At 71.2% G+C, this 113180-nt stretch carries 104 protein-coding genes, 4 tRNA genes, 2 pseudogenes and 1 riboswitch (2 of these 111 cut by a window edge); of the genes and pseudogenes, 59 read left to right on the top strand and 51 right to left on the bottom strand.

Features of this window, described 5'->3' with window-relative positions; translation table 11 throughout:
• Together ACZ6CV_RS23435 and glmS are read left to right on the top strand one after the other, a co-directional pair.
• Window positions 1-65, top strand: partial view of a hypothetical protein gene (locus tag ACZ6CV_RS23435; RefSeq protein ID WP_362368930.1) — the 3' end only. Its footprint begins 193 nt before the window's first position; the window shows 65 of its 258 coding nt (coding positions 194-258); the start codon falls outside the window, past its left edge; it ends in the stop codon at window positions 63-65.
• A gap of 10 nt (window positions 66-75) precedes the next feature.
• Window positions 76-1893, top strand: coding sequence for a glutamine--fructose-6-phosphate transaminase (isomerizing) (gene glmS / locus ACZ6CV_RS23430; protein ID WP_469252659.1), 1818 nt, complete (start codon window positions 76-78; stop codon window positions 1891-1893).
• A gap of 269 nt (window positions 1894-2162) precedes the next feature.
• Here the strand turns inward: glmS and ACZ6CV_RS23425 are convergent, their stop codons facing one another.
• Window positions 2163-2687, bottom strand: a complete 525-nt coding sequence (locus ACZ6CV_RS23425) for a universal stress protein (protein WP_469252658.1) — start codon at window positions 2685-2687, stop codon at window positions 2163-2165.
• Between the two features lie 565 nt (window positions 2688-3252).
• On the opposite strand from ACZ6CV_RS23425, the gene ACZ6CV_RS23420 reads away from it, so the two are divergent.
• The 4 genes from ACZ6CV_RS23420 to ACZ6CV_RS23405 all read left to right on the top strand — a co-directional run bounded on the left by ACZ6CV_RS23420 (window position 3253) and on the right by ACZ6CV_RS23405 (window position 5997).
• On the top strand, window positions 3253-3576 hold the full coding sequence (locus ACZ6CV_RS23420) for a hypothetical protein (RefSeq protein WP_469252756.1): 324 nt from the start codon (window positions 3253-3255) through the stop codon (window positions 3574-3576).
• Window positions 3577-3972: 396 nt separating this feature from the next.
• Window positions 3973-5202: a GlxA family transcriptional regulator gene (locus ACZ6CV_RS23415; protein ID WP_362368924.1), complete on the top strand. Its 1230-nt coding sequence runs from the start codon at window positions 3973-3975 to the stop codon at window positions 5200-5202.
• 10 nt (window positions 5203-5212) lie between these two features.
• Window positions 5213-5815, top strand: a complete 603-nt coding sequence (gene orn, locus ACZ6CV_RS23410) for an oligoribonuclease (protein WP_355819829.1) — start codon at window positions 5213-5215, stop codon at window positions 5813-5815.
• A 109-nt stretch (window positions 5816-5924) separates the two neighbouring features.
• A tRNA-His gene (locus tag ACZ6CV_RS23405) sits at window positions 5925-5997 on the top strand.
• Window positions 5998-6098: 101 nt separating this feature from the next.
• On the opposite strand, the gene ACZ6CV_RS23400 is transcribed toward ACZ6CV_RS23405, so the two are convergent.
• Together ACZ6CV_RS23400 and ACZ6CV_RS23395 are read right to left on the bottom strand one after the other, a co-directional pair.
• Window positions 6099-6950, bottom strand: a complete 852-nt coding sequence (locus tag ACZ6CV_RS23400) for a helix-turn-helix domain-containing protein (protein ID WP_469252657.1) — start codon at window positions 6948-6950, stop codon at window positions 6099-6101.
• Window positions 6951-6963: 13 nt separating this feature from the next.
• On the bottom strand, window positions 6964-7713 hold the full coding sequence (locus ACZ6CV_RS23395; protein WP_469252656.1) for a DUF6879 family protein: 750 nt from the start codon (window positions 7711-7713) through the stop codon (window positions 6964-6966).
• 170 nt (window positions 7714-7883) lie between these two features.
• Here ACZ6CV_RS23395 and ACZ6CV_RS23390 point away from each other — a divergent pair, with 170 nt between their 5' ends.
• A complete protein-coding gene (locus ACZ6CV_RS23390) occupies window positions 7884-8432 on the top strand; it encodes a hypothetical protein (RefSeq protein ID WP_469252655.1) in 549 nt (182 codons plus the stop codon).
• Between the two features lie 296 nt (window positions 8433-8728).
• On the opposite strand, the gene ACZ6CV_RS23385 is transcribed toward ACZ6CV_RS23390, so the two are convergent.
• Window positions 8729-10120: a hypothetical protein gene (locus ACZ6CV_RS23385; protein ID WP_469252654.1), complete on the bottom strand. Its 1392-nt coding sequence runs from the start codon at window positions 10118-10120 to the stop codon at window positions 8729-8731.
• A 296-nt stretch (window positions 10121-10416) separates the two neighbouring features.
• Between ACZ6CV_RS23385 and ACZ6CV_RS23380 the strand changes: the two genes are divergently transcribed.
• Entirely contained in the window at window positions 10417-10662 is a 246-nt protein-coding gene (locus tag ACZ6CV_RS23380; RefSeq protein WP_469252653.1) for a chaplin, read from the top strand.
• Between the two features lie 165 nt (window positions 10663-10827).
• On the opposite strand, the gene ACZ6CV_RS23375 is transcribed toward ACZ6CV_RS23380, so the two are convergent.
• A complete protein-coding gene (locus ACZ6CV_RS23375; protein WP_469252652.1) occupies window positions 10828-11010 on the bottom strand; it encodes a hypothetical protein in 183 nt (60 codons plus the stop codon).
• A gap of 141 nt (window positions 11011-11151) precedes the next feature.
• Window positions 11152-11619: pseudogene (locus tag ACZ6CV_RS23370) on the bottom strand (LacI family DNA-binding transcriptional regulator); the annotation flags it as partial.
• A gap of 1298 nt (window positions 11620-12917) precedes the next feature.
• Between ACZ6CV_RS23370 and ACZ6CV_RS23365 the strand changes: the two are divergent.
• The 5 genes and pseudogenes from ACZ6CV_RS23365 to ACZ6CV_RS23345 all read left to right on the top strand — a co-directional run.
• Window positions 12918-13979 (top strand): hypothetical protein, encoded by a 1062-nt coding sequence (locus tag ACZ6CV_RS23365; RefSeq protein ID WP_469252651.1) that lies wholly within the window; start codon window positions 12918-12920, stop codon window positions 13977-13979.
• 45 nt (window positions 13980-14024) lie between these two features.
• Window positions 14025-14648, top strand: a complete 624-nt coding sequence (locus ACZ6CV_RS23360; protein WP_469252755.1) for a histidine phosphatase family protein — start codon at window positions 14025-14027, stop codon at window positions 14646-14648.
• Window positions 14645-15451, top strand: a complete 807-nt coding sequence (locus tag ACZ6CV_RS23355; RefSeq protein ID WP_469252650.1) for a glycosyltransferase family 2 protein — start codon at window positions 14645-14647, stop codon at window positions 15449-15451. Before ACZ6CV_RS23360 ends, ACZ6CV_RS23355 begins: the two co-directional genes overlap by 4 nt.
• 1229 nt (window positions 15452-16680) lie before the next feature.
• On the top strand, window positions 16681-17946 hold the full coding sequence (locus tag ACZ6CV_RS23350) for an MFS transporter (RefSeq protein WP_469252754.1): 1266 nt from the start codon (window positions 16681-16683) through the stop codon (window positions 17944-17946).
• A gap of 122 nt (window positions 17947-18068) precedes the next feature.
• Window positions 18069-18155: pseudogene (locus ACZ6CV_RS23345) on the top strand (transposase); the annotation flags it as partial.
• 475 nt (window positions 18156-18630) lie between these two features.
• Here the strand turns inward: ACZ6CV_RS23345 and ACZ6CV_RS23340 are convergent.
• The gene (locus ACZ6CV_RS23340; RefSeq protein WP_469252649.1) at window positions 18631-19698 is read right to left on the bottom strand and encodes a chitinase; all 1068 of its coding nucleotides are present in this window, start codon (window positions 19696-19698) and stop codon (window positions 18631-18633) included.
• A 267-nt stretch (window positions 19699-19965) separates the two neighbouring features.
• On the opposite strand from ACZ6CV_RS23340, the gene ACZ6CV_RS23335 reads away from it, so the two are divergent.
• Window positions 19966-20544 carry a CAP domain-containing protein gene (locus tag ACZ6CV_RS23335; RefSeq protein WP_469252648.1) on the top strand — a complete coding sequence of 193 codons (579 nt, stop codon included), beginning with the start codon at window positions 19966-19968 and terminating at the stop codon, window positions 20542-20544.
• Window positions 20545-20630: 86 nt separating this feature from the next.
• Here ACZ6CV_RS23335 and ACZ6CV_RS23330 read toward each other — a convergent pair whose 3' ends face one another.
• The gene (locus ACZ6CV_RS23330; RefSeq protein WP_469252647.1) at window positions 20631-22019 is read right to left on the bottom strand and encodes a sensor histidine kinase; all 1389 of its coding nucleotides are present in this window, start codon (window positions 22017-22019) and stop codon (window positions 20631-20633) included.
• Window positions 22016-22720, bottom strand: a complete 705-nt coding sequence (locus ACZ6CV_RS23325; RefSeq protein ID WP_469252646.1) for a response regulator transcription factor — start codon at window positions 22718-22720, stop codon at window positions 22016-22018. Before ACZ6CV_RS23325 ends, ACZ6CV_RS23330 begins: the two co-directional genes overlap by 4 nt.
• Before the next feature lie 122 nt (window positions 22721-22842).
• Between ACZ6CV_RS23325 and ACZ6CV_RS23320 the strand changes: the two genes are divergently transcribed.
• The gene (locus ACZ6CV_RS23320) at window positions 22843-23406 is read left to right on the top strand and encodes a hypothetical protein (RefSeq protein WP_469252645.1); all 564 of its coding nucleotides are present in this window, start codon (window positions 22843-22845) and stop codon (window positions 23404-23406) included.
• Between the two features lie 46 nt (window positions 23407-23452).
• Here the strand turns inward: ACZ6CV_RS23320 and ACZ6CV_RS23315 are convergent, their stop codons facing one another.
• Window positions 23453-24313 carry a spermidine synthase gene (locus tag ACZ6CV_RS23315; RefSeq protein WP_469252644.1) on the bottom strand — a complete coding sequence of 287 codons (861 nt, stop codon included), beginning with the start codon at window positions 24311-24313 and terminating at the stop codon, window positions 23453-23455.
• Window positions 24314-24574: 261 nt separating this feature from the next.
• A complete protein-coding gene (locus ACZ6CV_RS23310; protein WP_469252753.1) occupies window positions 24575-25066 on the bottom strand; it encodes a hypothetical protein in 492 nt (163 codons plus the stop codon).
• Between the two features lie 336 nt (window positions 25067-25402).
• On the opposite strand from ACZ6CV_RS23310, the gene ACZ6CV_RS23305 reads away from it, so the two are divergent.
• Entirely contained in the window at window positions 25403-26863 is a 1461-nt protein-coding gene (locus ACZ6CV_RS23305) for a tetratricopeptide repeat protein (RefSeq protein WP_469252643.1), read from the top strand.
• Between the two features lie 34 nt (window positions 26864-26897).
• Here ACZ6CV_RS23305 and ACZ6CV_RS23300 read toward each other — a convergent pair whose 3' ends face one another.
• Complete coding sequence (locus ACZ6CV_RS23300) at window positions 26898-27491, bottom strand: histidine phosphatase family protein (protein WP_469252642.1); 594 nt, start codon at window positions 27489-27491, stop codon at window positions 26898-26900.
• Between the two features lie 254 nt (window positions 27492-27745).
• Between ACZ6CV_RS23300 and ACZ6CV_RS23295 the strand changes: the two genes are divergently transcribed.
• The 7 genes from ACZ6CV_RS23295 (at window position 27746) to ACZ6CV_RS23265 (ending at window position 34629) form a co-directional block, all read left to right on the top strand.
• Complete coding sequence (locus ACZ6CV_RS23295; protein ID WP_469252641.1) at window positions 27746-28759, top strand: phosphatase PAP2 family protein; 1014 nt, start codon at window positions 27746-27748, stop codon at window positions 28757-28759.
• A complete protein-coding gene (locus tag ACZ6CV_RS23290) occupies window positions 28662-29849 on the top strand; it encodes a hypothetical protein (protein ID WP_469252752.1) in 1188 nt (395 codons plus the stop codon). Before ACZ6CV_RS23295 ends, ACZ6CV_RS23290 begins: the two co-directional genes overlap by 98 nt.
• Window positions 29850-29955: 106 nt before the next feature.
• On the top strand, window positions 29956-31560 hold the full coding sequence (locus tag ACZ6CV_RS23285) for a hypothetical protein (protein WP_469252640.1): 1605 nt from the start codon (window positions 29956-29958) through the stop codon (window positions 31558-31560).
• Window positions 31560-32921: an AAA domain-containing protein gene (locus ACZ6CV_RS23280; protein ID WP_469252639.1), complete on the top strand. Its 1362-nt coding sequence runs from the start codon at window positions 31560-31562 to the stop codon at window positions 32919-32921. Before ACZ6CV_RS23285 ends, ACZ6CV_RS23280 begins: the two co-directional genes overlap by 1 nt.
• A gap of 484 nt (window positions 32922-33405) precedes the next feature.
• Complete coding sequence (locus ACZ6CV_RS23275) at window positions 33406-33759, top strand: hypothetical protein (protein ID WP_362368816.1); 354 nt, start codon at window positions 33406-33408, stop codon at window positions 33757-33759.
• Window positions 33760-33917: 158 nt separating this feature from the next.
• Complete coding sequence (locus ACZ6CV_RS23270) at window positions 33918-34565, top strand: bifunctional DNA primase/polymerase (protein WP_469252638.1); 648 nt, start codon at window positions 33918-33920, stop codon at window positions 34563-34565.
• Window positions 34556-34629, top strand: a tRNA-Lys gene (locus ACZ6CV_RS23265). The genes ACZ6CV_RS23270 and ACZ6CV_RS23265 overlap by 10 nt, the downstream gene beginning before the upstream one ends.
• 72 nt (window positions 34630-34701) lie before the next feature.
• Here ACZ6CV_RS23265 and ACZ6CV_RS23260 read toward each other — a convergent pair.
• Window positions 34702-35991: a M6 family metalloprotease domain-containing protein gene (locus tag ACZ6CV_RS23260; RefSeq protein WP_469252637.1), complete on the bottom strand. Its 1290-nt coding sequence runs from the start codon at window positions 35989-35991 to the stop codon at window positions 34702-34704.
• Between the two features lie 326 nt (window positions 35992-36317).
• Here ACZ6CV_RS23260 and ACZ6CV_RS23255 point away from each other — a divergent pair, with 326 nt between their 5' ends.
• Complete coding sequence (locus ACZ6CV_RS23255) at window positions 36318-38204, top strand: putative bifunctional diguanylate cyclase/phosphodiesterase (protein ID WP_469252636.1); 1887 nt, start codon at window positions 36318-36320, stop codon at window positions 38202-38204.
• Between the two features lie 604 nt (window positions 38205-38808).
• Here the strand turns inward: ACZ6CV_RS23255 and ACZ6CV_RS23250 are convergent.
• Complete coding sequence (locus ACZ6CV_RS23250) at window positions 38809-39903, bottom strand: LLM class flavin-dependent oxidoreductase (protein ID WP_469252751.1); 1095 nt, start codon at window positions 39901-39903, stop codon at window positions 38809-38811.
• 168 nt (window positions 39904-40071) lie between these two features.
• Here ACZ6CV_RS23250 and ACZ6CV_RS23245 point away from each other — a divergent pair, with 168 nt between their 5' ends.
• Together ACZ6CV_RS23245 and ACZ6CV_RS23240 are read left to right on the top strand one after the other, a co-directional pair.
• Window positions 40072-40320: a hypothetical protein gene (locus ACZ6CV_RS23245; protein WP_362368804.1), complete on the top strand. Its 249-nt coding sequence runs from the start codon at window positions 40072-40074 to the stop codon at window positions 40318-40320.
• Window positions 40321-40385: 65 nt separating this feature from the next.
• The gene (locus tag ACZ6CV_RS23240) at window positions 40386-40577 is read left to right on the top strand and encodes a hypothetical protein (protein WP_355816592.1); all 192 of its coding nucleotides are present in this window, start codon (window positions 40386-40388) and stop codon (window positions 40575-40577) included.
• A gap of 20 nt (window positions 40578-40597) precedes the next feature.
• On the opposite strand, the gene ACZ6CV_RS23235 is transcribed toward ACZ6CV_RS23240, so the two are convergent.
• Window positions 40598-41335, bottom strand: coding sequence for a maleate cis-trans isomerase family protein (locus tag ACZ6CV_RS23235; protein WP_469252635.1), 738 nt, complete (start codon window positions 41333-41335; stop codon window positions 40598-40600).
• Window positions 41332-42168: a maleate cis-trans isomerase family protein gene (locus tag ACZ6CV_RS23230; protein ID WP_469252634.1), complete on the bottom strand. Its 837-nt coding sequence runs from the start codon at window positions 42166-42168 to the stop codon at window positions 41332-41334. The genes ACZ6CV_RS23235 and ACZ6CV_RS23230 overlap by 4 nt, the downstream gene beginning before the upstream one ends.
• Before the next feature lie 308 nt (window positions 42169-42476).
• Here ACZ6CV_RS23230 and ACZ6CV_RS23225 point away from each other — a divergent pair, with 308 nt between their 5' ends.
• Together ACZ6CV_RS23225 and ACZ6CV_RS23220 are read left to right on the top strand one after the other, a co-directional pair.
• Window positions 42477-43433: a D-2-hydroxyacid dehydrogenase gene (locus ACZ6CV_RS23225; RefSeq protein WP_469252633.1), complete on the top strand. Its 957-nt coding sequence runs from the start codon at window positions 42477-42479 to the stop codon at window positions 43431-43433.
• Window positions 43434-43454: 21 nt separating this feature from the next.
• On the top strand, window positions 43455-44858 hold the full coding sequence (locus ACZ6CV_RS23220; protein ID WP_469252632.1) for an amidase: 1404 nt from the start codon (window positions 43455-43457) through the stop codon (window positions 44856-44858).
• 50 nt (window positions 44859-44908) lie between these two features.
• Here the strand turns inward: ACZ6CV_RS23220 and ACZ6CV_RS23215 are convergent, their stop codons facing one another.
• Window positions 44909-45412, bottom strand: coding sequence for a DUF3830 family protein (locus ACZ6CV_RS23215; protein WP_469252631.1), 504 nt, complete (start codon window positions 45410-45412; stop codon window positions 44909-44911).
• Window positions 45413-45509: 97 nt separating this feature from the next.
• Between ACZ6CV_RS23215 and ehuB the strand changes: the two genes are divergently transcribed.
• The 9 genes from ehuB (at window position 45510) to ACZ6CV_RS23170 (ending at window position 52377) form a co-directional block, all read left to right on the top strand.
• Window positions 45510-46442: an ectoine/hydroxyectoine ABC transporter substrate-binding protein EhuB gene (gene ehuB, locus ACZ6CV_RS23210; protein ID WP_362368786.1), complete on the top strand. Its 933-nt coding sequence runs from the start codon at window positions 45510-45512 to the stop codon at window positions 46440-46442.
• Window positions 46442-47173, top strand: a complete 732-nt coding sequence (ehuC, locus tag ACZ6CV_RS23205) for an ectoine/hydroxyectoine ABC transporter permease subunit EhuC (RefSeq protein ID WP_469252630.1) — start codon at window positions 46442-46444, stop codon at window positions 47171-47173. The genes ehuB and ehuC overlap by 1 nt, the downstream gene beginning before the upstream one ends.
• Window positions 47170-47817: an ectoine/hydroxyectoine ABC transporter permease subunit EhuD gene (gene ehuD / locus ACZ6CV_RS23200; protein WP_362368780.1), complete on the top strand. Its 648-nt coding sequence runs from the start codon at window positions 47170-47172 to the stop codon at window positions 47815-47817. Before ehuC ends, ehuD begins: the two co-directional genes overlap by 4 nt.
• The gene (gene ehuA, locus ACZ6CV_RS23195) at window positions 47807-48622 is read left to right on the top strand and encodes an ectoine/hydroxyectoine ABC transporter ATP-binding protein EhuA (protein ID WP_469252629.1); all 816 of its coding nucleotides are present in this window, start codon (window positions 47807-47809) and stop codon (window positions 48620-48622) included. The genes ehuD and ehuA overlap by 11 nt, the downstream gene beginning before the upstream one ends.
• 164 nt (window positions 48623-48786) lie before the next feature.
• Window positions 48787-49554 carry an IclR family transcriptional regulator gene (locus tag ACZ6CV_RS23190; protein WP_469252628.1) on the top strand — a complete coding sequence of 256 codons (768 nt, stop codon included), beginning with the start codon at window positions 48787-48789 and terminating at the stop codon, window positions 49552-49554.
• An 80-nt stretch (window positions 49555-49634) separates the two neighbouring features.
• Window positions 49635-49708 (top strand) — tRNA-Lys (locus tag ACZ6CV_RS23185).
• A 152-nt stretch (window positions 49709-49860) separates the two neighbouring features.
• The gene (locus tag ACZ6CV_RS23180; RefSeq protein WP_469252625.1) at window positions 49861-50559 is read left to right on the top strand and encodes a DedA family protein; all 699 of its coding nucleotides are present in this window, start codon (window positions 49861-49863) and stop codon (window positions 50557-50559) included.
• A 34-nt stretch (window positions 50560-50593) separates the two neighbouring features.
• Window positions 50594-51730, top strand: coding sequence for a sensor histidine kinase (locus ACZ6CV_RS23175; RefSeq protein WP_469252624.1), 1137 nt, complete (start codon window positions 50594-50596; stop codon window positions 51728-51730).
• Entirely contained in the window at window positions 51721-52377 is a 657-nt protein-coding gene (locus ACZ6CV_RS23170) for a response regulator transcription factor (protein WP_469252623.1), read from the top strand. Before ACZ6CV_RS23175 ends, ACZ6CV_RS23170 begins: the two co-directional genes overlap by 10 nt.
• A gap of 14 nt (window positions 52378-52391) precedes the next feature.
• On the opposite strand, the gene ACZ6CV_RS23165 is transcribed toward ACZ6CV_RS23170, so the two are convergent.
• The 4 genes from ACZ6CV_RS23165 to ACZ6CV_RS23150 form a co-directional block, all read right to left on the bottom strand.
• Entirely contained in the window at window positions 52392-52769 is a 378-nt protein-coding gene (locus ACZ6CV_RS23165; protein WP_469252622.1) for a hypothetical protein, read from the bottom strand.
• A gap of 101 nt (window positions 52770-52870) precedes the next feature.
• On the bottom strand, window positions 52871-53527 hold the full coding sequence (locus ACZ6CV_RS23160; RefSeq protein ID WP_469252621.1) for a LuxR C-terminal-related transcriptional regulator: 657 nt from the start codon (window positions 53525-53527) through the stop codon (window positions 52871-52873).
• Entirely contained in the window at window positions 53509-54897 is a 1389-nt protein-coding gene (locus ACZ6CV_RS23155) for a sensor histidine kinase (protein WP_469252620.1), read from the bottom strand. Before ACZ6CV_RS23155 ends, ACZ6CV_RS23160 begins: the two co-directional genes overlap by 19 nt.
• A gap of 912 nt (window positions 54898-55809) precedes the next feature.
• Complete coding sequence (locus ACZ6CV_RS23150) at window positions 55810-56211, bottom strand: RidA family protein (protein WP_469252619.1); 402 nt, start codon at window positions 56209-56211, stop codon at window positions 55810-55812.
• Between the two features lie 91 nt (window positions 56212-56302).
• On the opposite strand from ACZ6CV_RS23150, the gene ACZ6CV_RS23145 reads away from it, so the two are divergent.
• Window positions 56303-56683: a winged helix-turn-helix transcriptional regulator gene (locus tag ACZ6CV_RS23145; RefSeq protein ID WP_469252618.1), complete on the top strand. Its 381-nt coding sequence runs from the start codon at window positions 56303-56305 to the stop codon at window positions 56681-56683.
• A 41-nt stretch (window positions 56684-56724) separates the two neighbouring features.
• On the opposite strand, the gene ACZ6CV_RS23140 is transcribed toward ACZ6CV_RS23145, so the two are convergent.
• The 6 genes from ACZ6CV_RS23140 to ACZ6CV_RS23115 form a co-directional block, all read right to left on the bottom strand.
• A complete protein-coding gene (locus tag ACZ6CV_RS23140; RefSeq protein WP_469252617.1) occupies window positions 56725-58386 on the bottom strand; it encodes an AMP-binding protein in 1662 nt (553 codons plus the stop codon).
• A gap of 57 nt (window positions 58387-58443) precedes the next feature.
• Window positions 58444-58944, bottom strand: coding sequence for a DUF3592 domain-containing protein (locus ACZ6CV_RS23135; RefSeq protein WP_469252616.1), 501 nt, complete (start codon window positions 58942-58944; stop codon window positions 58444-58446).
• A 127-nt stretch (window positions 58945-59071) separates the two neighbouring features.
• Window positions 59072-59674 carry a lytic polysaccharide monooxygenase auxiliary activity family 9 protein gene (locus ACZ6CV_RS23130; RefSeq protein WP_469252615.1) on the bottom strand — a complete coding sequence of 201 codons (603 nt, stop codon included), beginning with the start codon at window positions 59672-59674 and terminating at the stop codon, window positions 59072-59074.
• 79 nt (window positions 59675-59753) lie between these two features.
• Window positions 59754-60458: a nucleoside/nucleotide kinase family protein gene (locus tag ACZ6CV_RS23125; RefSeq protein ID WP_469252614.1), complete on the bottom strand. Its 705-nt coding sequence runs from the start codon at window positions 60456-60458 to the stop codon at window positions 59754-59756.
• Entirely contained in the window at window positions 60442-61560 is a 1119-nt protein-coding gene (locus tag ACZ6CV_RS23120; RefSeq protein ID WP_469252750.1) for an SPFH domain-containing protein, read from the bottom strand. The genes ACZ6CV_RS23125 and ACZ6CV_RS23120 overlap by 17 nt, the downstream gene beginning before the upstream one ends.
• Window positions 61561-62149: 589 nt before the next feature.
• Complete coding sequence (locus ACZ6CV_RS23115) at window positions 62150-63511, bottom strand: peptidoglycan-binding protein (RefSeq protein ID WP_469252613.1); 1362 nt, start codon at window positions 63509-63511, stop codon at window positions 62150-62152.
• A gap of 210 nt (window positions 63512-63721) precedes the next feature.
• Here ACZ6CV_RS23115 and ACZ6CV_RS23110 point away from each other — a divergent pair.
• The 4 genes from ACZ6CV_RS23110 (at window position 63722) to glxA (ending at window position 68765) form a co-directional block, all read left to right on the top strand.
• Window positions 63722-63795: transfer RNA gene (locus ACZ6CV_RS23110), tRNA-Lys, on the top strand.
• Window positions 63796-63885: 90 nt separating this feature from the next.
• Window positions 63886-64599 (top strand): FadR/GntR family transcriptional regulator, encoded by a 714-nt coding sequence (locus ACZ6CV_RS23105; protein WP_469252612.1) that lies wholly within the window; start codon window positions 63886-63888, stop codon window positions 64597-64599.
• A gap of 300 nt (window positions 64600-64899) precedes the next feature.
• Window positions 64900-66831, top strand: a complete 1932-nt coding sequence (locus tag ACZ6CV_RS23100) for a glycosyltransferase family 2 protein (RefSeq protein ID WP_469252611.1) — start codon at window positions 64900-64902, stop codon at window positions 66829-66831.
• Window positions 66828-68765 carry a radical copper oxidase GlxA gene (glxA, locus tag ACZ6CV_RS23095; RefSeq protein WP_469252610.1) on the top strand — a complete coding sequence of 646 codons (1938 nt, stop codon included), beginning with the start codon at window positions 66828-66830 and terminating at the stop codon, window positions 68763-68765. Before ACZ6CV_RS23100 ends, glxA begins: the two co-directional genes overlap by 4 nt.
• Before the next feature lie 156 nt (window positions 68766-68921).
• On the opposite strand, the gene ACZ6CV_RS23090 is transcribed toward glxA, so the two are convergent.
• The 6 genes from ACZ6CV_RS23090 to ACZ6CV_RS23065 form a co-directional block, all read right to left on the bottom strand.
• Window positions 68922-69950, bottom strand: coding sequence for a glycoside hydrolase family 6 protein (locus ACZ6CV_RS23090; protein ID WP_469252609.1), 1029 nt, complete (start codon window positions 69948-69950; stop codon window positions 68922-68924).
• Window positions 69951-70348: 398 nt separating this feature from the next.
• Window positions 70349-71014, bottom strand: coding sequence for a class F sortase (locus ACZ6CV_RS23085; RefSeq protein ID WP_469252608.1), 666 nt, complete (start codon window positions 71012-71014; stop codon window positions 70349-70351).
• A 16-nt stretch (window positions 71015-71030) separates the two neighbouring features.
• Complete coding sequence (locus ACZ6CV_RS23080) at window positions 71031-71585, bottom strand: hypothetical protein (protein WP_469252607.1); 555 nt, start codon at window positions 71583-71585, stop codon at window positions 71031-71033.
• A gap of 128 nt (window positions 71586-71713) precedes the next feature.
• The gene (locus ACZ6CV_RS23075; protein ID WP_469252606.1) at window positions 71714-72493 is read right to left on the bottom strand and encodes an HAD-IIA family hydrolase; all 780 of its coding nucleotides are present in this window, start codon (window positions 72491-72493) and stop codon (window positions 71714-71716) included.
• A gap of 292 nt (window positions 72494-72785) precedes the next feature.
• Window positions 72786-73676 (bottom strand): LPXTG cell wall anchor domain-containing protein, encoded by an 891-nt coding sequence (locus ACZ6CV_RS23070; protein ID WP_469252605.1) that lies wholly within the window; start codon window positions 73674-73676, stop codon window positions 72786-72788.
• A 240-nt stretch (window positions 73677-73916) separates the two neighbouring features.
• Window positions 73917-74648 (bottom strand): SDR family NAD(P)-dependent oxidoreductase, encoded by a 732-nt coding sequence (locus ACZ6CV_RS23065; RefSeq protein ID WP_469252749.1) that lies wholly within the window; start codon window positions 74646-74648, stop codon window positions 73917-73919.
• A 213-nt stretch (window positions 74649-74861) separates the two neighbouring features.
• Between ACZ6CV_RS23065 and ACZ6CV_RS23060 the strand changes: the two genes are divergently transcribed.
• Window positions 74862-75461: a TetR/AcrR family transcriptional regulator gene (locus tag ACZ6CV_RS23060; protein WP_469252604.1), complete on the top strand. Its 600-nt coding sequence runs from the start codon at window positions 74862-74864 to the stop codon at window positions 75459-75461.
• A 414-nt stretch (window positions 75462-75875) separates the two neighbouring features.
• Here the strand turns inward: ACZ6CV_RS23060 and ACZ6CV_RS23055 are convergent, their stop codons facing one another.
• Window positions 75876-77018, bottom strand: a complete 1143-nt coding sequence (locus ACZ6CV_RS23055) for an ROK family transcriptional regulator (protein ID WP_469252748.1) — start codon at window positions 77016-77018, stop codon at window positions 75876-75878.
• A 77-nt stretch (window positions 77019-77095) separates the two neighbouring features.
• On the opposite strand from ACZ6CV_RS23055, the gene ACZ6CV_RS23050 reads away from it, so the two are divergent.
• Window positions 77096-78274 carry a Gfo/Idh/MocA family protein gene (locus tag ACZ6CV_RS23050; RefSeq protein ID WP_469252603.1) on the top strand — a complete coding sequence of 393 codons (1179 nt, stop codon included), beginning with the start codon at window positions 77096-77098 and terminating at the stop codon, window positions 78272-78274.
• A complete protein-coding gene (locus tag ACZ6CV_RS23045) occupies window positions 78271-78774 on the top strand; it encodes a heme-degrading domain-containing protein (protein WP_469252602.1) in 504 nt (167 codons plus the stop codon). Before ACZ6CV_RS23050 ends, ACZ6CV_RS23045 begins: the two co-directional genes overlap by 4 nt.
• A 198-nt stretch (window positions 78775-78972) precedes the next feature.
• On the opposite strand, the gene ACZ6CV_RS23040 is transcribed toward ACZ6CV_RS23045, so the two are convergent.
• From ACZ6CV_RS23040 to ACZ6CV_RS23015, 6 genes are all read right to left on the bottom strand, one after another.
• On the bottom strand, window positions 78973-79830 hold the full coding sequence (locus tag ACZ6CV_RS23040; protein ID WP_362368698.1) for a fumarylacetoacetate hydrolase family protein: 858 nt from the start codon (window positions 79828-79830) through the stop codon (window positions 78973-78975).
• A gap of 156 nt (window positions 79831-79986) precedes the next feature.
• Window positions 79987-80754, bottom strand: coding sequence for a YidC/Oxa1 family membrane protein insertase (locus ACZ6CV_RS23035; RefSeq protein ID WP_362369442.1), 768 nt, complete (start codon window positions 80752-80754; stop codon window positions 79987-79989).
• Between the two features lie 222 nt (window positions 80755-80976).
• A complete protein-coding gene (locus tag ACZ6CV_RS23030; protein WP_469252747.1) occupies window positions 80977-81288 on the bottom strand; it encodes a DUF6412 domain-containing protein in 312 nt (103 codons plus the stop codon).
• A gap of 63 nt (window positions 81289-81351) precedes the next feature.
• Window positions 81352-82905 (bottom strand): sodium:solute symporter family protein, encoded by a 1554-nt coding sequence (locus ACZ6CV_RS23025; protein WP_469252601.1) that lies wholly within the window; start codon window positions 82903-82905, stop codon window positions 81352-81354.
• On the bottom strand, window positions 82902-83159 hold the full coding sequence (locus ACZ6CV_RS23020) for a DUF3311 domain-containing protein (protein WP_469252600.1): 258 nt from the start codon (window positions 83157-83159) through the stop codon (window positions 82902-82904). The genes ACZ6CV_RS23025 and ACZ6CV_RS23020 overlap by 4 nt, the downstream gene beginning before the upstream one ends.
• A gap of 89 nt (window positions 83160-83248) precedes the next feature.
• Complete coding sequence (locus ACZ6CV_RS23015) at window positions 83249-84133, bottom strand: class E sortase (RefSeq protein ID WP_469252599.1); 885 nt, start codon at window positions 84131-84133, stop codon at window positions 83249-83251.
• A 331-nt stretch (window positions 84134-84464) separates the two neighbouring features.
• Between ACZ6CV_RS23015 and ACZ6CV_RS23010 the strand changes: the two genes are divergently transcribed.
• From ACZ6CV_RS23010 to ACZ6CV_RS22965, 10 genes are all read left to right on the top strand, one after another.
• Complete coding sequence (locus ACZ6CV_RS23010) at window positions 84465-85499, top strand: SEC-C metal-binding domain-containing protein (RefSeq protein ID WP_469252598.1); 1035 nt, start codon at window positions 84465-84467, stop codon at window positions 85497-85499.
• Window positions 85500-85798: 299 nt separating this feature from the next.
• A complete protein-coding gene (locus ACZ6CV_RS23005) occupies window positions 85799-88375 on the top strand; it encodes a Z1 domain-containing protein (protein ID WP_469252597.1) in 2577 nt (858 codons plus the stop codon).
• Window positions 88372-89415 carry a PD-(D/E)XK motif protein gene (locus tag ACZ6CV_RS23000; RefSeq protein WP_469252596.1) on the top strand — a complete coding sequence of 348 codons (1044 nt, stop codon included), beginning with the start codon at window positions 88372-88374 and terminating at the stop codon, window positions 89413-89415. Before ACZ6CV_RS23005 ends, ACZ6CV_RS23000 begins: the two co-directional genes overlap by 4 nt.
• Window positions 89412-91373 (top strand): hypothetical protein, encoded by a 1962-nt coding sequence (locus tag ACZ6CV_RS22995; RefSeq protein ID WP_469252595.1) that lies wholly within the window; start codon window positions 89412-89414, stop codon window positions 91371-91373. Before ACZ6CV_RS23000 ends, ACZ6CV_RS22995 begins: the two co-directional genes overlap by 4 nt.
• Window positions 91370-92266: a hypothetical protein gene (locus tag ACZ6CV_RS22990; protein WP_469252594.1), complete on the top strand. Its 897-nt coding sequence runs from the start codon at window positions 91370-91372 to the stop codon at window positions 92264-92266. The genes ACZ6CV_RS22995 and ACZ6CV_RS22990 overlap by 4 nt, the downstream gene beginning before the upstream one ends.
• A gap of 3 nt (window positions 92267-92269) precedes the next feature.
• A complete protein-coding gene (locus ACZ6CV_RS22985) occupies window positions 92270-94132 on the top strand; it encodes a DUF6339 family protein (RefSeq protein ID WP_469252593.1) in 1863 nt (620 codons plus the stop codon).
• A gap of 149 nt (window positions 94133-94281) precedes the next feature.
• Window positions 94282-95349 (top strand): DNA cytosine methyltransferase, encoded by a 1068-nt coding sequence (locus ACZ6CV_RS22980; RefSeq protein ID WP_469252592.1) that lies wholly within the window; start codon window positions 94282-94284, stop codon window positions 95347-95349.
• 52 nt (window positions 95350-95401) lie between these two features.
• Window positions 95402-95794, top strand: a complete 393-nt coding sequence (locus tag ACZ6CV_RS22975; protein ID WP_469252746.1) for a very short patch repair endonuclease — start codon at window positions 95402-95404, stop codon at window positions 95792-95794.
• A 123-nt stretch (window positions 95795-95917) separates the two neighbouring features.
• Window positions 95918-96433, top strand: coding sequence for a nucleoside deaminase (locus ACZ6CV_RS22970; RefSeq protein WP_469252591.1), 516 nt, complete (start codon window positions 95918-95920; stop codon window positions 96431-96433).
• Window positions 96434-96515: 82 nt separating this feature from the next.
• On the top strand, window positions 96516-96818 hold the full coding sequence (locus ACZ6CV_RS22965) for a hypothetical protein (protein ID WP_362368676.1): 303 nt from the start codon (window positions 96516-96518) through the stop codon (window positions 96816-96818).
• Between the two features lie 55 nt (window positions 96819-96873).
• Here ACZ6CV_RS22965 and ACZ6CV_RS22960 read toward each other — a convergent pair whose 3' ends face one another.
• The 4 genes from ACZ6CV_RS22960 to ACZ6CV_RS22945 all read right to left on the bottom strand — a co-directional run bounded on the left by ACZ6CV_RS22960 (window position 96874) and on the right by ACZ6CV_RS22945 (window position 101679).
• Entirely contained in the window at window positions 96874-97338 is a 465-nt protein-coding gene (locus ACZ6CV_RS22960) for a hypothetical protein (protein ID WP_469252590.1), read from the bottom strand.
• A 91-nt stretch (window positions 97339-97429) separates the two neighbouring features.
• Window positions 97430-98407 (bottom strand): GlxA family transcriptional regulator, encoded by a 978-nt coding sequence (locus ACZ6CV_RS22955; RefSeq protein WP_469252745.1) that lies wholly within the window; start codon window positions 98405-98407, stop codon window positions 97430-97432.
• Between the two features lie 92 nt (window positions 98408-98499).
• A complete protein-coding gene (locus ACZ6CV_RS22950; protein ID WP_469252589.1) occupies window positions 98500-99969 on the bottom strand; it encodes an MFS transporter in 1470 nt (489 codons plus the stop codon).
• A gap of 207 nt (window positions 99970-100176) precedes the next feature.
• Entirely contained in the window at window positions 100177-101679 is a 1503-nt protein-coding gene (locus ACZ6CV_RS22945) for a DUF445 domain-containing protein (RefSeq protein ID WP_469252588.1), read from the bottom strand.
• Window positions 101680-101930: 251 nt separating this feature from the next.
• Between ACZ6CV_RS22945 and ACZ6CV_RS22940 the strand changes: the two genes are divergently transcribed.
• Window positions 101931-103253, top strand: a complete 1323-nt coding sequence (locus tag ACZ6CV_RS22940; RefSeq protein WP_469252587.1) for an SGNH/GDSL hydrolase family protein — start codon at window positions 101931-101933, stop codon at window positions 103251-103253.
• Between the two features lie 285 nt (window positions 103254-103538).
• Here the strand turns inward: ACZ6CV_RS22940 and ACZ6CV_RS22935 are convergent, their stop codons facing one another.
• The 4 genes from ACZ6CV_RS22935 to ACZ6CV_RS22920 are packed head-to-tail and all read right to left on the bottom strand — an operon-like array spanning window position 103539 to window position 106839.
• A complete protein-coding gene (locus ACZ6CV_RS22935; protein ID WP_469252586.1) occupies window positions 103539-104219 on the bottom strand; it encodes a DUF1707 SHOCT-like domain-containing protein in 681 nt (226 codons plus the stop codon).
• A gap of 9 nt (window positions 104220-104228) precedes the next feature.
• Entirely contained in the window at window positions 104229-105197 is a 969-nt protein-coding gene (locus tag ACZ6CV_RS22930; protein ID WP_469252585.1) for an ABC transporter ATP-binding protein, read from the bottom strand.
• A gap of 6 nt (window positions 105198-105203) precedes the next feature.
• Window positions 105204-106025: an ABC transporter permease gene (locus tag ACZ6CV_RS22925; protein ID WP_362368657.1), complete on the bottom strand. Its 822-nt coding sequence runs from the start codon at window positions 106023-106025 to the stop codon at window positions 105204-105206.
• The gene (locus tag ACZ6CV_RS22920) at window positions 106018-106839 is read right to left on the bottom strand and encodes an ABC transporter permease (protein ID WP_469252584.1); all 822 of its coding nucleotides are present in this window, start codon (window positions 106837-106839) and stop codon (window positions 106018-106020) included. Before ACZ6CV_RS22920 ends, ACZ6CV_RS22925 begins: the two co-directional genes overlap by 8 nt.
• Window positions 106840-107055: 216 nt before the next feature.
• Here ACZ6CV_RS22920 and ACZ6CV_RS22915 point away from each other — a divergent pair, with 216 nt between their 5' ends.
• Complete coding sequence (locus ACZ6CV_RS22915) at window positions 107056-109605, top strand: transglycosylase domain-containing protein (RefSeq protein WP_469252583.1); 2550 nt, start codon at window positions 107056-107058, stop codon at window positions 109603-109605.
• Window positions 109606-109712: 107 nt separating this feature from the next.
• Here the strand turns inward: ACZ6CV_RS22915 and ACZ6CV_RS22910 are convergent, their stop codons facing one another.
• The 3 genes from ACZ6CV_RS22910 to ACZ6CV_RS22900 form a co-directional block, all read right to left on the bottom strand.
• Window positions 109713-110033 carry a DMT family transporter gene (locus ACZ6CV_RS22910; RefSeq protein ID WP_362368654.1) on the bottom strand — a complete coding sequence of 107 codons (321 nt, stop codon included), beginning with the start codon at window positions 110031-110033 and terminating at the stop codon, window positions 109713-109715.
• 46 nt (window positions 110034-110079) lie between these two features.
• A riboswitch (guanidine-III (ykkC-III) riboswitch) is annotated at window positions 110080-110146 on the bottom strand.
• Window positions 110147-110208: 62 nt separating this feature from the next.
• Entirely contained in the window at window positions 110209-110553 is a 345-nt protein-coding gene (locus tag ACZ6CV_RS22905; protein ID WP_355816967.1) for a GroES family chaperonin, read from the bottom strand.
• A gap of 64 nt (window positions 110554-110617) precedes the next feature.
• Window positions 110618-110938, bottom strand: a complete 321-nt coding sequence (locus ACZ6CV_RS22900; protein ID WP_469252582.1) for a DUF3618 domain-containing protein — start codon at window positions 110936-110938, stop codon at window positions 110618-110620.
• Between the two features lie 162 nt (window positions 110939-111100).
• On the opposite strand from ACZ6CV_RS22900, the gene bcp reads away from it, so the two are divergent.
• Window positions 111101-111568, top strand: coding sequence for a thioredoxin-dependent thiol peroxidase (bcp, locus tag ACZ6CV_RS22895; protein ID WP_384253751.1), 468 nt, complete (start codon window positions 111101-111103; stop codon window positions 111566-111568).
• A gap of 128 nt (window positions 111569-111696) precedes the next feature.
• Window positions 111697-113180 carry the 5' portion of a glycine betaine/L-proline transporter ProP gene (gene proP, locus ACZ6CV_RS22890; protein ID WP_469252581.1) on the top strand. The gene runs 13 nt beyond the window's last position, so 1484 of the gene's 1497 nt are visible here — the first part of the coding sequence; the start codon lies at window positions 111697-111699; its stop codon lies off the right edge, out of view.

The raw sequence follows: 113180 nt of genomic DNA, 5'->3' as shown, positions 1-113180 counted from the left end.
CATACCGCGCGGTCGCGCCGCCGGAGCTCACCCTCCGGCAGCTGCGCCGCATCGTCTACGGCTAGGAATCCCTTCATGTGCGGAATCGTCGGATACATCGGCAAGCGTGACGTCGCCCCGCTCCTCCTCGAAGGCCTGCAGCGCCTCGAGTACCGCGGCTACGACTCCGCGGGCATCGCCGTCACCGGCCCCAAGGCCTCCGGCCTGAAGATGGTGAAGGCCAAGGGCCGCGTCCGCGACCTGGAGGCCAAGGTCCCCGCCCGCTTCAAGGGCACGACCGGCATCGCCCACACCCGCTGGGCCACCCACGGCGCCCCCTCCGACGAGAACGCGCACCCGCACATGTCGGGTGACGACAAGGTCGCCGTCGTCCACAACGGCATCATCGACAACGCCTCCGAGCTGCGCGCCAAGCTCACCGCCGACGGCGTCGAGTTCCTCTCCGAGACCGACACCGAGGTCCTCACCCACCTCGTCGCCCGCTCCCAGGCCGACACCCTGGAGGAGAAGGTCCGCGAGGCGCTGCGGCACATCGAGGGCACGTACGGCATCGCCGTCCTGCACGCCGACTTCAACGACCGCATCGTCGTCGCCCGCAACGGCTCCCCCGTCGTCCTCGGCATCGGCGAGAAGGAGATGTTCGTCGCCTCGGACGTCGCCGCGCTCGTCTCGCACACCCGCCAGGTCGTCACCCTCGACGACGGCGAGATGGCCACCATCAAGGCCGACGACTACCGCACGTACACCACCGAGGGCTCGCGCACGACGGCCTCGCCGACCACCGTGGAGTGGGAGGCCGAGTCGTACGACATGGGCGGCCACGACACGTACATGCACAAGGAGATCTTCGAGCAGCCCGACGCCGTGGACCGCGTCCTGCGCGGCCGCATCGACGACCGCTTCTCCACCGTGCACCTCGGCGGCCTGAACCTCGACGCGCACGACGCCCGCAAAGTGCGCCGCGTCAAGATCCTCGGCTGCGGCACCTCGTACCACGCGGGCATGATCGGCGCCCAGATGATCGAGGAGCTGGCCCGCATCCCCGCCGACGCGGAGCCGGCGTCCGAGTTCCGCTACCGCAACGCGGTCGTGGACCCCGACACCCTCTACATCGCGGTCTCGCAGTCCGGCGAGACGTACGACGTGCTCGCCGCCGTCCAGGAGCTCAAGCGCAAGGGCGCTCGCGTCCTCGGCGTGGTGAACGTGGTCGGCTCGGCGATCGCCCGCGAGGCGGACGCGGGCGTGTACGTGCACGCGGGCCCGGAGGTCTGCGTCGTCTCCACCAAGTGCTTCACCAACACCACCGTCGCCTTCGGGCTGCTGGCGCTGCACCTGGGCCGCATCCGCGACCTGTCGGTCTCCGACGGCAAGCGGATCATCGAGGGCCTGCGCAAGCTGCCCGGCCAGATCTCGGAGATCCTCAAGCAGGAGGACGAGATCAAGAAGATCGCGAAGAGCTACGCGGAGGCCCGCTCGATGCTCTTCATCGGGCGCGTACGCGGCTACCCCGTCGCCCGCGAGGCCTCCCTCAAGCTCAAGGAGGTCTCGTACATCCACGCCGAGGCCTACCCCGCCTCCGAGCTGAAGCACGGCCCGCTCGCGCTCATCGAGCCCGCGCTGCCGACGGTCGCGATCGTCCCGGACGACGACCTCCTGGAGAAGAACCGCGCCGCCCTGGAGGAGATCAAGGCCCGCAGCGGCAAGATCCTCGCGGTCGCGCACCAGGAGCAGGAGAAGGCCGACCAGACCATCGTCGTCCCGAAGAACGAGGACGAGCTGGACCCGATCCTGATGGGCATCCCGCTGCAACTCCTCGCCTACCACACGGCGTTGGCGCTCGGCCGGGACATCGACAAGCCGCGCAACCTCGCCAAGTCCGTGACCGTCGAGTAGTCGAGCGGCGGACACCCGGCGCCCCCTTCGTGAAACGACCCCCTGTGCGTGCCACCAGCACACAGGGGGTCGTTCCTCGAAGGGCCGGGGTCGCCCATTACCCCGACCCGCGCCCAGGTCACTTTCGTACCCTTCACAAGGGCGCAAAGCACCTCTACGCGCCAGTAGATTTATCTGTGCACAAAACCACTGCACACGGCGGTGGTTGAGGTGGTAGGCGCCGGGTCATTCGCGGGCCCGTCCTTCAACTCGCCGGAGGGGCCGGGGCGTTACGGGATGACGATGACGGGACGCTGCGCGCGGCGCGCGAGCCGGCCCGCGACGGAGCCGAAGATGCGGCCGACGATGCCGTGCGTGGAGCCGACGACGATCGCGTCCGCGCTGTACTCGTGGCCGACCTCCTCCAGCTCGTGGCAGATGTCGCCGCCGCGCTCGACGAGGATCCACGGCACCTCGGACAGATAGTCCGCGCAGGCCAGCTCCAGGCCGAGGACCTCGGTGCGGTGGTCCGGCACGTCGACGAAGACCGGGGGCTCGCACCCCGCCCACACGGTGGTGGGCAGCCGGTTGGCGACGTGGACGATGATCAGGCCCGAGCCGGAACGGTGGGCCATGCCGATGGCGTAGGCGAGGGCCCGCTCACTGGAGGTCGAGCCGTCGAAGCCGACGACGACACCGTGCCGGAAGGCGGGATCGCAGGAGTGACGTGGTTCTTCCGCCGCTTGGGGGGTCGCTGTCGGATCGGCGACCTGCCGCTTGCGGTTCGCGGGTTCGGAGAATTCGTGACCGGCCATCGGTGTCTCGGCGAAGGAGTCCTCTGTGGGAGGGTCGGCTTTTCGGTGGTGCCAAGGTGTGGTGCCAAGGTGTGGTGCCAAGGTTCAGAAATGGTTCAGGGACCTGGGAGGTCGTCCGGGAATCATCTTCCCAACCCCATACCCCCAAGGGTACGGCGACACTCCTCTCCTGCCCAGAGCCTGCGAAAAGCCCCGAACGGAGCCCCGCCGGGGCCTGCACAGGGCTCCCGGCGTCCACCGGAGCATGCACGAGCCTCGCCCGTATGGCAATGGTTGCTGCCTCCTACAGGCGGTTTGCCCACCCGTCCGGCGGCCCCCCGCGCCCTCCCCAGTGACCCGCCGCCGGACCGGGCGTTGAACCTCGGTACCTCACCGCCACAGGGAGCACGCCGTGCCTGGATCTTCGACCGCGCCCCCCTCCGCCCCCCGCTTCCCGGCTTCACCCGAGCAAGGCCCGCAGCACCGGCAGGCCCCCGCGGCCCGGCCGCCCCGGCAGGGGCAGCACGGCCCGGCCCACGGCCACCGGCGCACGACCGAGGGAGCGCACGAACACCGCCCCGGCGGGGTGCTCGCGCCGCGCGCCCGGGACCGGCAGGACGCGCCGGCGCCGGATGCGGTGAGCGACGTGGTCCGCTGGGCCGCGTTCAGCTGTGTGCTGGTCCCCGTCGTCCTCGTGGGATACGGGACGTCACTGGCCGGCGCCGCCGGCTCGGCGCTCGGCCTGGTGGCCGTCACCGGCGTCTGCCGGGTGCTCCTGCGCCAGTCCGAACGGGGCGCCGCGCGACTGCTTGCAGAACAGAACAACGGGTACCGGGGACGGCACGGCAGGACGGCTCCGGGGGCGCACAGGGGCACTCGTCACAGTGCCGACGGTGCGCCGGTGGACTGACTGATTCACACACACGCCCCCGTAGCTTTTCAGCCAACTTCCGGAGCTCGCGGATCTGCTGGCCGAACGCCCCCTCAACCCCCGTCCGACCAGGGCTGAAAGGTGCTCTCGGGCCGTCCGCACCCTACGGGGACCGGCCATGGAGCAGAGGCGCACTTCCCAGCGGGCCGCGCGAGTGCAACGCTTCGTGATCGAATGCTTCACGCCAAGTTGCCATGTCGACAATCTGCCGAGTGATGAACTGGTCACCCCGGCAGCACGGGACGCAGTAGATTCGATCTTGACTGTATTACGGCGGGGGACTGGTGGAGGACCGAGGGGAAACGTGCAGCAGCGACAAGCCAGGCAAGCACGTCAAGGACAGGGAGCCGCGACGCCCGAGGGGGGTTTAGCACCATGAGCCACGACTCCACTGCCGCGCCGGAGACCGCGGCTCGGAAACTCTCGGGGCGGCGCCGCCGGGAGATCGTAGCGGTGCTGCTCTTCAGCGGCGGTCCCATCTTCGAGAGTTCCATACCGCTCTCCGTGTTCGGCATCGACCGGCAGGACGCCGGCGTCCCCCGCTACCGGCTGCTCGTGTGCGCCGGCGAGGAGGGACCGCTGCGGACCACCGGCGGGCTCGAACTGACCGCGCCACACGGCCTGGAGGCCATCGGCCGGGCGGGCACGGTCGTCGTACCGGCCTGGCGGTCGATCACGTCACCGCCGCCGCCCGAGGCGCTCGACGCGCTGCGCCGCGCGCACGAGGAGGGCGCCCGCATCGTCGGGCTGTGCACCGGCGCGTTCGTACTCGCCGCGGCGGGCCTGCTCGACGGCCGCCCCGCGACCACCCACTGGATGTACGCGCCGACGCTCGCGAAGCGCTATCCGTCCGTCCACGTGGATCCGCGCGAGCTGTTCGTCGACGACGGGGACGTCCTGACGAGCGCCGGCACCGCGGCCGGAATTGATCTCTGTCTGCACATCGTGCGCACGGACCACGGCAACGAAGCGGCGGGCGCGCTCGCCCGCAGGCTCGTGGTGCCGCCGCGCCGGGCCGGCGGCCAGGAGCGCTATCTGGACAGGTCTTTACCGGAGGAGATCGGCGCCGACCCGCTCGCCGAGGTCGTCGCGTGGGCCCTGGAACACCTCCACGAGCAGTTCGACGTGGAGACCCTGGCCGCGCGCGCGTACATGAGCAGGCGCACCTTCGACCGCAGGTTCCGTTCGCTGACCGGCAGCGCGCCGCTGCAGTGGCTGATCACCCAGCGGGTGCTCCAGGCCCAGCGGCTCCTGGAGACCTCCGACTACTCCGTCGACGAGGTCGCGGGCCGCTGCGGCTTCCGCTCGCCGGTGGCGCTGCGGGGTCACTTCCGGCGCCAGCTGGGCTCGTCCCCCGCCGCCTACCGGGCCGCCTACCGCGCCCGCAGGCCGCAGGGCGAACGGGTGCTCGAGTCGGTGCCGGCGACGGCGCAGTCCGTGCCGGCCCTGGTGGAGGCGGGCCCGGTGCCGAGCCAGACCCGGCGCACGGCGGCCGCCAGCGCGCTCGGCCCCTCGGCCTCGGTGCCCACCGATCCGGGCAAACCGAGCTCGGACGTGTACGCGCCAGGACGTGCTCCCCTGCCCGGCCAGAGGAGCGCGCCGTAGGGTAAGACGCATGAACGATCGCATGGTGTGGATCGACTGCGAGATGACCGGGCTCTCGTTGACGGACGACGCACTTATCGAGGTGGCCGCACTGGTCACCGACTCGGAACTGAACGTGCTCGGCGACGGTGTGGACATCGTGATCCGCCCGCCGGACGCGGCGCTGGAGACCATGCCCGAGGTGGTGCGCACCATGCACACCGCCTCGGGGCTCCTCGACGAGCTGGCCGGCGGCACGACGCTGGCCGACGCCGAGGAGCAGGTGCTGGCGTACGTACGTGAGCACGTCAAGGAGCCCCGCAAGGCTCCGCTGTGCGGAAACTCGGTCGGCACCGACCGCGGCTTCCTGCTGCGGGACATGAAGACCCTGGAGGAGTACCTCCACTACCGGATCGTCGACGTCTCCTCCGTCAAGGAGCTGGCCCGGCGCTGGTACCCGAGGGCGTACTTCAACAGCCCGGACAAGAACGGCAACCACCGCGCGCTCGCCGACATCCGCGAGTCCATCGCCGAGCTCCGCTACTACCGCGAGGCGATCTTCGTCCCGCAGCCGGGCCCGGACTCGGACACCGCGAAGACGATCGCGGCCAAGCACGTCCTGCCTGCGGAGTAGCCTCCGCGGGTCCCCGTGTACGGGGTCCGGAATACGTGGGCGCGAGCACCCCTTCGGACCCTGTACACTTTTTCTCGGCCGGTCGGAAGAACGACAAAGACCGGACATGGTGGGTGTAGCTCAGTTGGTAGAGCACCTGGTTGTGGTCCAGGTGGCCGCGGGTTCAAGTCCCGTCACTCACCCTGATTGATCAAGGCCCGATCTGCGAAAGCAGGTCGGGCCTTGATCGTTTCTTCGACCCTCGGGCCCCGCCGGGGGCTTTTGGTCCTGCCCCGGCAGGCGGTCAGCGAGGGCGGACCGCCCGCTGTGCACGCGCGATGATCATCTGCGCGTCTGCCCCGTACACGGCCGATGCGCTGAGCGTGTCCCAGATGCGGAGGTAGGTGGCCACGTTGTCGTCGTCGTCCAACCACAACTCCGCGTGCCAGTCCTCGGTGATGACGAGCCGCTCGTCCAGGACCCAGAACCCGTTGGCGGCGGGGACCTTGAGCGGGGCGGAGAGCGGAATGACGCCGAGGTGCACGGTGTCCATGCCGATCGTGCCTGCGAGCCGGTCGAGCTGGCTCGCGAGGACGGCCGGTGAGCAGATCAGCGCGTGGAGGGCCGCCTCCCACACCAGGGCGTGCAACCGGTGGCCCGTCTCGTGCACCCACTCCTGGCGCCGTATGCGCAGGCGCACCGCTTCGTCGGTGTCGCGCTTCGTGCCATGGAGGTCGGCGTAGCGCAGGAACACGGCGCGGGCGTAGTCGGCGGTCTGGAGCATGCCGGGGACCACGGCCTCCTCCCACGCGCGAATGACCGTGGACCGGCTCACCTCAAGATTCCAGCCGTCCTGTACGGGCCGGTGTCCCGATGTGAGTTGTCGACGCCAGGAACGGATGTGGGACTCGAACCCCTTGAGACGCGCGTCGAGCTCGGCGAAGACCTCGGGCCGGCCGACACCCTCTGCCCAGGTGCGCAGGTCCTCGGGCGTCGCCGTCTGCTGACCGTTCTCCAACTTGTAGATCTTGGAGTGCGGCCAGCCCAGTCGTCGGGCGAGTCGCGGGCCGGTGAGCCGACCATCAGGACCGGAGAGTCGCAGCTCGCGGAGCCGGGCTCCGAGAGACTCGCGGGCCTGCTGGAAGTCTGTGCTCACCGTCTCCCTGCCGTCAGTCTGCGCGCAGCCGCGCCGTGAACGCCTCGGTGAGGAGGGCGTGACTCACGGCTGCGTCCCGGACCTGGCAGTATCGCAGGACCTCAGCGGGCTCGGTGATCACCTCGACGTCGTGGAAGGTGTCCTCGTCGTCGAAGCGCAGCACTGCCACCAGACGGCTGTCGAAGATCCAGAAGTCCTCTTCGGGCAGGTGCGCGCGCTGCGCGTCCGCACGCCAGATGCTGCGTACGTCCTCCCCTGTCGCCGCATTGCAGCGGGAGTAGTCCATGAGGAACAACTGCCCCTCGGTCGGGGGATCATCGACTACACGCACGCGCCCCACGTACTTGCCGCTGGACGTCTGCCGAAGGATGTTCATGCACCAGTCGCTGCCGAGATCCATGGGCGCCTGGCCCGTGCGCCGGAACTCGGCGAAGCCGGGATCGTCCCTGTCGGAGGCGTACCCGCGGCGGGTCTCCAGGTGCCAGGCCGAGTGCGCGAACGTCTCGAAGAACTGACCGAACTCTTCGAGGCCGACCAGCTCGGGCACTCGCACCATCTCCTTGGGCCCGTGGTTGACGAGCAGTTCGCGCGGTACGGCCACCGCGGCATCGTCCGGACCGAAGTGCTGGAGCTGGGAAACGTCCTCGGGGTCACTGACGGGTGTTCCCTGCACGATCACCTGCCCGGAGTCGAGGTCTTCGTGCAGCGCTGGGCAGGCGCCGTTCTTGCTGTCCGTGCCGATGAAACGCAGTCGTCGCGCCATGCCGCCCCCTCAGTTCGGGTTGTCGCCACCAGCATCACGCTGCGATGCGCCCCCGCTCCAGAGGGTGCAGCACCCGATGCGAGAACACACGAGAACATCCGGCCAGAGTTCGAGAACATTCGAGAACACTGCCTAGGTCCTCACGGCCGTGCGTCCCTACCGTCCTCGGCATGGCCTCAGCATCCGAGTCGAGCGACGCCGCGAGCGTCGACCCGTTCACCGCCGTGGAGTCTCTCGGCCAAAGAGAGGGCTCGGCCATCTCCGACTGGCTCGCCCGCTCCCTGCAGGAGCCTGCGCAGGCCTGGCGGGAGTGGGCGGCTACCGGAGTAGCGCTGCTTCCGTGCGGCCGCAGGTTCGACGCGGTCCGCCTCCCCGAGCACCTCGTACACAACGCGGTGCGCTCCACCGACCCGCAGGTCGTCGCGGCCCGGCTCGCGCAGAGCCTGGACGGTCCGGTGATCTACGACGGCCGCACCATGGGCGGCACGTACTACGCCCTGACCAGGCGGCGCCGGAAGGGGACTTGGCGGCACGAGGACGTGGCGCCCTGGCTGGGGGCCGGCACCTACCTCGGCGTACCGAAGCTCACTCGTATCGAACCACCCGGCACGCACTGGGTGGTGGCGCCGCGCTTCGAGGGTGACCTGTGCGAGCCCCTGGCCGTGGAGGCCCTCAGCCGCATCGGCCGCAGCGTCGACGAGGGGGCGGAGCCGTGTTGACCGAGCGGATGGCCGAGGCCGAGAAACACCGGGAGCGGCAGGCGTACCAACGCCTCCTCGCGCACCTGGACGGGTGTATGCCCTGTCACCGCTGGGCGGACTGCGAGGAGGGCGAGAGGATCCGTCGTGCGTTGCGGGCCGCACGAGCCGCCGTCCGCGCCTCGTCGGGCGACTCGGCCTGAACTCACAACTCCTCCCGCCCTTATGGAGAGTGGGCGCACGACCGACGACATGAGCGGGGCCGACCCGTTCGCCCGGGTCGGCCCTGCTCATGTCCTTGGTCCGCCTCGGCCGGCCTAGCGGCGCGGGGCCTGGGTCGGGGTCCGGTTGGCTGCCGCCCTGAGGCCCGCCACCGTGAGCGCCACCACCAGCAGCGCGGCCAGCGTCGCGACCATCGCCGACAGGGCGGGCAGCGGCGGTGCCACCCCGTCGGGCCGCAGCACGTAGCCGAGCGTCTTGGAGTTGACCCGGCCGTCGACCAGATGACCCACGGTCAGGGCTCCGGCCACCAGCGTGGCCGCCACCGCCACGAGCGGCGAACCGCTCAACAAGAGCGCCACGCCCGCCACCGCGCAGACGGCGGCGACGCCGACCGCCACGGAGAGACCCACCGTGGGCGTGTGCGACCAGTCCATCGGGACGTGGGCCGCCGCGCAGAGCAGGAACAGCACGCCGGCCACGCGGCGCAGCCACGTCACGGGCGTGCGCTCGCGGGCCCGCCTCGGGGTGGCGGCGGCCGTTGCCACCGCGGGCGAGGGCTGACCGGGACCGGCGGGCTGCGTGCCCGATGTGCCCGGCGCCGCGGAGGCGTCGGCCTCGGCGGGCGCCCGCCGGGTGAGCGCGGCGAGGTTGATGGGGTGCGTGGCGGAGCCGTCGCCCGCGTGGTCGCGCAGGCTGTCCATCAGCTCCATCAGGTCCTCGACGGAGCGCGCCGTACCGGCCGCGTGCACCACCTCGGCGCCGCTGTGCGGGTCGTGCGGGGGGCGCGAGAGCAGCTGGACGAGACGGCTCACCTCGGGGATGGGCCGCTCCTCGGCGGCGTGCCGGATGGCCTCGTCCATGTGGTCGGCCGGGTACTCGGGCGGGCCCAGGAGTTCGACCAGCCGGGTGACGTCCTCGACGGAGCGCGCCACGGCCGCGAGCCGCAGGACCGACCGCGCGGTCGCACGTTCCTCGGGCGACTGCTCCAGGCGGGTGACCAGGTCGACGACGTCGTCCAGCGGACGGGAGACCACAGCGACTCGTATGAGCTCGACCACCGCGTCGTCGTCGGCATCGGCTTCGGCTTCGGTGGCGACGTCAGGGGTGTGCGTCGTCTGTTCCGCGGGTCGGTCGGCCGGCGCGTTCGGGGGCCGACCCGGCTCCTGCGGGGGCCGGTCGGGGTCGGTGGGGGGCCGGTCCGGCTCGTGCGTCGGCCGTTCCGGGAGTACGACGCCGGCCGGCGGGCCCGCGACGTGACCCGTGTGGGCGGTGACGTGGCCCGTGGGGGCGCTGGTGTGGCCCGTGGGGTGGTCGACGGCGGGGTCCGTGGCGGGACGTGTGCCCGGTTCGGCCGTCTGCGGCATCGGTGCGGGCTGCTCGCGGGGTGGGGCGCCGAGCTGCGCGGTGCCCCAGTGGAGCGTCGTCGAAACCAGAGGTTCGCCGGTCCCGGACGTTTCCCCGGCGGCAGAGTAAGGCTCAGCGGCCATGTCACTTCTCCATTTCAGCAGGGCGTTCTCGCCCCGCATGGTGAGCGTGTGTCTCCCGTTCTATGCACGCTTCCTGCGGTCCGCCACCGGAGACGTGGTGCGGGGCCGCCGATCGAGGTGACGGCGGTTCAGTGATCGCGGCGGCTGCGCGGGGCACTGCGCGGATGCGTCACGGGATACACCACTGGACCCGTCACACGGCCTCGCGTCGTTCATATGGCCGTCAGCGGTCGCGAGTTGGGCCGGACTGAGGTGAGTTGGACTCGCACGCGTTCCCGAACCCTTGGAGGTCTTCCATGCGCCGTGCCCGAGTTCTCACCGCCGCCGTACTGCTGTCGGGTCTGACCGTTCTGGGAGGAGCCGGGCAGGCTCTGGCCGACGACGGCCCGACCGCGACGACCGGCAACAGCCCCGGCATCCTCTCCGGCACCAACGTCCAGATCCCGGTCGAGGTCCCCGTCAACGCCTGCGGCATCGGCGTGGACGTCCTCGCCCTGCTGAACCCGGCCTCTGGCAACACCTGCACCAACAGCAACAACTGAGGACCGAGAACGCACGACGAGCCCCCGCCTCGATCGACGAGACGGGGGCTCGTTCACGCATTCACGGGGCTCCACAGCAGCCCCGCATTCACGGGGCGCCACAGCCGCCGCCGTGCGTACGCCGGGGCCCTGGCCATCGGCCGAGGACCTGCCAGGATCGCGCCGTCAGGACTGGAAGCGGTCCCGCGCGTCGTCCGCGGTGTCGCGGAGCTGGTCCTGGCCCTTCCGGGTCCGGTCCTCGGCCTGACGGCCACGCTCCGACGCCTCGTCCTGGGCGCCGCCTCGCGCCTTCTCGGCCTGCTCCTTGAGCGCCTTGGCCTTGTCCTGGAACTGGTCCTTCATGCCCATGGTGGGCCTCCTTCGCAGTGGGAACTCCTGCCCCCCGCTCACAGCTTCCGGCGCGGCGCGGCGAGGCGCACGTCGAAGCGTCACGCAGCGTGGTGACGGCTGGTCACGGCCGGTTTCCGGCTCTCCGCTCCTCAACGGGGCTCAGGACGAGGCCCGCTCCACCAGCTCCGTCGGCAGCACGATCTGCCGCCGGCCACCGGACCCGACACCAGTGGCACGCCGACGCCCGGCCACCCCAGCCACCCCGGCCTCCCCAACCACCCCAGCCCCCCTGGTCTCCCCCGCCTCCCCCCGCGCCGCGATCTCGGCCAGCAGCACCTCCGTCATCGTGCGGCCCATCTCCGTGATCGGCTGACGCACGCTCGTCAGGGGCGGGTCCATGTGGCGGGCGATGGCCGAGTCGTCGAAGCCGACCAGCGCCACGTCCTGCGGTATGCGGCGCCCCGCCGCCCGCAGCACCTGCCGGGCGCCGGCCGCCATCACGTCCGAGCCCGCGAAGACCGCGTCCAAGTCCGGCGTACGTTCCAGGAGTTCGGCCATCGCACGGCGTCCGCCCTCCTCGGTGAAGTCGCCCCCCACGATCAGCGTCTCGTCGACCGGGTGGCCCGCGCTCTCCGGCCGTAGCTTCATAACGGCACCGCCCGGCAGGCATTCCCAGAAGGTTGACGGTGACGCAGCCGTACGCCCACATCGCACGATCAAGATGATCTGCGGCAGAAGCGCCCCTGGGAGACGCGGCCCCAAGACGGTCCAGCCGAGGGGGCACGCGATGAAGGTACCGCTACGGGCTCCATGGGCATGGAGTCTCTGCCCAGGTCCCTCGAAACGCGTCTCTTCCTCACTCTCCCGTACGGCACATAGATGACGTCTCGTAATGCAATATGACCGCCATCGGTAGGCATGCTGCACTACATAAAACACCACAGACTTGGAGAACGGAACGAGCGATTCTTCGGGCGTTTCCACAGGTCATCAGGCAATGGAACACTTTGGGTCCGGAAGGGTCGTCACTGATCTACTCGTCTACGAATCAGCCACATGATCTCAGCCATGAAAGGTGAGTTAGTGGTATTGACTGGCAGCTGCCACTGGAGGCAACATCGACATTGCACGAAACCACTGTGGTTAGTGTTACGCGAAGCACTCACGGGGAGGGGGTCTGGACAGACTTCTCATTACTTCTTGCTCACCCAGTCAAATTCCGAACGTCAGGAAGTGCTCATGCCCTTAAACTGCAAGAGGAGAACGTCGCAAGCCTTCGTCGCCATCGCAGCTGCTGCCTTAACGGCAGCAGTCCTCACCCCAAGTTCGGCTCGGGCTGCCGAGCCCAACCATGCTTGGGCGTGGTGGCACGTCCCCGGCGACACGAGAAACGGCGGCGTTGCGGAGACCTGGAGCCACGGCGAGAACCTAGTTGTCGAGGACTTCTGGTCCGATGGCTGGGGTACGCGCGCGCAACTCCAAAAACTACTGCCTGACTCCCACGGAACGATGCACTGGGTCAACCACGGCGAAGTGTGCTTCGACGATACGACCACCGGAAACACCAGTGGTGGCCGCACGTCATGCATGCGCAACATCACTGAGGGCACCGAGTATCGGGTCCACGTCTGGGCCTCGAAAGGCAGCACCTACAGGTATCATTCTTACAGCCCCTCCCTAATAGCCTGAATTTCTCACGGGGCGCATCGACTAGCACCGTAGGAGCGGACAGGTTCGCTTGTCCGCCCCTTTGGGAATCCCGTGCGATCAGACTGCGACCAGCCTGCCTTCGTGTCACGTTCAATTTCTCTAGCCAGGCATCTGAGACGCGCGTGAGCGGAGAGTGAATGAGGGCGGAGCCCTCATTCAGGCCACGCTATATCATTTCACATCATGCGTCAAGGCGCGAATCCTCGGAGGCGACAGTGACTGCATTTCTATACCATTTTCACGGTCTTGGGAGTTTCGACTTTTCAACCATGTCCCCGGAAGATGTGAAAATCATCCAGGATCTCGCAGAGCGAAAAAACCTCGAAATTCTGCCCACAGTTTACCTACGTCGTGAAAACCTTCCACGGCTGCGGGATACCATGCAGGCCTTCTCGGAGCTCTCAAAATCAGGCGAAGTGCCGAATATCGCCGGTTTCGCTATTGAAGGGCCACTGCTCGGTCCAGACGGCGGTATTCCCCGAAGCGGGAAATGGTATCCAACTGCCGCCGAGTGGGCCAAATTAGCGGAACTCGGCACGTTAGGCCTGAAGTATATAGTCATGGCACCGGATGCCATGGATCTCGACGATCCCATTGGAGACGGACTCACTTTTTCCGAACTGCTTTGCAACCTCTATGACAGTGGAGTAAGGATCGGCGTCGGACACTTCCACCGGGACAATCCTTGTCGCAGTGCTCGTAGACTCGAAAATGTACTCGGCTACCTTCATCTACACTACGAGTCCTCCCCCTTCCTCGTACTGACGGATCACCTGTACAACGACATGCCGAGAAACTTCGTCCACGCCTGGCGCTCCGAGGCGGCATTAGGACGCCGCAAATTAGAACTTGCCTCGGTCATGGCACCTCGCTGGACGCGGGAGAGTCTGCCCGATTTGCTTGGCCCCGTGCCGGCGGCCATGCTCAACGCCGCCCGCGACGACCGGCTCATGCCCTGCCTTAACTTCGACGGCCACCACGTCGACCTATCGATCTGCCGACGCACCGTCGACTACCTCGGCACCGGTCGGCTCATTGCGTTGACCGACCACATTGAGGTCGACACGATGGCGGGAGAGCCCCTCACCCAAGACCCCCATTCTGGACTCCTCCTCCGTGACGACGGTGCAGTTGCAGCTGGCTCAAGTGATTACTCAACGCAGCGCGCCAACATGTTGTCGATTGGCCTTAACGACGATCAGGTGCGGCAACTCTTCCACCGCAACCCTAAAAGCGCCATAAAATTCCGACCTGCGCGGCGATCGCCTTCTGCTTGAATGCTCTATAGAGGGGGTTGAGGGTTGACAACGCGTCTAATCTTCATGAGGCACGGGCAAACCGATGACAACACCGTGCTTCGCATTTCTACAGAACCGCCAGGATTAGGCTTGAATGCTGTCGGGCGTGAACAGGCACGGCTGGCCGGGGAGCGACTCGCGTCATCTATTGGCGTGAGGATGGTCTATTCAAGTCCGCTTCGCAGAGCCCGTGAGACGGCTTGCATCGTAGCCTCGATCGCAGGGTGTGACGTGCGAGTAGCCGAGGAACTCGCGGAGTGCCGGGCAGGGGTTGCCGAAGGACGGCTACACGAAGAGGTCGACACCCAGATCCGCTGGGTTTGGGAGCGGTGGCTTCGGGGCGATCTGAACCACCCGATCTCACGGAATGGCGAGTCTGCGCTGTCAGCCACAGCGCGGATTAAGGCCCTCTTGGGGCTGATGAGCCAGTTCGCTTCGGGTGACAAAGCATTCGTCCTCGTCGGGCACGGCACAATCTTCAGGCTCGCGCTACCCACGTTCTGCCCGAACCTCACGCCCGATTTCGTGCAGCCACGCTGGCTCGAGAACGGGAGGTACGTCGACGTAGCCATGACCGGTGACACCGGTCACTGCTTGTCGTGGCAAGGTGAATCGCCGCCGCCTGCACCGGGAGTGGAGGATGGATGACCGAGAAAAGGCCGGAGAGCCATCGAGAGTATGAAGGCCCGGCAGCACCACGGGTGTCACTCATTACTGCGGCGCATCCACGGCGCTTAGATCACCTCCCAGACACATCTCACAGCGTCGAGAACGTTCGCCAGCGGCTAAAAGGAACAGGTGCTGGCATAGAGTGGATCATCGTCGTTGATGGACCTGGTGCGGACCAAGATCTCGTAGCACAGGTGAAGGCAGATCGGATCCTCCAACTTCCCATTAGTCAGGGCGTCTCAGCAGCTCGTAACCACAGCCTGGCTATGAGCCGAGGCGAGTGGGTGTTTCCGGTCGATGCAGACGATATGCTCGATGCAGATGGATTCGAGACCCTTGTCACACAGACATACAGTGAAGACATCGTGTGGGTCGCGACCAATCGCCGTTGGCTCGACGATCGTTCACCCACTCCCCGCTGGATCCGAAGCAAGCGTCACTGGCGTCAGTATGAGTTAGAGGAGGAGTGGACGTCACCCTTTCCCTTCCATCCCAACAACGTGATGGTGCGGCGGATGACGGCTCTGTCCCAGTTTGGCTGGCCCGGCCTGGCGGTGAACGAGGACGTGGGTTACTGCCTGCTGGCATCCGCCGCAGGTGCCGGTCTGAGCCTGCCGATCGCGACACTGCTCTATCGTCGATGGGAAGGTCAGACGATCCGCGCAAGCGGCTACCAGGAAGCAAAGATACTTTCATTCCGCACGATGGAGGCTGCCATCAATGGCCGCCGCACTCAGGCAGGACTATCTCCCATCAAGGCTCCGTACCCAAGCCTGTTCTGACCGCCCATTGACATCCCGGCCTAGCCAAATGCGAGGTGCGCCTTGCGTGCTGACTCGACCACTATCTCCGCAGCAATCATGACTCATCCAGCGAGAGCAGGTCTCGCTAGGAAGCTACGCGAGGCCCATCCCGAACTCGACCTGCGTATCGTCATGGACCCTGCGCCGGATGAGCCACCCTGGGTGGTGCGGACCTTCCGTGAGGGCTGGAGGAACGCGGACCAAGGAGCGTCCCATCATTTGCTCCTCCAAGACGATGTGCTCCTTTGCGAGAGCTTCGTGCTGCACCTGAAGCATGCTGTGCAGTCGATGCCCCGCGCGGCGATCTGCTTGTTCGCGGACTGGAGTGCACGCAACTCGGCAGCGGTACGGCTGGCCGCACTGACCGGAGCCTCATGGGCTCCGGTAGTCGGAAGCTTCGCACCCACCCAGGCCATGGTGTTACCCACTGAAATGGCAGCGTCGTTGGCAGATTACCTGTCCAATGGCGGTGCTGTTCCAGGGGAACCTGAGGACATCACAGTGCTTCGTTTTTTCAGTAAACGAGGCATTCGTCCAGTGATTGCGGTACCGAACTTAGTCGAGCACCGTGACGTTCCGAGCATTGCCGGCAACACCGATCTAGGGCTACGGCTTTCGGTATGCTTCTCACATTCTCTGGCGCAAGATCACCAGTGGAACTCGGAAATCCTTCAAACCTCCATGCTGCCCTACCTACGGTGGGATACGGGGGAAGCAGGCTGTCTCATCGAGGGGATTTTCGGGGCGCCCTGGGACTTCATCGGATCCCGGCTGTGGCTGGAGGACCGCGGTGGCACCGCGGAAGCGCTGCTTGCTCCAATGCTACGCGATCAGCACGTCTCGCACTTGCTCAATCGTCTCAGCATCGACATCGATCCGCGCCTTCTGGAGGAGATCGCGTTGACCGGTGTCCTGATCGCCATGGCAGCAAAGCACCTAGGAAGAGCTCGCGGAGCCCGGACCATTGCCTCACCGAGACGCGGAACAGTCTTCGATCAGGCCCTGGACAGCCTTGCACCCGGCATGCTCAGAAGCTTCATCAGTATGTCGGTCGTTGACAAACATCGCGCTTCCTTAAGCTCGCTTGTCCGGCGGAGCGTATTGTGCGGACACCGGGCCGCTTGGCTCACGTCTGGACCAGGGCCGGCCCTAGGCGTTCCAGGTCAACCGCATCCGCCATCTCTCAGGTCTCCCGGGGAAGCTCGTTGATGCGAGGTTTGTGTAGCCGTGGCCGGAAAGAAACTACGGGCCGCGCTGGTCTAACAGCTTGCTTTCTACTCACCGGCCTCTCCGTGGCGACCTGGAGTTCTCGCATACCTGATGTCCAGCGCCATTCCCACGCCCAGCCAATAGAGTTTGGGATCGCGCTATTCGCGGGTGCAGTGGGGGCGCTTGCCGCTATACACGTGTCGGGACGTCTGCTGACTCGCTTGCCAGCACAACTGTTTCTAAGAGGCGCCAGCATGGCCGTCGCGGTGACGCTACTCACCCCTGCTCTGGCTGACCGGGTTTCCCTCTTGGCAGTCGCGCTGTCCCTCCAAGGTCTTTCTCATGGATGTATGGCCGTCGCGATGAACGTCTCCGCCGTCGGCGTCGAACTCAAATTGCAACGACCCGTCCTGTCTTCGTTTCATTCTGCCTTCAGTATCGGCAGTCTCATGGGGGCTCTAGGTGGAGCCATTTCACGGCAATTCGAGGTTCCGTCCATTGCGCTATTCGCGGCAGTATCCAGTACCCACTTGATCGTGCTGATCACAGTGTGGCGAGAAATGCCACGTGGCTCAGCGGAAAACATTAAGGCAGCGGGAGGTCCAGATGCCCCCCACATTGAATCGGCCGGGCAGACACGGAGCCATCTGGTACTGCTCGGCCTGCTCGCAGTGGCCGCCATGGTGTGCGAGGGATCGGTCAGCGACTGGTGTGGAATCTACTTGCGCGACGAACTCGGCGACAGTTCTCAACAAGCCCCATTGGCTTATGCTGCTTACGCTGTGGCAATGACTGTCGGCCGCACCATAGGCGACCCGGTCTCATTCCGATGGGGTGCCCATCGACTGCTGCGCTATTCTGCGATCGTTTCCGCATTCGGCCTAACGGTAACCTTCGTTGCATCCGCACCATGGATGGGCATAGTAGGTTTTGCATTTTTCGGAATAGGCCAGGCATGCATAATGCCTCAACTAATTTCACTCGCCGGGAAGTCGGGGGGAGCCAACAAGGAGCGCACCATCGCTCGGGTGATCGGCCTTGGGCAAGTTGGTTTCCTAATCGGCCCCATGATAATGGGGGGTGTTGCGCGAGGAATGTCCTTACGGGTTGCATTCGCAATCTTGGCATTTCTCTGCACACTGACCGCTGCCGCTCGTATCCCTGACAACGCACCAAGGGAACGGCCCCATGATGCATCCAAAATGCTCCACGGGCGGTCGCGCCTGGAGTCGGGGAACGATGATGCCCCTCAAGGGCATGTTTAAGCTTGAAGGCCAAGCGGAGAGTATATTTTTCAGCAATGTTGCCCGCCGGTAGACCCTGGTCTCATAGACCGCTCAATATCAAAAAGGCCTTGTAACCGGCTGACCGAACACTGATCCCCGCGGTGCGCGAACGCTTCCGGGATCGCATCTCCATCACGGCGCTTACCTGCTACAAACCCGGCGGACGCCCCAGGGTGATCTACCAGCCCCTCCTGACGACGGCCGGGCGCGGTCGAGGTGGTTAGGCGGGCCAGTTGTAGCGGGCCAGGATGCGGTGGACGGTGCCAGGTTCATTCAAGCAGATGAGCGGAGCGCGCGATCCGCAGCGGTGCGAGAGGCGGGCCTTTATGGTGGGCTGCCCGGTTCGCTGTGTTGTGTGGTGCGGGCTGTGGCAAGTGCCGTGAGGAACGTTCTGTCATGCCCGGTCTCGCCCAGTTCGCAGTAAACGGGCGGATCAGCGCCGGGCCGTGAGGAGCTTGAAAGCGTTCGGCGGCTCATCACAGCGGCCAGCCGTCCTCCGCCACGTAGCGGTTCAGATGCAGACGACCCGACCCTGGCCCCGAAGTCCAGCGCCCACTGGTACGCGAAGGTCGCCGCGGCCGGGGAGCTGCCGCCGAGCCCGACGCTGGACTGACCAGGGTGGTGCCCCGGCCGGGTGGGGGGAGGTCCGGCCGGGGCGCCGGCTCACTTGTACGCCGCGAACGCCTTCGTGAACGCGAGCGGCTCCTGCTCGATCGACGAGCACGTCGGCTGGGCGGAGCCCGACGCGCCGCCCTCGCAGGCCTTGTCGCGGGTCGAGGACCACATCGACAGCCAGCCGATGCCCTTGTCCTTGGCGAACGTGACGAGCTGGTCGGCGTCGTCGGTCTTGAACACCTCGGTCGCGACGTCGTTGACGCCGATCATCGGGGTGACGGCGACGGCCTTCCAGGCGGCCTCGTCGGAGAGCCCGAGCGCGGACTTGATCTGCTTCTGCGTGGCGGTGGCGGCCTGCACGGCGTACGTGCCCATGTCGCCGCTGTACGAGGCCCCGTAGTCCATGGCCATGACGTTCACCGCGTCGACCCGCACGCCGTTCTTCTTGGCGTCGGCGAGCAGGTCCACGCCGGGCTGGGTGAGCCCTTCGGGCATCACGGGCAGCGTGAACGACACGTTCAGGTCCGGGTGCTGCTTCTGCAGGGTGGCGATGGCCTCGGCACGGCGGGTGTTCGCGGCGGTGTCCGGCAGGGCGGCGCCCTCGATGTCGAAGTCGACCTTCGTCAGCTTGTAGGCGTCGACGACCTTGCCGTACGCCTTCGCCAGGGCGTCCGCGCTGTCGCACTTCAGGCCGAGCTCGGAGCCGGCCTGCCCGCCGAAGGAGACGCGGACGTCGCCGCCTGCGGCGCGCAGGTCGCCGAGCTGTGCGGCCACCTTGTCGTCGCCGAGCCCGGTCGTGCCGCCCCACAGCGGCTCGCAGCCGCCGCCGGAGGTGATGAAGGCGAGGTTGAACTCCTTGACGCCGGTCTTCTTCGCCGTGTCCACGAGGTCGTAGGCGGGGGCGAGGGAGGTGTCGACGAAGGGCGCGAACGTGGCGCCGTCCTTCGCCGCGTCCTTCGCCGCTCCGGCCTGCGCGGGCGCCTTCCCGGCGGGGGCCTTGGTCGCGAGGGCCGTCCCGGAGAAGAGGAAGGCGCCGCCGCCGACGAGTGACGCGGCGACCAGCCCTCCTATGACCTTGGAACGGGTGCTCACCGTGCGCCGGTGCGTGCTGCTCATCGCGTGCCTGCCTTAGCTGTACGGGGGTGGGGGTGCGGCAGCACGCTAGCCGCGCCGGAACCGACAAAACGCCCATGCGGGACGCGGGTCGAGGATCTTAGGGCGCGCTTAAGGAAGGGATGGGGGCCGATTAAAGATCGCGCGCCGGGGAGCCCGGCCTCGCCCGTGCGGCCTCCAGCAGGACAGACCTCCAGCAGGACAGACAGGGGCTCAGGGCCGAAAATGGGTGTTTTCTCCACAATGGCCTCACCTGCGGGAAAGGGAATCATGACCGGAACGCGCAGAGCAGTGCCCGCCGGAGGGTTCGTCCTCCTCCTCGCCGCCATGCTCGCCTGCCCGTCGGTGGCCCGTGCCGAGCCGGCACCGCCCGACTGGCCCCCGCCGGCCCCGTACGAGCCGTCGGCCGAGGCCCCGCCCTGGTCGACGCCGCTCGCCGCCCCCGAGGGGCACCCCGCGTTCCGGGCGGGGCTGTCCGCCCACGTCGTCGCGGAGGTCAACCGGCACCGCGCCGGGGCCGGTTGTGCCCCCGTACGGTTGCGGGCCTCGCTCAGCCGGTCCGCCAGGGAGCACAGCGACGACATGTCCGGCCACGAGCGCCTCACCCACCTCGGGACGGACGGCAGTCGGCCGCTGGAGCGGATGCGGGAGGCCGGCTATCACCCCCGCCGGGCCGGCGAGGTCATCGCGGCCGGTCCGCGCACCCCGGAGGCCGCCGTCAGGGCCTGGATGCGCAGCCCCTCCCACCGGGCCGTCGTCCTCTCCTGCCACTACACGGACGCGGGCGTCGGCGTGACGCGCGGCTCCGGCGGGCCCTGGTGGACGCTGGATCTGGCCGCGCGGCACTGAGGCCGGGTGGGTGAGCGGCGCGTTCCAGCGGGCGGAAAAGGGGCGGCAGTTCCCCTCGGTGGGGCGGGTGACGGTCCCGCGGGTCGTCAGCTCGGGGTGGGGGTGCGCCTGCGGCGGCGTACCGCGTCCCCCTGGTGGCCCCGGCGGACGTCGCCCGGGCGGCGGGCGTCGCGCTGGATCCAGATGCGGACCTCCGTGCCGCCGAGCACCGAGCTGCCGATCCGGACGTCGCCGCCCGTCGACTCGGCGAGGCGCCGCACGATGTCGAGGCCGAGCCCCGTGGAGCCGTCCTCGCCCGATCCGGTGCCCCGGGCGAGCGCGGCCTCGGGGTCGGCGATGCCCGCCCCCGCGTCGGAGACGAGGACGATCACCGCGTCCTCCCCGCTGTGCACGTCCACCGAGAAGGCCGTGCCCTCGCGGGTGTGCCGGAAGACGTTGCCGAGCAACGCGTCGAGCGCGGCGACCAGTTCGGTGCGGGCCACCGGGATGCGGACCGGCCGGTCGACGCCCGCGACCCGGACCTCGCGCCCCTCGTCCTCGGCGAGCGCCGACCAGAACGCCATCCGGTCCCGGATCACCTCGGCGGCGTCGCAGCCCGCGCCGGGGCCGACCGTCGCCGTCTGCGGCTTGGCGTCCCGCGCGGTGCGGATGATGGTGTCGACCTCGCGCTCCAGCGTCTCGACCGCGGTACGGGTCTGTTCGGCCGCCGGCCCTTCGCCGAGCGAGGCCGCGTTGAGCCGCAGCACGGTCAGCGGGGTGCGCAGCCGGTGCGAGAGGTCGGCCGCCAGCTCCCGTTCGTTGGCGAGGAGTTGGACCACCTGGTCGGCCATCGAGTTGAACGCCACGGCGGCGAGCCGCAGTTCGGTCGGCCCCTCCTCGGGCACCCGCGCCCCCAGCTTGCCCTCGCCGAGGTCGTGCGCGGCGCCCACCAGGCGTCTGGCCGGCTGGACCACGCGTACGCCCAGGCGGTCCGCGACCGCGACCGAGCCGATGACGAGCGCGATGCCGACACCGGCGAGCACCACCCACGCGGTGGTCACGCCGTTGCTGATCTCGGCCTCGGGCACGTAGATCTCCACGACGGCCGTGCCCGAACTGAGCGCGGTCGGCTGCAGCACGACGAAGCCGCCGGGCACCTCGGTGGTCCTCGCGCGGCCCTCCTTGCGGGTGGCCTCCACGGCCCGCGCCTCGGCCCGCGGGTCGCCGACCTCGAAGGCGGGGTGGCCGTCGACGGCCGGCACGTACACCGCCATCCGCCCGTCGCCGCCCGCCTCGGAGGAGGCGACGGCCCGGGTCAGCTCGGCGCGGTCGGTGGTGATGGAGAGCGTGGGGCCCATGCCCGCGCCGTGCCGCTCCGCGTTGGAGATCGCCCGGTCCCTCGCCATCTCCTTGACGACCAGGCCGAGCGGCACCGCGAAGGCCACCACGACCATCGTCGTGACGGCCAGACAGACCTTGACGAGCGCCCACCTCACAGCGGTGGCTCCGGCAGCGGCGGCTCCAGCTTCACGCCGACCCCGCGCAGGGTGTGCAGATAGCGCGGCCGGGCGGCCGTCTCGCCCAACTTCCGCCGCAGCCACGACAGATGGACGTCGATGGTCTGGTCGTCGCCGTAACTCTGCTGCCACACCTCGGCGAGCAGCTCCTTGCGCGGTACGACGACGCCGGGCCGTCCGGCGAGGAAGGCGAGCAGGTCGAACTCGCGGCGGGTCAGGTCGAGGCGCGCGCCGTCCAGCTCGGCCTGGCGGCGCAGCGGGTCGATGCTGAGCCCGCCGACCCGCAGCACGTTGCCGGGCGGCGCCTCGCCGGCGCTGACGCGCGCGCGGCGGAGCACGGCGGCCATCCGCGCCGAGAGGTGCTCGACGGAGAACGGCTTGGTGAGGTAGTCGTCGGCGCCGTCGTTCAGGAGCCGGACGATCTCCGTCTCGTCGTCCCGGGCGGTCGCGATGATCACCGGGACGTCCGTGATGCCGCGCAGCATCTTCAGCGCCTCCGACCCGTCGAGGTCGGGCAGGCCGAGATCCAGGATCACCACGTCGAAACGGAAATGGGCGACCTCGCGCAGCGCCTCCAGGGCGGTGCCGACGCTGCGCACGGTGTGCGATGCCTCGGTCAGATGCCGGATGAGGGCGGAGCGCACGAACTGGTCATCCTCGACGACGAGCACACTTGCCATGGGCGGCACCGTACGCCATACGGAGGAACGCGGTCCTGCCAGGGACGTGCCCGCCCCCGCCGGTCAGGGGCCCGGCCGCCCCGCGGGACAGGCGTGCGGGACGTGGTGCAGTATGGCCCGCGATGCACAGAGGACTCGTACACACCATCGCGTGGTCGCTCGCCACGGGCGCGGCGGTCACGCTGTCCTGGTGGGGCGTCCACACGGTGATGGCGGGCACGGCCTACGACCCGCCGCGCGCCCTGCCGCTGACGGCCGACGACGGCGGCCCCGACCGCGCGGAGCCGCGCGCCTCGTCGACCCACCGCACCCCGTCGTCGGCCACCGACAGGCGCTCGAAGTCCGCCGAGCCGCCGAAGTCGCCCCACTCGCCGAAATCGACCGAAACAAACGGATCGACCGGATCGACCGGAACAGGGCACTCCAAGAAGTCCTCGTCGCCGCCTCCGGCGCGTTCGGGCACGGGCACGGTGAAGAGCTACAACACCACCGGCGGCCGGGTCGTCCTCGACCTCGGCAAGGACTCCGCGACGCTGGTCTCCGCGACCCCGGCGGCCGGCTGGTCCGTGCAGACGTGGAAGCAGGACAAGTGGATCCGGGTGGACTTCACCGGGGGCGCGGCCCAGGTCTCGGTCTTCTGCACCTGGCACGACACGGAGCCGCGGGTGGAGATCGAGAAGTCCTGAACCCTCGCCCCGGTCCGGGCCGGACGGGCCTGGCGGGTCGGCCGGCTCAGCGGAAGACCGACGGGGGCGGCGCGGGTGAGGCCACCGCGCCGGCGTCGGTGACCGCCGCCGCTCCGCCGGTGAAGTCCGTGAGGCCCCGGCCGTGTTCGACCCTGCCGGGGTGCGGGTCGCTCGCGCAGCGGCGGGTCAGCTCGGCGACCGGGAGTGCCTGGTCGGAGCCGAGCAGGACGGCGTTGCCGAAGCGCCGGCCGCGCAGGACGGCCGGGTCGGCGGCGAGCGCGAGTTCGGGGAAGAGCGCGGCGGCGGTGGCGATCTGGCCGCGCAGGTGCGCGAGCGGTGGGCCGTCGGCGAGGTTCGCGGCGTAGTACCCGCCGGGCCTGAGGACCCTGCGAACGTCGGTGAGGAACTCCGTGCTGGTGAGGTGGGCGGGGGTGCGGGCCCCGCTGAAGACGTCGGCGATGACGAGGTCGGCCCAGCCGTCGGCGATCTTCGCGAGCCCTTCGCGGGCGTCGGCGGCGCGCACCCGGACCCGGGCCTGGGGGTCCAGCGGCAGTTCGCGGCGGACGAGCCGGACGAGCGCGGTGTCGCGCTCGACGACCTGCTGGGTGGAGCGGGGGCGGGTCGCGGCTATGTAGCGGGCGAGGGTGAAGGCGCCGCCGCCGAGGTGCAGGGCGTGCACGGGCTTGCCGGGCGGGGCGACGAGGTCGGCGATGTGGCCGAGCCTGCGCTGGTACTCGAAGTCGAGGTACGCGGGGTCGTCGAGGTCGACGTGGGACTGCGGGGCGCCGTCCACGAGCAGCGTCCAGGCGCGCGGCCTGTCCCGGTCCGGCATGAGCTCGGCGAGCCCGCCGTCGACGTCCTCGACCACGGCTTCCCGCGCTTCCCGGGCCCGCTTGTTCCTTGCCATCCGACCATTATCGGGGGGCGCGGGGGCGGCGGCCCGGCGGAGGGTACGGGGGCGGGCCGGTGCGGGGGTGGGGGTACGGGTGGGGGGCGCGGCGGCGGGTACGGGGGCGGGCGCGCGGGACGGAGCGGGGGGCGCGGGTGCGGCGGGACGGCGGAGAGTGCGGGGGGCGGGCGCGCGGGACGGAGCGGGGGGCGCGGGTGCGGCGGGACGGCGGAGAGTGCGGAGGCGGGCGCGCGAGACGGTGGATGGTGTCGCCGGGGGTCAGCGGCAGCTGTCGGCGGCCTCGATGGTGCGGGCGGCCTGGCCGAGGGCGGCGCGCAGGACGGCCGGGTCGGTGACGGGGTCACTCTCGCCGTCGGGCGGCAGCAGCCAGCCGGTGCCGGCGACCGGCGGGTCGGGGACGACGGGTCCGCTGGGTCCTGGGGCGGGTTCCGCGTACACGCTCAGGCCGCGGCCGAAGGTCTGGGTGCATGCGCTGCCCGGCAGGTCCCAGCCGTCCGCGGTGCCGGGCGGCACCAAGAAGCCGAGGGTGTCGCCACCGCCGTCGTGCAGGACCGGCCCGATGGTGTCGACCGCGCCGCGGCGCAGGATGTCGACCGCCTCGAGCCCCTGCCGGGCCGGGACCGTCACCAGGTCGCAGCACTCGTCGTCGCAGGGGGCGGGGCCGGGCGGGGCGCTGGCGTCCGGGGTGGGCCGGTGCCGGGCCGTGGTCAGGGATGCCGGGGACGCGCCGCCGCGCACCGCCCGGTACATGCCGTTCGTACGGGAGTCGCCGTTCTCCGTGCCGCTCTCCAACAAGGGGGCCCCTCCTCGCCAGTGCGGGGACCGCCTGGCTCCCGCTCCTCATGGTTCAACGCGGGTCGGCGTCAACAGGCACTGCGGCTCGCCGCCGCAAAGGATGGCAGTTCATGGCGGATCGTGGGTGAGATATCCGGTTTGTAGCCAAACACCGTGTGGCCGACCGATCACAGAGGGTACGTTCGTGCTCCGCCGGAACAGGGTGGCCCCGTGAGATCCCGTGCGCGGGTGCGGCACCCGGTGCGCGAGCGTGGGCACGTTCCGGCACGATCCGCACGAGAGGGTCCGGCCATGGCGTCGTCACCGATGGCATCGTCAACTCAGTCCCCACGACCGAACCTTGCCTTCCGCCGACTCCGCGGACAGCGCTCGCCGGGCGAGTTCGCCGCGGCGGTGCGGCGGGCCGCCCGCGAGATCGGCGAGCGGGTCTGCTGCGACGCGCGGTACATCGGACGCGTGGAGGCGGGTGAGATCCGTTGCCCCAACTACGCCTACGAACGCGTGTTCCTGCACATGTTCCCCGGCCGGACCCTGACGGACCTGGGGTTCGCCCCCCGCGCCCTGGTGCGCGGACGGGGGCTGCGCACCGAGTCCTCACCCGTCCTGCCCGTCCCCCCGACACCCGTCCCAGCGACCACGATCCACCTGTACGAGTCCCATCCGACCGGGTCCGACCCCCGCGCCTGTGATCCGTACGCGGTCCAGACCCACGAGGAGAGCGACGTGCAGCGTCGCGCGTTCATGACCGGCTCCACGGCCACCGTGGCGGCCGCACTCGGGCCCATCGGGCTCACCCTGGGCGGCCCGGCGGAGGCGGCCGCGCTGCGCGGGCGCCGCGTCGGGGATGCCGAGGCCGGCGCGGTCGAGACGGCCGTGCGCAGGATCAGGCTGCTCGACGACCGGCACGGCGCCGACGGCCTCTACCGGCGGGCGGCCGCGCCGCTGCGCACCGCCTACGCCCTGCTCGACGCGGGCACCACCACCCGGCAGTCCACCTCGGACCGGCTGCACGCCGGCGCCGGTGAACTCGCCATCTCCGTGGGGTGGCTGGCGCACGACTCGGGCCGCTTCGACGACGCCCGCTCGCACTACGCCGAGGCCCTCGCGACGGCCCGGGTCTCCGGGGACGCCGCGTTGGAGGCGCACGCCTTCTGCAACACGGCGTTCCTCGCGCGGGACGCGGGGCGCCCCAGGGAGGCGGTGCGGGCGGCGCAGGCGGCGACGCACGCCGCCCGCAGGCTCGGCTCGCCCCGGCTGCTCTCGCTGCTCGCGCTGCGGGAGGCCGGCGGCTGGGCGGGGCTCGGCGACCGCGCGGGGTGCGAGCAGGCGCTCTCGCGCGCCCACGGCCTCTTCGACCGCGGCGCCCGCGACGAGGACCCGGAGTGGATGACCTTCTACGGTCCCGCCGAACTCGCGGGCCTTGAGGCACAGTGCTGGTCGGCGCTGGGCGAGTGGGGGCGGGCCGCCGGGCACGCGCGGCTCGCCGCGACCACCGCCGCCGCGCAGACCCCGCAGTTCACCCGGAACATCGCGCTGTACACCGCCGAGCTCGCCGACGACCTGGCCCGCGCGGGCCGCCCCGACGAGGCCGCGCGGGCGGGACTTCGGGTGCTCGCGCTCCTCGGCGAGGTGCAGTCCTCCCGCATCCAGTCGATGCTGGCCGCGACCGCGCGGGTGCTGCTGCCGCACCGCGGCGTCCCCGAGGTGAACGACTTCCTGGCGGGGCACGCCGGGCTGCCCCGCGCCGTGTAGACGTACGGCCGTGCGGACGTACGGGCCGAGGTCGCTAGAACAGGTGGCCCGTCTCGTTCCACGACTCGATGGCGGGCTCTCCGTAGGCCCAGCCGAGGACCGACAGGGACGTCGGGTTGAGGCGGACGCGGGCGGCGAACTCGATGCCGGAGCCCAGCCAGCGGGCGGCGATGACGCGCAGGATGTGGCCGTGCGCGAAGACCAGGACGTCGCGGTCGGCGCTCCTGGCCCAGTCGACGACCTCGTCCGCGCGCGCGGCGACCTGCTCCAGGGTCTCGCCCTCGGGGACCCCGTCGCGCCAGATGAACCAGCCGGGGCGGACCGCCTGGATGTCGGCGGGGGTCATGCCCTCGTACCCGCCGTAGTCGAACTCCATCAGCGCGTCCCAGGCCGTCGCCCGGTCGCCGAAGCCGGCGATCTCACAGGTCTCCCGCGCGCGGGAGAGCGGGCTCGTGCGCACCTCGACGTCCGGGAGGCCGGCCAGAGGCGCCCGGTGCAGCCGCTCGCCCAGCAGCTTGGCGCCGCGACGGCCCTCTTCCAGGAGGGGGATGTCGGTCCTGCCGGTGTGCTTCCCGGACAGCGACCATTCCGTCTGGCCGTGCCGGGCCAGCAGGATGCGGGGTGCCATGAGGTCTCTCCAACTCGTACGCGTAACCGCCCCGTCACCTGCACCGACGGGACTTTTGCTGCTTTTTGCGGACTCCGGTGGCCCGCTCCCTCCATCATCACCCACCCTGGACCGGGCACCGGCCGTGCCTGGCAACCCGCTCGCCGATCTCTGCGTCTTAGACGGCCGGGGGACTCCTCGACGGCCTTCGCACGCGCCGTAAAGTGATGCGGCGGCATACGCCGCATGAACAGAGACGATGGGGGACCGACCGGATGCCGAAGACCGACGTGCCGGGCACCGCGGGCATAACCGGACACCGGCTCCGCTGGTGGACCGAGCTGCCGCTGATCGTCCTGGTGTACGCCGCGTACTCGGCCGGCCGGCTGATCGTCCGCGGTGACGTCGCCGAGGCGGTCGACCACGGTGTGGGGATCCTCAAGGCCGAGCAGTTCCTGCGGCTCAACGCGGAGAGCCCGCTGAACCGGCTCTTCACCGCCAACTCCTGGATCGGCGTCCCCGCCGACTTCTGGTACGCCTCGCTGCACTACCTCGTCACGCCGGCCGTCCTGGTCTGGCTGTTCCGCAGCCGCGCGGTCCACTACCGCGCGGCACGCGCGTGGCTGATGATCTCCACCATGATCGGCCTGATCGGCTTCACGCTGCTGCCGACCTGTCCGCCCCGGCTGCTGAGCAAGGGCCACGGCTTCGTCGACACCATGGCGCAGTACAGCGACTTCGGCTGGTGGGGCGGCGAGGCGAGCGCGCCGCGCGGTCTCGGTGGGATGACGAACCAGTACGCGGCCATGCCCAGCCTGCACGTCGGGTGGGCGCTGTGGTGCGGCGTGATGCTGTGGCGCTGCGGGCGCTCGCCGCTGTCCAAGGTGGCCGCCGTCGGCTACCCGCTCATCACGACGCTTGTGGTGATGGGCACCGCCAACCACTACTTCTTCGACGCGCTCGCGGGCTGCGCCGTGATGGGCGTCGGACTGCTCCTCGTACGGCCCGTGCAGCGGCTCGCGGAGCCGGTGATGGACCGGCTGCGGGAGCGTTGCCTGTCCTCCTCGGCGACCTCGCCCGCCCCAGAGTCCTCATTTGTCGGTGCCGGGTGCCAGACTTCGACGGGTGAGCGAATTCCCCGACAGCGCAAGCAGAGTGCCGCCGCCCCCGGCGCCGAGTCGAGTGCCCGGCCTGCCGACGCAGGCCACCCCGCCGACGCCGGGGACGGCGCTGCGGGATGGGGACTCCCCCGCCCGAGCGAGGTCGAGAGCTTGGGCAAGGCTCACTGAGCTGCGCGGCGCCGACCTGCCCGCGCGGCCGCTGGACGCCCGCGCCCTCGCCGCCCTCGCGGCCAACCCCGGGTGCCGGCGGCGGGCGCTGCTCGACGGCGCGGGGGTGGACAAGACGGCGCTCGCACAGTCCCTCGGCGCCGCCTCCGGCTTCGGCCAGTCCCAGTTCGCGTTCGTCCGGGGCAACGCCTTCGAGGCGCGGGTCAAGGCCGACGGCGGCGCGGAGCTGCTGCGCCTGACCCACGCCGGCCTCGGCGGCGGGCCCGAGCCGGTGGCGGGCGAGGCCGCCGTGCCCGACCTCTCGGCCGCCGGCCCCGAGGGCCGCGCCGCGCGTACGGCGCTCGCCCTGCGCGAGGCCACCGCGTCCGGCGGCTGGACGCTGCTCGACCACCCGATGCTGGCCCTGGAGGTCGCGGGCACGCCCGCCTTCCTTGAGCCGGACGCGGTGGTGGTCCAGCCGGACGGCACCTGGACGGTCGTCGAGATCAAGTCCTTCCCGATGATCGACGGCTCGGCGGACGCGGCGAAGGTGGGCGCGGCGGCGCGCCAGGCCGCGGTGTACGTGCTGGCCCTGGAGGGAGTGGCCGCGCGCCTGGACCCGGCCCCGAACGTCCGGCACCAGGTGCTCCTGGTCTGCCCCAAGGACTTCTCGAACCTTCCGACGGCGTCCGCGATCGACGTCCGCAAGCAGCTGTCGGTGACCCGCAGGCAGCTGGAGCGGCTGACCCGGGTCGAGGACATCGCGGCGGAGCTCCCGGAGGGCGTCACCTTCGACGTGCGACGGCCCGCCGACGAGCTGACCGCGGCGGTCGAGTCGGTCCCCGCGACGTACGCCCCCGAGTGCCTGGCCGCCTGCGAGCTGGCCTTCCACTGCCGGGAGCGGGCCCGCGAGCGCGGCGACGTGACGTCCCTGGGGCGGTCGATCCGGGGCGATCTCGGCGGCCTCACGCGGGTCGAGGACGTCCTCGCGGCGGCCTCGGGGGCGGCGGGCGACCCGGCGGATCCGGCGGTGGCGGCGTTGCGGCGGGCGGCGGTGTTGCGGCGTGAGGCGGTTTCTGGCGGGGGCGCCTTGGGGGGATCCTCTTGCTGAGCCGCGACTCGTTCGGGTGGGGGTTCTGTTCGTCGTCGACTGGCTGTCCTGCCGCTTCGCGGCGGATCGTTCCCACCCACCCGCCCTATTTTCCGGAAGAGGCTCCGTGTCTCTGATCGACAGTCTTGCTCGGCTCGAAGCCGTTTCCACCGGGCGGGCGCAGGTGCGGGCCACCGTGCGGCATCGGCACGTCTCGCAGCGGCCCCTCGTTCTCGTGCCGCTCACCACCGCCGGTGAGACGGGTGCACCGTTGGGCGCCCTCGTCGGGACCGAGCGGACCTCGCCGCGGCTCCTCACCGTCCCGCAGCCGCGCGACCGCGACCTGCGCTTCGCCTTCCTCGCGGAGCTCGCCGAGGTCGTCCTGCCGTACGTGGACTCCTTCGCGCAGGACGTCGAGGCCGCCGAGCGCAACGAAACCGACCCGGAGACCGGCAAGCGCGTCAAGGTCGAGGTCGAACTCTGCGCGGACGCCCCGCAGATCATCGTGCCGAGCCGCGCCGGCATCGAGTTCGTCCGGCTCCTCGGCCGCTCCATGCGCTTTCGCCGCACCGCCGAGCAGGACCCCGACGCGCCCTACCCCGCCCCGGCCCGCGTCCCCCTCCTCGGCCGCTGGCTGACGCACTACGGGGAGCGCGCCCGGGTGCCCGGCTCGTCGCTGCTCGCCGCCATGACCGAGCTGCTCTCCCGGCACTGGGCCACCGGCCAGTCCAGCCTGGAGGACCAGCACCTGGGCGCCCTGCTCGCCTGGATCGAGGCACCCGACGGCACGTCCGGCGCCGAGGCGGCCCGCCGCGCCGAACTCGCCCGCGACCGGGACGGCCAGCTGCTGTGCCCGCCCGCGGGCCCGGCCACCGACCCGGCGTTCGACAACGACCTGCTGGCCCCGGCCATCGAGCGGTACGACCGCGCGCGGACCGCGCTGGCGGCCGCCGAGGACGGCGTCGAGGCGGACGAGCGGCTCGCGCAACTGACCGGCGCCGAGCGGGAGATCCACGCCCTGATCGAGAGCAGGACCCGCCCCACCTGGGACGCCGTCTGGCGCGGCCTCGACGCCCTGTGCACGCTCCCCGAGGCGCCGCGCGCCGCCGAGCGGTGGACCCGCGACCGCTGGTCGTTCACCGGCCACCGCGACCGCGTGACGGCGGGCGAGCCGCCGCAGCCCCGCGTGGACGACGCGGTCACCGCGGCCAACAAACTCGCCGCCCGCGAGCGCGAACAGGCCCGCCTCGACGCCCAGGAGGCCCTCGACGACCCCCTGGTGATGGCGGGCCGCCGGCTCGCGGGCGAGGCCTTCGCCGGGGAGGTGACGGAGGTCGTGATGGCGTACAACGACGCCAAGAGCCCCCGGCCGCGCCCCCTGATCACGGTCCGCACGGACGACCGGCCGCACCTCGGCGAGCGCACCAAGGTGTACCGCTCCCTGCAGGGCAAGCCGCAGACCGCGGAGTTCGTGGCGTACGAGGGCGAGGCGGGCGGCGGGACCGTCGTCCTGCGCATCGTCGACAAGATGGGCCGCGGCAAGGAGCCCGAGCCCGGGTCCGTGCCCGACAAGGGTGACCGGATCTGCTGGACGCTGTTCGAGCACGAGCAGCGCGGCGGCCCCAAGCTGCCCGACCCCGAGGCCACCCCGTGGACGCACGGCGGGCCGCCCGCCGACTCCGCCGACGCCGCGGAGCGCCCCGACCCCGTGACCGCGGAGGACACCCTGTGATGCAGCTCGCCCCGCCCGCCGGCGGCTCCCTCGACCCCGGCGCCGAGGCCGCGCGCGCCACCGCGGCGATCCTCCACGACACGCTGCACGGCACCCATCGCGGCGTCGTCGTCGACTCGCCGCCCGGCGCGGGAAAGTCGACGCTGGTGGTCCGCGCGGCCCTCGAACTGGCCGCCGCCGGGCGCCCGTTGATGATCATCGCGCAGACCAACGCGCAGGTGGACGACTTGGTCCTGCGCCTCGCCGAGAAGGACCCCGAGCTGCCGGTCGGCCGCCTGCACAGCAGCGACCCCGATCCGTACGACAAGGCGCTCGACGACCTGGAGAACGTGCGCAAGTCGACGAAGCCGGGCGATCTGGCCGGCCTCGGCGTGGTCATCTCGACGGCCGCGAAGTGGGCGCACGTGAAGGTGGAGCAGCTCGACGCGCCCTGGGGCCACGCCATCGTCGACGAGGCGTACCAGATGCGCTCGGACGCGCTGCTCGCCGTGGCGGGACTCTTCGAACGGGCGCTGTTCGTGGGCGATCCCGGGCAGTTGGACCCGTTCTCGATCGTCGGCGCGGACCAGTGGGCGGGGCTTTCGTACGACCCGTCGGCGTCCGCGGTGACGACGCTGCTCGCGCACAATCCCGAGCTGCCGCAGCACCGGCTGCCGGTCTCCTGGCGGCTGCCCGCGTCGGCGGCGCCGCTCGTCTCCGACGCGTTCTACCCGTACACGCCGTTCCGCAGCGGTACGGGTCACGGGGACCGGGCGCTGCGGTTCGCGGTGGCGTCGGACGGGTCGGGTCCGGACCGGGTGATCGACGAGGCGGCCGCGTCGGGCTGGGGCCTGCTGGAGCTGCCCGCGCGCAACACGCCGCGCACGGATCCGGAGGCGGTGCGGGCGCTGGCCCAGGTAGTCCGCCGCCTCCTGGACCGGGGCGGCGCGGCCACCTCCGAGCGGGGCCCCGATCCCGCGCCGCTCACCGCCGACCGCATCGCGGTCGGCACCGCCCACCGCGACCAGGCGGCGGCGGTCCGCGCGGCCCTCGCCGACCTCGGCGTCATGGACGTCACGGTGGACACCGCCAACCGGTTGCAGGGCCGGGAGTACGACGTGACGGTCGTCCTGCACCCGCTCTCCGGCCGCCCGGACGCGACCGCCTTCCACCTGGAGACGGGCCGCCTCTGCGTGCTGACGTCCCGTCACCGGCACGCGTGCATCGTCGTCTGCCGTGCGGGGGTGGGCGCCCTGCTGGACGACCACCCGTCGACGGAACCGGTGCAGTTGGGTGTCACGGTGAAGTTCCCGGACGGCTGGGAGGCGAACCATGCGGTGCTGGCGCGGCTGTCCGAGCACCGGGTGGCGTGGCCCGGCTAGGGGTTCGCGCAGTTCCCCGCGCCCCTGAGCACCCCGGCGCCCCGCCCCCGTCAGGTACACCCCCACCTCAGCCAACGCCGAGCCCCGTAGGGGCGCGGGGAACTGCGCGCCCAGCCCCCACCAAGCGAAAGCCGCCCACGCGGCGGCGGGGATTCCGCGGGGACGCGCCCGCACGCCGACCGTGGTTGCTCGCGCAGTTCCCCGCGCCCCTTGACGCCCACCGGGCACCCCGCCCGCGTCAACGCGCCGCCCCGCAGGCCCAAGCGAAAGCCGCCCACGCGGCGGTGCGAACCCCCGGGGACGCGACCGCACGCCGACCGTGGTTGCTCGCGCAGTTCCCCGCGCCCCTTAACGCCCACCGGGCGCCCCGCCCCACGGGGAAGCCACCCACGCAGCGACGGGCCCCGCCCCCTTGTGTCGCAAGGGAGAATGGGAGGCGGCCGGACACCGGACGGGCGGCCGTACCGTACGAGGAGGAACCACCATGGCGGAGCCCGAGCGGCCCCGGAGCGAACAGCGCATGCGGCCCGCGCCCCTGCTCTTCGAGCCGGCGGAGGCCACTGCGGACCCCGAGCACTTCTTCGACCTGGAGTCGATGGAGGACCCGCGCGAGCTGCTCGACCGCGCGACCGAACTGACCCACGCGTTCCGCGCGGCGACGGACCGGTCCGTCGAGTTCCAGGCCATCGCGGCCGCCCAGCTCGCCGACCCCCGCCGGTTCGACCGGCTGACGCTCGCGGTCATCGCGGAGCGCGCGGAGTGGACCGAGGACTACGCCAAGAAGATGGTCGAGTTCGGCCGGGACCTGCTGCGGGGCGGCGGCGCCGAGCGCCAGTAGGCCGGAGGCAGTACGCCGTAGGCCGCAGGCAGTACGCCGTAGGCCGGAGGCCGTGCGGGCATATGCCAGGGGGCAAGGTACCCCACATCACCCCCTACCGTCCCGGTTTCGCGCAACTCTCGGAGATGATCTCTTCACCCTCGGTACATGTTGCTGTCATGAGCAGTCTCTCCCTCCACATCCCCGCGACCCCATCCTCCGCCGGGCCCGCCCACGACGCCTGCGCCGTCACCCCCGAGGGAGCCGCCTGGCTCGCCTCCGCGGAGACGTATCCGCGCAGCGCCCTGGCCCTGTGGCGCAGCGAGCCCACCGCCCCCGCCGTGCTCCCCTGCGGCACCGCCTTCGACGTGGTGAGCGTCCCCGCGGTGTTCGGGCGGCGGATGCTGGACCGGTTATGGACCGAGGGGCCCGGCTCGGGGCCGGTCGCCGCCCACCGCGGCCGCGTCCTGCTCTTCACCGCCCCCGGCACCGCCCAGCGGCTGCCCTCCCTCCTGGAGTGGGAGGAGTGGGGCCGCGCCGTCCCCTCCGTGCTCTGCCACGGCACCGGCGACGCGGTCACCGTGCCACCGCTCGCGGCCTGCGCGGACGCCGGTGCCGGCGCCCCGGGCGCGCCCCGCGGCGACCGCCTCGGATCGCGGTGGCTGGTGGCCCCCGGCACCCGGCACCCCTGGCTCCCGGGGCCCGAGGTCGTCCTCTGGGCCTGCGTCCGGGCGGCACGCGCCGCGGCCTCCTCCGCCGTGCGCATATCGATTTTTCCTGGCGGCGATCAGGATGCTAAGGTCTACGACGTCAGCAGGCGCCGCTAGCTCAGTTGGTTAGAGCAGCTGACTCTTAATCAGCGGGTCCGGGGTTCGAGTCCCTGGCGGCGCACAGACGGTGAGAAGCCCCTCGCGAGAGCGAGGGGCTTCTTGCGTCTCAGCGGTCATTCGCGGGCCGTCGCGCTCAGCCCGTCGTGACGTTCACCGTCCACGCCCCGGACGCCGTCCGTCCCGCCACCTCGACGCGGATCTCCTCGCCCGGCACCGTGAAGCTCTCGCCCTCGCGCACCGGAGCGTCGGCCAGCTGCGGGTAGACCGACTCGCCCCAGCAGGACTCGGAGTCCGGATGGGCGTCGACGACCTCGACCGGACCGGCACCGGACGCCGCCTCGTTCCGTACCCGGTACAGGAGCACCCCCTCCGTACAGGCTGCCTGGTCGATACCCTGGGGGCCGCGTGCCTCCAGGGCGAGCGCCGCGCCCCGGCCGGTGCGGATCACGGCGAGCCGGGTGCCGCCCAGGGCGCCGGGCGGCTGCGGCGCCGCCAGCGGGTCCAGGGTGAGACGCTCCGTACCGGCCCGCAGACACCGCACCTGCCGCCGCTCCAGCCAGCCCAGCTTCCACTTGTGCCAGCCGAAGAGGTCGGGGGCGAGGCCGAACTGGCTGCCCATGACGTCCCAGTCGCCGACGTGGGTGTCCCAGTCGCCCTTGCCGTCGGTGGGGCGGTGGTACAGGTCGGGCAGGTCGAAGACGTGGCCCGTCTCGTGGGCCAGGACGTTGCGGTCCGGCGGGTGGCGCTCGAAGACGGTGACGACGCGCCGGATGTCCGTGCCGTCGGCGCGCAGGGGGCGGTCGAGGTTCACCACCTTCGTGGCGTCCGAGTCGACGCCGGGCGCGTCCGGGTCCGCGACGAAGTACACGAGGTCGTACCGCGAGAAGTCCACGTGCGGGTCGGCCGCCGCCATCGCGTCGCGCAGATAGGCGGCGCGGCGCTGGGCGTTCCAGTCGCGCCGTATGGCGTACGAGAGGGAGCCGTGCGGCATCTCGACCCACTCGCGCCGGGGGTGCGGGGCCAGCTTGAACCTGCCGTACGAGGCCCGCTCGAAGAACTGGCTGGTGGCCGGGAAGTAGTCGGCGGTCAGCTCGTCGGGGGTGGTGAGGGGCGGCGAGTCGGGGAAGGAGAGGAACACCATGACCGCGTTCAACGTCCGCGTGGGGCGTGGGTAGGAGGTGTTCCAGGTGTCCAGGCCCTCCGAGTGGTGTGCGGTGGTGCGGCGCAGGGCGCACGGGCCCCCGGGCGACTCGGCGATCGCGGGGCCCGCGACCAGGGAGGTGGCGGCCAGGGCGGTCAGGGAGGTGAGCAGGGCGGCGGTGCTGCGCAGACGGGGCAGACGGGAGTTCTCCCCTCCACGGGTGAGTCCCCAAGAGGGGAGCTGACGCGGCACGTCGACCTCCGGGTGCGGAATGCGGGACACCCCACCCACCCTGTGGTGATTTGTTGAAGCTCGCCCTGTTTGTCTGGCCCTTCCGAGTGACGGTGCGGCGAGAGGGCGACACCCCGAGCGCTCACGGAACGTCACAAGCGATCGGGTCGCATCGGAACCAGTTCAGGGCCGAGCAGAAACGATCTGCCGACGGTGGTGGGCCCCGCCCGCCCCGGCGGTACGGCTGGAACAGCCCTCTGGCCAGCCTCTATGATCGGCACACTTTCCAGCGCGGGCCCGGTCCCCACACCACCGCCCGCCGAGACCGCCGGCCGACGAGACCTGTTCGAGAACAACCTGCACTGCGGGAGCAAGCGGTGAACGGAACGTCCCAAGGGCCCACCCCCACGACGGTCACAGCACCCGGCCGGGCCCGAGCCGACCTCACGGAGCGTCGCCGCACGGAGCGGTCCGACTACCGCGGTGCCTTCGCGGCCGCCCCGCTCCCCCTCGCCGTCGTGGACGGCGAGGGCCTGGTGCTCAGCGCCAACGACGCGCTCGCCGCCCTCTTCGGCGCGGCGCCCGGCTCGCTCACCGGCAGCGTCGCCGCCGATCTGATCGACCTCTCCTCCGACGCCCGCACCTGGCACGCCTACCGCGAGGTGCTCCGCGGCCGGCAGGCCAGGCTGCGCTGCACGCGGCGCCTGAAGCACCCCGACGGGCACTCGATGTGGGTGCAGATCACCGTCTCGCCAATGCCGGCGCCCGCGGGGCGGGGTGAGGCCGGAGCCGGGGCTGGGACCGGGGCGGGGGCCGGGGCGGGGCGGGGTGAGCCCCGGACGGTGCTGCTCGCCGCCGCCGACATCAGCGCGCGGCGCGAGCTGCAGGCCCGGCTGCGCCATGTGCAGATGCACGACCCGGTGACCCGGCTGCCCAACCGCAACCTCTTCTTCGAGCGGCTCGCCGCCGCGCTGGAGGCGGGCACGTACGACGACACGAGCACCGGGCGGATCGGGCTCTGCTACCTCGACCTCGACGGGTTCAAGGCGGTCAACGACACGCTCGGCCACCGGGTCGGCGACCGGCTGCTCGCCGCCGTCGCGGACCGGCTCACCCGGTGCGCGGACCGGCTCACCCGCCGCTCGGACCGGGCCGGTTACGGCGGGACGGGGGCGCCGCTGGTCGCACGGCTCGGCGGCGACGAGTTCGCGCTGCTCGTCGAGGACTCGACCGGCACGGACCAGCTCACGGATCTCGCCGAGACGACGCTGACGGCGCTGCAGGAGCCGTTCGACCTGTCCGGGCAGCGGCTCTCCGTCTCCGCGTCCATCGGCGTCGTCGAACGGCGCGCCGCGGGCACCACCACGACGGGGCTCATGCAGGCCGCCGACACCACGCTGTACTGGGCGAAGACGGACGGCAAGGCCCGCTGGACGCTGTTCGACCCGGAGCGCAACGCGCACCGCATGACCCGTCAGGCGCTGGCCAGTTCACTGCGGCCCGCCGTCGAGCGCGACGAATTCGTCCTGGAGTACCAGCCGTTGGTGGGCCTCGACGACGAGGGGCTGCACGGCGTCGAGGCGCTGGTGCGGTGGCAGCATCCGCAGTTCGGCCTGCTGATGCCGAATCGGTTCATCGGACTGGCCGAGGAGGACGGCTCGATCGTGCAGCTGGGCCGGTGGGTGCTGCGGAGTGCCTGCCGGCAGGCGGTGCGCTGGCAGGCGGAGCACCCGGAGCGTGAACCGGTGTTCGTCAGCGTCAATGTGGCGGTGCGTCAGGTGTGGGACTCGGATCTGGTCGCGGACGTCGCGGAGATCCTCACGGAGACGGGACTGCCGGCGCGGCTGCTCCAGCTCGAACTCACCGAGTCCGCGGTCATGGGCTCGGCGGGGCGCCCGCTGCAGGCCCTGCAGGCGCTGAGCGACATGGGGGTGCGGATCGCCATCGACGACTTCGGTACGGGGTACTCGAACCTGGCGTACCTGAGCCGGCTCCCGGTCTCCGTCCTGAAGCTGGACGGGTCGTTCGTGCGGGGCTTCCAGTACGAGGAGGGCGAGACGCACACGAACCCCGCCGACGAGGTGATCGTCGAGGCGATGGTGCAGCTCGCGCATCGGCTGGGGCTCACGGTGACGGCGGAGTGCGTGGAGACTGCGTCTCAGGCTGAGCGGTTGCGGAGGATCGGGTGCGATACGGGGCAGGGGTGGCTGTACTCGCGTCCCGTGGCGCCGGATCGTATCTCCGCGCTTCTCAGCTCCCGCTAGGGGGAACCGTAGGGGCCTGGGGGCCGCCTGCCGGGCCCCGCGCGCTCGCGGCTGCGGGCCCGCCTCACTTGCACGCGCAGTTCCCCGCGTTACGGGGCACGTCACCGGTGCCGGTCAGCCCCGACAGGGGCGCGGGGAACTGCGCGACCAGCCACAACCGGGCCGCACCCGGCACCCAACCACCACCACGCAGACGCGCCTGCGGGGCGCCGGACCACCTGCGGCCGCGGGTCCACGGGGGTTGCCCGCGCAGTTCCCCGCGCCCCTAACGGGGCACGTCACCGGCGCCGGTCAGCCCCGACAGGGGCGCGGGGAACTGCGCGGCCAGCCACAAACGGGCCGCACCCGGCACTCAGCCGCCAACACGCAGACGCGTCTGCGTGGCGCCGGACCACCTGCGGCCGCGGGTCCAAGGGGGTCGCTCGCGCAGTTCCCCGCGCCCCTTACGGGGCGCACCCGGCACCGTCACGCCGGCCTCGACGCAGGCGCGTCTGCCACGCACCGGACCACCCGCGGCTGCGGGTCCACGGGGGGGGGGGCGCTCGCGCCGTTCCCCGCGCCCCTTACGGGGCGCACCCGGCGCCGCCCCGCGCAGGGGCCCGCGTCAGGCCGAAGGCAACCCGTACTCGTTTGCGAGGAGTTCGTACGAGCGCAGGCGGACCTCGCCCCCGTGCGCGTTCGCCGTGAGCATCAACTCGTCCGCGCCCGTGCGCTTGGCCAGGTCGTCCAGGCCCGTGCGGACCTGGTCGGGGGTGCCGTGGATGACGTTCGCGTTCCAGCTGTTGATGAACTCCCGTTCCATCTCCGAGAATTCGTGGGCCGCCGCCTCCTCCGGCGTGGGGACCAGGCCGGGGCGGCCCGTGCGCAGGCGGACCATGTTCAGGGCCGCGGCCATGACCTGGCGACGGGCCTCGTTCTCGTCCTCGGTCGCCAGCGCCGAGACGCCGATGAGGGCGTAGGGGGCGTCCAGGAGCGCGGAGGGCCTGAACGACTCCCGGTAGAGGTCCAGTGCCGGAATCGTGTTCTGCGCGGAGAAGTGGTGCGCGAACGCGAACGGCAGCCCGAGCGTCCCCGCCAGCCGCGCGCTGAAGCCGGAGGAGCCGAGCAGCCAGAGCGGCGGGCGGTGCGGCGACTGCACGCCGCCGGGCGAGGTCGCCTGGACGGGGCCGGGGACGGCGTGGATGCGCCCGTAGGGGTGCCCGTCGGGGAAGTCGTCGTCCAGGAAGCGGGTGAGCTCGGCGAGTTGCTGCGGGAAGTCGTCGGCACCTTCGTTCAGGCGGTCCGTGCGGCGCAGCGCCGCGGCCGTCGCGCCGTCCGTGCCCGGCGCGCGCCCGAGGCCCAGGTCGACCCGGCCCGGCGCCATCGCCTCCAGCGTGCCGAACTGCTCGGCGATGACGAGCGGCGCGTGGTTGGGCAGCATGACGCCGCCCGAGCCGAGCCGGATGCGGCCGGTGTGCGCGGCGAGGTGGGCGAGGATCACGGCGGGCGAGGACGAGGCGACGCCCGGCATGGAGTGGTGCTCGGCGACCCAGTAGCGGTGGTAGCCCCTGGCCTCGGCCAACTTGGCGATCTCCACGCTGGTGCGCAGCGCGTCGGTGGCGGTGCGTCCCGCGCCGACGGTGACGAGGTCGAGCACGGACAGCGGCACGGGCGCGCTGCCGTGCCGCTCGCCGCGGATGCCGTCGCTGGTCGGGTCCACTGTCACTGGGGGTGCCTCCTGCGCTGCGTACGTACGTCACGTGGGTATGAAGGCGACAACAGGAGGCTCACTCCGTTTTATTCCCCGCACGTCCCCGCACGTCCCGAACCTCCCCTCGCGCCCTCATTCCCCGCACCTGGGCGCCCCCGCCCGGATACCGTGCCGACCATGGCTGATCCGCTGAAGACCCTCGTCGACGGAGTCGAGGTCGAGGTGCCCAACACCCTGCCGGACATCCGCGCCGCCCTGCCCGAGGGGCGGCGCGCCGAGTTCGACCGGGCCATCAACGCCGCCGGGGTCGACGAGATCCACGCCGTGATGCGGCACTGGATGCTGGAGGCCGTGCCCGACCCGGACGCCGAGGCCCGGCTCGCCCGGCTCGCCTCCGACGAGGCCGAGCGGCGGGGCACCGCGTGAGCCCCCGCCACCGCCGGGCCCACCGCGTCACCTACGCGCCGCCCGCCGACGACACCCTCGCCAAGATGGGCGACGCCGACGCCTTCCGTGCCGCGCTGACCCGGACCCTGGGCCGGGACCCGTACGGCCATGGCTCCACACCCGTACGGGACGACCCCGACCGCCGCGAGGCGACGGTCGACGGGGCCATCGTCCTCTACTACGTCTCCGGGTCGGTCCAGACGTTAACGGTGGTCCGGCTGATCCTCAGCCCGTAAGGACCGGACCGGACCGGCCCTCAGGCCTCGGCCTGGACCAGCGGCTCCTTCGTGAACAGATGGCCCAGCTCCGGCGCGTTGACCCTGCGCCGGGCCAGCCGCAGCGCCTCCCACACCGAGACCTGATTGGCCGTCAGGACCGGCTTGCCGAGCTCCGCTTCGAGCTCCGGGACGTACGCCGCCGTGTGCAGCGCCGTGTCCGGCAGGAGCAGCGCCTGGGCGTCCGGGTGGTCGCCGTCGCGGGCCAGCGCGAGCACCTCGTCGCGGCCCCACGTGCCGACCTCGGCCGCCGTGACGATGCCGCTGCCGCGCGCCGAGACGACCTCCGCGCCGGAGTCCTTCAGGAAGGACGCGAAGAGCCCGGCCACGTCGTCCGGATACGTCGCCGCGACCGCGACGCGGGCCGCGCCCACCTCGCGTACCGCGTGGGCGAAGGCGAACGAGGTCGAGGAGGCGGGCAGGCCCGCCGCCATCGCCAGCTTGCGCACCTGGTCGTGCGCGCCGTCCCAGCCGAAGACGAAGCTGGCGCTGGTGCACGCCCACACCACGGCCTCCGCGCCGGAGAGCCGCAGCTCCTCGACGCCCGCGGCGAGCCGCGCGTCCGAGCCCATCTCCAGGAGCGCGTCGACCCGGTGCGCGTCCTCGCCGATGTCCGTGTGGACGACCTGCAGCCGGACATCGCTGCCGAGCATCTGCTCCATGCGGGGGTAGTCGTCCTCGGCCGAGTGCCCCGGGTAGAGAAATCCGAGTGCCGTCACGTCCAGCCTCCTCCTTCTGCGGGTGGTACTTCGGGCAGGCCCTGCCCCTGCGGTGGGGCCGGCGGGGCGAGCGGGCTCGCGCCCGGCCGCGCCGTCGGATCGATCAGTGCCTGATAGGGCCCTACCGCACGCGTACCCAGCCGACGCAGTGCGGACCACATCGTCACCTGGTTCGCGGAGATCACCGGCATCCGCAGTTCCGCTTCCAGTTGCGGGATGACGTCGTACGTCGGGAGGTTCGTACAGCTGATGAAGAGGGCGTCGCAGCCGCCCGCGCTGCCCTGGAGCGCGCGGCGCGCCATGTCCGCCACGTCCCGGTAGGGCACCTTCCAGATGTGCCGGGTCAGGCCCAGGTAGGCGCGGGCCGAGACCCGGACGTGCGCCTCGGCGAGGTACTCCTCCAGGGACTGGGTCACCGACCAGGTGTAGGGCGTGACGAGCGCGATGCGGCGCACGCCCAGCTCGTCGAGCGCCTCCAGGAGCGCGCCCGACGTGGTCACCGAGGCGACCGTGCCCTCGCGCGTCATCGCCTCGCACATCGCGCGCTCCCCCGCGATGCCGCCGACGAAACTGCCCGACGTACAGGCGTACGCGAGGACTTCGGGCTCCGCGGCGGTCAGCGCGCGGACCGCCTCCTGGAGGGTCTCGTGCTCGCTGACCAGGCGGGCCAGGTCGAGGCTGACCTCGACGGGCACATAGGGGGTGCGGGTCAGATGGAGGGAGATCTCGTCCGGGATCCACCGCCACAGTTCACGGTCGAGGACGAAGTCGAAAGGGGCAACGACACCTACACCGCGCTGAGGGTGCGGTCCGCCGAGGAAAGAGACGTCCATGAACAGTCCCCAAGTTCGTGCGTGCATTCAGGGACCGGCCGGGGGCCGGGACGAGCGAAGCCGGCGACGCGCCGGGACGGCGGGACGGGGATGCTGCGCGGCGTACCGCACAGAGTGGGGGAGCGGCTGCACGGAGAGTACTGGTTCGGTACACAGCCGGTACAGCAGTGCCTCTGTTGACGAAGGTAGGTTCGGGTGCGAGCGTGGTCAATCCGCACATCTCAGACGGCTGAAGTCGTGTCCGTGTCACGCCGGAGCCGTACCTCCGACAGGGAAGCGGAACCTCATTGCGAAACGGTTTCCCCTCGATGTCCGATACGACCGTCCTCGTCCTTGACGCCCCGCCGCCGGCGCCTCCCCCGCGCCTCGGCGAACTGACCGGCCGGGCCCGGATCCTGCACGCCGACGCGGCCACCCTGGCCGAGCGGCTGCCGCTCGCCGACGCGTTGCTGGTGTGGGACTTCAGCTCGGACGCGGTGCGCCGCGCCTGGCCCGGCGAGGGGCCCAGACCCCGCTGGGTGCACACCGCGAGCGCCGGCGTGGACCATCTGATGTGTCCCGAACTCGCCGCGTCCGACACGGTGGTGACCAACGCGCGCGGCGTCTTCGACCAGCCCATCGCGGAGTACGTGGCCGCGCTGGTGCTCGCCCTCGGCAAGGACCTGCCGCGCACCCTGGAGCTGCAGCGCGAGCGCACCTGGCGCCACCGCGAGTCGCACCGGATCGCCGGCACGCGCGCGTGCGTGGTGGGCTCGGGGCCGATCGGCCGGGCGATCGCGCGCACGCTGGAGGCGCTCGGCATCACCACCGCGCTGGTGGGACGCACCGCGCGCCCCGGCCTGCACGGACCCGGCGACCTCGACCCGCTGCTCGCCCGCGCCGACTGGGTGGTGTGCGCGGCGCCGCTCACGGACGCCACCCGCGGCATGTTCGACGCCCGGCGCTTCGGCCTCATGCAGCCGTCGGCGCGGTTCATCAACATCGGGCGCGGCCCGCTCGTCGTCGAGGACGACCTGGTGGACGCCCTGTCCAAGCGGTGGATCGCGGGCGCCGCGCTCGACGTCTTCGAGCGGGAGCCGCTGCCCGCGGACAGCCCGCTGTGGACCGCTCCCGGCCTGCTCGTCTCCCCGCACATGAGCGGCGACACGATCGGCTGGCGTGACGAACTGGGCCGCCAGTTCGTCGAGTTGTACGAGGCGTGGGAGGCCGGACGGCCGCTGACGAACGTGGTCGACAAGGAACGCGGATACGTCCCCGGACACTGACCCGGACACTGAGGAGCGTGCATGACCGAGCTCACGGATCTCACCGCAGTACAACTCGTCGACGGCTACCGCAAGGGCGAATTCAGCCCGGTGGACGCGGTCGCCGCCGCGCTGCGCCGGGCCGAGGAGACCCAGCCGGCGGTGAACGCGTTCGTGCGGATCGAGCCGGAGAGTGCCCTGGCGCAGGCCGAGGCCAGTGCGCAGCGGTGGCGGCGGGGTGCGCCGCAGGGGCTGGTGGACGGCGTTCCGACCACGGTGAAGGACCTCCTGCTGATGCGCGGCGGGCCCACCCTGCGCGGGTCGCGGACCGTGCGCCCCGAGGGGAAGTGGAACGAGGACGCGCCGTCGGTCGCCCGGCTGCGCGAGCACGGCGCGGTGTTCATCGGCCGCACCACGACGCCGGAGTTCGGGTGGAAGGGCGTCACGGACGGTCCGCAGAGCGGGATCACCCGCAATCCGTACGACACGGCACGCACCTCGGGCGGCTCCAGCGGGGGCAGCGCGGTGGCCGTTGCGGTCGGCGCGGGGCCGCTGTCGCTCGGCACGGACGGCGGCGGCTCGGTGCGCATCCCGGCGGCGTTCTGCGGGATCTTCGGGATGAAGCCGACGTACGGGCGCGTGCCGCTGTATCCGGCGAGCCCGTTCGGGACGCTCGCCCATGTGGGCCCGATGACGCGGGACGCGGCGGACGCGGCGCTGATGATGGAGGTGATCACCGGCCCCGATCCGCGCGACTGGTCCCAACTGGGCGCGGTGGCGGGGAGTTTCCGGGCCGGCCTGGACGGCGGGGTGCGCGGGCTGCGCATCGCCTACTCGCCCTCGCTGGGCGGCCAGGTGGCGGTGCGGCCCGCGGTCGCGGCGGCGGTGCGGCGGGCGGTGGAGTCGCTGGCGGCGCAGGGCGCGTACGTCGAGGAGGCCGACCCGGACTTCTCCGAGCCCGTGGAGGCCTTCCACACCCTGTGGTTCAGCGGGGCGGCGCGCGTCGTGCAGCATCTGGCGCCCGCGCAACGGCAGTTGCTCGACCCGGGGCTGCGCGAGGTCTGCGGGCAGGGCGCCCGGTACAGCGCGCTGGACTATCTGGCGGCCGTCGACGTCCGGATGGACCTCGGGCGCCGGATGGGCCACTTCCACTCGACGTACGACCTGTTGGTCACGCCGACGCTGCCGCTCACGGCGTTCGAGGCGGGCGCCGAGGTGCCGCGCGGCTCGGGGCACCGGCGCTGGACGGGGTGGACCCCGTTCACGTACCCCTTCAACCTCACCCAGCAGCCCGCCGCGACGGTTCCCTGCGGGGTGGACGGGGACGGGCTGCCGATCGGGGTGCAGATCGTGGGCGCGCGCCACGCGGACACGGTGGTGCTTCGTGCGGCGCACGCTTTGTACGAGGCGGGGTCCGGGGGCGTCGCACCGCCCGTCGTGGCCTAGGGCCCGGGGGCTCTGCCCCCGGACCCCCGGTCCTCGATCGCCGGACGGCTTCAGTCATGCCGTCGGAAGTTCAGCGTCTCCCCCTGTGCGCCCGCGCGCCACAGGTCGTTGCAGGCCTCGGCCATCCGGTCGAGGCCTTCGACGATCTGGCCCCAGACGATGCCGGGGACCCAGCCGACGTCGCCGTTGAGGAGCAGATTGTTCCGTTCGTAGAAGAGGGCGAGGTCCACGACCGTGGTGCCCGCCTTCACGTCGGCCTCCGCCTCGTATCCGTACGCCTGGGTGCCCAGTTCCGTACCGGAGAAGGAGAAATAGCAGAGATCTCCCGGAATGGGGGTGACGGTCGGATTCTCCAGGGGTGGCTCTCGGTCCGCGAAGGCCGGGAAAAGGGCATAGATCTCGTTGCGCGCATACTTCGCGTGATAGACGTCCGAGCCGAGCGGCAGTGCCTCCCACACCGCCGCGCAGGTCACCGGGGCCCGGTCGTCGAGCAGCTTCGCCGTGCACTGAACTCCCCGCTGGGCGAGGGAGACTTCGATGAATCGGTCTGCCATGTGTCCCATGCTCCTCCCTGGGTCAAGACCACAACGATTGCATCAGCGGCCGGAATTCATCGGCATATGTTGCTTCGAGTCGGGTAGCCGCGCGCCCATGGCTCCACCACTTGGGAACAACGAGGGATTCATCGGCAGAGCGGTCCGCCGCCGCGCCCTGCTCACCGGAGCGGGCGGGGCGGCGCTGGGCGCTCTCGGGGTCTCGGCATGCAGCCGGGTTCCCGACGAGGGGAAGGTTGAGGGGGGCGATCTGCTGGACCGCCTGCGCGACAGCGGCACGGTCAGGATCGGTGTCGCGGGCGAGGTCCCGTTCGGATACATCGACGAGAACGGCGAGGTCACGGGCGAGGCACCGGCGATCGCCAAGGTCATCTTCCCCCGCCTCGGCGTACCCGAGGTCAAGGCGGTGCCCACCAAGTTCGGCGCGCTGATCCCCGGCCTCACGCAGGCCCGGCAGTTCGACGTGGTGTCGGCGGGCATGTACATCAACCCGACCCGCTGCGCACAGGTGCTCTTCTCCGACCCCGACTACCTCATGCTCGACTCCTTCATCGTGAAGAAGGGCAATCCGCACGGGATCAAGCGATACGAGGACATAGCCAAGAAGGGCCTGAAGCTGGCCAGCGGCACCGCCTACGCGGAGATCGACTACGCCAAGGCGGCCGGCGTGAAGTCCGTCCTCGTCCTGCCCGACCAGGTGGCGGGCCTCGACGCCGTGGCCCAAGGCCGCGTCGACGCCTTCGCCGGCACCAACGTCACCGTGCGCACGGTGATCAAGAAGAATCCGCGGGTCGAGGCGACCGAGCCCTTCCAGCCGGTCGTCGACGGCGAACCCGCCTACGGCGCCGGTGGTTTCGCCTTCCGGCTCTCCGAGAAGAACCTGCGGGACGCCTTCAACAAGGAGCTGCACAAGCTCAAGGAGAGCGGCGAACTCCTGCGCATCGTCAAGCCGTTCGGCTTCACGCAGGCGGAGATGACCGACCTGACCGTGCGGAAACTGTGCCCACCGGCGAAGGGGGCCTCCTCTTGATGTCGTCGGAGTTCCTCCAGAACTGGTTCCTGCCCGGCGTCTGGATCACCGTCCAGGTCACCTTCCTCAGCGCCGCCCTCGCCTTCGTGATCGCCTTCCCGATCGGCGTGCTGCGCACCAACCGGCTGTGGATCGTGCGGTTCCTCGCCGGGGCCTACTTCGAGATCTTCCGCAGCACCTCGTCGCTGGTCTTCATGTTCTGGATCGCGTTCACGGTGCCGCCGGTCTTCAACATCAGCTTCCAGCCGATGTTCGCGGGCATCCTCGCGCTCGGCATCACCTACGGCGCGTACGCCTCCGAGATCGTGCGCGGCGCGCTCGCCGCGGTGCCGCCCGCGCAGCGCGAGGCGGGCATCGCCCTGAACTTCACGCCGACGCAGCGGCTGCGCCGCATCGAACTGCCGCAGGCCTGGCCGGAGATGATCCCGCCGTTCAACAACCTGCTCATCGAACTGCTCAAGGGCACCTCGCTGGTCTCCCTCATCGCGGTCGCCGACATGACCTTCGCGGGTGACCTGCTGCGCCTCGTGAAGAACGAGAGCGCGCCGATCTACACCCTGCTGCTCGCCCTGTACTTCGTCTTCGCGTTCGTGCTCACCCGCGCCATGCGGATCCTGGAGCGGCACGCCAAGAAGCGGGTCGGGCAGGCGCCGGAGAAGACGGGTCTGTTCGGCGGGTTGCGCTCCAAGTCGTCGATCGACGTCATCACGGGTTCGGGGGCCGCCAAGTGAACTGGAACTGGTCGCACGTCGACGACTTCATGCCGCTCTTCTGGGACGGCCTGGAGCTCACCCTCAAGGCGCTGCTCTTCGGCACCCTGATCGCCTTCTCGCTCGGCCTGGTCTGGGCGGTCGCCCAGCGCTCCGAGAAGAAGTGGATCCGCTGGCCGGTCACGGTGGTCACCGAGTTCATCCGGAACACCCCGCTCCTGGTGCAGCTGTTCTTCCTGTTCTACGTGGTGCCGGAGTGGGGGCCCTCGATGTCCCCGCTCACCACGGGCATCGTCGGGCTCGGGCTGCACTACTCCACGTACACCTCGGAGGTCTACCGCGCCGGGATCGACGGTGTGCCGGCCGGGCAGTGGGAGGCGGCGACCGCGCTCAGCCTCTCCAAGCGCCGCACCTGGACGGCGGTGATCCTGCCGCAGGCGGTGCGCCGGGTGATCCCCGCCCTCGGCAACTACGTGATCGTCATGCTGAAGGAGTCGCCGCAGATGGCCGCCATCGGCGCGCTCGACATGCTGGGCCAGGCCCAGGGCTACAGCCAGACGACCTTCACCTACGAGGCGATCAGCGTGGTCGGTGTCGCCTTCATCGTCATCGCCTACCCGGCCTCTCTTCTTCTGCGAGTTTTGGAGCGTCGTCTTGTCCGCTGACAGCAGCACGTCCCAGGAAATCCCCAACCCCGTCGTCGACGGCAGCGAGCTGATCCGCTTCGACAAGGTCGTCAAGCGCTACGGCTCGAACACGGTCCTCGACGAGCTGGACTTCTCGGTCGCCTCGGGCAAGCACGTGACCCTGATCGGCCCGTCCGGCTCCGGCAAGACGACGATCCTGCGCCTGCTCATGACGCTGGTGAAGCCGGAGCAGGGCACGATCAAGGTGGGCGGCAGATACCTCACCCACGAGGAGAAGAACGGCAAGCTCGTCCCGGCCGGCGAGAAGCACGTCCGCGAGGTGCGCAAGAACATCGGGATGGTGTTCCAGCAGTTCAACCTCTTCCCGAACATGAAGGTGCTCAGAAACATCACCGAGGCGCCGGTCTCCGTCCTCGGCATGTCCAAGGACGAGGCCGACGTGCGCGCCCGTGAACTGCTCGACCTGGTCGGGCTCGGCGACCGCTGCGACGCGTATCCGACCCAGCTCTCCGGCGGCCAGCAGCAGCGCGTCGCCATCGCCCGCGCCCTGGCGATGCGCCCCCAGGTGCTGCTGCTCGACGAGGTGACGTCCGCGCTCGACCCGGAGCTGGTGGCGGGCGTCCTCGACGTGCTGCGCGACATCGCGCACACCACGGACATCACCATGCTGTGCGTGACCCACGAGATGAACTTCGCCCGGGACATCTCGGACCAGGTGCTCATGTTCGACTCGGGCCGCGTCATCGAGTCCGGGTCCCCGGAGAAGATCTTCACGGAGCCCGAGCACGAGCGGACCCGGGAGTTCCTGAGCGCGGTGCTGTGAGTCCGCACCGGGCTTGACGTGGGCATATGCCACGGTGGCGCGTTCCCGCCGGTGCGGCGGGGGCGCGCCACCAATATCGTCAACCGACGCTCCAAATGCGCCACTTGGCGGCTATCGTGGGGTGGAGCCCAGCTGTCCGGAACCGTTCCACGCAGGGGGATGCCGTGGCGTCGCAGCACGAGGTGACCTCCCCGCACCGCTCCGTCCAGAGCGCCCTGCGGGTCCTGGAGACGGTCGCCCGGCACGGCACCGGAGTGACCGCGGCCCACATCTCACGGGACACCGGCCTGCCCGCCGACCGGCTCACCCCGCTCCTGCACATGCTGCGCGCGGAGGGGTACGTGGAGCAGCTCGCCGACGACACCTCCGGGGCGTACGTGACCGGGGAGGCCCTCAGCCGCCTCGGCTCGGCCCAGCACCACGCGCAGGCGCTGCGCGAGAAGCTCCAGCGCACCCTGGACGGACTGCGCGACTCCATCGGCGCCGCGGTCTACATCAGCCGGTACGTGGACGGCGAGGTCCGCGTCACCGACTTCGCGGCGGGACCCGGCACCCCGGCGGTCAACGAGTGGGTGGACTTCCGCTCCTCCGCCCACGCCAGCGCGGTCGGCAAGAGCCTGCTCACCCAGCTCGACCTCGACGGCCGCAGGGACCACCTCTCCCGGCACAAGATGGCGCGGCTCACCTCCCGCACGATCACGAACGAACGGGTCCTCCTGACCCGGCTCGCCGCCCAGCCCGCGACGGTGCCGGTCCTCGACCTCCAGGAGTACGCGGTCGGCACGGTGTGCGCGGCGGTGCCCATCACCGCGGGGTCCGCGGTGGGGTGCCTCGCCCTCTCCCTGCCGGTCGAGCACGCGCACCGGCTGCGGGAGGCCGCGGACACGCTGAACCGCGGGGCGGCGCCGGTGCTGCTGTCCCTGGCGATCTGAGGGTGCCCCCGGCCGGCCGGGCCGGCTCGGCACCGGTTCGGAGCACCCCGCGGGACCAGGTACTATTTACGAGTCAGCAGGCGCCGCTAGCTCAGTTGGTTAGAGCAGCTGACTCTTAATCAGCGGGTCCGGGGTTCGAGTCCCTGGCGGCGCACTTGCGAATACGAAAGGCGTTCCCGATCTTCGGGAACGCCTTTCGTGCATGTATACGGCGTCTCCGCGCGCCCTAAGGGTGCGGTTTTCCGCACCCTTACTCGACGGCAACCCTCATACCGCCGCTGACCTGCGCTTTCTAGCGTGAGACGCATGGACCTCACGACTCTCGCCCTCCCCCAGGAACCCGCGGGCGGCATCGCGGGCTGGGCCGCCGACCTCGTCGACGTGCTGGGCGGCCCCGGCGCCGGGCTCGCCATCGCCCTGGAGAACCTCTTCCCGCCGCTGCCCAGCGAGGTGATCCTGCCGCTCACCGGCTTCGCCGCGGGACAGGGCGTGATCAGTCTGTTCTCCGCGCTGTTCTGGACCACGCTCGGCTCGGTGGTCGGCGCCGCCGCCCTCTACGGCATCGGGGCCCTCTTCGGGCGCGAGCGCATGCACGCCCTGTGGGCGAGGCTGCCGCTGGTCAAGGCGGTCGACCTGGAACGGACCGAGGCGTGGTTCGCGCGGCACGGCACCAAGGCGGTGCTCCTGGGCCGGATGGTGCCGATCTTCCGCAGCCTGATCTCCGTACCGGCCGGCGTGGAGCGCATGCGGCTGCCGGTCTTCCTCGCCCTGACCACCGCGGGCAGCCTGGTGTGGAACTCGATCCTCGTCCTGGCGGGCTACTGGCTGGGCGACCGGTGGGACACGGTCGGGACGTACGTGGGGCTCCTCTCCAAGGCCGTCCTCGTCCTCGTCGCCGGGGCGGTCGCGGTGTACGTGGCGGTGCGGGTGCGCTCCCGGAAACGGTCCGGGGACGGGGGCCGGGCGGGGGCCCGGGCGGGAGCCCGCCACCGTCGTGCCGAATAGGGCTCGGCTAGTGTCGGACGGCGTGAAGGAGCCCGTGGCCGCCCCGTTTCTGCTCAGGGTCTCCGGCGTGCTCGTCGGCTGCCTCACCGCCCTGCTCGGGCTGCTGTACTTCGTCGTCGCCGGCGCGGCCCTCGGCGCCTTCCTGCTCTGGCCGCGCACCCGCCCCCGCGCCCACGCGCTGCTCGCCGCGGGCGCCCGCAGACTCACCGCCCTCGAACGGCACCGCCGCTCCCTCTTCTTCCGCGACACCTTCCCCGAGCACCGCGCCGACGACCGGCAGATCCTGCGCTACCTCGCGGCCCGTACGTACTCCGGGCTGCTCTGCGCCGTCGTGGTCGGCCTGGTCGACTTCGGCGCGGTCCTCGCCGGGATCTTCGCCGTGTCGCTCCCCCACACCTCGATGACCTGGGTCGACGTGGCCGGCCAGGTCGTCCTCGGCGGCACCCTGCTCTTCCTCGCCGTCCAGGGGCTGCGCGCGCTGACCGACCAGGACGCCCGCCTCGCCCGCGCGTGCTTCGGCCCCTCCGCGGAGGAGCTGCTCCGGCGCCGCATCGACGAACTGGCCACCAGCCGGGCGGCGGTGGTGCGCGCGGTCGACGTGGAGCGGCGCCGGGTCGAGCGCGATCTGCACGACGGCGTCCAGCAGCGGCTCGTCGCCCTCGCCATGCTTCTCGGCCGGGCCCGCCGCGGCCGCACCCCGGAGCGGGCGGACGCCCTGCTCGAACAGGCCCACAAAGAGGCGCAGGAGGTCCTCACCGAACTGCGCGAGGTGGCCTGGCGGGTCTACCCCACCGCCCTCGACAGCCTGGGCCTGCGCGAGGCGCTCGGCGGGGTGTCGGAGCGGTGCGCGCTCCCCGTACGCATGGAGTACGACGTACCGGACGCCGAGCCACTGCCCTCGCCGGTCCAGACCGCCGCGTACTTCGTCGTCTCGGAGGCCGTGAACAACGCCGCCAAGCACGCGGCCGCCGACGAGGTCTTCGTACGGGTACGTAGGTCCGGCGCCACCCTCACCGTCCTCGTCCGCGACAGCGGCACCGGCGGCGCGGACCCGGCGGGCAGCGGACTCACCGGGCTGCGCAGCCGGGTCGCCGCGCTCGACGGCACCCTGCGCGTCGAAAGCCCCCTCGGGGGACCCACCACGATCACCGCGGAGCTGCCGTGCGCGTAATCCTCGCCGAGGACTCGACCCTGCTGCGGGAAGGCCTCGTCCGGCTGCTCGCCGAGGAGGGCCACGAGGTCCTCGCCGCCGTGGGCGACGGCGACGCCCTGCTGCGCGCGGTCGAGGCGCACGCCCCCGGCGTCGACGTCGTCGTCACCGACATCCGCATGCCGCCGGACCACACGGACGAGGGCCTGCGGGCCGCGGTGCGGATCCGTGAACGGCGCCCGGAGATCGGCGTGGTCGTCCTCTCCCAGTACGTGGAGCGCAACTACGCGGCGCAGCTGCTCACTTCGAGCGCCGAGCGGGTCGGCTACCTCCTCAAGGACCGGGTGGCGCAGGTCGAGGAGTTCCTCGACGCGCTGGAGCGGGTGCACGCGGGCGGCGCGGCCATCGACCCGGAAGTCGTACGGCAGTTGCTCATCCGCACCACGCACGCCGACCCGCTGACCCGGCTCACGCCGCGGGAGCGGACGGTCCTTGAGGCGCTGGCGGAGGGACACACCAACGCGGCGATCGGGGAGAAGCTGCACATCTCGCTGAGCGCGGTCGAGAAGAACCTCAACGCGATCTTCGACAAGCTCGGTCTCTCCCGGAGCATGACGACGGGATACAGCCGACGGGTGCTTGCGGTGCTGCGGTATCTGGAGTCGTGAGCGACGGGGGTCGACTACGAGAGGACGAAGCCGTCCATGACGAGTGCGGCGGCCAGGCCCGCGGCCAGCAGGTAGCTGCCGAGCCGGGTGCGGCCGCGGCGGCTCAGTTCGATCACCACGCCGCAGAGGATGAGCAGCAGGCCGTAGACGCCGACGACGAGCACGGAGGAGCGGCTGGCCAGGCGCAGTGCGAGCACGATCGCCGCCGCGGCCATGAGGAGCGAGGCGGCGGCGATGCGGGCCCTGCGGGCGCGGGCGGCCGGGGTGGGGGCGGGGGGCTCGTCGGCGAGGGTGGGGGCGGGGGCCTCGTCGGCGAGGGTGGGGGCCGAGGTCTCGTCCGGGGCCTCGGCGGCCGGGGCGGCGGGTGTTCCGGGGTGTTCGGGCGCGCTCATGGGTCTGGATCGTAATAGGTCAGGCGAGCGGTTTTACCGACTTGTGTTCCTTCCGCACGGATTCCTCACGGGCGACGTCCGTCGGTGGTCCGTCGGTGGTCCTACGCCCGGAGATACGCGAGGACGGCGAGGACCCTGCGGTGTGTTCCGTCCCCCTGGGGCAGGCCCAGTTTCCCGAGGATGTTGCCGATGTGTTTGCCCACGGCGGCCTCGGAGACGACGAGTTCGGCGGCGATCGCGGCGTTCGACTTGCCCTCGGCGATGAGGCCGAGCACCTCGCGCTCCCGCGGCGTCAGCCGCTCAAGCGGATCGCGGCGGCGGCGCAGCAACTGCCGTACGACCTCCGGGTCGACGACCGTTCCGCCCTCCGCGACCTGCGTCAGGCCCGCGACGAACTGCTCGACCTGGCCGACGCGGTCCTTGAGCAGATAGCCCACGCCGGTGCCGTCGCCGGAGTCCAACAGCTCGGCGGCGTAGGACCGTTGGACGTACTGGCTGAGCACGAGGACGGGCAGCGCGGGCCGTTGTTCCCTGAGCGCCACCGCCGCGCGCAGGCCCTCGTCGTGGAAGCTCGGCGGCATCCGTACGTCGGTCACCACGATGTCCGGCTCGTACGCGGACACGGCGTCCCGCAGCGCGTCCGCGTCGCCCACCGCCGCGACCGTCTCGTGCCCGAACCTGCCGAGCACCGCGGCGAGTCCCTCGCGCAGCAGCACGCTGTCCTCGGCGAGGACGACTCTCAATTTCCGTCCGGACAAGGGGACTCCACAGGTACTTCCACAGGTATCTCCACAGGTATTTCCACGGACACGGTGGTCGGGCCGCCCTGCGGGCTGGCGACCGTCAGTGTGCCATCGAGGACGGCGATCCGGTCGGCGAGGCCCGTCAGACCCGTGCCACGGGCGGGGTCGGCGCCGCCTCGGCCGTCGTCGTGGACCTCTATGCGGAGGACTCCGTGGGTGGCGGTGTGGGGGGTTGTGAGGGTGGTGGTGGTGGTGTGGGTGGTGGTGACGCGGGCGTGGGTGGCGCCGCTGTGCTTGCCGACGTTGGCCAGGAGCTCTCGGACGGCGAAGTAGGCGGCGGACTCTATGGCTCGGGGGAAGCGGGGTAGTGGGGGGCGGTTTGGGTTGCGGTCGGGGTCGTCGGGGTCGTTGGAGTCGCTGTTGTCGTCGGTGCCTTCTCTGTCCGTCCGGACCGGGATGGCCGATCGGTCGGCGATGTCCTCGATGGCCGCGGTGAGGCCGTGGTCGGCGAGGACCTGGGGGTGGATGCCGTGGATGAGTTCGCGCAGTTCGGCGAGGACGCGGCCCGCCTCGTCGTGTGCGGTGGCGAGCCGGTCGGCGAGGGGGCCCTCCGGGGGTGCGTCGAGGCGGGCGAGGCCCAGGGTCATGGTGAGCGCGACGAGGCGCTGTTGCGCGCCGTCGTGCAAGTCCCGTTCGATGCGGCGCCGTTCGGCTTCGAAGGCGTCGACGAGGCGGGCCCGGGAGCGGGTGACCTCGGCGAGGATGTCGGCGAGTTCCGCGTCGCGGGGGGCGAGGAAGAAGCGGGTGAGGGCGGCGCGGGGGGCGGCGTAGGCGCGGAGGGGGTGGGCGAGGAGGAGCAGGAGGGCGAGGCCCAGCAGGGCGGTGCCGGCGGCCTCCGGGTAACTGTCGACGACCCACAGCTTGGCGGGGCGGACGCCGCCGTGGCCGGGGGCCAGGGCGAGGTGGGCGGGGGCGACGAGGAGGAGGGCGGGGAGGAGCACGGTGCAGGCCAGGACGAGGAGGTCCAGGGGCCACAGGACGAGGGCGAGCAGGGCGGTGTACGCGAGTTCGCGCCAGGTCGCCTGTTCCTTGAGCCGGAGGCTGAGCCAGGCGGGGATGCCGGGGGTGGTGGGGGTGCGGTGGGGTGTGGCAGGGGTGGGGGTGGCGGGGTCGAGGAGGTGGAGGCGGCGGCGTTCCAGGGCGGCTATGGGGAGGCCGGAGAGGGGGATGGCGGCGAGGAGGGGGAGGCCGATGAGGAGGAGGGTGAGGGCGAGGCCTGCGGTGGTGAGGGCGAGGGCGAGTACGAGGACGGTGGCGCCGAGGAGGGCACCGGTAAACAGATAGACGGCGCTACGCCACGGCCATGCGAACTTCCCCCGGATCATGGGCCTACGGTATGCGGGGTCGTGGGCGCCTGCGCCTGGGCCCGGTTCCGGGGGCGGAGCCGCGAGGGTACGGGAGTCTGCGCCTGGGCCCGGTTCCGGGGGCGGGCCGCGGGGGCGTCTGCGCCTGTGGTCCGGTTCTGGGGGCGGGCCGCGGGGGCTGCGCCTGGGGCCCGGTTCTTGGGTGCGGGGGCGTGGGGGTTGAGGTCTGCGCCTTGGCTTCGTCTGTGGGTGCGGGGCCGCGGGGGTATGTGCGTACTCGCCACCCACTGTTCGCCACGCCTCGCGAACAACATTGCTACAGCGCGCTCGGTGCTCCGTGCGCACATACCCCCACGTCCCCTCCCGAGCGTCTGCGGGTGCGGCCCGGTGGGTGGCGCACCCCCTAACGCCCCCAACTCCCGCCGCACGTCATGTCGCGGAGGCACGTCCACCCCCACACCCGCCCCCGGCTCCCACCGCGCGTCGCGGGGCACAGCAACGCCCGGCCTGACTCCCAACGCACGTCACAGGGCACCCCCGGCCTCCACTCGCCACGGGACACACCCACCGCACGTCACGGGAGTGCACCCGCTCCCGCCACACGTCGCGGGGCTGCATCCCCGTGCGCCCCCACTCCCACCGCACGAGCCGGGGCACACCCACCCCGCTCCCAGCACACGCCACGGAGGTGCACCCACCCACCCCACCCGTACTCCCGCCGCACGTCGCGGCGGCACACCCGCCCCCACTCCAGCCGGACGTCGCCGGGGTGCGCCCAGCCACCCGCCCCTACTCCGACCATGCGTCGCGGGGGCGCGCCCCCACCCGCCCTTACTCCAACCATGCGTCGCGGGGCAAACGGGTGGGTGGGAGGCATCCGCCGCGGAGCGGCGGGACTGATTGCACCCGCAGGCGCCCCCGCCAGCCAACCGCTCAGGCGCCCAGCTTCGTGTCGATGATGAAGCTGATCTCGATGACCTGGCCGGGGAAGGTCAGTTCAGTGATACCGAGGACCGTGCTGACCGGGCGGTGGTCGCCGAAGTACCTCAGGTTGCCTTCTGACACCGCCCTGGCGTTCTGGCGCAGGTTCACCACGTACAGGGTTTGCGAGATGACTTGGTTGCGGGTGGCACCGTAGTGGTTCAGGACCTTGTCGACGTTGGCGTAAGTCCGCTTGAGCTGGGCGGCGAAGTCGTCCGCGTGGAGGAAGTCGCCCGCCTCGTCGAGCGAGAGCTGTCCGGAGACGTGGATCAGGTCGTCGGACTTGATCGCCTGCGAGTATCCGAAGTCGCTCTCGGCCGGCACGTTGTGGTGGAAGAGGTCAATCGTGGTCATGCTGTCTGCCTCTCTCTTGTGGTTACTCGGGAACTGTAGGAGAGTGCCCGTTGACCTGGAAGAACGCACTTTGCAGTGACTGGGGAACCTGATGGTGACCAAGCAGTTCACGGGCTCGCCCGAAGACGCGGACCTGCGGCGCGCGGACTCTCTGGCGCGAGAGATCTTCTCGGACGTCGCCAACAAGTGGGCGTTCCTGATCATCGAAGCGCTCGGAGAGCGCACCCTGCGCTTCAGCGAGTTGCGCAACGAGGTCGAGGGCGTCAGCCACAAGATGCTCACCCAGAACCTGCGCATGCTGGAGCGCTACGGCCTGGTCGAACGGAGGGCGCACCCCGTCGTGCCGCCGCGGGTCGAGTACACCCTCACTGAGCCGGGCCGGGCCCTGCGAGCCACGGTCGATGGAATGTGCGGCTGGACCCACCAGTACCTCGGCCACATCGAGGCCGCCCGCCGTCGCTTCGACGTCTGACGGGGCGGCCCCCACCGCCGCCCCGCTGAGCCGCCGCGTCCTCAGCCGTCCAAGAGACCCCCGCGCCCCCGCTCCTCGTACAGGGCCATCAAATCCGTCACGTCCTGCCCCGTCAGGGGGCGGTACGAGGAAGAGCCGGGTGGGCGCCACCACACGGGGTCGCCGCAGCGGAAGGCCTCGGCCCGCAGCGCCGCCCGCGCCACCTTGTTCGTCGCCGTCACCGGCATCCGCTCCACCACCCGCACGAAGCGGGGCGCCATCTTCGTGCCCAGGTCGGGCTGGGAGAGGAGGAACTCGGCGAAGGCGAGCGGGTCGAAGGACGCGCCGGCCGGAGGCACGAGGGCCGCCATGACCTGGTCCCCGGCCACCGGGTCCGGCACCGCGTACACCGCGACCCCCGCCGCCCCGGCGTACCGCGCGAGGATGTTCTCGATCATCGCCGCCGCGAGGTTCTCGCTGTCCACGCGGAGCCGGTCGTCCGTGCGCCCCGCGAAGTAGAGGTAGCCGTCGGCGTCGCGGTAGAAGAGGTCACCCGTCCAGTACCAGCCGCCCCGCTGCCGTTCCGCCCGCGCCTCCTCGTTGCGCCAGTACCCCTCGAAGGGGTTCGGGCCGCGGTTCACCAACTCCCCTATCGCCGCCCGGCCGTTCAGGAGGCGGCCCTCGTCGGTGAAGATCGCCGCCTCGCACTCCTGGAGTGTCTCCGGGTTCATCACCGCCAGGTCGTCCCCGGGCGCGGCCCGGCCGATCGCCCCGGCCGGCGTGCCCGGGGTGCGCTGGATCGCCGCCCCGCCCTCGGAGGACCCGTACCCCTCCACGAGCCGCACCCCGAACCGTTCCTCGAAGCGCGCCGCGTCCACCGCCCCCGCCTCGGTCCCGAATCCGACCCGCAGCGGGTTCTCCCGGTCGTCCGGGCGCTCGGGCGTGGCCAGGATGTACTGGACCGCCCGGCCCACGTACGTGAAGTACGTCGCCCCGAACTCCCGTACGTCGGTGAGGAACCGGGTCGCGGAGAAGCGGTCCCGCAGCGCGATCCCCGCCCCCGCGGCGAGCGCCGGCGCCCAGTCGGCGATCACCGCGTTGCCGTGGAACAACGGCATGCAGATGTAGTGGGTGTCCGTCGGCCGGACGCCGAAGTGCGCCACCAGCGACGCCCCGGCCGCCGCGAGCCGGCCCTGGCTGCAGATCGCCGCCTTGGGCGCGCCGGTCGAACCGGACGTGAAGTAGAGCAGCATGCGGCTCCCGGGGTGCACGGTCCGCGAGATCTCCGGTTTCGTGTCGGCGTAAGGCGCGAGCAGTTCCTCGTACGCGGGTGTGTCGGTGGAGAGGATGCGGACGCCCGGGAGTTCGAGGCCCGCGAGCAGAGGGAGGTGGCTTTCGCTCGTCACCAGGATCGTGCAGTCGGTGTGCACGATGTCGCGGGCCAGCTCCGGGCCGCGCCGGGTCGGGTTGATGCCGGCCACCGCCACGCCGGCGAGCGCCGCCGCGCTCAACCAGAGGGGGAATTCCGGGGTGTTGTCGAGCAGGACGCCGATGTGCGGCTCGCCCTGCCGCGGCAGCAGGTCGCCGAGCAGCGCCGCCCTGGCCGCCGCGCCCGCCGCCACCTGGTGGTGGCTCAGCTCTCCGCCCGCGTGCCGCAGCCCGGTGCGATGGTCGCCCCACCGCGCCCGCACGAGCTCCGCGACCGTCATCTCGGTGGACTTCATGGCCGCGCACGGTAATTGACGGAGCGTCAGGTTGGCAGTCCCGGTGCAGTTTTCCTCCTAGGGCATGTCGTCGTAGTACGGCACGTCGTCGTAACCGCCGAAGCCGCCCTCGTCGAAGGCGAAGCCGTCGTGCACCTGCACCATGAAGAAGACGCAGAACGCCAGCATCAGGCCGAGGAAGCAGAGCATTCCCACCGTGCCCGCCGCCATCGCGAACGGACGCGGCGCGTACGCGGTCGCCGCCTCGGGGCGCTCGGCCGTGTAGCGCACGGTGACGACGTCCCCCTGCACGGTCGTCGCCGGACCGTCCTCCTCCTCGAAGCGGACCGGTCGGCCGTCACGGGTGGTGAACTCGTAGACGTGGTGCAGGGTGGTGGAGACGTGGCCGTCGCCGCCGTGGCCGCTGGTCGTCGTATAGGTCCGCAGGCAGCGCGCCTCGGCCGTCAGCCCGCTGTTCCAGGCCCGGCTCACCTGCGTCGAGCGCCTGACCACCTGGGCCGCCATGAGAAGCACACCGCAGGCCATGGCTGTGGGCAGGGCGTAGAAGAAGAACTCCATGAACATCCCCCGATACGGACGAACGGGCCGCCGCACGACGCCGTGCACGGCTCTGCGCACGCCGTGTGGTCGGCACGGCGTGCGCAGAACCTACCCGTGAGGAGGGGGGAAGTTCCTCAATCCTTCCTCAGAACTGGACGTCGGAGCAGGCGTAGAACGCGTTCGCCGTGTCCGCGATCGTCCAGACGGCGACGATCACATGGTGACCGCTGCGCCCGCCGGGGATCGTGCCGCTGTGCGACAGGGTCGCGGGCGGCTGCTGGCTGTTGTACGGGACGCTGAGGAACGGCGTGGTGTCCAGGGCTCCCCTGGTCACCGCCTTGCTGTCGTCCCAGCCCTGCTTGGTGATGTAGTACTTGAAGTCGGTGGTGCGGTGGCGCGCGGTGAACTGCCAGCGGAAGGTGTAGTTCTGGCCGCCGCTGACCTTCGTCGTCGGCCAGGCCCCGCCTCCCGGCGTCTTGGGCGAGTTGAGCTGGTCGAAGCCCGCGATGCCCGCCGAACAGATCTTGCCGTCGGCCGGGCCGCCCGCGGGGAAGCCCTTGGGGCCCTCGACGCTCTGCGGCTCGTACTGGATGGAACCGCAGTTGCCCACCACGCCCTTGGCGCAGTTGATCTGCCGGCTGGCCGGCAGATCCGTGTAGCCGTGGCCGCTCGCGCCACCGGCGGAGAGCGCGAACGCGCCGGCCGTGCCGAGGCCGACCAGGGCCGCGTACATCTTCTTGTTTCGCATGTGCCGCTCCTGCCGAACATGGGGAGTTCCGTGGGACGTGCGTGCACTGCGGTCTAGACCAAGTCTCAGATTATTGCCGTTAGTTGAACATGTCCATACCAATCGTGGAGAGGATCCGTCCGCATCGTCCGCGCGAGGACTCCACCAGTTCGCCGTTGGGCATGTCGTTCACGGCGACCCAGTCCGCCGCCTCCCGCGCGGTGCGCCCTCCCGCCAACTGCCGCTCGATCAGGCGCTGTTGGCGTACCTCCGCAGGTGCGTCCACGTACCAGCACTCCGCCATCAGGGCGCGCGCCGCGCGCCAGCCGGGCAGATCGCAGGCGAGGTAGTTCCCCTCGGTGACCACCAGGCGGGCGGCCGGCGGGACGAGGTGGCGGGCCGCGATCGGCTCGTGGAGCGTGCGGTCGTAGTCGGGTACGTAGATGTCGTGCCCCGGGTCGTCGAGCACGCGCCGCAGCAGCGCGACGTAACCGGACACGTCGAAGCTCGGCTCCGAGCCCTTGCGGCCGGTGAGGCCGAGCCGCGCCAACTGGTCGTCGGAGAGGTGGAAGCCGTCCAGCGGAAGGTAGGCGGCGTCCGCGCCGAGCCGCTCGACCAGGGCCCGCGCGAGGGTCGACTTGCCGGTGCCGGGCGGGCCCGCGATGCCGAGCACGGCGCGCGGGACGGTGGCGGTCAGCCGATGGGCGTCGGCGGCGAGACGGTCCAGGGAGGCGAGGTAGTCCGGGGCATCGTGGGTCCGCGGAGGGGTGGGGGCGGGGGCGGGGTGGTCAGCGGGGTTCTCCATGGCCCGTATAGAACGCCACCGTCAGGTCCTTCACCAAGGCCTTGCGCTCGTAGTCGTCCAGCTCCACCAGGCCCCGGGTGGTCAGCCGCGTCACGGTGTCCTCGACCGAGTCGACCACCGAGGTCAGCACGGTGTCGCGGTGCCGGGCGTCCAGCGCGGCCACCCGGCGGCGCTGCATGGCGGCGGCGACCTCGGGCGCGTACTCGATGCGGGTCGGCTGGGCCGAGAAGATCTGCACGCCGACCGCCTCCGCGTCCGCGGCGAGCGCCCGGGTCAGCGCGGCGCCGACGGCATCGGCGTCGCGCAGGGTCGGGGCCTCGTCGTGGAAGGCGTCCGCGGGGAGCCGGGACATCACCCGGGCCGTGGTCGCCTCGACGCACTCGCGCAGATACTCCTGGTGGTCCTCGACCGCGAGGGTGGCCCGCGCCGGGTCCTTCACCCGCCACACCACGAGCAGCACCACGCGCAGGGCGACCCCGCCGCGGTCCACCACGGGCATCGGTTCGCTCCGCCAGTGCCGCAGTCGTACGTCGACGCGGCGGCGCAGCAGCAGTGGGTTCACCCACACCAGGCCCGTACGGCGGACCGTGCCCCGGTAGCGGCCGAAGAGGCTGAGCACCCAGGCCCTGCCGACCCGCCCGCGGGCCAGGCCGCCGAACCCGAAGAGGCCGAGCGTCCCGGACCCGGCGAGCGACGCCCACTGCGCGGCGCCGAGCCCGCCGCCCCCGTAGCCGGGCAGGCCCGTCACCCGCAGCGCGGGATCCGGAAGGACGCCGGCCCACCAGAGCGAGAGCGCGCACCCGGCGACGCCCGCGCAGCCGCCGAGCACTCCCGCGAGGCCGGGCAGGACGCGCGCCCGGCGCTCCGCGAACGCGAGGTCGACGTCGGGGACGGGCCGTGGCGGGGGCTGGAACGCGGGCGGCGCGGGGCGCCTCGGCGTGCGGGGCTGCTCGCCGGTGCCCTGCCGTCGCCGCACGACGGCGGGCGGAAGCCGGACGCCCGTCGTGTCGTCGGGGTCGTCACGGAAGAGCAGGTGGACGGGGATCTCGGTGGTGGCTTCGGTCTGGATGAGCCGGGGTGCGCGCGGGGGTACGGGTCCCATCCCACCGTCGACCGTCGCTCCCGGTCCGCCGGGCGACCCTGCGAGTCCGCCGGGCGACCCCGCGAGTCCGTAGGCCGACCCCTCTACTCCGCCGGGCGACCCCGCGAGTCCGTAGGTCGGCCCCTCTGCCACCTCGTCGGACTGCGGGGACTGCGGGTACGGCGAGGTCTGCGGGGACAGCGAGGGCTGAGGGGTCCGCGCCGCCTGCTGCGGCTGTGGGGCCTGAGGGACCTGTGCGGCCTGTGTGGACTGCGAGGTCTGCGGGGACAGCGAGGGCTGAGCCGCCTGCGCCGCCTGCGCCGCCTGCTGCGGCTGTGAGGACTGCGGGATCTGCGCGACCTTCGGGGCCTGCGGGACCTGTGCCGCCTGAGGGGACTGCGGGACCTGCGGGACCTGCGCGGCCTGCGGGGACTGCGCGGCCTCCTGCGGCGGCGCGGCCTCCCGCCGCTCCTGTGGCTGAGCGGTCCGAGGGGACCCTGGCTGGGAAGCTGCCGTCGCACTCATCCGTGCCTCCGACTCGTTCGTGCCGTTCTCGTTCGTGCCCGGACCTCCGCGCCCGGGTCCCCGCGCCTCCGCACCGGAACACCCCTCACCGGAACAACCGCCGCCACGTCTCGGGGCCCGGCACGCCGTCGGCCGCCGCGCCGCGCCAGCCCTGGGCCCGCTGGAACGCCTCCACGTTGCGCCGGTCGCCCTCGCTCCACCGTGGCCCCGGGCCCCGCGTGTAGTACCTGCCGAAGCCCTTCTTCACCAGCTGTCGGCCGAGCCGCTCGATCGCCGGATGGGTCCGGCCCGGCCGGAAGACGTCCCGGCCGGGGTAGGCCGGCGCACCCGTGCTCACGGGCGCACCCGTGCTCGCAGGCGCACCCGCACTGCCCGCGCCCGCCGCCGGGATGTCCCTGCCCTTCCCCGTCATCAGGTACGACCACGTCGTCGGTCCCGGCAACCCGTCCGCGTCCTTGCCCCGCCACCCCTGCGCCTGCTGGAACGCCTGCGTCGCCCTGCGGTCCGCGTCGGTCCAGCGCGGGCCGGGGCCCGTGCGGTAGAAGCGTTTGCCGCCCCGGGCGACCAGCGCCTTGCCGAGCTGGGTCACGTACTTGTTGTTCGCGCCGGGGCCGAAGGCGTGCGCGCCGGGGTACGGCGACATCGTGGCACCCGGGCCGCCCGGGGTGACCTCGGTGACGCCCTTGTAGCGATAGGCCAGATAGCGGTCGGCGTTGGACCAGTAGCCATAGGGGGTGGTTTGTTTCCTGGCGTGCGGGCGGGTCTGTTCGTACGCCGTGTAATGCGCGTGCGCGGCGTCCGTCCAGCCGCCGAAAATCGTCACGTGCGACCCCTTGGTGGGGTCCGCCGGATTGTGGAAGAGAAGAATGTCGCCGGGCTTCAGCTGTTCCTTCGCGATGCGTACCGCATAGGTGGGAAGGCTGCCCGTCCATTCGTTGCCGGCGAGATTCCAGGCCATCGAGACGAAGCCCGAGCAGTCCTGCCGATAGCCGTCCGACCAGAACTTCCCCATGTCGTACGGCACCTTCGCCGCGATCCACTTCTCGGCCCTGGCGAGGATCTCCGCCCGGGTGGTCTTCCGGGGCACCGGCGCCTTCGACGGGCCCTGCGTCGCGTCACCCGTGCCGCCGTGCAGCGGGCCCATGGCGCCCTGCGGGCTGTCCGGGTCCTCGTCGGCCGGCACCGCGCCCGGAGGCGTCGGCACCACCCCCGGAGCCGCCGGCACGCCGCCCACCTCGGCCGACGCCACCGCGGGCAGCGCCTGGCCACCGAGCACCGTGCCGGCCGCCGCGGCGAGGACCAGGGCCCGGCGGGCGCCGTGCGCCGCCGGGTGGCCGCCGAGCCGGGGCGGCGGATTGTGCGCCGCCGTACGGCGCCGGTGAATACAGCCGGGACAGCCGCAATCGCCCTCCGGCGTGAATTCCTCGAATACCGGAGGGGCCTCCATGCGATTCCCCTCACACCCCGCAAAAGAATCTCCGCGCATCTGCACGTCCGTCAGTTTCGCAACTGTCCCGGGATACCGCATGTTGACGGTCCGAATGATGGATCGACCACCACCCGACGCTTCCCCGGACGCGCCCCCGGCCCCGCCGCGGGACCGCCGGGGTGGTCGGAAGCACCCCCGGACATCCGGTAGAGTTCTCCAGGTCAGCAGGCGCCGCTAGCTCAGTTGGTTAGAGCAGCTGACTCTTAATCAGCGGGTCCGGGGTTCGAGTCCCTGGCGGCGCACAGACAGCGAAGGCCCTCCGTTCACGCGGGGGGCCTTCGTCGTGTCCGGACGGGGCCCGCCCCCCGTACCCGTACCGCTAACGTTGCGCCATGGCGCGCGACATTCAGGAGCGGATCAAGAAGCTCATCATTGATTCGAGGCTGCCCTCCGGGGCCTCGCTGCCGACCGAGCCCGAGTTGATGGAGCGGCTGGGTGTCAGCAGGAACTCCGTGCGGGAGGCCCTCAAGGCGCTCCAGGCGATGGGCATCGTCGAGATCCGGCACGGGTTCGGGACGTACGTCGGGCCGATGTCCGTGGCCCCGATGATCGAGGGCCTCGCCTTCCGTACGGTCGCGGGCCACTACCGCGGCGAGGACAGCCTGCTCCAGCTCCTCGAACTGCGGGAGGCCGTGGAGACCGGGCTCATCGCGCGCCTCGCGGGCCGCGTGCCGGAGGCCGATCTGGCCGAACTGGACGCCCTGGTCGAGCGGATGGAGGGCGAGGCGGCCTCCGCCGAGGCCACCGTGCGCGCCGAGACCGACCGCGCGTTTCACGCCACCCTCTACCGGGGCCTCGGCAATCTGCTGCTCGGCGAGGTCCTGGAGGCCTTCTGGGACGCCTTTCACCGGGTCCGTACCGATTTGGTGGACGTTCCGCAGGACCCGAAGGTCACCTGCCGCCAGCACCGCGAGATCCTGGAGGCGGTCCGTTCGGGGGACGCGCTGCGGGCGGAGCGGGCCATACGCGAGCACTTCGGCAACATTCGTACCCGTCTGAGCTCTCCTGTCCCGGTAGATCCCACCCCTCACTCACCTGACCGGTAAGCCCCTTGTGCCCACCTTGCGATCATGCGAGGGGAAGAGAACCCTGTCCCGGAGCCGACGGCCCTCACGAGGCGGACGATACGGGGCAGTTGGGGCCTCCCGGGGCCGCGGCGCGGCAGGCGGCGGGGGTCCGGTTCACGATGCGGGGCCGAGGGGGGCATCATGCAACCGGAAGGACGCCGTTCCATGTCTAAGGAGACGGTGGTCCGCCACTGATACGTCCGCGAGGCCGAGGGGACCCACCCGCGCGGACGGAACGACCTACGAACACGCGGGGGACCGCGTGCGGGGGGATGACCCATGACGTCGACGCCGACGGGCGCGCGGCAGAACGACCCGTCAGAGACGACCCAGCTCCGGGTGCCGTCGCACCGGACGGGCGGCTTCCGCAGGATCAAGAAGACCCTGCCGCGGTACGACTACGAGCACTACAGCAGACTCGCGGGACCGCTGACGCAGCCGGACCCGGCCAAGCCGTACACCGTGCGGTACCGCTCGCTGCTCTCCCAGGAGCCGCACAAGGTCCGGGCCGCGCTGATGCTGGGCGCCGCGCCGCTGCTCTCGCTGGTGCTGCTCGGCTGGCTGCTGCAGCCCGAGCACTGGACGAAGCGGGACTACGTCGCCCACGACTGGCTGCCGGCCCTCGACGTCGTCATGCTCATATCCATCGGCCTGATCGAGTTCTTCCGCTGCATGAACGTGCTCTCCAACGCGCACGCCACGCTCGTCGCCCGCGACCCGATACCCGTGGTCCCCGAGACCGGCACCAGGGTCGCCTTCCTCACCTCGTTCGTGCCCGGCAAGGAGCCGATCGAGATGGTGACGAAGACGCTGGAGGCCGCGGTCAGGATCCGCCACCGCGGCCTGATGCACGTCTGGCTCCTCGACGAGGGTGACGACCCAGAGGTCAAGGAGGTCTGCCGGCGGCTCGGCGTCCACCACTTCTCCCGCAAGGGCGTGGCGAAGTGGAACATGGCCAAGGGCCCGCACCGCGCCAAGACCAAGCACGGCAACTACAACGCCTGGCTGGACGCGCACGGCGACGACTACGACTACTTCGCCTCCGTCGACACCGACCACGTCCCGATGCCGAACTACCTGGAGCGGATGCTCGGGTTCTTCCGCGACGAGAACGTCGGCTTCGTCATCGGCCCGCAGGTCTACGGCAACTACGACAACTTCGTCACCAAGGCCGCCGAGTCCCAGCAGTTCCTCTTCCACGCGCTGATCCAGCGGGCCGGCAACGCCTACGGCGCCCCCATGTTCGTCGGCACCTCCAACGCGGTGCGCATCAAGGCCCTGAAGCAGATCGGCGGCCTGTACGACTCGATCACCGAGGACATGGCGACCGGCTTCGAGATCCACCGCGCCACCAACCCGGTGACCGGCAAGAAGTGGAAGTCGGTCTACACTCCGGACGTGCTCGCGGTCGGCGAGGGCCCCAACGCCTGGACGGACTTCTTCACCCAGCAGCTGCGCTGGTCCCGCGGTACGTACGAGACGATCCTCAAGCAGTTCTGGAAGGCGCCGTTCTCGCTGCCCCCGGGCCGCCTCTTCAACTACACGATGATGGTCATCTTCTACCCGATGTCCGCCATGAACTGGATCCTCGCGGCGCTCAGTTGCGCCCTGTTCCTGGGTCTCGGCGCGTCCGGCGTGAACATCGACCCGACCATCTGGCTGATGCTGTACGGCAACGCGTCGGCGCTGCAGATCGGCCTGTACATCTGGAACCGCAGGCACAACGTCTCCCCGCACGAGCCGGAGGGCTCCGGCGGTGTGGCGGGCATGGTGATGTCGGCCCTCTCCGCGCCGATCTACGCCCGCTCGCTCCTGGACGCCGCGCTGCGCCGCAAGAGCAAGTTCGTGGTGACCCCCAAGGGCGACTCGGCGAGCCCGGACACGCTGTTCGGGACCTTCCGCATCCACCTCTTCTTCATCCTGGTCTTCGCCGCCTCGATGGCCGCCTCCTTCGTGTACGGGCACTCCCACCCCGCGATGATCACCTGGGCCACCTTCGCCCTGCTGGTCACGGCGGCGCCGATCTTCGCGTGGCGGTACGGCATGCGGCAGGAGAAGAAGAAGTCCGGGCCGCCCGGGACGGCGGGGAGTTCCGGCCCGCCGCGGTACGCCCCGCGGCACGCCGCGCCGCACGCCCCGGAGCAGAAGCCCGACTGGGCCGGAGCGCCCGACCAGACCATGCAGATTTCCCTTGGGGGACGTAAGAAATGAAAGACCGTTCCAGCCGCCGCCGTGCCCGCCGCATCGCGATAGGCGCGGCGGTCGTCCTCGCGCTGGCGGGGATGAACGGACCGTGGCTGTGGCGCGTGGGCTCCGAGAAGTACCACGACTACAAGATCAACAAGCCGGAGTACAAGGCGGACAACGGCCACTGGGACGTCATCGATTTCCCCGAGGAGTACCGCCAGAACACCATTCACGCGGCCCTGCTGCACACCGGCAAGGTGCTGCTCGTCGCCGGGTCGGGCAACAACCAGAAGAACTTCGACAAGAAGAAGTTCGACACCCGGCTGTGGGACCCGGTCAAGAACACCATCAAGAAGATCCCGACGCCCACCGACCTGTTCTGCACGGGCCACACCCAGCTGGGCAACGGCAACCTGCTGATCGCGGGCGGCACGCAGCGCTACGAGAAGCTGAAGGGCGACATCACCAAGGCCGGCGGCCTGATGATCGTCCACAACGAGGACCCGGACGAGCCGAAGACGATCCCGGCGGGCACCAAGTTCACCGGCAAGAAGAACGGCAAGACGTTCGTCTCCAAGGACAACATCCTCGTGGAGAAGGCGAAGAAGGTCTTCGACCAGCAGACCGGCGCGTTCCTGCGCACCGAGCCGGGCCTCGGCCGGGTCTACGTGGAGGCGTCCGAGAGCGGCGCGCAGCACGAGACGGGCACCCAGGACAACTACCGCATCCAGGGCCTGAAGGGCGCCGACACCCGCAACGTCTACGGCATGGCGCAGAAGCTCGCCCTGGACAAGAAGGACTTCCAGGGGATCAAGGACGCCTTCGAGTTCGACCCGGTCGCCGAGCGGTACATCAAGGTCGACCCGATGAACGAGGCGCGCTGGTACCCCACGCTGACCACGCTCACCGACGGCAAGATCCTCTCCACCTCCGGCCTCGACGAGATCGGCCAGCTGGTGCCGGGCAAGAACGAGGTGTACGACCCGAAGACCAAGAAGTGGACGTACACCAAGGGCATCCGGCAGTTCCCGACCTACCCGGCGATCTTCCAGATGGCCGACGGCCGGCTCTTCTACTCCGGTTCCAACGCGGGGTACGGCCCCGCCGACGTCGGCCGCAAGCCCGGCATCTGGAACCTGAGGACCAACAAGTGGCAGGGCATCCCGGGTCTGAGCGACAGCAAGCTGATGGAGACCTCCGGCACGGTCGAACTGCCGCCCGCCCAGGACCAGAAGTACATGGTGGTCGGCGGCGGTGGCGTCGGCGAGTCCAAGGAGTCCAGCGACAAGACCCGCATCGTCGACCTCAAGGCCGAGAAGCCGATGTTCGCGGACGGCCCCGAGCTGGAGAAGGGCACGCGCTATCCGCAGATATCCACGCTGCCCGACGACACCGTGCTGATCTCCGGCGGCTCCGAGGACTACCGCGGCCGCGGCGCCTCCAACATCCACCAGGCGCGCATCTACGACGCGAAGACCGGTGAGATGAAGCGGGTCGCCGACCCCGAGGTGGGCCGCAACTACCACTCGGGGTCGATCCTGCTGCCCGACGGCCGCGTGATGTTCTTCGGCTCCGACTCGCTCTACGCCGACGCCGCCGACACCAAGCCGGGCGTCTTCGAGCAGCGCATCGAGATCTACACGCCGCCGTACCTCTACCACGGCTCGCGGCCGGCGCTCGGCAAGGGCCCGGAGACGATCCGGCGGGGCGGCACGGGGACGTTCCCGGTCAAGGACGCCGCGTCGGTCAAGTCGGCCCGGCTGATCAGGCCGAGCGCGTCCACGCACGTCACGGACATCGACCAGACGTCGATCGCGCTCGACCTGAAGAAGAGCGGGGACGATGTCTCTGTGACGGTCCCGACCAACCGCAGCCTGGTGGAGTCCGGTTGGTACATGCTCTTTGTGACGGACGACAAGGGCACGCCCAGCAAGGCGCAGTGGGTGCGGGTGCCCTAGGTCGCCCCGGAGGGGCGTTCAGGGGCGCGGGGAACTGCGCGAGCAACCAACCAGAAAGCCGCAGACGCGTTTGCCGGGTCCCGGCAGATGCGTCTGCGGCTTTTCGTGTGCTGAGCGCGCAGTTCCCCGCGCCCCTGAAGCGCCCTCCGGGCGCCCCTAACGGGACGCCTTCGCCAGGCCCAGCGCGTACTCGGGCCACCACTCCCCCGCCTTCGGGCCGCCCCGGCACGTCCCGTCGGACTCGCCGGGCCGCTTGACCCAGAGGTACGCGTCCACCAGCGGGTCGGACGTCTTCGTCGTCGGGGTCTCGCCGAGCGCCCGGCCCGGCGGGTTGCACCAGGGGTCCTTGCCCTTGTCGTACGGCCCCGCGCCGTTGCGGCCCGTGTCGATGACGAACGGCTTGTCGCCGATCTTCGCGGAGAGTTTCCTGCCGAACTCCGTACTCGCCTCGGTGGTCTGGAAGTTGGACACGTTCACCGAGAAGCCGTCGGCCTGCTCGACGCCGGACCGCTTCAGCGGCTCCCAGAGCGAGTCGGGGTTCTTCCAGCCCGCGTTGCCCGCGTCCAGGTACACCTTGGTGTTCTTCAGCGACTTGAGCTTGCCGATCGCGCCGTTGAGGAGGTCGTACCGCTCCTCGTGGAACTGCCCCGGCGTGCAGTTGTCCACCATGTGGAGCACCGCGTCGGGCTCCAGGATCACCGTGGCGTGGCGGTCGCCGATGCCCTTGGCCACCTGGTCGACGAAGGCGCGGTAGGCGTTGCCGTCGGCCGCGCCGCCGCCCGAGTACTGGCCGCAGTCGCGGTGCGGGATGTTGTAGAGGACCAACAGGGCGTCCCGGTCGGCCTGTTCGGCGGCCTCGGTGAAGCCGCGCGCCTGGTCCTCGGCGTTCTCCGGGAGCAGCCACTCGGCGACGGGCTGTTCGGCGATCTTCCGGACCTGGTCGGCCTCGTCCTTCTTGCCGTCCTCGGCGTACGAGGCGGCCTGCTTGGCCGCCTTGCCGTCCGGGTTGACCCAGAACGGGTCCTTGTCCTTGGGCTGTTGCTTCACCGGAGGGCTCGACGCGCCGTCGTCCCCGTCACCGGAGGAACAGCCGGCCAGCAGCAGCGCCGCCCCGGCGAGTGCCGCGCCCGCCCGCACCCCCCTGGCCGCGAAACCCTGTCCGCGGCCGGTGTCCTTGCGGTACATCCACTCCCCCTCGGGTGCACAGTCCGATCTCAATCCTGACATACGTATCCCCTGCCCACGAGGGCCGTCGGTGCCGCACGAGGACCTGTAGGGGAGCTGTTACAGCGGCGCCGGCGGGGCGCGTCACCGGTGCCGCGGAGGCCGTCGCGGCGCCTGCGGTGACTCGATCGCCCTCTAGGCCGGGGCGCCCGTTCGTTCTACAGTCGGTCGCAGGCCCGAGCCCCCGGCCTGCCGACGCCATTCCGCGTGTCCCGGAATGGCCCCGGACCTCCCGCGCCGACGCCGGGCTACTCCCGCAGCCCGTGCGCGCGCGGTCGAGGACCGGTCCGGTCGGCGGCTCCGGGGGGAGCGGGCCGCCGACCGGACCGGGTGCCCCGGAACGGACTCGTGCGCGCGGCTCACTGCCGTACGCCCGTGAGGTACGCCGAGACGATCACGTTCGCCGTGTAGGTGCGGGCAGCCTTGTCGAAGGTGCCGCCGCAGGTGATCAGGCGCAGCTCCGCGCGGCCCGCCTCGTGGTGCCCGTACGCCTTCTTCGCGTCGAAGCGGGCGCGGGTGACGACCCGGACGTCGTCCACCGTGAACTCCGCGACCGTGCCGTCGTCGCGGGTCACCTCGACCTTCTCGCCGGGGCGCAGCGCGCTGAGGTCGTAGAAGACGGCGGGTTCGGTCTCGGTGTCGACGTGGCCGACGACGAGGGCCACGCCCGGGGCGCCGGGGCGGGTGCCGCCGCCGTACCAGCCGACCGAGTCGGCCTCGGAGAAGGGGGGCGGGTCGATCGCTCCCTCGGCGTCCAGGCCGCGGGCCGACACCGGGGCCCGCACCTTCAGCGACGGCACGTCGACGCGCAGCGGGCGCGCGGGCGCCAACGGCCGGTGCGCGGAGGGAAGTTCGACGCCGAGCGGGCGGCCGACCGCGGCCACGTCGCCGGTGGCGGGTCCGGAGAGCCCGCCGGGCAGATCGGTGATGCCGCTCCCCCAGAGCGAAACCCCGACCAGGAGGACGGCCCACGCCACACCGGTCAGCAGCCGTCCCGAGCCGACCGTGCGTTCACCGCTGGACATCTCGGCACCCGCCCCGTCACTCGGAGCGGCGCTTGCGGACGCTGCGGAGCGCGACGGCCACGGCCGCGACCCCGGCGAGGACCAGGCCGATCACGGCGTGCCGGGTGCCCGGCCCCGCCTCCTGGGCCTCGGCGGACGTGGCGGTGTGGACCCGCTCCGCGGCGCCGCCGCCCCCGGCGCGCACCGGCGAGACCGGCTCCGGGTGGTGGCGGCCGCTCTCGTGGCTCTGGTGTCCCCCGCTCTGGTGGCCCCCGGTCACCCGGACCGTACCGACGCCCTGGTGCGGGTGGCCGTCGCAGGTGACGGTGACGTCGTACGTGCCGGAGACGCCGTGCCGGATGGTGGCGGTGCCGCTCAGCGCGTACCTGCCGCCGTCGCGGCCGGTGAGCCCGGCGTCCCCCTCGAAGGCCCCTGACCCGGCCGACCCCGTCGTACCGCCACAGCCGGTGACGCTCACCTCCACGGTGGCGCCGGGCGCGCTGCTCGACGGTATGACGGTGGCCCGTACGGCGCCGTCGTCGTGGGCCTGGGCCGCACCGGCGGGCAGGGCGGCCGCCAGAGCGAGGGACACCCCGGCCCCACGGACAGCAAGGGAACATATACGCATCGTGAACCTCCTGATACGAGGTTCACGCGCGAGGGACGCCTTCGCATCTCGAAACCGGCCGCCGGGGGCGGCTCCGAGGGCTCAGCCGCAGGTCAGATGCGGTCCACGAGGTCCTCGATGGAGTTCACGACGGTGGACGGGCGGAAGGGGTACTTGTCGATGTCGGCCCGGGTGGTGAGCCCGGTGAGCACCAGGAACGTCTCCATCCCGGCCTCCAGGCCGGCCAGGACGTCGGTGTCCATGCGGTCGCCGATCATCGCGCTGGTCTCCGAGTGCGCCCCGATGGCGTTCAGGCCGGTCCGCATCATCAGCGGGTTGGGCTTGCCGGCGAAGTACGGCGTCTTGCCGGTCGCCTTGGTGATCAGCGCGGCGACGGCGCCGGTGGCGGGCAGCGGGCCCTCGGTGGAGGGGCCGGTCTCGTCGGGGTTGGTGCAGATGAAGCGGGCGCCGGCGTTGATGAGCCGGACGGCCTTGGTCATGGCCTCGAAGGAGTACGTGCGGGTCTCGCCGAGCACCACGTAGTCCGGGGCGTGGTCGGTGAGGACGTACCCGATGTCGTGCAGGGCGGTGGTGAGGCCGGCCTCGCCGATGACGTACGCGGTGCCGCCGGGGCGCTGGTCGTCGAGGAACTTCGCGGTGGCGAGCGCGGAGGTCCAGATGTTCTCCACGGGCACGTCCAGGCCCATGCGGGCGAGGCGGGCCTGGAGGTCGCGCGCGGTGTAGATGGAGTTGTTCGTGAGGACGAGGAAGGGCTTGCCGGACTCGCGGAGCTTCTTGACGAAGGCGTCGGCGCCGGGGATCGGCACCCCCTCGTGGATGAGCACGCCGTCCATGTCGGTGAGCCACGATTCGATGGGCTTGCGCTCTGCCATGGGGTGCACTCCTGCGTTCTGCGTCGATACGGGGTAACCAAGGGGCGCCGGGACAGCGCTGTGCCGACGCCCCTCACCCTAATCAGGAAGCCGCGCGCCCGGCCCGGGTCGGGAGGGGGTGATCTGTACGCCGTCGACGGTCCAGTACCGGGCGGGCCGGGTCGGTAGAGCCGCCCCTCCCCCGGAGGGGGAGCCGCGCCGGTGGATCCGGGGCCGGGGGCCGGCCAGGAGAGCCAGGGGGGCCGGGAGAGCCCGGAGCCGGGAGGCTGGACGGCAGGGCTGCGCCGAAGGGTCAGCCGCGGGTCGTGCGCTTGCGGCGGGTTGTCATGACGATCGCTCCTGCGCCCAGCAGGACCGCGCCCGCGGCGATGCCCAGGGCGAGCGGTGTGCCCGGGCCCGTCTGCGCGAGTTGTTCGGCGGTCGGGGTCGCGGGACCCTCGGGCTCGACGTCGAACGCGTACGCGTTGGACTCGCCGACCCAGTCGCCGTCGTCCTCCCTGCGCTGCACCAGCGCCGCCGTGGCCTCGACGTGGTCGGCCTCCGTGTCGGAGGTGAAGGAGAGCCGTACCTTGACGCCGACGGTCCGGCCCGGCGCGACCGTGAACCCCGGGAAGCCGTCGTCGAAGACGCCGATGTTCTCGCCCTGCCCGGTCTTCTCGAAGCGCACGGGCCGCCTGCGCGTCCCGTCGTGGAACTCCAGCTGCACCTGCTCCGGCTTCAACGTCCGCGTACGGTCGACGAGGACGAGGATCGGGTGGATGTTGCCGCAGGACTCGTCGGTGGTGTTGGTGAGGTCGATCGTCCAGTCCCGGTACCCCTCGCCCGGCCGGTACGTGTCGGGCCCCCGGTGGATGCGGGTGTCGATGGGGAAGTCGGTGCTGTCGTCGGCCGAGCAGGTGGGCCGGTTCGCGGCGTCGGGGAGGGCGGCGTCGCGCCGGCCGGCGGAGTCACGGCGGCGGACGGTGGAGTCGCGGCGGATGGAGGAATCCCCTCGGACGGCGGGATCCCTCGGGGCGGCGGGGTCCGCTTCCCGCGGGGCCGCGGGGCCGTGAAGGGTTCGCCCTGTGTCGCCGGCCCCCGCCCCCTCGGCCGCGCCGGACACCCCGGCCGCCACGGGCACGAGGACGGCGGCCGCGGCGGCGACACCGGCGACACCGAGGACGGACGAGCTGCGGAAGCGCATGGTGGACCAGAACCTTTGCTGAGCCGGACGCCGACGGAACGCCGGAACCTCCAAGACCCTTCCACGCACGCGCCGCCTCGCTCCCCTGCCACCGCCCGATAGGCCCGTTCGGCCCGCCCCGCTCCCCCGATCAGGGGAGATTCCGCGTCGGCGGGTTCAAGGAGGTGAGGTGAGGCGAGGTGACGAAGCGGTACGGGCGCGACGGAGCTGAGGGGCGCTGGGTCACCCCGCGTTTGAGCGCTACCACGGCACGGGCTCGCCGTGCCGGTCCAGGAACCGCAGACCGGCCGCGCCCGCACCCGCGTCCGCCCCCGCTTCCCCCTCCGCCTCCAGTACGTCGACGACGGCCGGCACACTCTCGCGCGGGTCGAGCGGCGCGCCGGGCCCGCCGAGCCGGGTGCGGTTGTGGCCGGGGTCGATGAGCAGCTTGGTCAGGCCGTCGTCGGCGTAACGGGTCGCGTAACTGCGCATCAGCTGGTTGAGCGCGGCCTTGCTGGCCTTGTACAACTCGTAACCGCCCTCCGTATTACGGGAGATGCTGCCCTGGTCGGAGGACATGACCGCGACGGTCCCGCCGGGGACGACCAGGTCGCGCAGGGCCTCCAGGGTGCGCAGTGGGCTCAGCGCGTTGGTGACCATCACCTCGGTGAACATCTCCGTCGACACCTCGCTGATCGGCAGGTCGCCCCGGTCGATCGCGGCGTTGACGAAGAGCAGGTCGAGCCGGGTGCCGGCCAGTCGCTCGCGCAGCGCGGCGAGTTCGTCGGCGCTGGTCATCTCCAGGGTCTCCAGGGTGAGCCGCCCCTCCCGGGCGTCGGCGAGTACGCGCAGGTCGCCGCGGGTTTCGCGGGCCGTGGCCACGACGTGCCAGCCGCGCCGGGTGAGCTCGTCGACGAGGACGAGCCCTAATCCCCGGGAGGCCCCGACGACGAGGGCCCGCCGCGGGGACGAGCCGGTGGCTACGGGGGTGATGGTGGAGGGAGCAGGGGCGGGGGTGGAGGGGGCAGGGGTGGTGGACACGGGTACTCCTTGCGTGGGCGGGAGTTGGGGTGAGGGCGTCGGGCAGGCCGAACCGAGCCTTGTCTTGCCTTGTCTTATCTCGCCTAGCCTGGACGCGGCGTCCAGGCTAGACGCAACGTCGCGTCCACACAATGTCCGTTGCCGCCCGCCGGGTATCGTGTCCGCATGCCCGCCCCGCACTCCGGCCCCCGCAGGCCGCACTCCGGCAGCCGGCGCGACGAGGCCGCGCGTCTGGCCGTCCTGCACGCCGCGGACGACCTGCTCGTCGAGCACGGCTTCGGCGCCCTGACCATCGAGGCGATCGCGCGCCGTGCAGGCGTCGCGAAGCAGACGATCTACCGGTGGTGGCCGTCGAAGGTGGAGATCCTCCTCGACACGTTGATCGAGGACAGTGCCAAGCGGCTGCCGATGCCGACGGAGCGGCCCACGGCGGAGAGCATCCGCGCTTACCTGCGCCGGTTCGCGCGGTTCCTCACGCGGGATCCGGCCGGCAAGGTCCTGCTCGCGCTCGTCGCCGAGGCGCAGCATCAGCCGGAGACGGCCAGGAGCTTCAACGAGCGTTATCTGGGGCCGCGGCGGGCGCGGGAGAGCGAGATGCTTGCGCGGGCGGTGGAGGCGGGGGAGATCGCGCCCCGCCTCTCGCCCGACGCGACGGTCGACGCGCTGACGGGGCCGTTGGTCTACCGCGCCCTTACGGGTGCGGGGATTCCTCGCGGGTTGGTGGATGCGCTGGTGGAGGGGTTGCTTCGGCCCGCGGTGCGCTAGTGGGGGCGGGGGGGGCTCGCGCAGTTCCCCGCGTGCCCCTGCGGGGGGCCTGGCCGCGTGTCATCGTGCGGGCCGCCCGTGGCTTGTCGCGCAGTTCCCCGCGCCCCCAGGGAAGACCCCCGGCCCCCACCCGGTAAGTCCACCAGAGCGGGCTCAGAGTCACGAGCGGCGCACGCGGGGAAGCTGCCCCCCGCCCCCACACACCCGCACAACACGAACGCGCTCAGCCACATCAGGGGCGCGGGGAACTGCGCAACCAACCACCTACGACCCGCACCCGAGAACCGACGCGCAGCCATCAGGGGCGCGGGGAACTGCGCGACAAGCCCCCACCAACCCGCACCACAAGACCGCCCCAAGGCCACCCCAGGGGCGCGGGGAACTGCGCAAGCAACCCCCACCCCCCCTACCCCCTCACCCAACACCCCCCACATCCGCCCGCCCGAACACCGGCGCCAACACCAACTGCGCCGCCCCCTCCGCAACTCCCCTCTCCCCGCCGGGCGCCAGCCCAACAGACACCCGCGCACCCCCATCCCCGCCCCCACGCCGAATTCGCCGCGCCACAACCGCCCCAACCCCCCGTACAAACACATCCCCGTCCGCGAAAACCGTCCGCCCCCCAAGCAGCACGCGGTCGACGTCGAGGAGGCCGACCAGGTTGCCGGCCGCCGTGCCCAGCACCCGCGCCGCCTCCTCCACGTCGCCCTCCGCGACCGCCGCCAGGCAGAGCGCCTCCACGCACCCCCGGTCCCCGCACTCGCACCGCGGCCCGTCCAACTGCAGTACCTGGTGGCCGAATTCACCCGCCCCCGTACGCGCACCGCGATACAGCGCGCCGTCGAGCACCAGCCCCGCCCCGAGTCCGGTCCCCAGGTGCAGATACGCGAAGGAGTCCGCGTCCCCCGCGAGCGCCAGGCCGAGCGCCGCGGCATTCGTGTCCTTGTCCACGACGACCGGCAGCCCGAGCCGCGCCCCGAGCGCGTCCCGCAGCGCGAACCCGTCCCACTCCGGGAACCCCGTGACCCGGCGCAGCACCCCCTCGGCATGGTCGAGGGGCCCGGGCAGCGCGACCCCCACCCCGGACACCAACCCGGACACCCTCCGCCCAGCCCCCTCACCAGCTCCCTCACCCGTGACCTCCCCCGCACCCAACAGCTCCGCCACCTCCCCCGCGGCCGCCTCCACCACCGCCTCCGCGCCCTCGCCGAACGCCAGCGGGGTGCGGCGTTCGGCGACCACCGCCCCGGTGAGGTCGACGAGGACCGCCGTCAGCTCGTCGCGGTCCAGGTGCAGGCCCACCGCGTGCCCCGCGCCGGGCACGAGCCGCAGCACCGTACGCGGCTTGCCGCCCGTCGAGGCGCGGCGGCCCGCCTCCGCCGCGAACCCCTCCGCCCGGAGCCTCGCCGTGATCTTGCTGACCGCCTGCGGCGTGAGCCCCGTGCGCTCGGCGAGCTCAAGCCGGCTGATGCCCGCCTCGCCCGCCGCGCGCAGCAGATCGAGCACCAGCGCGGCGTTGTGCCCGCGCAGCGCCGTCAGGTTCACTCCGGGGTTCATCCTGTTCACGTACGACTTCACCCCGCCATTGTCCCGCCCGCTTGCACTTTGGCAACACCGTTGCTTAAGTGGAGTGCATGACTGGCACAGGTACTGGCACGGACACTGGCCCCCACACCGGCACTGGCAGCGGCACCGGCACTGGCACCGGCACGGGCACGGGCACGGGCACGGGCTCCGCACCACGCTCCCCCCTCCGCGTCGGCCTCGTCGGATACGGCCTCGCGGGCTCCGTCTTCCACGCCCCGCTGATCGCCGCCACCGAGGGCCTCGTCCTCGACACGGTCGTCACGTCGAACCCCGAGCGGCAGGCGCAGGCCCGCGCCGAGTTCGGTGCCGACCTGCGCTGCGCGGCCTCCGCCGACGAGCTGTGGGAGCGGGCCGACGAGCTCGACCTGATCGTCGTCGCGTCCCCGAACAAGACGCACGTCGCGCTCGCCACCGCCGCCCTCAAGGCGGGCCTGCCCGTCGTCGTGGACAAGCCGATCGCCGGCACCGCGGCCGAGGCACGCGAGCTCGCCGCCCTCGCCGACGACCGCGGACTCCTGCTGTCCGTCTTCCAGAACCGCCGCTGGGACAACGACTTCCGCACGCTGCGCCGGCTCCTGGCCGACGGCGAGCTCGGCGACGTATGGCGCTTCGAGTCCCGCTTCGAACGGTGGCGGCCGCAGCCCAAGGGCGGCTGGCGCGAGTCCGGCGACCCCGAGGAGATCGGCGGCCTCCTGTACGACCTGGGCAGCCACGTCGTCGACCAGGCCCTGGTCCTGTTCGGCCCGGCGGCCCGCGTGTACGCGGAGTCGGACGTACGGCGTCCGGGCGCGGAGGCGGACGACGACACGTTCATCGCGATCACGCACGCGAGCGGCGTCCGCTCGCACCTCTACGTATCGGCCACCACCGCCCAGCTCGGCCCGCGCTTCCGCGTGCTCGGTTCGCAGGCGGGTTACGTGAAGTACGGCCTCGACCCGCAGGAGGCGGCGCTGCGCGACGGCAAGCGGCCGACGCCGCAGGAGCCGTGGGGCGTCGAGCCCGAGTCGATGTGGGGACGGGTCGGCTCCGGCGAGTCCCCGCTGACGGGCGGCGGCCGCCCGCTGCGCACCCTGCCGGGCGACTACCCCGCGTACTACGCGGCGGTGGCCGACGCGCTGCGCGGCACCGGCGAGAACCCCGTGACCGCGCACCAGGCCGCCGCGGCCCTCGACGTCCTGGAGGCGGCGCGCCGCTCGGCCCGCGACGGTGTGGCGGTGACGCTGTGAGCACCCCTGCCGCGGGCGGCCGCCCGTCCGCCCCCGCGAACGCGCCCTCCCTCGACGAACTGCGGGACCAGGAGCACCGGTTGGTCCTGCCCCACTTCACGTACGACGACGCGTGGGCGCTCGGCACGCTCCTGGTGGAGCTGGCCCGCGAGCGCGGCGCCCCGGTGGCCGTCGACATCCGGCGCGGCGGCCAGCAGCTCTTCCACGCGGCGCTGCCGGGCTCGACGCCCGACAACGACGCCTGGATCGACCGCAAGCGCCGCGTCGTCGAGCGCTACCAGTGCTCGTCCCTCCAGGTAGGCACCCGCTTCCGCGCCAAGGGCACGACCTTCGAGGACTCCTCCCGCCTCGACCCCGACGTCTACGCGGCGCACGGCGGCGCGTTCCCGCTCGCGGTGGAGGGGGCGGGGGTGGTCGGCACGGTGGTGGTGTCGGGCCTGCCCCAGATCGAGGATCACGCGCTGGTGGTCGCGGCGTTGGAGCGGTTCATCGCGTCCTGAGGAGAGCCGTGACCGTACAGGTGCGGATGGGCCTCCGGTCCCTGCGGGCAGGGTTGCGACGCGACCTTCCGTACGGGAGGAGCCACGCGCCCTTTCCGCGCAGGAGGCGCCCCGCGCCCCTTCCGTGCAGGGGCTCGGGGAGCGCCACGCGTCCCTGCCGTGCGGGCAGCGCCACCCGCCCCTCCCGCGCGAAGAGCGCTACGCGTCCTTCAGTTCCTGCCGCTGCCGCCCGAGCCCCTCGACCTCCAGCTCCACCACGTCGCCCGCCCGCAGATACGGCTTCGGCTCCGGCTGGCCCATCGCCACGCCCGCCGGCGTCCCCGTGTTGATCACGTCACCGGGGTAGAGCGTCATGAACTGGCTGACGTAGCGCACCACTTCGGCGACCGGGAAGATCTGCTGGGCGGTCGTGCCGTCCTGCTTCAGCTCGCCGTTGACCCAGAGCTTCAGGGAGAGCGCCTGCGGGTCCGCTACCTCGTCGGCGGTGACCAGCCACGGGCCCAGCGGGTTGAACGTCTCGCAGTTCTTGCCCTTGTCCCAGGTGCCGCCCCGCTCTATCTGGAACTCGCGCTCCGACACGTCGTGGGACACCGCGTACCCGGCGACGTGCGCCAGCGCCTCCTCGTGGGACTCCAGGTAGCGCGCCGTACGTCCGATGACCACGGCGAGCTCGACCTCCCAGTCCGTCTTCACCGAGCGGCGCGGCACCAGCACGGTGTCGTCGGGGCCGACCACCGTGTCCGCCGCCTTGAAGAAGACGACGGGCTCGGCGGGCGGCTCGGCGCCCGTCTCACGGGCGTGGTCGTGGTAGTTGAGCCCGATGCAGACGACCTTGCCGATGCGTGCGAGCGGCGGCCCCACGCGCAGCCCGTCGGCCGCGAGAACGGGCAGGTCACCGGCGTCGGCGGCGGCCCTGATCCGGCCCATCGCGGCGGCGTCGGCGAGCACCGTGCCGTCGAGGTCGGCGACGATGCCCGACAGGTCACGGAGGGTGCCTTCGGCGTCGAGGAGCGCGGGGCGCTCCGATCCCGCGGTACCGACTCGCAGCAGCTTCATGGTCAGACTCCATCCCTTCGGTAGCCCGGCCGATGGGTTGCGGCCATCGGAGGTTTGGTCGATCGTCCAAGGTCCCCGTCCGGTCCGCAATACCCCGTTCACGTACTGGACCCTTACCGGGCGGTAGCCGCCGTCACCGGCCCACCGCCGCCGCCCTCACGCGGCGGCGGCCAGAGCCCCAGCACCGCCCGGCATGTCCCGGTACAGGACGGCGCGCTCGACCGCGCTCCACGTCGTGCTGGTCACCACGTACAGCGCGGCGGCCAGCGGCACCACCGCCACGGTGAACAGAGTCATGAACGACATCAGCGGCATGAACTTCGTGATCGCACCCATCCCGGGCACCTGCTGGTCGCCGGAGCCGGCCTGCGGCAGCGGGTTGGCCGCCATCTGCCGCTTGGTGCGCCGGTAGTTGAAGGTGGCGACCACCGCGACGAGGGCGAACAGCGCCAGATAGACGAGGCCCTGCGCGCCGAACACCCCGCCGTGGCCGAGCGCGTCCGCCCACCGGCCGCCGAGCGGCGCGGCGAAGAGCGTGTGCCCGAGCAGCGCGTTGGCCTCGCCGCCGATGCTGGAGTTGGAGAACAGGTGGTAGAGCAGGAAGAAGGCCGGCAGCTGGAAGAGGCTCGGCAGGCAGCCGGAGAGCGGCGACACCCGCTCCTCGCGGTGCAGCTCCAGGACGGCCTTCTGCAGCTTCTCCGGGTTCTTGGCGTGCTTCTTGCGCAACTCCGCGATCCGCGGCGAGAGCTTGGCGCGGGCCCGCTGGCCCCGGGCCGAGGCCCGCGAGAGGGGGTGGACGAGGAGCCGTACGCAGGCGGTGAACAGCACGATCGCGGCGGCGGTCGCCGAGGCGTGGAAGAGCGGGTCGAGCAGGTCGGCGAGGTGCTCGACCAGGCCGGCGAACACGGACATGAAAGCGGACAGGAGATCGGACATGGAGAGCCCTCCGAGGGTCTCGTCGTTGCCGGGACGGGAGCGACGGGTGAGGTCGCGTCGGCGTGACGGGGCGCGCGAAGGGATCTGGGATGATCCGGGCGATCCGGGGTGATCCGGGGTGATCCGGACTGATCGGCAGGGATCAGCAGGGATCGATCGGCAGGGATCACCCAGCAGGATCAGCAGGGTGCGGGCATCGCGCCCGTGTCCCTACGCGGCCGTCAGGAGGGGACGGCCGGGTGCTCGGGGCCGGGTGCGGCCCCTGGCGTCGGGGTCGCGTTGCGGCAGGAAGGCGGTGCGCCGCTCGCGGTCGCGGATGGCGGTGCGTACGCGGGTACGGGGCACGACGGGCGCGCAGCGCGCGGCGAGCAGGGAGGAGACGGCGAGCGCGGAGGACGCCGCGGCGGTCGCGGCGAGCGCGACGGCGGCGGTGAGGCTGCCGGTGTCGACGAGGACGACCTCGACGAGCAGGAACAGGAGCAGCAAGGTGGGGCGCGCGGCCGCCCTCGCGGCACGGATCATGTCCCGCACGGCTGCCCCCTCTCCCCGTCCGACGGCTCTCATCGACCGTACTCGTACCTGCCGTTATACAGGATCGGCCGCGGAGCCGACCTTGCGGCCGTCCCCCCGGCCCTCCCCGTCCTCCTCGTCCTCCTCGTCGAGGGGATCGCTCGCGAGGACCTCGGCGTCCGGCCGCCCGTCCGCGCGGTCGGCGGGCCCCGCGTACGTCACGGCGAGCGCGACGGCGAGGTTGAGCGCGAGCGCGAGGATCCCCGCGTTGACCCCGAGGACGGGATCGTGATCGCTGAAGACGAGAGCGCACACGACCCCGACGCCCACGACCAGCCCGCTCAGCGCCCCGGCGAGGGTCAGCTTCCGCCACACGAGCCCCAGCAGCAGCATCGGTACGAGCTGCGCCATCCCCTCGTACGAGATGAGGGAGAGGCGTACGAGGGTGTTGGGCGCCCCGTACGTGAGGGCGAGCGCGAGGCCGCCCGCGACGACGACCACGCCCTGCGAGGCGAGCTTCTGCCGCTGCGGGGTGCGCCAGCGGGGCAGCAGCGAGAGCACGCTGCTGCCCCACATGGTCCCGATGACCAGCATGAACACGGCCATCGGCACGATGGAGGAGAGCGCGGCCGCGACCCCGATGACGCCGACGGCCCACGCGGGCAGCGAGTCCACCACCAGCTTGAAGAGGGCGAGATTGGACTCGGCGCCGACGAGCCCCGGCACGACGAAGAGCGCGGCCATGCCGAGGAGCATGGGCACGAAGAGGAGGACGTTGTAGGCGGGCAGCCAGATGGCGTTGCGGCGCAGGGCGTCGGCGCTGCGGGCGCCGAGGTACCCGGCGACGGTGGTCGGGAAGATGACGACGGTCAGCGCGTTGAGGAGCGAGGTCGTGGCGAACCATGCCTGCCCGTACGCGCTGCCGCCGCTGCCCGGCAGCGTCAGCCAGTCGCTCTTCTCGCGCACGATCCGGTGGAGGAAGTCCCCGTATCCGTCGAAGTAGTGCAGGGGTACGTAGACGGCGAGGAAGGCGAGGGTCCCGATGACGAGGACGTCCTTCAGGACGGAGACCCAGGCGCTGCCGCGCAGCCCGCTCACCACCACGAACCCGGTGGTGACGGCGAAGCCGATGAAATAGGCCCAGTTGAGGCTGACCGCGCCGTACGAGATCGTCGAGACGACGACGCCCATGCCGGTGATCTGCAACTGGATGTACGGCAGCAGGAAGACGGTCGCGAGGACGGCGACGCCCGCGCCGAGCCAGGGCCGGCCGAAGCGGTGGGCGACCATGTCCGAGATGCTGACGAGCCCGTGGCGCCGGGCGTAGGCCCAGAGCATGGGCCCGACCACGTAACCGACGGCGTACCCGCAGGACATGTAGGCGACGACGTACAGCACGGGTGCGCCGTAGTTGTAGCCCCAGCCCGCGGCGCCCAGATAGCTGAAGCTGGTGTAGCCCTCGCCCGCCATCAGCACCCAGATGAACACGCCGCCGAGGCTGCGCCCGCCCACGGACCACTCGGCGATCCCGCCCTGCCGGCCGCGTCCGCGGACGGCGGCGAGACCGAGGGCGACGGTGGCGACCATGAAGACGCCGAAGACGGCGGTGGCGACGGCTCCGTTGCTCATGCGCGGCGCTCCTTCGAGTTCCGGTCACCGCGTTCACGGTCCTCCCCGCGCCTGCGGTCCGCGCGCTTGCGGTCGCCCCGGTGGGTGAGCCAGACGCAGACCGGCGTGAGGAGAGTCGCGCAGAGCAGCCAGAAGAAGAGGAACGGCAGCCCGAGGACGACGGGCCGCACGCGGTTGGCGAAGGGCAGGACCCCGAGGTACAGCACGAAGGGGCCCAGCAGCCAGAGGAGGTGGGGGCGGCGGCGAGCGATCACGAGGCCTGACCTTATCCGGGGGCGGGCCGGTGACCGGCCGGGGCGCCCGCGCCCGCGCGGGAGGGCCGGGAGGGAGGGGCCGGGAGGGGTTACGAGGGGCGCGGCCGCATCGCGCGGAGCTTGCCCCACACCACGAGCCGGTACTTGGACGTGTACTCGGGGGTGCAGGTGGTGAGGGTGAGGTAGTAGCCGGGCTGCCGGTACCCGTACCCCGCGCGGACGTCGCTGCGCGGCACCGTACGCAGGACGCCCCCGTCGCGGGCGGAGGTCTGGGCGAGGGTCTTGTCGACGACGTACGTATAGGTGGCGTGCGCGGTCTCGACGGTGACCTCGTCCCCGCGCCGCAGCCGGTTGAGGTGGCGGAACGGCTCCCCGTGGGTGTTGCGGTGCCCGGCGAGAGCGAAGTTCCCGGCCTGGCCGGGCTGGGCGGTGCGGGGATAGTGCCCGGCGTACCCGTGATTGAGTACGGCCGCCTTGCTGACGCCCTCGGCGACGGGGACGCGGATGCCGATGCGGGGGATGCGGAGGATGGCGTAGGCCTGGTCCCAGCGGGGGGTGGGGGGACCCGTACGGGAGGTCCCGGACCGGGCGGAGGACCCGCCGCCGGGCGCCTCGCCGCCGTCCGATCCCGTACGGGTACGGGGACCGTGTCCGGACGGGCCGCCCGAGGGCGGGAGCGGCCCGCTCCCCACACCCGAGCCCCCTCCCCTGCCCCCGTCCCTGCCCCACTCCTCCTCAAGGGCGTGGACCTTCCGCTCGGCGGCGGCGCGGGCCTGCCGGTTGGTCCACCAGAGCTGGTGGACGACGAGCAGGAGGAGGACGAGGCCGAGGGTGACGGCGACCTCGGCGGCGCTCCAGAGGGTGCGTACAAGGGGTGAGCGGCGGGAGGTGTGGCGGGTTCTGCGTGGCGGGCGGCGGGGAGGCCGGCGCCCTTGCTGCACCACCACCGGAACGACGGGAACTGGCTCGCGCACGGGGCCTCCTCGGGCCGGGGGCCGGTCCGGCCGCCGGGAGAATAGGCGCTGGGCCCTGAACAATCCATGGCGCGGCGAGCGACGAGGCTCACGGCAGGGGGGTGCGGCGAGCGGCACAACTCACGGCAGGGGGGTGCGGCGAGCGGCACAACTCACGGCAGGGGGGTGCGGCGAGCGGCGCAACTCACGGCCCGGCGAGCAGCGAGGGTCATGGCGCCACGGGCAGCGAGGGTCATGGCGCCACGAGCAGCGAGGCGCACGGCGGCCCCGTCAGACCCGAACCAACCCTCACCCTCCTGCTGGGACCCATCCCGGCAGTACCGTGTCCCGTATGCGCCCCGAGAAGCCTGCTGCTGCCGACCACGTCGACGTCGACCACATCGCCGAAGCCGCGCGCCTGGAACGCACGGCCGGCCTGTACCCGGAGGACGCCGAACAGCTCCTCCTCCAGGCCGCGGCCCACCTCGAACTGGCCGGCGCGCGCGATCGCGCGACGACGCTCTACGACCGCCTGCTGTCCGCGGACGCACCGCACCCCGCGGGCTCCCCTCTCCTCATCCGCGCGCTGAAGGCCTCGAACCTCTGGGAGTACGACCACGAGGCGGAGGCGCGGGCCATCATCGACGGTGTCCGCGCGGCGGCACCGCGGGACCCGGCGCCGTGGGTGATCGTGGCGGAGGCGCTGGAGCAGCACGACGAGCTGGAGCAGGCGCACGAGACGTTCACGGAGGCGGTGTCGCGCGTGATCCCCTCCCCCGTGGCGGAACCCCCCTACGCGACGCACCCGCTCCTCTTCGGCCGCCACCGCGTACGCCGCCTGCTCGGCGCCGAGCACGACGAGTGGGACACGCTGGCCGACCACGTCTCGACGGCACCGGTCTCCCTGGACGAGCTGCACGACCCGAAGCGGGTGTGGTCCCTGGGCTCGGAGAACCCGGCGGAACTGCGCGCGGAAATCGCCCGTATCCAGGCGGAGTTGGGCTCGTACCGCGAGGCCTTGTCCCGCCCCTTCCCGGTGGCGGTCCTGCACTGGCCGGCGCCGGAACTGACGGAACTCCTGACGGCGTACCCGGCCCTGACCTCGGAGTACCCCTCCCCCGAGGAGCACCTGTCGACGATAGAGGCGTCCCTGCGCGAACTCGCCGCCTCCGGCACCCCGAACCTCGGCATCGTGACCGGCACGGTCCCCTCCTACGAAGCCTTCGCAGCCTCAGAAGCCACACCCCCGGACGACCCGTCCCTCCTCCCCCAGTACGCGACGACCCTGGCAGCCCGAGGACGAGCGACACCGTGGCCTCCGGAGGGCGACGGGGGTTGTTGGTGCGGGTCGGGGCGGGGGTATGGGGAGTGCCACGGCGCGTCGTGACGGCGCCGCATCGTCGGTTCTGATGTGCCTTCGCTTTTCGGTCTGAGTCACCGACCTCTTTACGCCACAAGAAGTAAAAGTGGCACTTGTGTGCGATATCGTCTGGCTCACCCCCACGCCCTCGATCCGAGGAACCTCTCGCCGAGTCGTATGCCGTCACAGTCGGCTCCGACCGGCCGGTCCCGCACGATCGGTGCGCATTTCGCACGCAAGAATGCGCACGACACCACAACAACTTCGTTGACCCAGGCAAGTACTCGGGGGTACTGGCGCCACGGGTGGTCCGGTAAGGAAAAAGAGTGAGCAGCGAACTCGACCAGATGTACGGCGTCTTCCGTAACCTCCTGGAATCCAGCACACCGACGGAAGCGGTGAAACAGCTGGAGGTTCTCGGCGTCGATCAGGAGCGAATCCAGCGCATCCGCGAGTTCCACGAACAACAGCTGCTCGCGATCAGGGAGATGGAGGAACCTCGCGTTGCCGTGAACGGCAATCGTGAGACCTGGTACACCGGCCCCCGTGAAAACGACCGGGCATGGCCCGCCATCAAGCGCGAGTTGCAGCGGTCACGTTGGAGCCCGGAGGCGATCGAAGATCTCGACGCGTCGTCCACGCGCGTCGTCTCGCTGCTCAACCACCCCAAGGAACCCGCTTTCGCCGCTCGCGGCCTGGTGGTCGGTTACGTCCAGTCCGGCAAGACCACCAACTTCACCGCGGTGATGGCCAAGGCGGCCGACCGCGGATACAAGCTCTTCATCGTGCTCGCGGGCATTCACAACGGCCTGCGCCGACAGACCCAGGCTCGCCTGGCCCAGCAGTTGGTGGAGTCGAACCCGACGAGCTGGACTCAACTTACCGGCCTGGAACGCGACTTCGTGCCGACGGAGAATGCGGCCTCCTTCTTCGGCGGCAGCAACACCACGCACGTGCTGTGTGTGGTGAAGAAGAACGCCCGGGTGCTCGGCAAGTTCGCCCGCTGGTTGGAGTCGGCCTCGGAGTACCTCCAGCAGGCCCCGGCTCTGGTGATCGACGACGAGGCCGACCAGGCGAGCGTGGCCACCGCGTCGATCAACCCGCTGATTCTCCGCATCCTCGACACCTTGCCGAAGGCGGCCTACGTCGGCTACACGGCGACCCCCTTCGCCAACGTCCTCATCGACCCGGCGGCCAAGGACCTGTACCCCGGCGACTTCATCGTCAACCTCCCCCAGCCCAAGGAGCACTTCGGCACAGAGGTCCTCTTCGGTCGGTATGCCTTGGACGGCGAGGACCCCGAGGACGTCGACGACGGATACGACATGATCCGCAGCATCCCCGCCGAAGACGTCCCGCTGGTCACCCCGGCCACGAAGGCCGACGCCGAGGGGTTCACGCCCGAGATCACTGACACCCTCGAAGAGGCCGTCCAGTACTTCTGGTTGACCACTGCTGCCCGCCGCGTGCGCGGCACCGGCAACAAGCACGCCACCATGCTGATCCACACCAGCATGCGGATCCAGGTCCACAACAGCTTCCGCGTCCCGCTCAAGCGACTCCGCTCCCACACCCTGGAGCGGCTGCAGGATCCCGAGACCCTGAGGCGGTTGCGCGCTCTCTGGGACGACGAGACCTCACGGGTGCCCGCCGAGGAGTTCGGGCAGACGAAGGTTCCCTTCGAACAGCTTCTGGAAGAACTGCCGGGTGTGATCCATGACTGTCGCATCATCATGGACAACTCCGACAGCGAGGACACCCTCGACTACGACAACGGTCCGGTGGTCGCCATCGCGGTCGGCGGCAACAAGTTCTCCCGCGGCCTCACCTTGGAGGGCCTCGCCGTCACCTATTTCGTGCGAGCGGCATCGGCGTACGACACGCTGCTGCAGATGGGCCGTTGGTTCGGTTTCCGGCACGGTTACGCCGACCTTCCCCGCGTGTGGATGACGGACGAGCTCCACGCCTCCTTCCGACACCTGGCCACGGTCGAAGCGGACATGCGCCGCGACATCGACGTCTACCTCCACGAGAACGAGACGCCGCAGACGTTCGCCGTCCGTCTGCGCACCCACCCGATGTTGCGGGTGACCGCCGCGGCGAAGATGCAGTCCGCGATCAAGGCGAGCGCGGCATACGGCGGTCGTCGGATCCAGACCCGCTACTTCCACACGCGCGCGGACTGGTTGCGCGACAACCAGGATGCCGCCGGCGAACTGGTGCGCTTCGCCACCGCCGAGGCCGTGACACACGACTCCCGTCCCGAGGCGGGCCGACACGTTCTGCGCGGGGTCCCGCACACGGGCGTACTCGACTTCCTCGGTCGGTACCACTTCCACGAGAATTCACAGGAGTGTGACGCACCCCTGATCACCTCGTACATCCGTCGCCGTGTACAGGAGGGCTCCCTCCTGCGCTGGAACGTCGCGATCGTCGGCAACCGGGCGACGGATGACGCGGCGAACCACACGTTCGCCCCGGACGTGACCGTCGGCCGCATCACTCGTGCCCGACTCCGCAATCTGACGGGTGGCCCGGACTTCGCGGACATCAAGACCCTGATGAGCCGGGCGGACGCAGCAGTGGATCTGCCGGAAGCTCCTCGGGGGCTGACCGAGGAAGAGATCAAGCGTCTGCGCCGGGAACAGCTCCCGGACACCGGCCTCATCGTCCTCTATCCGATCGACAAGGATTCCCGTCCCTCGAAGCATCGTGAACAGTCCCGTGAGCCGCTCGGAGCCGAAGAGCACGTGATCGGCGTGGGTCTGGTCTTCCCCGAGGCCGGCAATGACAGCGAGGTCACCTGGGACGGCAGCTACATCTCGGCGGACCTTTCAGGCATCCGGCTGGAGGACACCGACGACGAGGACCAGCGCACCCTCGAGGGCGAGGATGCGGCGTGAGCGACATATATCGGCGGGCGCTGGAGGAGAGTTGGCGTGATCTCCTGATGGCTCCGGTGTCCGCGGACCACCGACTTCGCACCACTCGGCTGCCCGTCACCACCGCCCGGGGCCCACTCCTGGCTGCCATGGACCGCGAGGGGCACCGGCACCTCTTGGTGCCCGTCGCCGGGAATCAGCACGTCCGCGAGATGCTGGACGGCCAGGTGCTTCGGCTGCGCAAGCGGCCCCTCGAAGACGCGGACGTCTACCAGCACTACGCGGATCTCTGCTGCGTGCGCCACGAGCTCGACGACGTCTTCACCCGGCTCGGCGAGGACATCCTGAGGGAGATGGCGGCATCGCAAGAGGAAGAACGGTCACCCGCCTCGTCGCGCCCCCTCAAGATCCTGCACCGGGTCCTCGACCGCTGGCGTGCCCTGTTCCGCACGTCAGGGACGCCGCTGGGCCCCGACCAGCTCGCCGGACTCTACGGCGAACTGCATCTGCTCCTCAGGCTGCTCGCCGAAAACCCCGGTGCCCACAGGTTGTGGACGGGTCCGACGGGCCGCCCGCACGACTTCACGTCGGGATCCGAGGCCGTCGAGGTGAAGACGGCCACCGGCGATGCCCTGCGCATCCGCGTCCACGGCCTGCGTCAGCTGGAGCCGCCGGAGGGCGGCTCCCTGCAACTCGCCTGCCTGCGAGTCGAGCGTGCACCCGAGGACGGCACGGCGACCAGCGTCGTGGACCTGGTGGAGCAGGCCCTGCGGCTCAGTGACGACGAGAGCGCGCTGCTCGGCCTCCTCGCCGAGGTCGGCTATTACACCGTGGACGCGGAGCGTTACCGAGCGGTGCGGTTTCGCGTGCTCGACGAGCGCTGGTACGCGGTGGGTGCGGGCTTCCCCCGCATCACCGCGGCCGACCTCGCCGTCGCCGAGGTACCCGGCAACGTGACCGACGTCGAGTACACGGTGGACCTCACCGTGCCCACCCCCAGCCCCCTTCCGTTGACCGAGGTGGAAAGACACCTGGCGGCCATGCTCGGGGAGAGCACGTGACGGACCTGCGCACCGAACCCCAGTGGTACTCCCAGCCCTACCCCCCGGAAGGGGCCAGCGCCGCCGAAGGCATCCGCAACCAACTCGGCCGACCCGAACTGGACCTGCTCACCATCCTCGTACGGGAAGCCGCACAGAACAGCTGGGATGCCGGGGATCCCCGGCATGAGGGACCGATCAGGTTCGGCATCGACCTGGGTTACGTGGGGCCGGCACACGCCGACGCCTGGCGCCGACTCCTGTCGAACGGGGCGCCCTTGAACGAACACCTCGCCCTGCGCAAGGCACTTCGCTCGGGCATCCGGATCATGACGGTCTCCGACCGGGGCACGAACGGTCTGGGCGGGCCCACCCGCGCGCATCAGATCTCCCGGGGCCGTCAGGACTTCATCGCCTTCGTGCGCAACGTGGGAGAGCCGAGGGACACCCGACTCGGGGGCGGCACCTACGGTTTCGGGAAGGCGGTCTTCTACCTTCTCTCGAGTCTCGGAACCGTGCTCGTCCACACCCGATGCCGCAACGAGCGGGGGGAGTTGGAGACCCGGTTGATGGGGTGTGCCCTGTGGAACAGTTATCGGGCCGTGGACGCCGGTGGACATGAGACGCGCTACACGGGCCGCCACTGGTGGGGGGACGCGTCCGGCGACGTGATCGATCCCCTCGTCGACACCGAGGCCGAGGAAATGGCCCGCCTGCTGGGCCTGACCCCCTTCGGTGCCGATGAGACGGGCACCAGCATCGTCGTCCTCGACCCCCACCTCGACGGCATGGAGCCGAAGGAGGCCGCGGCCTATCTCGCCGAGACGGTTGCCTGGCATCTGTGGCCGAAGATGCTGGAGCGAGCCGATGGCAGTGTGCCCATGCAGTTCTCGGTCACCTGTGAGGGGCGTGACGTCCCGGTCCCGGACCCACGCACCACGGCTCCGCTCAACCTCTTCGTCGACGCCTACCGGCAGTTGGACGGCGACGAGGGGCGCACCCTGTCGTGCCATAGGCCGGTCAGGAAGTTGGGTCGACTGGGGCTCGTGCAACGCCCGGTCGTGCCCGTCGAACCCTCCCCCGCCGCCCGCAGGGCCATGGAGATGGTGCAGATCGAACGATCCGTGCACCACGTGGCGTTGATGCGCCCCGCGGAGCTCGTGGTCACGTATTGGTCGGGACGTGAGACCGGAGCAGAACTTCTCTCCTACGCCGGTGTCTTCCGCGCCACGGAGGAGTTGGACGCCACCTACGCGGAGGCCGAGCCCCCCACGCACGACGCCTGGAACCACCACCGGTTGGAGGGGCAGGACCGGACGTTCGTGCGTACCACCTTCACCCGTCTCAAAGAGGCGGTGGACGAGCTTCTCCAACTGGGCGGAGCAGCCCGGGAAGGCTCGACCCATGTGGCCCTGGGCGCAGCAAGTGCCCGCTTCTCCCCATTGGTCGGGGGCGCCTGGGGAACCGGAGGCGCCACGGACTACGGCGGCGCCTCCACGGGCCGCGCCACCGCAGCAGTGGACGACGACGAGGAGCGAAGCGTCTCCCGGCCCAGCCCACGGTCCGGCGCACGCGGCAACGGCAGCGGGGCGATCACCTCCGACGGGCGGGCTTCGACCGACGGCACCGGCCGAGCCCCCCGCCCCCGCGTGAAGTACGCGGGCGAGCCAACGTACGAGGAGCGCTCGGGGCACTCGGTCCTGGTGCAGGCCTTCACTCTCCCCGCCCCGATGCTGCAGCGCGTCCGGGTCGATCTGGCCGTCGCCCTCCCCGGCACCGGCAACCGGGAGACCGATCCGCCCGCGGGCGCCGCCATGCCCGGGCTCGTCGGATGGGAGGATGCCGCGGGCACTCTCCATGCTTCGCCGACCTTCGTCATCGAGGGCGGCGACGACACCGTCTGGCGCGCCGTCGTCCGGCCCGCACCGGACACCATCACGGAGATCAGCGTGAAGACGCAGGCGGTGACCGCGTCATGAGCAGACTCGCTCTCCCCTATCGCTCGCCCGTCTCCTCCTGCGTCCGTGCCGAACCCTGGCAACTCGTCCTCGACGGTGCCGCCACCGAGCTGCCCGAGTCCCTCGATTTCTGGGATTACCGCACGGACATCGAGTTGAGCCGAACCGTGCACGTCGATCTGCAGACGGCCCGTGAGGGCGCCGGTCTGGCGGATGGCGCGACCCTCACACTTGCGGCGATCTGGACGGCCTCCGGCTCCAACCTTCGCGGCCCCGTGCAGCGGGTCCCGCTCAGTGGGGAAGGGGTACGCACGGTCGACCTCCGTGCTGTTCTGCCGGGCGCCCAACTCGGTGGAGCGCTCTCCCTGGAAACGGTGCTCGTCCTGGCCCGCACGGTCGGTTCGGTCGCCCCATTCGCTCCACGCCGAGCCGGGTCCCTGCTCTGGGACGACGTCGCGACCCTGCGCCTCCAGGGTGATGCACCGCTTTTCCCCATGACGGTCATCGATTTCGCCCGCACTTCGTTCAGGGACGACGCGGCCTGGCATCTGCAACTCGGCTCCGACCTCAACGCCGCAGCGATGGGCGCCATGCTTCTCGTCGTCAACGAGAAGGCCGAGGAAGTGTCCGGGGCCTTCGCACGGGCCGCCAAGCCGGGTCCGGTGGATCAGGTCGTGCTCTCGATGGTCTATTCGGACTGCGCCCGCGTCATGGTGGAACATGCCCTGCTCAAGGAGGAGTTCGACGACGAAGCGGACTTCACCGAGGACTCCCTGGGTGCCACGCTGGTCAATCTCTTCCACCGGCTCTTCCCCGGCCGCACCGTCCAGGACCTGCGCCAGCTCCGCCAGAACGCGCCGAATCTGTTCGCCACCGAACTCCAGGCCGCGACCCGCATCCTCAAGGAGGCGTGAGCCATGGCTCTCCTCTACCCCCGCCTCCTCGCCGGCCAGGCCAAGCCGCTCCACCTGCAGTACCGGGAGGTGCTGCCCCGCGAACTGACCACGGCGGTCGCCCTGCGCCACGAGTCCGCCGTCTACGTGGCCACAGGCGGAGACCGCATCACCGAGGCACGTCTGCGTGACCTGCGGGCGCGGGTCCTTCGGGTCGCCGAGCAGGCGGGCTTCCCCGAGGAATCCTCCCGCGCGGGACGCGCCCGCTTCGATGTCGACCTGGCCGCGCTCCTGCACAGGGAGATGGACCTGATGCCGGCGGAAGCCGCGTCCGGTGACATCTGGGCCTTCCTGGCGCTGGTCCTGCTCCCGGACGTCGCCTATTGGCGCTATCCGCGCCCACCCGGTGACCGCGTCATGGCGAGCGACCTCACGCGGCACGTCTTCGGCCGTCTGTGGTGGCGCGCCCACCTCGTCCGGGACGCGTCGGCCGCCGAGCCGTACGCGGCGCTGGACATCCTCGGAGAGTCCGCGTTCGACCAGATCTACGCCCGCCGCAAGTCCCTCGGCGGCAGCCCACATCTCGTACGCAATATTTTGCACGCCTGGTCAGCCGTGGACCTGCACGGCCTGCCCGGGCGCGACGTCTTCCGCGACTTCCTCAAGCGGCTGCTCAGGCTCGCTCCCTTCGTCATCTTCGAGGCTCTCGACGACGCCGAACTGCAGGCCGAACTGCGCGCCGCGGCCGAGGAGTCCGTCGCCGCCCTGCGACCGGCGGAAGAGTCGCCGAAACCGGCACCCGCGCCGGCCGTCGCACCGGCACCCGTGGTCGCGAGCGAACCCGAACCGGGTCCCTTGCCGGCACAGGCCGCCGCTGCCCCCATGGTGACAGCGCCCACGCCTCGTCTCACTTCCCTGGAACTCTGCGCGGGAGCCGGAGGTCTCGCGCTCGGTCTTGAGTACGCGGGCTTCACACCCGCCCTGTCGATCGACAACCGACCGGTGACCCTGGACACGCTGCGCCTCAATCGACCGGATTGGCGCCTTTACGAGGCGGACCTGAGCACCCTCGTACCGAGCACGCTGGCACGGGATCCCGCTCTGCGCGGGCTCGACCTGATCGCCGGCGGTCTGCCGCGTCTGAAGGCGTCGGCGGCAGTCGCCCGCGAACGCGGCAACGACCACGAGTTGGCGGTCTTCCGCGCCACCCTCGAATTGACCCATGTCCTGCAGCCCCGCGCCCTGCTCGTCGAGAACGTGCCGGACCTGGTCACGAGCGGGGTGTACGCCCCGCTCCGGGAGCACGTGGAACGGACCCTGTCCGAGATCGGGTACTCGACCTCCTGGTTCGTCCTCAACGCCGCCCACCACAGGGTGCCCCAGGACCGCAAGCAAGGCATCCTCGTCGCCTTCAAGAGCCCGAAGGCGTCAGCCGCGTTCCGGCCCCCGATGCCCTCCTCCGAGCCCCCGATCTCCGTCGGCCAGGCGCTCGGCCCCTCCATGGCCGCCCGAGGCTGGCCGCGCGCCGCCGAGTGGGCGGCACAGGCGACCGAGGTCGCTCCCACTCTCGTCGGAGGTTCCTGGGACCGCGGTGGGGCCGACCTGGGGCCCACCGGTTCCAAGCGTGCCTGGGCCCGAATCGGGGTGGACGGCGGCACGGTCGCGAACGATGTCCCCGGGCCCGACTTCGTGTGGAACCCGGACATCGGTCGCGACGGCATGATGGCACTCACCGTCGAGCAGGCCGCCATGCTCCAGGGCTTCCCCAAGGATTGGGCCTTCGCCGGGCGCAAGACCGCCCGCTACCGCCAGGTCGGACACGCCTCCCCGCCTCCGGTCGGCGAGATCCTCGGACGCGCCATCAGTGCGGCACTGACGGCGGAATGAGCCCGTGAGGCCGGTCGTGGGAGCGCCGCCACCCGGTGCTGCCGCGGCCGGAACCTCCTCCCGCCCACTCGCCCTCTCCATCACCTATAAACTCGCTCACCATGACCGTTGCTCTGCCTCACCAGCGCCCACCTGTGGATTTCCGCATCGTGGACCTTTTCGCCGGCCCCGGCGGGCTGGACATGGCCGCGACGATCCTGCGTGTGCCCTCCGTGGGGATCGAGTGGGACACGAACGCCGTCAGGACCCGTGCTGCGGCCGGACTCCACACCGTCCACGGCGACGTGCGTGCTTACGGGCCCGAGGACTTTCCCGAGGCGAACGTCCTCGCCGGTGGACCGCCCTGCCAGAGCTTCACCGTCGCCGGGTCCGGGGCCGGCCGTCGCGCCCTGGACCAGGTTCTGGAATACGTGCAGCGCCTCGTCGATCGCGAGGCGCGCGACAGTATCGACGCCGACCTCGCCAAGATGGACGACGAGCGCACCGGGCTCGTCCTCGAGCCTCTCCGCTGGGCGCTGAGCGCCATCGACGACGCCGATCTCCGTCCGTACGAGGCCATCGTTCTCGAACAGGTGCCCGCGGCTCTCCGCGTCTGGGAGGAGTACGCGACGGTCCTCGAGAAAGAGGGCTACTCCGTGGACTGCGACATCCTGCACACCGAGGCCTACGGCGTGCCACAGACCCGTCGCCGGGCGATCCTGGTCGCCCGCCGTGAGCCGCACAAGGCGACCCTCCCGGGCCCCACACATCACCGGTACCGCAAGGGCGCACCCCGCCCCGAGAGCGATTTCCTGCTGAAGAGCTGGGTCGCCATGGAGGACGTGCTGACGCAGCGCACGAACCCTTTCCAGGTCGTCTCGAACTACGGCACCGGCGGCGACCCCAAGCTCCGGGGCCGTCGGCGGTCGTGTGAGCCGTCCGCCACAGTCACGGGCAAGGTCTCCCGCAACCGCATCGTCACCGACGACCCGACGGAGCGGGATCTGCCCCGGCTCAGCCCCGGCGAGGCGGGTACGCTCCAGACCTTCCCCAAGCGGTTCCCCTGGTCCGGCGGCGACATCGCCCAGCAGATCGGCAATGCCGTTCCGCCCAGGCTCGGCATCCACGTACTCAGTGCAGCGCTGGGTCTGACCCCCCCGGGCAAGGACGAGTGGCACGCGCTCACCGAGTGGGTCCCAGGGGCCCTCGACGAGGTCGCGGTCGACGGCTCACACTGAAACCGTGCCCGCTCCACGACCGATCCCCTCCTCCCTCGCCGTCTCGGCGCGGATGAGCAGGCAGCGTTCCCGGGACACCAAGCCAGAGGTGGCCGTACGTCGGCTGCTGCACGCCACCGGCCTCCGGTTCCGGTTGCAGCGGCGCATCCCCGGGATGTCTCGCAGCACGATCGACATCGCCTTCCCTCGGGCCGGTGTCGCCGTGTTCATCGACGGCTGCTTCTGGCACGGCTGCCCCGAGCACGCCACGTTCCCCAAGTCGAACTCCGCGTTCTGGCGGGAGAAGATCGACAAGAACGTCCTGCGGGACACGCGGACCACCGCCCATCTCGAATCCCTCGGCTGGACCGTTCTGCGCTTCTGGGAGCACGAGCCTCCGGAGCAGGTGGCCCTGGCAGTGACGGCCGTGCTTCGACCGGTGGACACCGGGGACACGGCACCCTGAGGTCAACGGTTCCACTTCGGCCCGGAGCGGATACGGGGGCCGAGGCGGGGCACCGTTTCCGTCGTCCCATGGTCGAGGCGCGGTTTCCTGCCGTCGCCGGTCGATCCACGAGGAGGAAGACTCTTGCCGTACGCCCCCGAAGCCGCCCACGACCGACAGTTCCTCGCCCAAGCCATCGACAACTCCCGGCGCTCCCTCGAAGACGGGAGTGTCAAGAAACCCTTTGGTGCTCTCGTCGTGCTTGGTGGGGAAGTCGTTGGGGCGGGGGTCAACTCCGTTGTTGAGGATAGGGATCCCACCGCTCATGCCGAGGTCATGGCTCTGCGGGACGCCGGGCGGCGGCTTGGGACGTATCTCTTGGAAGGGGCCACCCTCTACTCCAGCTGTGAGCCCTGCCCCATGTGTCTCACCGCCTGCTACTGGGCCGGGATCTCACGGCTCGTGTACGCCGCCGATCGGTACGACGCCGACCGGCACGGCCATCCTGACCTGCAGTTCTACCGTGAGCTCGCGTTGCCCAACGCCGAGCGGCGGTTGGTGGACGAGGTGGCCGTCGACGGGGCGGCCCGCTCGGACGCCGTCGGCGTGCTCGCCGCGTGGGCCGACCGTCAGTCCGGGCCGACCGAGTCGAAGCTTTGAACCCGCCCGCCGACGGCTTCTCGCTCCGCGTTAGCCTCACCCCATAGACAACATGGACGTATCACCGAGAGGCGGACCAATCATGGCGAAGATTCCGGCAGCAGCGGTGGCCGCGGGCGGGCTCATCGGGGGGTACACCACCGCCCGTATCACCAAGAAGCGGCCCCTCGGCGGCGTCGTGCTCGCCGCGGCCGGGACCGTGGCCGCCCGGCAGTGGCGCGAGGCCGCCGGGGCGAAGACCGCCGCCGCGCTCTCCGCCGCTTACGTCGCCGGGTTCGCCGGGTCGCATCCGCTCGCCAAGAAGGTCGGCGCCTGGCCCGCCGTCTTCGGGGTGGCCGCCGGCGTCGCCGCCGCCTCCTGGGCCCTCGCCGACCGTCGCGCCTGACGGGTGCCGGCCGGTCCCGGGCGGGAGATCCGTACGGGGTCCGGGTCCGAACCCGTCAGTCCTCCACCGCCCTGAACCTCCGCGCCACCCCCGCCGTCACCAGCACCCCCACCCCCATCACCAACGTGCAGAACGCCCACGTCAGCGGCCATACGTTCGCGTCCTGCGTCGGGTGGGAGTCGAACGACACGAACAGCAGCGCCGACGGCGGGGCCGCCACCAGTACGAGGGTCCACGGCAGGCGGTCCCGCAGGCCGAAGTAGGCCGACAGGGACAGGAGTGCCAGGACCAGCGCCGTCGCCCCCGTCGCCGTCACCGGCGACGTCTCGTCGATCGCACCCGCCGTCTCCGCCCGGTTGCGCAGGTCCCAGGGGAGGCACGTCAGATAGGCCGTGGCGGCCAGGGCCGCGCCCAGGACGCGGGTCGCGTACCGGGGCAGCGGTGCGGTCTCCCGGAGAGGGATCAGCGTCTGCCGGCGCGGTATCGGCTTCCGTCGGAGAGGTATCAGCGTGGCGTTCATGTGTACGACGATCCCCGTCCGGGCGCAGGGCGCGACAGAGTACGGGTACTCATTAGCCGCCTGAGCCCCCTCCCCTCTTCCCTCGCCCCCCTCACTCCCCCTTCCCACCCCTGAACGTCCCCCGATACGTCGCCGGCGCCACCCCCACCCCCGCCACGAAGTGCTGCCTCAGCGACGCCGCCGTGCCGAAGCCTGCCTCCGTCGCCACCCTCTCCACCGTGTGGTCCGTCGCCTCGAGGAGTTCGCGGGCCCGGTCCACCCGGCGCTGGGTCAGCCACTGCATCGGCGTCAGGCCCGTCTCCTCGCGGAAGCGGCGGTTGAACGTCCGTACGCTCATCGAGACGCGGGCGGCCAGCTCGCCCAGCGTCAGCGGCTCGTGCAGGTGCTCCACGGCCCACGCGCGCGCCGCCGCCGTCGACGTCAACTTCTCCTCCGTCACCGGGCGTTGGATGTACTGCGCCTGGCCGCCCTCCCGGTGCGGCGGGACCACCGTGCGGCGTGCCACGTCCGCCGCCACCGCCGCGCCGTGGTCCTCGCGGATCATGTGCAGGCACAGGTCCACGCCCGCCGCCTCCCCCGCCGAGGTGAGGATCCGGCCCTCGTCGACGTACAGGACGTCGGGGTCCACCGTCACCGCGGGGAACGTACGGGCGAACAGGTCCGTCGACAGCCAGTGCGTCGTCGCCCTGCGGCCGTCCAGCAGGCCCGCGGCCGCCAGGACGAACGCCCCCGTGCAGATCGACGCCAGCCTCGCCCCGCCGTCCACCGCGGAGTCCAGCGCCCGCGCCAGCGGGGCCGGCAGGGTTCCCGGGGCCAGGGACTCGTCCTCCTCGTGCGACGCCGGGACGATCACCGTCTGCGCCCACCGCAGCGCCTCCGCCCCGTGCGGGACGCCGATCGGGAAGTCCGCGTCCGTACGGATCTCGCGCGGACCGTCCACCGCGCACGTCCGCACCTCGTACAGCCGCTCCCCCGGCGCCCGCTCCCCCACCGGGCCCTCCCCCGCTCGCCCCTCCCCCGACGGGCCGTGCGCCCCGCCGAACAGCTGGTGCACCAGGCCCAGTTCCATCGGCAGCACGCCGTCCCGCACCAGGACCGCCACCCGGTGGCCACCGCGACCACCCGGACCACCACGCCCCGTACGCCCCGTACGCCCCGTACTCACGTCGTACGCGACGACGGCCCCGACGCCGTCGACAGCGGTGCCGCGATGTCCTCCAGCGACCGCCGCTCCGCCTTCACCGCGAACGCCGCCGCCACAAGACCCGCCGCGCACATCAGACCCGCGCCGATCTGGAAGGCGAGGACCGTGTCGCCGACCACGCCCGACTCGGTGAGGTCGGCGAAGATCAGCGGGCCGCTGATGCCGCCCGCCGCCGTGCCGATCGCGTAGAAGAAGGCGATCGCCATGGCGCGGGTCTCCATCGGGAAGATCTCGGAGACGGTCAGGTACGCGCTGCTCGCACCCGCCGACGCGAAGAACAGCACCACGCACCAACAGGCCGTCATCGTCGCCGCGTTCAGCGAACCGCGGTCGAAGAGATAGGCCGTGCCGAAGAGCAGGACGCCGGAGAGCAGGTACGTCGACGAGATCATGATCCGGCGGCCCACCGTGTCGAAGAGCTTGCCGAGGAAGAGCGGGCCCAGGAAGTTGCCGGCCGCGATCACCGCGAAGTAGTAACCCGTCCTGCCCGACGGGACGTCGAAGAACTTGGTGAGGATCGCGCCGAAGCCGAACGTGATCGCGTTGTACAGGAACGCCTGGCCGATGAAGAGCGAGAGGCCGAGGATCGCCCGCTTGGGGTAGTCGCGGAAGACCGTCTTGGCGATCAGCCCGAAGCCGATGCTCTTGCGCTGGTGGATGGTGATCTCGTGCTCCGGCGGCGGCAGCCGCTCGCCCTTCTCCTCCTCGATCTCCCGCTCCACCGACGAGACCAGGCCCTCCGCCTCCTCGCCGCGCCCGTGGATGAACTGCCACCGCGGGCTCTCCGGCACGTGCCGGCGTACGAGCAGGATCACGAGGCCGAGGACGACGCCGAGGGCGAAGGTGAGCCGCCAGCCGAGGTCCTTGGGGAAGATGTCCGTGTTGAGCATGAGGACGGAGAGCAGCGAGCCGCCGATCGCGCCCAGCCAGTAGCTGCCGTTGATGATCAGGTCGACGCGGCCGCGGTACTTGGACGGGATGAGCTCGTCGATGGCCGAGTTGATGGCCGCGTACTCGCCTCCGATGCCGAAGCCGGTCAGGAAGCGGAAGAGGAAGAACCACCAGGCGTCGAAGGAGAGCGCGGTCATGGCGGTCGCGCACAGGTAGACCGCGAGGGTGACCATGAAGAGCTTCCTGCGGCCGAACTTGTCGGTGAGCCAGCCGAAGAACAGCGCGCCGGCGCAGGCACCCGCCACGTAGAGGGCCGCCGCGACGCCGGTGATCTGGGCGGAGCTGATCGCCAGGCCGCTGCCGTCCTCGGAGAGGCGGCTCGCGATGTTGCCGACGGTGGTGACCTCGAGGCCGTCCAGGATCCAGACGGTGCCGAGGCCGATGACGATCATCCAGTGCCAGCGGGACCAGGGCAGCCGGTCCAGGCGGGCGGGCACGGCCGTGGTGACGGTCGGCGTGTCGTGGGCTGCGGTCATGGCACCTCCCAAAAGCCCCGTGGCGCTTCCCCAGGGGCTCCTCCAGAGTGCCCGCCCATCGCGGTCTCACGCGCGGCGGGAGGGCCGTACAGCCGTCGTACGGGTCCCGGGCGACGGTCGTACGTCCCGGGCGGGAGTCGCGGGCCCGCCGTCGTACGGGCGTCGCGCCCGGCCCTCGACGCACCTCCCGCCGCCCCCGTACGCCCGCTACGCCCCCAGCAGCCGCGACACCGTGTAGATCGCCAGCCCCGCCAGGGAGCCGACCACCGTGCCGTTGATGCGGATGAACTGCAGGTCACGGCCGATGTGCGCCTCGATCTTCTTCGAGGTGTGCTCCGCGTCCCAGCCCGCCACCGTGTCCGTGATGAGCGAGGTGATCTCGGCGCGGTACGTCGTGACCACGTACACCGCCGCGCCCTCCACCCAGCCGTCGACCTTCCGCTGCAGCCTGCCGTCCGTCGCCATCCGCGCGCCCAGCGACAGGAGCGAGGCCCGCACGCGCAGCCGCAGCTCGCTGCGCTCGTCCTCGGCGGCCGCCACGATCATCGCGCGCACCGACGACCAGGCCGACGCGATCAGGTCCTGCACCTCGCCGCGCGCCAGGATCTCCCGCTTGAGGCGCTCCACGCGCGCCCGGGTGTCGGAGTCGGACTGCAGGTCCGCGGCGAAGTCGGCGAGGAAGCGGTCGACGGCGCCGCGCGCCGGGTGGCCCGGCATGTCCCGCATCTCGGTGACGAAGCGGAGCAGCTCCTTGTAGACGCGCTCGCCGACCCGTTTGTCGACGAACCGCGGGGTCCAGCCGGGCGCGCCGCCCTGCACCGCGTCCATCACCGAGTCGCCGTGCTCGACCAGCCAGTCGTGGGCGCGGACGCAGACCAGGTCGACGACCCGCTTGTGGCCGCCGTCCGCGACGACCTTCTCCAGCATCTTGCCCATGCCGGGGGCGATCTCCTGGGCGTCGGCGCGGCGCGTGATGGCCTCGCCGACGACGGCCTGCACATCCGAGTCGCGCAGCACGGTGAGGGCACCGCGCAGCGCCGTGGCGAGTTCGGCGGTGACGCGGTCGGCGTGCGCGGGGTCGGCGAGCCAGGTGCCGAGGCGGCCACCGATGCCCACCGCGTGCAGGCGGCCCCGTACGACGTCGGCGGAGAGGAAGTTCTCGCCCACGAAGTCGCCGAGCGAGGCACCCAGTTGGTTCTTCTTGTGCGGGATGATCGCGGTGTGCGGGATGGGCAGGCCGAGCGGGTGGCGGAAGAGCGCCGTCACCGCGAACCAGTCGGCGAGCGCGCCGACCATGCCGGCCTCGGCGGCCGCCGCCACGTACCCCGCCCAGGCGCCCGCGCCGGAGTGCTGCGCCCACTTCGCCAGGACGTAGACGACGGCGACCAGGACGAGCAGCCCCGTCGCCGTGGCCTTCATGCGGCGCACGCCGCGGCGCTTCTCCTCGTCGGCGGGGCTGTAGGTGAGGCCGCCGGGTGTGGAGACGGGGGTGGGGGCGGGAGCGGGGGTCGAGGCCGGCGTGGGCGGGCCGCCGGCCGGGGGATCCGTTGCTCCGAACGGGTCATCGCTTGAGGGGCCGCCCGCGCGGGCATGCTCTCCCCCGGACCCGGCCGCCCGATCCGTCCGGCCCGCTCTCGCCGCCCTCTCGCCCGGTCCGCCCGAATCCTCCCCGTCCGGTTCAGCAGGTTGCTCCGCGTCTGTGCGTCTCACTCACTCCACCTGGCCCGTTCGCGTCGTACCCGTCCGCGTGGTTTCCTCGCCGTGCCACCTCTCGTGTCCCGATTGTCCCCACGCCATGTGTTCTACGCCCCTTCCTGACCGACTCCTGGAACGGACGACAAGTTCCCGGCGTCTCACAGGACGGAGGGGGGCAGTGTCGGCCGCCTCACGGCCCATGCCGCATCATGGGGTGATCACACCGGAGCCTCGGGGCTCCCCCTGCCCGAGGAGAAAGAGCCCGCATGACCAAGCGACACGGTTATGCCCTTCTCGCCGCGGTCATCGCGGTCATAGTGATGATTTCCGCCGCCATATACGTCGGCGTGGCCGGTACCGACGACGGCGCGCAGGACTCCATCAGCGCCGGTGGGCGCTCCCCCCGCAACTCCGCCGCGCCCGCCTCGTCCGGCACCTGGGTCGGCTCCTGGTCCGCGTCCCCCGCCGGGGCCGAACCGGGCACGGGGCAGAAGGGGTTCGCCGGACGCTCGATCCGCAACGTCGTGCACACCAGCGTCGGCGGCACCAGCGCCCGCATCACCCTGTCGAACCTGTACGGCACGACGCCGCTGAGCATCACGCACGCCTCGATCGCGCTCGCCTCCGCGTCGAACAACCCGGCCGCCGCGGCGGGCACGCTGCGCCGGCTGACCTTCGACGGCAACACCTCGGTGGTGATCCCGCCGGGGCAGCAGGTGCTGAGCGACGCGGCCCGGCTGCGCGTCCCGCACGACCAGGACCTGCTCGTCACGACGTACTCGCCGACGCCGTCGGGCCCGGTCACCTACCACCCGCACGCCCGACAGATCAGTTACGTCGCCGACGGTGACCGCACCGAGGACCAGCTGGGCGACGCGTACACCGAGCAGAGCCCGTACTGGCGCTATCTGTCCGCGGTGGACGTGCTCAGCAACGAGACCAACGGCACGGTGGTCGTCTTCGGCGACTCCATCACCGACGGCATCTCCTCCACGATGGGCGCCAACCGCCGCTGGACCGACGTCCTCGCCGACCGGCTGCGCGACGAGCCGGGCGCGCCGCGCTACGGCGTCGTGAACCAGGGCATCAGCGGCAACCGCATCCTCTCCGACGGGCGCGGGAACCCCGCGGTCAACCCCAGCGGGCTGTCCCGCTTCGACCGTGACGTGCTGAACCGCACGGGCGTCAAGGCGGTCGTGATCGCGCTCGGCGTCAACGACATCCTGCGCAACCCGCACCAGAACGATCCCGACCGCATCGTCGAGGGGCTGCGGGAGCTGACGCGGCAGGCGCACACGCGCGGGCTGCGGGTCGTCGGGGCGACGCTCATGCCGTTCGGCGGGCACCGGGGGTACGAGCCCGCCCTGGAGGGCGTGCGGCAGGCCGTGAACGAGCGGATCCGCTCCGGGCGGGTCTTCGACGAGTTCGTGGACTTCGACCGGGCGTTGCGGGATCCGTACGACTTGCGGCGGCTTCGGGGGCAGTTCGACTCGGGGGATCATTTGCATCCGTCCGATGCGGGGTTCCGGCGGATGGCTGAGGCGTTCAATCTTTCTCAGCTCAAGGGGTCGGCTGCGGCCCAGCTTTGACCCTGCCGGGGGGGGCGGGGTTCTTTGTCTGCGGGGGGTGGGGGCTGGTCGCGCAGTTCCCCGCGCCCCTTTGCGTCAGACTCCGGCTCGCCCCTCGTGCACCACACGCCACCCGTGGCTCGGTTCTGCGCAGTTCCCCGCGCCCCTAAATGCCTTCCCCGCGCCGCCACCCGGGGCTCGGTCTTGCGCAGTTCCCCGCGCCCCTAAAAACCTTCCCCGCGCCCCTGCAAGCCTTCCCCGCGTCCCTGAAAGCGGTCGCCGCGGGCCTTGGGGGCGGGATTCGGGTCAGTCCAGTTCCTTGCGGCGGTTCAGGCGGTCCTGGCGGCGGGCCTCCTTTTGGCGGAGGCGTTCCATTCTGCGGATCTTGCGGTCCACGCCTACTCCGCCCATCAGGGCGAAGCCCTTGACCACCACCCGGGGGGAGCCGGGGGTGCCCTCGCCCGTGGCCTTGTCGTCGAAGCCGCCCATGATGCCGAAGCCCCTGACCGCCACGGTCATGTCCGGCGGCACGACGACCTGCATCCCGCCCATGATCGTGAAGCAGCGGATCTCGACGTGTCGCTCCGTGAACCGCGCCTCGCGCAGGTCGATCTCGCCGCCGCCCCACATGGCGAAGCCGTTGAACTGCCGGCCCACCACCCAGCCGCCCTTGCGGCTGAACCCGCTCCAGAAGGCGAAGCCAAGGGTGGAGGTCGGTTCGCCTGCCACCATCCGCTCGCTCCAGTCGATGGCGGCCGGGTCGTCGCTCACCGGGCCCTTCACCATGGAGACCTTGGCGCCGTGGCCGGGCAGGTCGCGGGTGAGCGGGGCCAGCTCCCCGTACGTACGGGCCTTGTACGTCGCGTCGAGGCGTTCCTCGAACTCCGACATGTCGAGGCGGCCCTCGGCCAGCGCGTCACGCAGTTGTTCGGCGACCCGCTCGCGGTCGGCGTCCGAGGCCCGCAGGTCGGGGAGTTCGTCACTCATACCGGCAGCCTACGAGGTCGGCTTCTCCGCGTACATCTTCGCGATGACCGCCTCGATGTCGGGCTCCCTGACCGAGAGGTCGGCCAGCGGGTAGCGGGCCGCGACCCGCGCGACGAGCGGAGCCGCCGAGTCCGCGGCCGGGAATGCGAGCCACTGGCGCGGCCCCTCCACCTTCACCACCCGCGCCGACTCGATCTCGATGGGCGGGAGTTCACGTTCCAGGTCGACGACGAGGGTGCGCTCGCTCTCGCCCACCTCGTGCAGGCCCGCCAGCGGCCCGTCGTACATCAGCCGCCCGTGGTCGATGACCATCACCCGCTCGCAGAGCTGCTCGATGTCGGTCAGGTCGTGCGTGGTGAGCAGGACCGTCGTGCCGGACTCCGCGTTCAGGTCGCGCAGGAACCCGCGCACCTTCGCCTTGCTGATCACGTCGAGGCCGATCGTCGGCTCGTCCAGGTAGAGCACCTCCGGGTCGTGCAGGAGCGCCGCCGCGATGTCGCCGCGCATCCGCTGGCCGAGCGAGAGCTGACGGACCGGCACGTCCAACAGGGCGCCGAGTCCGAGGAGTTCGACGCACCGGTCGAGGTTCTCGGTGTACCGGGCGTCGGGGATGCGGTACATCCGGTGCATCAGGCGGTACGAGTCGATCAGCGGCAGGTCCCACCAGAGCGTGGTGCGCTGGCCGAAGACGACGCCGATGCGCCGGGCGAGGCGGCCGCGCTCGCGGGCGGGGTCGATGCCGGCGACCCGCAGCCGGCCGCCGCTGGGCGTGAGGATGCCCGTCAGCATCTTGATCGTCGTCGACTTGCCCGCGCCGTTGGGCCCGATGTAGCCGACCATCTCCCCGCGCGGCACGGTGAAGGAGATCCCGTCGACGGCCCGCACCTGGTGCCGCTCGCGCCGCAGGAAGCCGGTCTTCCTGCGGACGTCGAAGACCTTCTCCACGCCGTCGAGTTCGATGAGGGGGGTGTCGTCCACGACTGTTCAGCTCCCGGTGCTGCGGTACGAGCGGAGGCCGGCGCGCCAGGCGAGTCCGGCGAGGGCGAGACATCCCGCGGCCACCGGCGGCGGCGCGAACGCCACCCAGACCGGCAGATCGAGCGGGTAGGGCCGGCCCAGCACGTACAGCGCGGGCAGCCAGTTGACGAAGGCGAGCGGCAGGACGAAGGTGACGCCGCGCACCAGGTCCTTGGCGAAGACGGTCGGCGGATACTGCAACAGGGTGGTGCCGCCGTACGTGAAGGCGTTCTGCACCTCCGCCGCGTCCTGCGCCACGAACTGGAAGGCGCCGCCCAGCACGAACACGGCCGCGAAGATCGCGGTGCCGCACAGCAGCATCATCGGCACCATCAGGACCTTCAGCACGGTCCAGTCGACGTCCAGGACCACGAGCGCGTACGTGAGGACCGCCGCGCCCTGGGTGAGGCGGCCGACCCGGTGCAGCCCGAAGCGGTCGGCGGCGACCTGGGCGATGACCGGGGCGGGCCGCACCAGGAGCGTGTCGAGCGTGCCGTCGCGCACCCGTCGGCCCAGCCGGTCCATGGACCCCATGCTGAGGTCGGCGAGCCCGAACGCGGTGCACGAGACGCCGTACAGGAAGGCGATCTCGGACAGGCCGTAGCCGCCGAGCCGGTCGACCTGGGAGAACATCAGCAGGATCGCCACGAAGTCGAACGCGGTCACCGCGAAGTTGCCGAACGCGGTCAGCGCGAAGGAGACCCGGTAGGCCATGAGGGAGCGGATCCACATGGCGGAGATCAGCCGGTAGGCGCGCAGCCCCTCGCGCACCTGTCGCAGGTCAGCCACCCTGTACCACCACCCGGCGGGTGGCCGCGGCCTGCACCAGACGACCGGCCGCGAGCAGCGCCGCCGCCCAGCCGACCTGGAAGGCGTACGTGCGCAGCAGTCCCGTACCGGTGGTGCTGCCGAGGAACACGTCGGCGGGCCGCTGCAGCAGCGCCGACCAGGGCAGCGCGCGGGCGATGTCGCCGAGCGCGCCGGGGAAGACGTTCAGCGGCAGCAGCATCCCGGAGAAGAAGGTGCCCGCGAGCATCGAGACCTGCAGGGTGCCCGCCCCGTCCATCAGCCAGAACGCGGAGAGCGCCACCAGATAGCGGATCGCGAAGCCGACCAGCGCGCCGAGCCCGACGGCCAGCAGGAACGCCAGCCAGCGCAGCACGTCCGACGGCGCGGCCAGATCGAAGACGAGGGCGCCGAAGGCCATCGGCACCGCACCGCGCCCGAGCAGCTGGAAGGCGCCGCGGCCCAGGTCGGCCGCCAGCCACCACAGCTGCAGGTCGGCGGGCCGGTACAGGTCGACGGCGACGTCCCCGGTGCGGATCCGCTCGATCAGCTCGCCCTCGAAGCCGCCGCCCATCAGCGCCATCGCCGTGAGCAGGCCCTGGCCGAGCCAGACGTAGGTGAGCGCCTGGGACTGGTCGTAGCCGCCGAGCCCCGGACGCTCGTCCCACAGGGCCACATAGGTGTAGGCGAGAATGAGTCCGAAGACGGAGTTGGTGAAGACGCCGGCGGCGGTCGCGACCCGATACGTGGAGTAGCGGCGGAAGCCTCCCCCGGCGACGGCCGCGTACAAACGGAACCGTCCTGCGCGCACGTGCATCCCTTTCACCGGGGGCTTCGTCCCGAACCGGGCCAAAGCGCTGGAGCCTAGTGCGATCGGCGGCGCCCGTGCCACGCATTTTCGGCACGGGGGCGCGTGCCTGGTCACGAACGTCTGTGACTGGGTGTGCAATGGGTGGGCACGGGGGGCCATGGGGCGCCATGGGGTGTACGAGGCGTACTGGACGTACGAAGCAGACCGGGAGTTCCGCACAACATGAGCGACGAGCCGCAGCAGCAGAGTCCTGCCGGGCGCCAGGGCTGGGCGCCCAGGGAGCCGCAGGACACGCCCGCCGGGGCGCCGCCGGACGCACCCGGGGGCACGGCGGCCGCCGACGACGGCGGTGCCGGTGGCAAGGGCGGCAACGGCGACGGGGCCGGTCACAGCGCGGAGGGCGCCGACGGCGCCGAGCCCGGCGACGGCAAGGGCAAGGGCAAGAAGCCGAAGCGGCCCAAGCGCAAGGGCTGGCGGCGGATCTTCCCGACCTGGCGCATGGTCCTCGGCGGTTTCATCCTGCTGATCCTGCTGGTCGTGGGCGCCTTCATGGCGGGCTACATGCTGGTCGACATCCCGCCGGCCAACAAGCTGGCCACCAAGCAGAGCAACGTCTACCTCTACTCCGACGGCTCCCAGATCGCCCGCGACGGCGAGGTCAACCGCGAGAAGGTGCCGCTCAAGCAGATCCCGCTCACCGTGCAGCACGCCGTGCTCGCCGCCGAGGACCGCGACTTCTACGGCGAGTCCGCGGTCGACCCGAAGGCGATGGTCCGCGCGGCCTGGAACACCGTCACCGGCAAGGGCAAGCAGTCCGGCTCCACCATCACCCAGCAGTACGTGAAGAACTACTACCTGGGCCAGGAGCAGACGGTCAGCCGCAAGGTGAAGGAGTTCTTCATCTCCATCAAGCTGGACCGCGAGGTGAGCAAGGACGACATCCTGGAGGGCTACCTCAACACCAGCTACTTCGGCCGCAACGCGTACGGCATCCAGGCCGCCGCGCAGGCCTACTTCGGCGAGAACGTCCAGGACCTCTCCACCGCCGAGGGCGCCTACCTCGCCACCCTCCTCAACTCCCCCAACGCCTACGACGTCGCCACCCACCCGGAGAACAAGCCGCGCGCGGCGGGCCGCTGGAACTACGTCCTGGACGGCATGGTCAAGGAGGGCTGGCTCTCCCGGGGCGAGCGGACGAAGGCGAAGTTCCCCAAGCCCGACGCGGCCAAGGGCGCGGCGGGCCTCTCCGGCCAGCGCGGCTATGTCGTCAAGGCCGTCGAGGACTACCTCACCGGCAACGACATCATCGACGAGGACACCCTCGCCAAGGGCGGCTACCGCATCACCACGACCCTGCAGAAGGACCGCCAGGACGCCTTCAAGAAGGCCGTCGACGAGCAGGTGATGGACAAGGTCGACAAGGACGCCCGCAAGGTCGACCGCAACGTCCGCGCGGGCGGCGCCTCCATCGACCCGGCGACCGGCAAGGTCGTCGCGATGTACGGCGGCATCGACTACACCAAGCAGTACGTCAACAACGCCACGCGCCGCGACTACCAGGTCGGCTCCACGTTCAAGCCGTTCGTCTTCACCTCCGCCGTGCAGAACGGCTCGGTCACCCAGGACGGCCGCCCGATCACCCCGAACACCATCTACGACGGCACCAACAAGCGCCCCGTGCAGGGCTGGAGCGGCGGCTCGTACGCCCCCGAGAACGAGGACAACGTCGACTACGGCGACATCAGCGTCCGCACCGCCACCGACAAGTCGGTGAACTCGGTGTACGCGCAGATGGCCGTCGACGTCGGCTCCGACAAGGTCAAGGACACCGCGATCGACCTCGGCGTCCCGGAGAGCACCCCCGACCTCAACGCCTCCCCCTCGATCGCGCTCGGCCCCTCCACCGCGAGCGTCCTCGACATGACCGAGGCGTACGCGACGCTGGCCAACCACGGCAAGCACGGCACGTACACCCTCGTCGAGAAGATCACCCGGGACGGCAGGGAGATCGAGCTGCCGGAGCCGAAGACCGAGCAGGCGGTGACGCGCGAGGCCGCCGACACCACCACCTCGATCCTGCAGAGCGTCGTCCAGGGCGGCACCGGCACGGCGGCGCAGGGCGCGGGCCGTCCCGCCGCGGGCAAGACCGGCACCGCCGAGAACGACACGGCGGCCTGGTTCGCCGGCTACACCCCCGAGCTCGCGACGGTGGTCTCGGTGATGGGCCAGAACCCGGAGACCGGGGCCCACACCCCGCTGTACGGGGCGCTCGGCGAGCAGCGCATCAACGGCGGCGCCTACCCGGCGCGCGTCTGGGCGCAGTTCACCAAGGCCGCCCTGGAGGGCAAGCCGGTCAAGGACTTCGACCTGGAGCTGGAGCAGGGCTCCGACGAGCCGCTGCCGCCGACCGACCCGGGCACGGGCGACACCGGCGAGCCGGAGACCGGCGGCACCACGGACGGCGGCACCGACACCGGCGGCGGCCCGGACACCGGCGGCACCACGACGACCGGCGGCCCCGACACCGGGGGCACCACCGACGGCGGCCAGCAGAACGGCGGCCAGGACGGCGGCCGGACGGGCGGCCAGACAGGCGGCCCCGACGGCGGCACGAACAACGGCGGCCCCACCACGGACGGCGGCACCGTCGACGGCGGCCCGACCGACGGAGGCGTCCAGGGCGGCCCCACGGACGGCGGCACCGACACCGGGGGCTCCCCCGACGGCGGCACGGACGACGGGGGCGCGCTGGGCGGCATCACGGACGGGTAGGCGGGGCCGGGCGGGCGGGGTCGGGCGGCCTGACCCCGTGATCCGGACGCCTGACCCCGTGATCCGGACGCCTGACCCCGTGATCCGGGCAGCGGCACCAGCCCGTACTAGTGCCCGGACGTCGCCTTCAGGCCGACCACGGCGACCAGCAGCAGACAGACGAAGAAGATCCGCGCGGCGGTGACCGGCTCACCCAGGATCACCATGCCGAGCACCGCCGCGCCGGCCGCGCCGATGCCGACCCACACCCCGTACGCCGTACCGATGGGCAGCGTCTTGGCGGCCTGCGACAGCAGCATCATGCTCGCGACGATGCCCATGCCCGTGAACACGCTGGGCCACAGCCGCGTGAAACCGTCCGTGTACTTCATCCCGATCGACCAGCCCACTTCGAGCAGGCCGGCGACGATCAGCAGAACCCAGGCCATGACGGCACCTCCGACGAGTGATACGCGAGAACGCGTTACCTGATGGGGTGCGTCGTCTTTGCGGAGAACCCGGTACGGCGCGTCTCGTCGGGGTCCTTCCACGGTAGCAAAACCCGTGCGAAGGGGCCGGTGACGCCGGTCACCGGCCCCTCACAGGTCCCTCGCCCGCGGGCGGCTACAGATAGAGACCCGTCGAGTCCTCCGAGCCCTCGAACCGGTCGGCGGCCACCGCGTGCAGATCGCGCTCGCGCATCAGTACGTAGGCCACGCCCCGCACCTCGACCTCGGCGCGGTCCTCCGGGTCGTACAGGACCCGGTCACCGGGCTCGACCGTCCGGACGTTCTGCCCGACCGCGACCACCTCGGCCCAGGCCAGCCGCTTACCCACGGCAGCGGTGGCGGGGATGAGGATGCCGCCGCCGGAGCGCCGCTCACCCTCGCTGGTGTCCTGCCGCACGAGCACGCGGTCGTGCAGCATGCGGATGGGCAGCTTGTCGTCGTGGGGGTTCTTCTCGCTCACGCCCCAGAACCTACCTGCCCCGGCCGCCGCCGTGGTCTCCCGGGTCGGCGCTCACCCGACGGCCTCAGTCGGCGCGCCGCCGCGAGCTCACCACGAGGAGCCCCACGAGCCCCACCGCCACCAGGGCGACCGGCACGATCCGCTCGATGCGCGGCGCGCCGTCCTCCCTGACCAGCTGGCCCCGCAGGTCCGAGACGACGCGGTTCGCACCGACGTACGCCCGTCCGAGCGTGTGGTCCACGCCGGCGGCGACCTTCGCCTTCGCGTCGCCGACGATCGTCTTCGGGTGGACACGCACCCCGATCTCGTCGAGGGTCTCGGCCAACTGGTCGCGCCGGCGCTTGATGTCCGCCTCGATCTGCGCAGGGGTCCTGGCATCCGACACCGCGCTGCCTCCGTCGTCGTAGCTGAGAATCTGAACCGGTCACTCCGTGAATCCTTACCCCACAGTCTGTCAGCTTCGCGCGCACCGCACCCCACGGCACCCCTATTACGCTCGACTCCGTCATCACACCCCCGACGCAGCACCCCTACGAGGAGACCGCGCATGAGCGAGCGACTGCAGCCCGGCGACACCGCCCCCGCCTTCACCCTGCCCGACGCCGACGGCAAGGACGTCTCGCTGGCCGACCACAAGGGCCGCAAGGTCATCGTCTACTTCTACCCGGCCGCCCTCACCCCCGGCTGCACCAAGCAGGCCTGCGACTTCACCGACAACCTCGACGCGCTCGCCGCCGCCGGCTACGACGTCATCGGCGTCTCACCGGACAAGCCGGAGAAGCTCGCGAAGTTCCGCGAGCAGGAGAACCTCAAGGTCACGCTGGTCGGCGACCCGTCCAAGGAGACCCTCGCGGCGTACGGCGCCTTCGGCGAGAAGAAGCTCTACGGCAAGACGGTGACCGGCGTGATCCGCTCGACCGTCGTCGTCGACGAGCAGGGCAAGGTCGAGCACGCGTTCTACAACGTGAAGGCGACGGGGCACGTGGCGAAGATCATCAGGGACCTCGGCGTCTGAGCGGCCGCTCACCGGCCTCCGCCGAACTGTGACGAAGCCCCCCTCACGGGGGGCTTCCGTTTGCATCGGCCATCTTCGAGCAAGTGATCCCCCGGGGAACTTGTACGAAGAATGAAAGGAACCACTCCATGGCGGCCAACGAAGAGATCGCGGCCGATGCCGAGGCGGTGAAGCGGCACCGGAATCTCTTCCGGGCCGTGAAACGACGCAAGAACCCGCCCCTGCGCCGGACCGACATCACGGTCACCGACGAGGCCGCCGTCAAGCGGGCGGTCAAAGCCGCCTCGCTCGGCAACGCCATGGAATGGTTCGACTTCGGCATCTACAGCTATCTGGCCGTCACCATCGGCCACGTCTTCTTCCCGTCCGGGAACGACACGGTCCAGCTGGTCTCGTCCTTCGCCACCTTCGCGGTCTCCTTCCTGGTGCGCCCCATCGGCGGCATGGTCTTCGGCCCGATGGGTGACAAGATCGGCCGCAAGAAGGTCCTCGCGCTGACCATGATCATGATGGCGATCGGCACGCTCGCCATCGGCCTGATCCCGTCCTACGCCACCATCGGCTTCTGGGCACCGGTCCTGCTGATCTCCTTCCGCCTGGTGCAGGGCTTCTCGACCGGCGGCGAGTACGGCGGCGCGTCGACCTTCATCGCCGAGTACGCCCCCGACAAGCGCCGCGGCTTCTTCGGCAGCTTCCTGGAGATGGGCACCCTCGCCGGGTACACCGGCGCGGCGGGCCTGGTCCTCATCCTCAACTCCGCCCTCGGCTCGGACACGATGGACTCCTGGGGCTGGCGCATCCCGTTCCTCGTGGCCGGTCCGCTCGGCCTGGTCGGCCTCTACCTGCGGCTCAAGCTGGACGAGACCCCGGCGTTCCAGAAGATGGAGGACGCGACCTACCACTCGGCCAGCGAGGGCGCCTCCGCCGTGGAGACCACCGCCAAGGGCGACCTCGCGAAGATCTTCCGCGACCACTGGCCGACGCTGATCCTGTGCATCGCCCTGGTCGGCGCGTACAACATCACCGACTACATGCTCCTGTCGTACATGCCGACGTACCTCTCCGACGAGCTCGGCTACGACGACTCGCACGGCCTGCTCATCCTCATCGGCACGATGATCGTCCTGATGCTGATCATCACCCGGGTCGGCAAGCTCTCCGACCGCTTCGGCCGCAAGCCGCTCCTGATGACGGGCATGGTCAGCTTCCTGGTCCTCTCCATCCCCGCCTTCCTCCTGATCAAGCAGGGCAGCCTGGTCGCGGTCTCGGCCGGCATGCTGCTGCTCGGCCTCTCGCTGCTCTGCCTGCTCGGCACGATGTCGGCGACGCTCCCGGCCCTGTTCCCCACGTCGGTCCGCTACGGCTCCCTCTCCGTCGGCTACAACCTCTCCGCCTCCCTCTTCGGCGGCACGGCTCCGCTGGTCATCACGTCGCTGATCAGCGTGACGGGGACGGACATGATCCCGGCGTACTACTCGATGGCGGCGGCGGTCGTCGGCGTCATCGCGGTGGCATGCATGAAGGAGACGGCACAGCAGCCGCTGACGGGTTCGCCGCCGTCGGTGGAGACGAAGGAGGAAGCAGCAGAACTGGTCGAGTCCCAGACCCCGTC

The sequence above is a fragment of the Streptomyces sp. NPDC041713 genome (assembly GCF_055591085.1).
The sequence above is the reverse complement of the archived record's forward strand: the minus strand, read 5'-3'. Positions and strand labels throughout refer to the sequence as shown.

Bases quoted from the DNA above. Each gene is read 5' to 3' on its own strand.
- ACZ6CV_RS23295 (WP_469252641.1), top strand. From the start codon at position 27,746: ATGCCGAAGACCGACGTGCCGGGCACCGCGGGCATAACCGGACACCGG.
- ACZ6CV_RS23230 (WP_469252634.1), bottom strand. From the start codon at position 42,168: ATGGACGTCTCTTTCCTCGGCGGACCGCACCCTCAGCGCGGTGTAGGT.
- ehuB (WP_362368786.1), top strand. From the start codon at position 45,510: ATGGCTCCACCACTTGGGAACAACGAGGGATTCATCGGCAGAGCGGTC.
- ACZ6CV_RS23180 (WP_469252625.1), top strand. From the start codon at position 49,861: ATGGACCTCACGACTCTCGCCCTCCCCCAGGAACCCGCGGGCGGCATC.
- ACZ6CV_RS23355 (WP_469252650.1), top strand. From the start codon at position 14,645: ATGACCGAGAAAAGGCCGGAGAGCCATCGAGAGTATGAAGGCCCGGCA.
- bcp (WP_384253751.1), top strand. From the start codon at position 111,101: ATGAGCGAGCGACTGCAGCCCGGCGACACCGCCCCCGCCTTCACCCTG.
- ACZ6CV_RS22935 (WP_469252586.1), bottom strand. From the start codon at position 104,219: ATGAGTGACGAACTCCCCGACCTGCGGGCCTCGGACGCCGACCGCGAG.
- ACZ6CV_RS23040 (WP_362368698.1), bottom strand. From the start codon at position 79,830: ATGAAGCTGCTGCGAGTCGGTACCGCGGGATCGGAGCGCCCCGCGCTC.
- ACZ6CV_RS23425 (WP_469252658.1), bottom strand. From the start codon at position 2,687: ATGGCCGGTCACGAATTCTCCGAACCCGCGAACCGCAAGCGGCAGGTC.
- ACZ6CV_RS22960 (WP_469252590.1), bottom strand. From the start codon at position 97,338: ATGAACGCCACGCTGATACCTCTCCGACGGAAGCCGATACCGCGCCGG.
- ACZ6CV_RS23350 (WP_469252754.1), top strand. From the start codon at position 16,681: ATGCGAGGTTTGTGTAGCCGTGGCCGGAAAGAAACTACGGGCCGCGCT.
- ACZ6CV_RS23415 (WP_362368924.1), top strand. From the start codon at position 3,973: ATGAGCCACGACTCCACTGCCGCGCCGGAGACCGCGGCTCGGAAACTC.
- ACZ6CV_RS23360 (WP_469252755.1), top strand. From the start codon at position 14,025: ATGAGGCACGGGCAAACCGATGACAACACCGTGCTTCGCATTTCTACA.
- ACZ6CV_RS23115 (WP_469252613.1), bottom strand. From the start codon at position 63,511: ATGGAGGCCCCTCCGGTATTCGAGGAATTCACGCCGGAGGGCGATTGC.
- ACZ6CV_RS23120 (WP_469252750.1), bottom strand. From the start codon at position 61,560: ATGGGACCCGTACCCCCGCGCGCACCCCGGCTCATCCAGACCGAAGCC.
- ACZ6CV_RS23340 (WP_469252649.1), bottom strand. From the start codon at position 19,698: ATGAGCAGCACGCACCGGCGCACGGTGAGCACCCGTTCCAAGGTCATA.
- ACZ6CV_RS23010 (WP_469252598.1), top strand. From the start codon at position 84,465: ATGCGCCCCGAGAAGCCTGCTGCTGCCGACCACGTCGACGTCGACCAC.
- ACZ6CV_RS23335 (WP_469252648.1), top strand. From the start codon at position 19,966: ATGACCGGAACGCGCAGAGCAGTGCCCGCCGGAGGGTTCGTCCTCCTC.
- ACZ6CV_RS23030 (WP_469252747.1), bottom strand. From the start codon at position 81,288: ATGATCCGTGCCGCGAGGGCGGCCGCGCGCCCCACCTTGCTGCTCCTG.
- ACZ6CV_RS23025 (WP_469252601.1), bottom strand. From the start codon at position 82,905: ATGAGCAACGGAGCCGTCGCCACCGCCGTCTTCGGCGTCTTCATGGTC.
- ACZ6CV_RS23245 (WP_362368804.1), top strand. From the start codon at position 40,072: ATGGCTGATCCGCTGAAGACCCTCGTCGACGGAGTCGAGGTCGAGGTG.
- ACZ6CV_RS22975 (WP_469252746.1), top strand. From the start codon at position 95,402: ATGAGCAGGCAGCGTTCCCGGGACACCAAGCCAGAGGTGGCCGTACGT.
- ACZ6CV_RS23145 (WP_469252618.1), top strand. From the start codon at position 56,303: ATGGTGACCAAGCAGTTCACGGGCTCGCCCGAAGACGCGGACCTGCGG.
- ACZ6CV_RS23325 (WP_469252646.1), bottom strand. From the start codon at position 22,720: ATGGCAAGTGTGCTCGTCGTCGAGGATGACCAGTTCGTGCGCTCCGCC.
- orn (WP_355819829.1), top strand. From the start codon at position 5,213: ATGAACGATCGCATGGTGTGGATCGACTGCGAGATGACCGGGCTCTCG.
- ACZ6CV_RS23225 (WP_469252633.1), top strand. From the start codon at position 42,477: ATGTCCGATACGACCGTCCTCGTCCTTGACGCCCCGCCGCCGGCGCCT.
- ACZ6CV_RS23320 (WP_469252645.1), top strand. From the start codon at position 22,843: ATGCACAGAGGACTCGTACACACCATCGCGTGGTCGCTCGCCACGGGC.
- ACZ6CV_RS22955 (WP_469252745.1), bottom strand. From the start codon at position 98,407: ATGGAACTGGGCCTGGTGCACCAGCTGTTCGGCGGGGCGCACGGCCCG.
- ACZ6CV_RS23315 (WP_469252644.1), bottom strand. From the start codon at position 24,313: ATGGCAAGGAACAAGCGGGCCCGGGAAGCGCGGGAAGCCGTGGTCGAG.
- ACZ6CV_RS23220 (WP_469252632.1), top strand. From the start codon at position 43,455: ATGACCGAGCTCACGGATCTCACCGCAGTACAACTCGTCGACGGCTAC.
- ACZ6CV_RS23310 (WP_469252753.1), bottom strand. From the start codon at position 25,066: ATGTACCGGGCGGTGCGCGGCGGCGCGTCCCCGGCATCCCTGACCACG.
- ACZ6CV_RS23240 (WP_355816592.1), top strand. From the start codon at position 40,386: ATGGGCGACGCCGACGCCTTCCGTGCCGCGCTGACCCGGACCCTGGGC.
- ACZ6CV_RS23380 (WP_469252653.1), top strand. From the start codon at position 10,417: ATGCGCCGTGCCCGAGTTCTCACCGCCGCCGTACTGCTGTCGGGTCTG.
- ACZ6CV_RS23300 (WP_469252642.1), bottom strand. From the start codon at position 27,491: ATGGCACCCCGCATCCTGCTGGCCCGGCACGGCCAGACGGAATGGTCG.
- ACZ6CV_RS22965 (WP_362368676.1), top strand. From the start codon at position 96,516: ATGGCGAAGATTCCGGCAGCAGCGGTGGCCGCGGGCGGGCTCATCGGG.
- ACZ6CV_RS23385 (WP_469252654.1), bottom strand. From the start codon at position 10,120: ATGGCCGCTGAGCCTTACTCTGCCGCCGGGGAAACGTCCGGGACCGGC.
- ACZ6CV_RS23135 (WP_469252616.1), bottom strand. From the start codon at position 58,944: ATGGAGTTCTTCTTCTACGCCCTGCCCACAGCCATGGCCTGCGGTGTG.
- ACZ6CV_RS23275 (WP_362368816.1), top strand. From the start codon at position 33,406: ATGGCGGAGCCCGAGCGGCCCCGGAGCGAACAGCGCATGCGGCCCGCG.
- ACZ6CV_RS22985 (WP_469252593.1), top strand. From the start codon at position 92,270: ATGGCTCTCCTCTACCCCCGCCTCCTCGCCGGCCAGGCCAAGCCGCTC.
- ACZ6CV_RS22950 (WP_469252589.1), bottom strand. From the start codon at position 99,969: ATGACCGCAGCCCACGACACGCCGACCGTCACCACGGCCGTGCCCGCC.
- ACZ6CV_RS23075 (WP_469252606.1), bottom strand. From the start codon at position 72,493: ATGGCAGAGCGCAAGCCCATCGAATCGTGGCTCACCGACATGGACGGC.
- ACZ6CV_RS23305 (WP_469252643.1), top strand. From the start codon at position 25,403: ATGGCGTCGTCACCGATGGCATCGTCAACTCAGTCCCCACGACCGAAC.
- ACZ6CV_RS22990 (WP_469252594.1), top strand. From the start codon at position 91,370: ATGAGCAGACTCGCTCTCCCCTATCGCTCGCCCGTCTCCTCCTGCGTC.
- ACZ6CV_RS22940 (WP_469252587.1), top strand. From the start codon at position 101,931: ATGACCAAGCGACACGGTTATGCCCTTCTCGCCGCGGTCATCGCGGTC.
- ACZ6CV_RS22920 (WP_469252584.1), bottom strand. From the start codon at position 106,839: ATGCACGTGCGCGCAGGACGGTTCCGTTTGTACGCGGCCGTCGCCGGG.
- glxA (WP_469252610.1), top strand. From the start codon at position 66,828: ATGAAAGACCGTTCCAGCCGCCGCCGTGCCCGCCGCATCGCGATAGGC.
- ACZ6CV_RS23155 (WP_469252620.1), bottom strand. From the start codon at position 54,897: ATGATCCGGGGGAAGTTCGCATGGCCGTGGCGTAGCGCCGTCTATCTG.
- glmS (WP_469252659.1), top strand. From the start codon at position 76: ATGTGCGGAATCGTCGGATACATCGGCAAGCGTGACGTCGCCCCGCTC.
- ACZ6CV_RS23085 (WP_469252608.1), bottom strand. From the start codon at position 71,014: ATGTCCAGCGGTGAACGCACGGTCGGCTCGGGACGGCTGCTGACCGGT.
- ACZ6CV_RS23100 (WP_469252611.1), top strand. From the start codon at position 64,900: ATGACGTCGACGCCGACGGGCGCGCGGCAGAACGACCCGTCAGAGACG.
- ACZ6CV_RS22915 (WP_469252583.1), top strand. From the start codon at position 107,056: ATGAGCGACGAGCCGCAGCAGCAGAGTCCTGCCGGGCGCCAGGGCTGG.
- ACZ6CV_RS23280 (WP_469252639.1), top strand. From the start codon at position 31,560: ATGCAGCTCGCCCCGCCCGCCGGCGGCTCCCTCGACCCCGGCGCCGAG.
- ACZ6CV_RS23390 (WP_469252655.1), top strand. From the start codon at position 7,884: ATGGCCTCAGCATCCGAGTCGAGCGACGCCGCGAGCGTCGACCCGTTC.
- ACZ6CV_RS23070 (WP_469252605.1), bottom strand. From the start codon at position 73,676: ATGCGCTTCCGCAGCTCGTCCGTCCTCGGTGTCGCCGGTGTCGCCGCC.
- ACZ6CV_RS23165 (WP_469252622.1), bottom strand. From the start codon at position 52,769: ATGAGCGCGCCCGAACACCCCGGAACACCCGCCGCCCCGGCCGCCGAG.
- ACZ6CV_RS23270 (WP_469252638.1), top strand. From the start codon at position 33,918: ATGAGCAGTCTCTCCCTCCACATCCCCGCGACCCCATCCTCCGCCGGG.
- ACZ6CV_RS23060 (WP_469252604.1), top strand. From the start codon at position 74,862: ATGCCCGCCCCGCACTCCGGCCCCCGCAGGCCGCACTCCGGCAGCCGG.
- ACZ6CV_RS23125 (WP_469252614.1), bottom strand. From the start codon at position 60,458: ATGGAGAACCCCGCTGACCACCCCGCCCCCGCCCCCACCCCTCCGCGG.
- ACZ6CV_RS23395 (WP_469252656.1), bottom strand. From the start codon at position 7,713: ATGGCGCGACGACTGCGTTTCATCGGCACGGACAGCAAGAACGGCGCC.
- ACZ6CV_RS23140 (WP_469252617.1), bottom strand. From the start codon at position 58,386: ATGAAGTCCACCGAGATGACGGTCGCGGAGCTCGTGCGGGCGCGGTGG.
- ACZ6CV_RS23375 (WP_469252652.1), bottom strand. From the start codon at position 11,010: ATGGGCATGAAGGACCAGTTCCAGGACAAGGCCAAGGCGCTCAAGGAG.
- ACZ6CV_RS23215 (WP_469252631.1), bottom strand. From the start codon at position 45,412: ATGGCAGACCGATTCATCGAAGTCTCCCTCGCCCAGCGGGGAGTTCAG.
- ACZ6CV_RS23105 (WP_469252612.1), top strand. From the start codon at position 63,886: ATGGCGCGCGACATTCAGGAGCGGATCAAGAAGCTCATCATTGATTCG.
- ACZ6CV_RS23130 (WP_469252615.1), bottom strand. From the start codon at position 59,674: ATGCGAAACAAGAAGATGTACGCGGCCCTGGTCGGCCTCGGCACGGCC.
- ACZ6CV_RS23090 (WP_469252609.1), bottom strand. From the start codon at position 69,950: ATGTACCGCAAGGACACCGGCCGCGGACAGGGTTTCGCGGCCAGGGGG.
- ACZ6CV_RS23050 (WP_469252603.1), top strand. From the start codon at position 77,096: ATGACTGGCACAGGTACTGGCACGGACACTGGCCCCCACACCGGCACT.
- ACZ6CV_RS23055 (WP_469252748.1), bottom strand. From the start codon at position 77,018: ATGAACCCCGGAGTGAACCTGACGGCGCTGCGCGGGCACAACGCCGCG.
- ACZ6CV_RS22910 (WP_362368654.1), bottom strand. From the start codon at position 110,033: ATGGCCTGGGTTCTGCTGATCGTCGCCGGCCTGCTCGAAGTGGGCTGG.
- ehuC (WP_469252630.1), top strand. From the start codon at position 46,442: ATGTCGTCGGAGTTCCTCCAGAACTGGTTCCTGCCCGGCGTCTGGATC.
- ACZ6CV_RS23150 (WP_469252619.1), bottom strand. From the start codon at position 56,211: ATGACCACGATTGACCTCTTCCACCACAACGTGCCGGCCGAGAGCGAC.